General features: G+C 72.2%; 88 protein-coding genes, 1 tRNA gene and 7 pseudogenes. 53 read left to right on the top strand and 43 right to left on the bottom strand.

All coding sequences use genetic code 11. The annotated features are described in order from the left end of the window. Both QMK28_RS07880 and QMK28_RS07875 read left to right on the top strand, forming a co-directional pair. Positions 1-228 (top strand): annotated as a pseudogene (locus QMK28_RS07880) (cobalt ABC transporter ATP-binding protein); the annotation flags it as partial. After that, the gene (locus tag QMK28_RS07875) at positions 225-1,100 is read left to right on the top strand and encodes an ECF transporter S component (RefSeq protein ID WP_326436285.1); all 876 of its coding nucleotides are present in this window, start codon (positions 225-227) and stop codon (positions 1,098-1,100) included. The pseudogene QMK28_RS07880 and the gene QMK28_RS07875, both read left to right, overlap by 4 nt. A gap of 148 nt (positions 1,101-1,248) precedes the next feature. Here the strand turns inward: QMK28_RS07875 and QMK28_RS07870 are convergent, their stop codons facing one another. Next, the gene (locus QMK28_RS07870; protein WP_326436284.1) at positions 1,249-2,418 is read right to left on the bottom strand and encodes a steroid 3-ketoacyl-CoA thiolase; all 1,170 of its coding nucleotides are present in this window, start codon (positions 2,416-2,418) and stop codon (positions 1,249-1,251) included. Between the two features lie 222 nt (positions 2,419-2,640). Here QMK28_RS07870 and QMK28_RS07865 point away from each other — a divergent pair, with 222 nt between their 5' ends. The 3 genes from QMK28_RS07865 (at position 2,641) to QMK28_RS07855 (ending at position 5,032) form a co-directional block, all read left to right on the top strand. After that, positions 2,641-3,885 carry a cytochrome P450 gene (locus tag QMK28_RS07865; protein WP_326436283.1) on the top strand — a complete coding sequence of 415 codons (1,245 nt, stop codon included), beginning with the start codon at positions 2,641-2,643 and terminating at the stop codon, positions 3,883-3,885. A 37-nt stretch (positions 3,886-3,922) separates the two neighbouring features. Continuing rightward, positions 3,923-4,687 (top strand): MerR family transcriptional regulator, encoded by a 765-nt coding sequence (locus QMK28_RS07860; RefSeq protein WP_326436282.1) that lies wholly within the window; start codon positions 3,923-3,925, stop codon positions 4,685-4,687. Between the two features lie 222 nt (positions 4,688-4,909). Next, positions 4,910-5,032: a hypothetical protein gene (locus QMK28_RS07855; RefSeq protein WP_326436281.1), complete on the top strand. Its 123-nt coding sequence runs from the start codon at positions 4,910-4,912 to the stop codon at positions 5,030-5,032. Positions 5,033-5,223: 191 nt separating this feature from the next. On the opposite strand, the gene QMK28_RS07850 is transcribed toward QMK28_RS07855, so the two are convergent. The 4 genes from QMK28_RS07850 to QMK28_RS07835 form a co-directional block, all read right to left on the bottom strand. Next, on the bottom strand, positions 5,224-7,260 hold the full coding sequence (locus QMK28_RS07850; RefSeq protein ID WP_326436298.1) for a bifunctional glycosyltransferase 87/phosphatase PAP2 family protein: 2,037 nt from the start codon (positions 7,258-7,260) through the stop codon (positions 5,224-5,226). Between the two features lie 308 nt (positions 7,261-7,568). Next, positions 7,569-8,306: a hypothetical protein gene (locus QMK28_RS07845; RefSeq protein ID WP_326436280.1), complete on the bottom strand. Its 738-nt coding sequence runs from the start codon at positions 8,304-8,306 to the stop codon at positions 7,569-7,571. Continuing rightward, positions 8,303-8,992, bottom strand: coding sequence for a hypothetical protein (locus QMK28_RS07840; protein ID WP_326436279.1), 690 nt, complete (start codon positions 8,990-8,992; stop codon positions 8,303-8,305). Before QMK28_RS07840 ends, QMK28_RS07845 begins: the two co-directional genes overlap by 4 nt. A 179-nt stretch (positions 8,993-9,171) precedes the next feature. After that, the gene (locus QMK28_RS07835; RefSeq protein ID WP_326436278.1) at positions 9,172-11,682 is read right to left on the bottom strand and encodes an MDR family MFS transporter; all 2,511 of its coding nucleotides are present in this window, start codon (positions 11,680-11,682) and stop codon (positions 9,172-9,174) included. A 185-nt stretch (positions 11,683-11,867) separates the two neighbouring features. On the opposite strand from QMK28_RS07835, the gene QMK28_RS07830 reads away from it, so the two are divergent. After that, a complete protein-coding gene (locus tag QMK28_RS07830; RefSeq protein WP_326436277.1) occupies positions 11,868-12,962 on the top strand; it encodes a peptidoglycan-binding protein in 1,095 nt (364 codons plus the stop codon). 150 nt (positions 12,963-13,112) lie between these two features. After that, positions 13,113-13,808, top strand: a complete 696-nt coding sequence (locus QMK28_RS07825) for an HAD-IA family hydrolase (protein ID WP_326436276.1) — start codon at positions 13,113-13,115, stop codon at positions 13,806-13,808. A gap of 167 nt (positions 13,809-13,975) precedes the next feature. On the opposite strand, the gene QMK28_RS07820 is transcribed toward QMK28_RS07825, so the two are convergent. The 4 genes from QMK28_RS07820 to QMK28_RS07805 all read right to left on the bottom strand — a co-directional run bounded on the left by QMK28_RS07820 (position 13,976) and on the right by QMK28_RS07805 (position 16,166). Beyond that, positions 13,976-14,185, bottom strand: coding sequence for a DUF397 domain-containing protein (locus QMK28_RS07820; protein ID WP_326436275.1), 210 nt, complete (start codon positions 14,183-14,185; stop codon positions 13,976-13,978). Next, on the bottom strand, positions 14,169-14,366 hold the full coding sequence (locus QMK28_RS07815; protein ID WP_443050573.1) for a Scr1 family TA system antitoxin-like transcriptional regulator: 198 nt from the start codon (positions 14,364-14,366) through the stop codon (positions 14,169-14,171). The genes QMK28_RS07820 and QMK28_RS07815 overlap by 17 nt, the downstream gene beginning before the upstream one ends. Before the next feature lie 153 nt (positions 14,367-14,519). Beyond that, entirely contained in the window at positions 14,520-15,101 is a 582-nt protein-coding gene (locus QMK28_RS07810) for a TMEM165/GDT1 family protein (RefSeq protein ID WP_326436274.1), read from the bottom strand. Positions 15,102-15,410: 309 nt separating this feature from the next. Next, positions 15,411-16,166, bottom strand: a complete 756-nt coding sequence (locus QMK28_RS07805) for an ABC transporter permease (protein ID WP_326436297.1) — start codon at positions 16,164-16,166, stop codon at positions 15,411-15,413. Positions 16,167-16,597: 431 nt separating this feature from the next. On the opposite strand from QMK28_RS07805, the gene QMK28_RS07800 reads away from it, so the two are divergent. The 6 genes and pseudogenes from QMK28_RS07800 to QMK28_RS07780 all read left to right on the top strand — a co-directional run bounded on the left by QMK28_RS07800 (position 16,598) and on the right by QMK28_RS07780 (position 21,502). After that, positions 16,598-17,266 (top strand): HNH endonuclease family protein, encoded by a 669-nt coding sequence (locus QMK28_RS07800; RefSeq protein WP_326436273.1) that lies wholly within the window; start codon positions 16,598-16,600, stop codon positions 17,264-17,266. Positions 17,267-17,340: 74 nt separating this feature from the next. Continuing rightward, positions 17,341-19,137 (top strand): DUF7800 domain-containing protein, encoded by a 1,797-nt coding sequence (locus tag QMK28_RS07795; RefSeq protein WP_326436272.1) that lies wholly within the window; start codon positions 17,341-17,343, stop codon positions 19,135-19,137. A 158-nt stretch (positions 19,138-19,295) separates the two neighbouring features. Continuing rightward, positions 19,296-19,340: pseudogene (locus QMK28_RS34220) on the top strand (hypothetical protein); the annotation flags it as partial. A 34-nt stretch (positions 19,341-19,374) separates the two neighbouring features. Next, positions 19,375-20,070, top strand: a pseudogene (locus tag QMK28_RS07790) (hypothetical protein); the annotation flags it as partial. A gap of 59 nt (positions 20,071-20,129) precedes the next feature. Then, positions 20,130-20,627: a DoxX family protein gene (locus QMK28_RS07785; RefSeq protein WP_326436271.1), complete on the top strand. Its 498-nt coding sequence runs from the start codon at positions 20,130-20,132 to the stop codon at positions 20,625-20,627. A 209-nt stretch (positions 20,628-20,836) separates the two neighbouring features. Then, the gene (locus QMK28_RS07780; RefSeq protein ID WP_326436270.1) at positions 20,837-21,502 is read left to right on the top strand and encodes a DedA family protein; all 666 of its coding nucleotides are present in this window, start codon (positions 20,837-20,839) and stop codon (positions 21,500-21,502) included. Positions 21,503-21,633: 131 nt separating this feature from the next. Here the strand turns inward: QMK28_RS07780 and QMK28_RS07775 are convergent, their stop codons facing one another. Beyond that, entirely contained in the window at positions 21,634-22,425 is a 792-nt protein-coding gene (locus QMK28_RS07775) for an alpha/beta hydrolase (protein WP_326436269.1), read from the bottom strand. Between the two features lie 364 nt (positions 22,426-22,789). Between QMK28_RS07775 and QMK28_RS07770 the strand changes: the two genes are divergently transcribed. Next, positions 22,790-24,241, top strand: a complete 1,452-nt coding sequence (locus QMK28_RS07770) for a carotenoid oxygenase family protein (RefSeq protein ID WP_326436268.1) — start codon at positions 22,790-22,792, stop codon at positions 24,239-24,241. Between the two features lie 201 nt (positions 24,242-24,442). Here QMK28_RS07770 and snpA read toward each other — a convergent pair whose 3' ends face one another. Continuing rightward, on the bottom strand, positions 24,443-25,114 hold the full coding sequence (snpA, locus tag QMK28_RS07765) for a snapalysin (RefSeq protein ID WP_326436267.1): 672 nt from the start codon (positions 25,112-25,114) through the stop codon (positions 24,443-24,445). Positions 25,115-25,687: 573 nt separating this feature from the next. Here snpA and QMK28_RS07760 point away from each other — a divergent pair. Next, complete coding sequence (locus QMK28_RS07760) at positions 25,688-26,752, top strand: LysR family transcriptional regulator (protein WP_326436266.1); 1,065 nt, start codon at positions 25,688-25,690, stop codon at positions 26,750-26,752. A 29-nt stretch (positions 26,753-26,781) separates the two neighbouring features. On the opposite strand, the gene QMK28_RS07755 is transcribed toward QMK28_RS07760, so the two are convergent. Genes QMK28_RS07755 through QMK28_RS07740 form a run of 4 tightly spaced genes read right to left on the bottom strand, consistent with a single transcriptional unit; the run spans position 26,782 to position 29,996 of the window. Next, positions 26,782-28,026 carry a serine hydrolase domain-containing protein gene (locus QMK28_RS07755; RefSeq protein ID WP_326436265.1) on the bottom strand — a complete coding sequence of 415 codons (1,245 nt, stop codon included), beginning with the start codon at positions 28,024-28,026 and terminating at the stop codon, positions 26,782-26,784. Positions 28,027-28,039: 13 nt separating this feature from the next. Then, on the bottom strand, positions 28,040-28,993 hold the full coding sequence (locus QMK28_RS07750) for a DUF6895 family protein (protein WP_326436264.1): 954 nt from the start codon (positions 28,991-28,993) through the stop codon (positions 28,040-28,042). Continuing rightward, positions 28,990-29,820 carry a hypothetical protein gene (locus QMK28_RS07745; RefSeq protein WP_326436263.1) on the bottom strand — a complete coding sequence of 277 codons (831 nt, stop codon included), beginning with the start codon at positions 29,818-29,820 and terminating at the stop codon, positions 28,990-28,992. The genes QMK28_RS07750 and QMK28_RS07745 overlap by 4 nt, the downstream gene beginning before the upstream one ends. Further along, complete coding sequence (locus QMK28_RS07740; RefSeq protein ID WP_326436262.1) at positions 29,817-29,996, bottom strand: hypothetical protein; 180 nt, start codon at positions 29,994-29,996, stop codon at positions 29,817-29,819. The genes QMK28_RS07745 and QMK28_RS07740 overlap by 4 nt, the downstream gene beginning before the upstream one ends. A 384-nt stretch (positions 29,997-30,380) precedes the next feature. Here QMK28_RS07740 and QMK28_RS07735 point away from each other — a divergent pair. From QMK28_RS07735 to QMK28_RS07725, 3 genes and pseudogenes are all read left to right on the top strand, one after another. Then, a pseudogene (locus tag QMK28_RS07735) lies at positions 30,381-30,548 on the top strand (phosphoglycolate phosphatase); the annotation flags it as partial. Between the two features lie 191 nt (positions 30,549-30,739). Next, entirely contained in the window at positions 30,740-31,597 is an 858-nt protein-coding gene (locus tag QMK28_RS07730) for a nuclease-related domain-containing protein (protein WP_326436261.1), read from the top strand. A gap of 188 nt (positions 31,598-31,785) precedes the next feature. Further along, entirely contained in the window at positions 31,786-32,586 is an 801-nt protein-coding gene (locus QMK28_RS07725) for a maleylpyruvate isomerase family mycothiol-dependent enzyme (RefSeq protein WP_326436260.1), read from the top strand. Positions 32,587-32,719: 133 nt separating this feature from the next. Here QMK28_RS07725 and QMK28_RS07720 read toward each other — a convergent pair whose 3' ends face one another. After that, the gene (locus QMK28_RS07720) at positions 32,720-33,178 is read right to left on the bottom strand and encodes a hypothetical protein (protein ID WP_326436296.1); all 459 of its coding nucleotides are present in this window, start codon (positions 33,176-33,178) and stop codon (positions 32,720-32,722) included. A gap of 310 nt (positions 33,179-33,488) precedes the next feature. On the opposite strand from QMK28_RS07720, the gene QMK28_RS07715 reads away from it, so the two are divergent. From QMK28_RS07715 to QMK28_RS07705, 3 genes are all read left to right on the top strand, one after another. Then, positions 33,489-34,670, top strand: a complete 1,182-nt coding sequence (locus tag QMK28_RS07715; protein WP_326436259.1) for a helix-turn-helix domain-containing protein — start codon at positions 33,489-33,491, stop codon at positions 34,668-34,670. Positions 34,671-34,782: 112 nt separating this feature from the next. Further along, complete coding sequence (locus QMK28_RS07710; RefSeq protein ID WP_326436258.1) at positions 34,783-35,250, top strand: hypothetical protein; 468 nt, start codon at positions 34,783-34,785, stop codon at positions 35,248-35,250. A gap of 8 nt (positions 35,251-35,258) precedes the next feature. Then, positions 35,259-35,603 (top strand): DUF6415 family natural product biosynthesis protein, encoded by a 345-nt coding sequence (locus QMK28_RS07705; protein ID WP_326436257.1) that lies wholly within the window; start codon positions 35,259-35,261, stop codon positions 35,601-35,603. Positions 35,604-35,691: 88 nt separating this feature from the next. Here QMK28_RS07705 and QMK28_RS07700 read toward each other — a convergent pair. After that, positions 35,692-35,766, bottom strand: a tRNA-Val gene (locus QMK28_RS07700). Positions 35,767-35,927: 161 nt separating this feature from the next. On the opposite strand from QMK28_RS07700, the gene QMK28_RS07695 reads away from it, so the two are divergent. The 3 genes from QMK28_RS07695 to QMK28_RS07685 all read left to right on the top strand — a co-directional run bounded on the left by QMK28_RS07695 (position 35,928) and on the right by QMK28_RS07685 (position 37,958). After that, complete coding sequence (locus tag QMK28_RS07695; protein ID WP_326436256.1) at positions 35,928-36,107, top strand: DUF4097 family beta strand repeat-containing protein; 180 nt, start codon at positions 35,928-35,930, stop codon at positions 36,105-36,107. Positions 36,108-36,182: 75 nt separating this feature from the next. Then, on the top strand, positions 36,183-37,562 hold the full coding sequence (locus tag QMK28_RS07690) for a hypothetical protein (RefSeq protein WP_326436255.1): 1,380 nt from the start codon (positions 36,183-36,185) through the stop codon (positions 37,560-37,562). Between the two features lie 186 nt (positions 37,563-37,748). Then, the gene (locus QMK28_RS07685) at positions 37,749-37,958 is read left to right on the top strand and encodes an FmdB family zinc ribbon protein (RefSeq protein WP_326436254.1); all 210 of its coding nucleotides are present in this window, start codon (positions 37,749-37,751) and stop codon (positions 37,956-37,958) included. Between the two features lie 40 nt (positions 37,959-37,998). On the opposite strand, the gene QMK28_RS07680 is transcribed toward QMK28_RS07685, so the two are convergent. Further along, entirely contained in the window at positions 37,999-38,208 is a 210-nt protein-coding gene (locus QMK28_RS07680; protein WP_326436253.1) for a hypothetical protein, read from the bottom strand. Between the two features lie 377 nt (positions 38,209-38,585). Here QMK28_RS07680 and QMK28_RS07675 point away from each other — a divergent pair, with 377 nt between their 5' ends. Further along, positions 38,586-39,137, top strand: coding sequence for a DUF4383 domain-containing protein (locus QMK28_RS07675; protein ID WP_326436295.1), 552 nt, complete (start codon positions 38,586-38,588; stop codon positions 39,135-39,137). Here the strand turns inward: QMK28_RS07675 and QMK28_RS07670 are convergent. From QMK28_RS07670 to QMK28_RS07655, 4 genes and pseudogenes are all read right to left on the bottom strand, one after another. Next, positions 39,088-39,750 (bottom strand): O-methyltransferase, encoded by a 663-nt coding sequence (locus QMK28_RS07670; protein WP_326436294.1) that lies wholly within the window; start codon positions 39,748-39,750, stop codon positions 39,088-39,090. The two genes, QMK28_RS07675 and QMK28_RS07670, sit on opposite strands and share 50 nt — an antisense overlap. 133 nt (positions 39,751-39,883) lie before the next feature. Next, positions 39,884-40,717: an HAD family hydrolase gene (locus QMK28_RS07665; protein WP_326436252.1), complete on the bottom strand. Its 834-nt coding sequence runs from the start codon at positions 40,715-40,717 to the stop codon at positions 39,884-39,886. Positions 40,718-41,057: 340 nt separating this feature from the next. Beyond that, positions 41,058-43,859 (bottom strand): annotated as a pseudogene (locus QMK28_RS07660) (phosphoribosyltransferase domain-containing protein). Positions 43,860-43,977: 118 nt separating this feature from the next. Beyond that, entirely contained in the window at positions 43,978-45,156 is a 1,179-nt protein-coding gene (locus QMK28_RS07655; RefSeq protein WP_326436251.1) for an HpcH/HpaI aldolase/citrate lyase family protein, read from the bottom strand. A gap of 197 nt (positions 45,157-45,353) precedes the next feature. Here QMK28_RS07655 and QMK28_RS07650 point away from each other — a divergent pair, with 197 nt between their 5' ends. Beyond that, the gene (locus QMK28_RS07650; protein WP_326436250.1) at positions 45,354-46,238 is read left to right on the top strand and encodes a TerD family protein; all 885 of its coding nucleotides are present in this window, start codon (positions 45,354-45,356) and stop codon (positions 46,236-46,238) included. 81 nt (positions 46,239-46,319) lie between these two features. Here QMK28_RS07650 and QMK28_RS07645 read toward each other — a convergent pair whose 3' ends face one another. From QMK28_RS07645 to QMK28_RS07620, 6 genes are all read right to left on the bottom strand, one after another. After that, positions 46,320-47,054 carry a TerD family protein gene (locus QMK28_RS07645; protein WP_326436249.1) on the bottom strand — a complete coding sequence of 245 codons (735 nt, stop codon included), beginning with the start codon at positions 47,052-47,054 and terminating at the stop codon, positions 46,320-46,322. 160 nt (positions 47,055-47,214) lie between these two features. Beyond that, positions 47,215-48,351, bottom strand: a complete 1,137-nt coding sequence (locus tag QMK28_RS07640) for a DUF475 domain-containing protein (RefSeq protein ID WP_326436248.1) — start codon at positions 48,349-48,351, stop codon at positions 47,215-47,217. A gap of 49 nt (positions 48,352-48,400) precedes the next feature. Next, on the bottom strand, positions 48,401-48,976 hold the full coding sequence (locus QMK28_RS07635) for a TerD family protein (protein ID WP_326436247.1): 576 nt from the start codon (positions 48,974-48,976) through the stop codon (positions 48,401-48,403). A 123-nt stretch (positions 48,977-49,099) separates the two neighbouring features. Further along, positions 49,100-49,675 (bottom strand): TerD family protein, encoded by a 576-nt coding sequence (locus tag QMK28_RS07630; protein WP_326436246.1) that lies wholly within the window; start codon positions 49,673-49,675, stop codon positions 49,100-49,102. A 175-nt stretch (positions 49,676-49,850) separates the two neighbouring features. Next, on the bottom strand, positions 49,851-50,309 hold the full coding sequence (locus QMK28_RS07625; protein WP_326436245.1) for a peroxiredoxin: 459 nt from the start codon (positions 50,307-50,309) through the stop codon (positions 49,851-49,853). Positions 50,310-50,497: 188 nt separating this feature from the next. Then, on the bottom strand, positions 50,498-50,959 hold the full coding sequence (locus QMK28_RS07620) for a DUF3052 domain-containing protein (protein WP_326436244.1): 462 nt from the start codon (positions 50,957-50,959) through the stop codon (positions 50,498-50,500). Between the two features lie 417 nt (positions 50,960-51,376). On the opposite strand from QMK28_RS07620, the gene aceE reads away from it, so the two are divergent. Beyond that, a complete protein-coding gene (gene aceE, locus QMK28_RS07615; RefSeq protein ID WP_326436243.1) occupies positions 51,377-54,109 on the top strand; it encodes a pyruvate dehydrogenase (acetyl-transferring), homodimeric type in 2,733 nt (910 codons plus the stop codon). Positions 54,110-54,235: 126 nt separating this feature from the next. Here the strand turns inward: aceE and QMK28_RS07610 are convergent, their stop codons facing one another. Beyond that, the gene (locus QMK28_RS07610; RefSeq protein ID WP_326436242.1) at positions 54,236-54,694 is read right to left on the bottom strand and encodes a peptidase inhibitor family I36 protein; all 459 of its coding nucleotides are present in this window, start codon (positions 54,692-54,694) and stop codon (positions 54,236-54,238) included. Between the two features lie 238 nt (positions 54,695-54,932). After that, positions 54,933-56,537, bottom strand: a complete 1,605-nt coding sequence (locus QMK28_RS07605) for an MFS transporter (protein ID WP_326436241.1) — start codon at positions 56,535-56,537, stop codon at positions 54,933-54,935. A gap of 158 nt (positions 56,538-56,695) precedes the next feature. Between QMK28_RS07605 and QMK28_RS07600 the strand changes: the two genes are divergently transcribed. The 5 genes and pseudogenes from QMK28_RS07600 to QMK28_RS07580 all read left to right on the top strand — a co-directional run. Continuing rightward, positions 56,696-57,352, top strand: coding sequence for a TetR family transcriptional regulator (locus QMK28_RS07600; protein WP_326436240.1), 657 nt, complete (start codon positions 56,696-56,698; stop codon positions 57,350-57,352). 226 nt (positions 57,353-57,578) lie between these two features. Beyond that, on the top strand, positions 57,579-58,787 hold the full coding sequence (locus tag QMK28_RS07595) for an alpha/beta hydrolase (protein WP_326436239.1): 1,209 nt from the start codon (positions 57,579-57,581) through the stop codon (positions 58,785-58,787). 138 nt (positions 58,788-58,925) lie between these two features. After that, positions 58,926-59,801: a DUF4429 domain-containing protein gene (locus tag QMK28_RS07590; protein WP_326436238.1), complete on the top strand. Its 876-nt coding sequence runs from the start codon at positions 58,926-58,928 to the stop codon at positions 59,799-59,801. 394 nt (positions 59,802-60,195) lie between these two features. Next, positions 60,196-61,281 (top strand): annotated as a pseudogene (locus tag QMK28_RS07585) (sensor histidine kinase); the annotation flags it as partial. Between the two features lie 2 nt (positions 61,282-61,283). After that, positions 61,284-61,715, top strand: a pseudogene (locus tag QMK28_RS07580) (acyltransferase family protein); the annotation flags it as partial. 105 nt (positions 61,716-61,820) lie between these two features. Here the strand turns inward: QMK28_RS07580 and QMK28_RS07575 are convergent. Continuing rightward, positions 61,821-62,837 carry an aldo/keto reductase gene (locus QMK28_RS07575; protein ID WP_326436237.1) on the bottom strand — a complete coding sequence of 339 codons (1,017 nt, stop codon included), beginning with the start codon at positions 62,835-62,837 and terminating at the stop codon, positions 61,821-61,823. A 5-nt stretch (positions 62,838-62,842) separates the two neighbouring features. Further along, a complete protein-coding gene (locus QMK28_RS07570) occupies positions 62,843-63,313 on the bottom strand; it encodes a MerR family transcriptional regulator (protein WP_443050571.1) in 471 nt (156 codons plus the stop codon). 162 nt (positions 63,314-63,475) lie between these two features. Here QMK28_RS07570 and QMK28_RS07565 point away from each other — a divergent pair, with 162 nt between their 5' ends. Further along, positions 63,476-64,291: a serine hydrolase domain-containing protein gene (locus tag QMK28_RS07565; RefSeq protein WP_326436292.1), complete on the top strand. Its 816-nt coding sequence runs from the start codon at positions 63,476-63,478 to the stop codon at positions 64,289-64,291. Between the two features lie 183 nt (positions 64,292-64,474). On the opposite strand, the gene QMK28_RS07560 is transcribed toward QMK28_RS07565, so the two are convergent. Further along, positions 64,475-65,149, bottom strand: coding sequence for a pirin family protein (locus tag QMK28_RS07560; RefSeq protein WP_326436291.1), 675 nt, complete (start codon positions 65,147-65,149; stop codon positions 64,475-64,477). A 62-nt stretch (positions 65,150-65,211) separates the two neighbouring features. On the opposite strand from QMK28_RS07560, the gene QMK28_RS07555 reads away from it, so the two are divergent. The 5 genes from QMK28_RS07555 (at position 65,212) to fabF (ending at position 70,155) form a co-directional block, all read left to right on the top strand. Beyond that, positions 65,212-66,396 carry a PucR family transcriptional regulator gene (locus QMK28_RS07555; RefSeq protein ID WP_326436236.1) on the top strand — a complete coding sequence of 395 codons (1,185 nt, stop codon included), beginning with the start codon at positions 65,212-65,214 and terminating at the stop codon, positions 66,394-66,396. Between the two features lie 90 nt (positions 66,397-66,486). Further along, positions 66,487-67,461, top strand: a complete 975-nt coding sequence (locus QMK28_RS07550) for an ACP S-malonyltransferase (RefSeq protein WP_326436235.1) — start codon at positions 66,487-66,489, stop codon at positions 67,459-67,461. Positions 67,462-67,473: 12 nt separating this feature from the next. After that, the gene (locus QMK28_RS07545; RefSeq protein WP_326436234.1) at positions 67,474-68,478 is read left to right on the top strand and encodes a ketoacyl-ACP synthase III; all 1,005 of its coding nucleotides are present in this window, start codon (positions 67,474-67,476) and stop codon (positions 68,476-68,478) included. A gap of 88 nt (positions 68,479-68,566) precedes the next feature. Next, positions 68,567-68,815 carry an acyl carrier protein gene (locus QMK28_RS07540; RefSeq protein WP_326436233.1) on the top strand — a complete coding sequence of 83 codons (249 nt, stop codon included), beginning with the start codon at positions 68,567-68,569 and terminating at the stop codon, positions 68,813-68,815. Positions 68,816-68,892: 77 nt separating this feature from the next. Then, positions 68,893-70,155, top strand: coding sequence for a beta-ketoacyl-ACP synthase II (gene fabF, locus QMK28_RS07535; RefSeq protein WP_326436232.1), 1,263 nt, complete (start codon positions 68,893-68,895; stop codon positions 70,153-70,155). 192 nt (positions 70,156-70,347) lie between these two features. Here fabF and QMK28_RS07530 read toward each other — a convergent pair whose 3' ends face one another. Both QMK28_RS07530 and QMK28_RS07525 read right to left on the bottom strand, forming a co-directional pair. Further along, positions 70,348-71,241, bottom strand: coding sequence for an NAD(P)-dependent oxidoreductase (locus QMK28_RS07530; RefSeq protein WP_326436231.1), 894 nt, complete (start codon positions 71,239-71,241; stop codon positions 70,348-70,350). Positions 71,242-71,308: 67 nt separating this feature from the next. Beyond that, positions 71,309-71,803 (bottom strand): DUF3145 domain-containing protein, encoded by a 495-nt coding sequence (locus QMK28_RS07525; RefSeq protein ID WP_326436230.1) that lies wholly within the window; start codon positions 71,801-71,803, stop codon positions 71,309-71,311. A gap of 460 nt (positions 71,804-72,263) precedes the next feature. Between QMK28_RS07525 and QMK28_RS07520 the strand changes: the two genes are divergently transcribed. Beyond that, positions 72,264-73,106: an SGNH/GDSL hydrolase family protein gene (locus QMK28_RS07520; protein ID WP_326436229.1), complete on the top strand. Its 843-nt coding sequence runs from the start codon at positions 72,264-72,266 to the stop codon at positions 73,104-73,106. Positions 73,107-73,298: 192 nt separating this feature from the next. Here the strand turns inward: QMK28_RS07520 and QMK28_RS07515 are convergent, their stop codons facing one another. Further along, positions 73,299-76,052, bottom strand: a complete 2,754-nt coding sequence (locus QMK28_RS07515; RefSeq protein ID WP_326436290.1) for a beta-glucosidase — start codon at positions 76,050-76,052, stop codon at positions 73,299-73,301. Between the two features lie 302 nt (positions 76,053-76,354). On the opposite strand from QMK28_RS07515, the gene QMK28_RS07510 reads away from it, so the two are divergent. Together QMK28_RS07510 and QMK28_RS07505 are read left to right on the top strand one after the other, a co-directional pair. After that, complete coding sequence (locus tag QMK28_RS07510; protein ID WP_326436228.1) at positions 76,355-76,939, top strand: TetR/AcrR family transcriptional regulator; 585 nt, start codon at positions 76,355-76,357, stop codon at positions 76,937-76,939. Positions 76,940-77,055: 116 nt separating this feature from the next. Then, on the top strand, positions 77,056-78,336 hold the full coding sequence (locus QMK28_RS07505) for a pyroglutamyl peptidase (protein WP_326436289.1): 1,281 nt from the start codon (positions 77,056-77,058) through the stop codon (positions 78,334-78,336). Between the two features lie 122 nt (positions 78,337-78,458). Here QMK28_RS07505 and QMK28_RS07500 read toward each other — a convergent pair whose 3' ends face one another. The 3 genes from QMK28_RS07500 to QMK28_RS07490 form a co-directional block, all read right to left on the bottom strand. After that, positions 78,459-79,259, bottom strand: a complete 801-nt coding sequence (locus QMK28_RS07500) for an EI24 domain-containing protein (protein ID WP_326436227.1) — start codon at positions 79,257-79,259, stop codon at positions 78,459-78,461. A 363-nt stretch (positions 79,260-79,622) separates the two neighbouring features. Then, positions 79,623-80,051, bottom strand: coding sequence for an organic hydroperoxide resistance protein (locus QMK28_RS07495; protein ID WP_326436226.1), 429 nt, complete (start codon positions 80,049-80,051; stop codon positions 79,623-79,625). A gap of 82 nt (positions 80,052-80,133) precedes the next feature. Next, positions 80,134-81,153: an NADP-dependent oxidoreductase gene (locus QMK28_RS07490; protein WP_326436225.1), complete on the bottom strand. Its 1,020-nt coding sequence runs from the start codon at positions 81,151-81,153 to the stop codon at positions 80,134-80,136. Positions 81,154-81,242: 89 nt separating this feature from the next. Here QMK28_RS07490 and QMK28_RS07485 point away from each other — a divergent pair, with 89 nt between their 5' ends. Beyond that, the gene (locus QMK28_RS07485; protein WP_326436224.1) at positions 81,243-81,674 is read left to right on the top strand and encodes a MarR family winged helix-turn-helix transcriptional regulator; all 432 of its coding nucleotides are present in this window, start codon (positions 81,243-81,245) and stop codon (positions 81,672-81,674) included. A gap of 104 nt (positions 81,675-81,778) precedes the next feature. On the opposite strand, the gene QMK28_RS07480 is transcribed toward QMK28_RS07485, so the two are convergent. Together QMK28_RS07480 and QMK28_RS07475 are read right to left on the bottom strand one after the other, a co-directional pair. Beyond that, complete coding sequence (locus tag QMK28_RS07480; RefSeq protein ID WP_326436288.1) at positions 81,779-82,954, bottom strand: helix-turn-helix domain-containing protein; 1,176 nt, start codon at positions 82,952-82,954, stop codon at positions 81,779-81,781. Between the two features lie 86 nt (positions 82,955-83,040). Beyond that, complete coding sequence (locus QMK28_RS07475) at positions 83,041-83,193, bottom strand: hypothetical protein (RefSeq protein WP_326436223.1); 153 nt, start codon at positions 83,191-83,193, stop codon at positions 83,041-83,043. Between the two features lie 151 nt (positions 83,194-83,344). On the opposite strand from QMK28_RS07475, the gene QMK28_RS07470 reads away from it, so the two are divergent. The 11 genes from QMK28_RS07470 (at position 83,345) to QMK28_RS07420 (ending at position 97,622) form a co-directional block, all read left to right on the top strand. Then, positions 83,345-84,292 (top strand): DUF3068 domain-containing protein, encoded by a 948-nt coding sequence (locus tag QMK28_RS07470; protein ID WP_326436222.1) that lies wholly within the window; start codon positions 83,345-83,347, stop codon positions 84,290-84,292. 259 nt (positions 84,293-84,551) lie between these two features. Next, on the top strand, positions 84,552-85,754 hold the full coding sequence (locus tag QMK28_RS07465) for a glycosyltransferase family 4 protein (protein WP_326436221.1): 1,203 nt from the start codon (positions 84,552-84,554) through the stop codon (positions 85,752-85,754). A gap of 6 nt (positions 85,755-85,760) precedes the next feature. Further along, positions 85,761-86,486, top strand: a complete 726-nt coding sequence (locus QMK28_RS07460; protein ID WP_326436220.1) for a class I SAM-dependent methyltransferase — start codon at positions 85,761-85,763, stop codon at positions 86,484-86,486. Continuing rightward, positions 86,483-91,084, top strand: a complete 4,602-nt coding sequence (locus QMK28_RS07455; RefSeq protein ID WP_326436287.1) for an alpha-(1->3)-arabinofuranosyltransferase domain-containing protein — start codon at positions 86,483-86,485, stop codon at positions 91,082-91,084. Before QMK28_RS07460 ends, QMK28_RS07455 begins: the two co-directional genes overlap by 4 nt. Next, on the top strand, positions 91,084-92,490 hold the full coding sequence (locus QMK28_RS07450; protein ID WP_326436219.1) for a condensation protein: 1,407 nt from the start codon (positions 91,084-91,086) through the stop codon (positions 92,488-92,490). Before QMK28_RS07455 ends, QMK28_RS07450 begins: the two co-directional genes overlap by 1 nt. A 302-nt stretch (positions 92,491-92,792) precedes the next feature. After that, positions 92,793-93,566, top strand: coding sequence for a class I SAM-dependent methyltransferase (locus QMK28_RS07445; protein WP_326436286.1), 774 nt, complete (start codon positions 92,793-92,795; stop codon positions 93,564-93,566). Between the two features lie 14 nt (positions 93,567-93,580). Continuing rightward, positions 93,581-94,633: a hypothetical protein gene (locus QMK28_RS07440; protein ID WP_443050575.1), complete on the top strand. Its 1,053-nt coding sequence runs from the start codon at positions 93,581-93,583 to the stop codon at positions 94,631-94,633. Further along, positions 94,630-94,872, top strand: a complete 243-nt coding sequence (locus QMK28_RS07435) for a Trm112 family protein (RefSeq protein ID WP_326436217.1) — start codon at positions 94,630-94,632, stop codon at positions 94,870-94,872. The genes QMK28_RS07440 and QMK28_RS07435 overlap by 4 nt, the downstream gene beginning before the upstream one ends. After that, on the top strand, positions 94,869-95,639 hold the full coding sequence (locus QMK28_RS07430; protein WP_326436216.1) for an FkbM family methyltransferase: 771 nt from the start codon (positions 94,869-94,871) through the stop codon (positions 95,637-95,639). Before QMK28_RS07435 ends, QMK28_RS07430 begins: the two co-directional genes overlap by 4 nt. A 94-nt stretch (positions 95,640-95,733) precedes the next feature. Beyond that, entirely contained in the window at positions 95,734-96,363 is a 630-nt protein-coding gene (locus QMK28_RS07425; protein ID WP_326436215.1) for a hypothetical protein, read from the top strand. Between the two features lie 230 nt (positions 96,364-96,593). Beyond that, positions 96,594-97,622, top strand: a complete 1,029-nt coding sequence (locus QMK28_RS07420) for a rod shape-determining protein (RefSeq protein ID WP_326436214.1) — start codon at positions 96,594-96,596, stop codon at positions 97,620-97,622. Positions 97,623-98,138: 516 nt separating this feature from the next. On the opposite strand, the gene QMK28_RS07415 is transcribed toward QMK28_RS07420, so the two are convergent. Both QMK28_RS07415 and QMK28_RS07410 read right to left on the bottom strand, forming a co-directional pair. After that, complete coding sequence (locus tag QMK28_RS07415) at positions 98,139-98,399, bottom strand: hypothetical protein (RefSeq protein WP_326436213.1); 261 nt, start codon at positions 98,397-98,399, stop codon at positions 98,139-98,141. Continuing rightward, positions 98,396-100,168: acyltransferase domain-containing protein (locus QMK28_RS07410; protein ID WP_326436212.1), on the bottom strand; the 1,773-nt coding region annotated here is incomplete at its 5' end. The genes QMK28_RS07415 and QMK28_RS07410, both read right to left, overlap by 4 nt.

The raw sequence follows: 100,168 nt of genomic DNA, 5'->3' as shown, positions 1-100,168 counted from the left end.
GTGTCCTCCCCCGCGTTCGCTCCCCAGGTCGCCAAGATCCTCGCGCCGCTGCCGTGGCTGACCGTGCCGCAGGTGGCGCGTGCGCTGGGAGTAGCACCGACGTCCGGGCCCGCGTACGCCCCCGGCGAGCCCGCCGGGGGCGTACGCCCGGCCGAGGAGCCGGCCGCAACCACCGAGGGCCCGGACGGAACCACCGGCGCGGCCGGGGACACAGGGGCCCCGGCATGAGGAGCCTGCCCGTCCGGCGGAGCCCGGAGCCGACCGCCCCCCACCCCGCATCCCACCCCGACCGCCAGGTCAAAGCGATCCGCCTCGGCCCGCGTTCCATCGCAGCCCTGGCGCTCATCTCGGCCATCGGCGTCGTCGCCTTCGGCTGGCCGCTGCTCGCCGAGTCCTCGTCCGGGCTCGCGCACTCCAGCGACGCGCCCTGGCTGTTCGCCGTGCTGCTCCCGCTGCTGCTCGCGGTGGTCGTCGCGACCATCGCCGACACCGGCCTGGACGCGAAGGCCATCGCGATGCTGGGCGTCCTGGCGGCGGCGGGCGCGGCGCTGCGTCCGCTCGGGGCGGGCACGGCGGGCATCGAGCCGATGTTCTTCCTGATGGTGCTGTCGGGCCGGGTGCTCGGCCCCGGCTTCGGGTTTGTGCTCGGCTCGGTGTCGATGTTCGCCTCGGCGCTGCTGACCGGCGGGGTCGGCCCGTGGATGCCGTTCCAGATGCTCTCGATGGGCTGGGTCGCGATGGGCGCGGGCCTGCTCCCGGGACCGCACCGGCTGCGCGGCCGACGCGAGTTGCTGCTGCTGGCGGGGTACGGGGCCGTGGCCTCGGTGCTCTACGGCACGATCATGAACCTCCAGGGCTGGCCGTACATCGGCGGCCTGGCCACCGGCGTCTCCTTCGTCCCCGGCGACGCGCTGCCCGAGAACCTCGCCCGGTTCGTCGCCTACTGCCTCGCCACCTCACTCGGCTGGGACCTCCCGCGCGCCGTGGTGACCGTCGTCCTCACGCTCGCCCTCGGCGGCACAGTCCTCAAGGCCCTGCGCCGCGCGACGCGGCGGGCAGCTTTCGAGGCGCCGGTCACCTTCGACGCGTCGAAGCCGTGACGATCGCAGCAGCGGCAGCCAGCCGGGCGGACTCCGCCGCGGCCTTCGAGATCCGGATGGTCAACCGTGTCTTCGCCGTAGCCATGCGCCGACAGTAGCGATCACCAGCGATCCGCCGCCAGCCATGGCCACGGCCCGACGACCACAGTCACAGCCGCTGAATAATCGTCCCCGTAGCCAACGCCCCACCCGCGCACATCGTGATCAGCGCGAACTCCTTGTCCCGCCGCTCCAGCTCATGCAGCGCCGTCGTGATGAGCCGCGCGCCCGTCGCGCCCACCGGGTGGCCGAGGGCTATCGCGCCGCCGTTGACGTTGACCTTCTCCATGTCCTGCTCGAAGACCCGGCCCCAGGAGAGCACGACGGCGGCGAACGCCTCGTTGATCTCCACGAGGTCGATGTCCTTGAGCGACATCCCCGCCTTGCCGAGCACCGCCCGCGTCGCGTCGATCGGCCCGTCCAGGTGGAAGTGCGGGTCGGAGCCGACCAGCGCCTGGGCGACGATCCGGGCCCGGGCTTTGAGTTTCAGGGCGCGGGCCATCCGCTTGGACGCCCAGAGCACCGCGCACGCGCCGTCGGAGATCTGCGAGGAGTTGCCGGCCGTGTGGATGGCGGTGGGCATCACCGGCTTCAGCCCGGCGAGGGCTTCCATGCTGGTGTCGCGCAGCCCCTCGTCGCGGTCGACGAGCCGCCACATGCCCTGCCCGGCGGCCTGTTCCTCCTCGCTCGTGGGGACCTGCACGGCGAACGTCTCGCGTTTGAAGCGCTCCTCCGCCCACGCGCGGCCCGCCCGCTCCTGCGAGAGCAGCCCGAGCCCGTCGACGTCCTCGCGGGTCAGGCCGCGGTGCCGGGCGATCCGTTCGGCCGCCTCGAACTGGTTGGGCAGATCGACGTTCCACTCGTCGGGGAACGGCTTGCCGGGGCCGTGCTTGGAGCCGCTGCCCAGCGGCACCCGCGACATCGCCTCGACCCCGCAGCCGATGCCGACGTCGATCACGCCGCCCGCGATCATGTTGGCCACCATGTGGTTGGCCTGCTGCGAGGACCCGCACTGGCAGTCCACGGTGGTCGCCGCCGTCTCATACGGCAGCCCGCACGCCAGCCAGGCGTTGCGCGCGGGGTTCATGGACTGTTCGCCGGCGTGCGTGACGGTGCCGCCGACGATCTGCTCGACGCAGTCCGGCTGGATGCCGCTGCGCGCCAGGAGTTCGCGGTAGGTCTCGCCCAGCAGATAGGCGGGGTGCAGATTGGCGAGCGCGCCTCCGCGCTTGCCGATCGGGGTGCGTACGGCTTCGACGATGACGGGTTCCGCGGCCATGGCTCGTCCTCTCCTCGCGTCCCCGGGGCGTCCCGGCACCCCTGGACAGAACTAGTACGCGTTCTAGTTCTCTCCGCAGTCTTATGAACCGGACCCCGGGGGCGCAAGGGGCGTGCACGAGTACATGTCCGCAACGGATGCCGCGCGACCCCTTGCCTCTTGTGGAACTCGTCACTACCTTCTGGGCCATTATCTGATGGACCGTCAGACCTGGAGTCGCCGATGTCCTGCCCAGCGCTGCCAGAAGGCTTCGACTTCACCGACCCCGACGTGTACCAGCACCGCGTTCCACTCCCGGAGTTCGCGCTGCTGCGGCAGACCTCGCCGGTGTGGTGGAACGCCCAGCCGCACAACCTCGCCGGCTTCGAAGACGACGGCTACTGGGTCGTCAGCCGCCACGAGGACGTGAAGGAGGTCTCGACCAAACCCGAGATCTACTCCGCCACCCTCAACACCTCGATCATCCGCTTCAACGAGCGGATGACCCGCGACCAGATCGAGGTGCAGCGGCTGATCATGCTGAACATGGACCCGCCCGAACACACCCGGGTCCGCCAGATCGTCCAGCGCGGCTTCACCCCACGCTCCATCCGCGCCCTCGAAGACACCTTGCGCAGCCGCGCGCACGCCATCCTGGAAGCCGCGAAGGCGGGCGCCGGGACCGACGGCAGCGGCGACTTCGTCACCGACATCGCCTGCGAACTCCCGTTGCAGGCCATCGCCGAGCTGATCGGCGTCCCGCAGCAGGACCGCGCCAAGATCTTCGCGTGGTCCAACAAGATGATCGGCTACGACGACCCCGAGCTGGCCATCACCGAGGAGGTCGGCGCCGAGGCATCCATGGAGCTCATCTCGTACGCGATGAACCTCGCGGCGGCCCGCAAGGAGTGCCCCGCGAAGGACATCGTCAGCCGGCTCGTCGCCGCCGAGGACGAAGGCAACCTCGGCTCGGACGAGTTCGGATTCTTCGTGCTGCTGCTGGCCGTCGCCGGGAACGAGACGACGCGCAACGCGATCAGTCACGGCATGCACGCCTTCCTCACCCACCCCGAGCAATGGGAGCTCTACAAGCGCGAGCGCCCCGACACCGCCGCCGAGGAGATCGTCCGCTGGGCCACCCCGGTCGTCTCCTTCCAGCGCACCGCCACCCAGGACACGACGCTCGGCGACGCGCACATCAAGAAGGGCCAGCGCGTCGGCATCTTCTACTCCTCCGCCAACAACGACCCCGAGGTCTTCGAGCGTCCCGAAGCCTTCGACATCACCCGCGACCCCAACCCGCACCTGGGCTTCGGCGGCGGCGGTCCGCACTTCTGCCTCGGCAAGAGCCTCGCCGTGCTGGAGATCAACCTGATCTTCAACGCCATCGCCGACGCCGTCCCGGACATCAAGCTGCTGGACGACCCCCGACGGCTGCGCTCCGCGTGGCTGAACGGCATCAAGGAGCTCCGGGTCCAGTACGGATGACCCCGGCCCGACACGCCCGGACTCTAGAATCCCGGGCGTGAAGCACGCACAGGAGTACCGCATAGAGGAACTGGCCCGCGCGGCCGGCGTCAAGGTGCGCAATCTGCGGTACTACCAGGAGCGCGGCCTGCTCCCCCCACCGCGCAGAGCGGGCCGGATCGCCTGGTACTCCGAGGACCACCTCGCCCGGCTGCGGCTCATCGCGGACCTGCTGCGCCGGGGGTACGCGGTGAGCGGCATAGCGGAGCTGCTCGCGGCCTGGGACCAGGGCAGCGGCGTCGATGAACTGCTGGGCCTGGAACGGGCGATGACACAGCAGTGGTCCCAAGAGGAGCCGGTGGTCATCGATTTCGGCGAACTCGCGGCGCTGTTCGGCCACGGCGCGTCCGAGGCCGACATCGCGCGCGCCGTCGAGCTCGGCTACATCAGCATCGACGGCGACACCGTCACCCATGTCAGCCGCCGCCTGCTCGACAGCACCCTCGCGCTGGTCAACGAAGGGGTGCCGCTGGCGACCGTGCTGGAGGCCGGGCAACTGGTGCAGACGTACGCGACGGCGCTGGCCGACCACTTCGTCGCGATCATCCGCGCCCATGTGCTGGGCGAGCTGGGCCTCAAGCACCTCCCGCCGGCCGAGGTGCAGCGCATCGCGGAGGCGGTGGCGACGCTGCGCCCGGTGGCCGGTGACGTGGTGAGCGCGGAGTTCTCCCGCGCCATGGAGCGCCGGGTGGGGGCGGAGTTCGGCGAGATACTGAGCGGCGCCCAGGAGAGCGGCCGGGCGGACGGAACCGCCGGGCAGTAGGCGACAAGGGGCGACAGCAGGCTGAAAACAGTCCGTCCCAGTACCTTGCCAAGGGTCACTGGCGGCCATAACCTCAACCTCGCCAATGACGGTTGGCATCTTCGACGCGGCCAACTGACGTCACTGCAAACACAGTTGACGTGATGTCACTTCGCACGGCTCGACTCGCACGACTTCATTCCCAACGGCGCGCCGTCCAAGCTCGGCTTCACCAACGCGAGCGTGCCGGTCAAGGTCGTCGGCGGCTTCGGCTGCCCGACGAGCGCCACCACCTCGATCTTCAACGCCACCTACAACGTCACCGACGTGACCGCGCCGGGCACCCAGATCACGGTCTCCAGCTGAACCGGGGCCCTCGCACAGCCGGACCGCCGACCACCCACCGGACGGCCCGGCCGCACCACCGCCTGACCGGCTTTCCTCCCGACCGTCCGGCTGCCTGTCCACCACCAGTGCAGCGGATCATGGTGGCGCCCGCGAAAGATTCCACTGCGGCGCGGGCGTCATCCCCGGGTATCCGCCGGCCGGTCACGGCACTACGTCGCCGCGTCCACGCTCACCGGCCGGTCCCGGTCCGCCACCGGCCCCGCCCCCGGATCGGCATCCGGATCGAGGCGCGAACCCGCCGACTCACCGACCGATTCCTTGCGTCGCGGCCCCGTAAGCACGTACTGGAGCGCGAAGCCCGCGCCGACCACGACCGCTCCGCCGACCGCGTCGAGCACATAGTGGTTGGCCGTGCCGACGATCACCAGGGTGGTCATCAGCGGGTAGAGGAACCCGGCGACCCGCAGCCACATCCACGGCACCAGCAGCGCGAAGACGACCGCGCACCACATCGACCAGCCCACATGCAGCGAGGGCATCGCCGCGTACTGGTTCGACACCTCGGTGAGCGCGCCGAACTCGGGGCTGGCGAGGTCCTGCGTGCCGTGCACCGTGTCGATGAAGCCGAGGCCGGGCATCAGCCGCGGCGGGGCGAGCGGGTAGAACCAGAAGCCGATCAGGGCCAGCAGCGTCGCGAAGCCCAGGGCGGTGCGCGCCCACCGGTACATCGCGGGCCGGCGGATGTACATCCAGGCCAGCAGCGCCAGCGGGAACAGGAAGTGGAAGGTGGAGTAGGCGAAGCCCATGAAGCTCTGCACCGACGGCATCCGCACCACCAGGTGGTTGAACCAGTGCTCCACGTCGATGTGCAGCCAGCGCTCCAGGTGCACGATCTGCCAGCCGTGCTGCTCCGCCGCGTCGCGCGCGCCGCCCGCCGGGAGCCGTACGGCCGAGTAGGCGGAGTAGCCGACCCGTATCAGCAGCAGCTCCAGCAGCAGGTTCGGACGGTTCAGCGTCTGCCGCCAGAAGCGCAGCAGCGGCACCCACGTGAAGCGGCCCTGTACGGGCTTCGCGACCCGCTTGGGCACCGGACGCGCCCACTCCGGTGCCGTACGTGGCACGAACGGCACCAGACAGGCCGCGGCCACCGCCAGCAGCAGCGGGGCGTTGGCGCTGATGTCCCGCAGGAACACGATGTTCGGCATCAGGGCGCCGCTGTTGACGGTCATCACCATGATGACGAGCACCGGCCAGACGAGCCGGTCGGCGCCGCGTCGTCCGACCCTGCCGACCACGGCCAGCAGGACCCAGAGCAGCTGGTGCCGCCAGGCCGTCGGCGAGACGGCCACCGCGACGCAGCCGGTCAGCGTCACGGCGAGCAGCAGCTGACCGTCGCGCGCGTAGGTCACCGCGCGGCGCAGTCCCAGGCCGACGACGGCCACGGCGAGGACGCCGAGCAGGATGAGTTCGAGGGGCCCCTGGAGGCCGATGCGCAGCAGCAGGCCGTGCAGCGACTGGTTGGCCAGGCTGTCCGCGGGCTCGCCCAGGCCGACGCCCGCGACGTGGTGCACCCAGTAGGTCCACGAGTCGTGCGGCAGCGCCGCCCAGGCCAGCGCCGAGAGTCCGGCGAAGGTGCCGCCGGCCGTCAGCGCCGCGCGCTTGCGGCCGGTGAACCACAGCAGCGGCGCGAACAGCAGCACCGCGGGCTGCAACGCGGCGGCCAGTCCGATGAGGACTCCGGCCCGGTGTTCCGAGGACACCCACAGACAGCCGAGCAGCACGAGCAGCACCGGGATGACGCTGGCCTGCCCCAGCGAGAAGGCGTTGCGCACCGGCAACGACAGCACCAGCAGGCTGATGGCCACCGGAACGGCGGTCAGCGACGCCCGCCGTGAGATGGGTCCCGGCAGGGCACGGGCCGCCACCACTCCCAGCACGGCGACGAGCAGCAGCGTGCCGAATGTCCAGACCACGCCGAGGCTCTGCTCCGCCGCCCGGGTCAGCGGCTTCAGCACCAGCCCCGCGAAGGGCGTGCCGGTGAACTGGTCGGTGTCGTACAGCGAGCCCGCGACATGCAGGACGCCGTTCTCACCGGTCCAGGTCTCCAGATCGGTGAGCCGTTCACCCGGCGGCAGCCGCAGCACCGCCGCGGCCTGCCGCGCCGCGAGGAGTCCTGCGAGCAACCACAGACCCGCTTGTACTACGAAGCCCCTTGTTCCGGCCTCCGCCCCTACGGAATTCCCTATTGGGCCGCTCTTCGGATTCGCCACGCCTCGCCGGCCCTCCCGCCGCTCCCACAGTCACACCTGACGTACGGAGGCTCGCACCGCCCTGATGAACAGACGTAGGAAACCACTGCTTCACCTGGCCGCCGCGTCAGTTTAGTCCGAAAGCCCGCGCGCTCGGCCGGTGCCCTCCCGTATCCGGTGTCCGGTTGGCGGCGTTACCTCCCCCGGCGGCGCGGCGGCTGTCGGCCGGGCCGGCCGACAGCGAGGTGGGGCGAGCCGGATCGCCGGATCGCCCCATCACGTTCACGCTCCGTACCCGCGTCCCGTCAGACGTTCAGCAGCCGCTCCACGAGGTCGCGGTAGCGGCGCAGCGCCACCCGCAGTTCTTCGGTCTCGGTGTGGCCGCTCTCGCTCCTGGCGGCGCCCTTGCCATCGCCTCGCCATCCCGTACGGAGGCTGCTGCGGCGCTGCGCGATGACGTCGGCCAGCCGGGCCGCGGTCTCCTCCAGCGCGGCGTCGGCCTCCTCGACCGATCGCCTGGGCTCATCGACGAAGCTGTTGACGGCTTGTTGGAGCCGGAGCGAAAGCTTGTCGCGCTCGCCCTGCGGGAGTACGGGTGCGCCTTCGGCGGAACGGGGGCCTTCGGAGCGGGCGGCGCCTGGTCCGGTGCTACCGCTACCGCTGGGGTCGGATCGCGGGCCGGGGATGCCGCCCTGGCCGTCGGTGGACCGCTCGCCGACTGCCCGCTCGCCGACGCCGCGCTCCCCGAAGCCGCGGTCTCCCGCTGCCCGTGCGGGCATGTCCCGGTCGGAGGCCGCACCGCGCTCGGCGACCTCGCGCTCGGTCGCGTCCCGTTCGCTGAAGCCGGGCGAGCCCGGGGAGTCGAAACCGGGCGAGGCGAAGCCCGGCGAGTCGAAGCCGGGGCCGTCGCCGGATCCGCCTCCGGACGGGGGCCGCTGATCGGGCCGGCCGGGCTGTCCCGCCGCTCCGGTCCGTCCCGCTTCTCCCTGCTGCCCCGCTTCTCCCGGCTGTCCCGGCTGTCGCTGCTCGTCGTACTCGTTCATCGGGCGTCACCCTTCCTGCTGTCCCGGCTGTCCCGGTGGTGCGATCCCCACGGCGCGTGGAGCCGGCCGGCGGACCGGCCGCCCTGCGCACGCGGGGTTTGCGGTTCGGTGCCGGGGCCGGGGCCCTGCCGATGGCGGCCCGAGTCCTCCGGCTTCGCCGTGACCAGCTCCTCGAAGAGCTCGCGGGCGCTCACCACGGCCGCGCGCAGCTCCTCCGTCTCCGCCCGTCCGTCCCGGGCCCGCCCCGCCACGTCGTGCACCTGCCGATAGCCGTGCACATGGTGCGCGTGGTGCACGGACAGCGCGGCGACCTGCTCGCCGTAGGCCTCGGACGGATAGCCGCGGTCGTGGACCAGACGGCTGATCAGCAGATCCGCCTCGGCCACCGCCTTCGCCGGCGAGTCCACGAACTGCTCCTGGACTCCGGCCCATTGGGCCACGTACTGCTCCCGCGCCTCGACCGGCAGGGGCAGCACCCGCAGATCACCGTGACGCCGCACCCGCTCGTTGAGGTCCTGCTCCGCCGCCTTGGTGTCACCGTCGTGCCGGGCGACCGTACGGTCGTACTCCGGCCCGAAGCGCTGCCGCAGGTTCGGTCCGCCGGAAGCCCTCGTCCGTACGAATACGATCACGGCGATGAGCACGACGGCGGCGACTATCAACGTGATGATCACGCCAGTGGACATGACTCGCCTTCCGCAAGTGGCCCCTTGTTCAGGGCTGTTGCTCACCGAGTTGCCGGGTCTCGCCCAGCCAAACGTCCAGTGGCCTTGATCAACGGCGGGAGGCCGTTCCGCTCCCGTGCCCGCCACCTCTCCAGTCCCGTGCCCGCCGCCGCTCCGGCCCAGGGCCCCCACCGCTCCGCTCAGTGCCTGGCCACCCGCGTGGACCGCTTCGCGTCGCCGTTGTACGGCCGCTCGCCGTCCGAGCCGCACATCTCGGCGGTCAACTCGTGTACCAGCTCGACCAGATCCGTGGACCGGCCGGGCTGCCACCAGTCGCCGAGCAGCTCCGCGAGCGACGCCGCGCGCGCCTGGGCGAGCTTGGCGGCGACCTCGCGGCCCCGGTCGGTCAGTACGAGCGGCATCCCGTCGCGCACCGCGAGGCCCCGCTCCTCGACCTGCCGGGCCGCCGCGCCGACGACGCCGAGCGGCACCAAGCTGCGCTCGGCCAGCAGCGCGGGATCCACCGAGCCGAAGCGGTTGATGCGCAGCAGCAGCCAGCTCGCGGAGGGCTTGAGGTCGTACCCGGCCCGTTCGGTGATCTGTTTGTAGAGGTCGGCCCGGCCCTCGCGGCTGCCGAGCGTGGACAGCGCGCGGCACACCTCGTCGTGGGAGGAGCGTTCGACCGGGTTGCTCGCGAGGGTCTCGGTGACGTCGGGGGCGGTGACGCTGCGGCGCAGCGGGTCCTCCTTGAGGAACCAGGACAGCGCGAAGGCGATGAGCACGACGGGCGCGGCGTAGAGGAACACGTCGGTGATCGAGGACGCGTAGGCGTGCAGCACTCCGGGGCGCAGGGCCCCGGGGAGGCCCTGAATCGTGCGCGGGTCGGATTTCAGCGCGTCGACGCTCACGCCGGGCGGCAGCGGCTTCCCGGCGAGCGCGTCGCCGAGCTTGTCGCCGAGCCGGCTGGTGAAGATCGTGCCGAAGACGGCGATGCCGAACGAGGCGCCGATCGAGCGGAAGAAGGTCGCGCCCGAGGTGGCGACGCCCAGGTCCGCGTAACTCACGGCGTTCTGCACGACGAGCACCAGCACCTGCATCACCAGGCCGAGGCCGAGGCCGAAGACGGCGAAGTAGGCGCTCATCTCGCCGGTCGAGCTGTTCTCGTCGAGCTGGTGCAGCAACAGCAGGCCGACGGTGGTGACGGCGGTGCCCAGCACCGGGAAAATCTTCCAGCGGCCGGTACGGCTGACGAGCTGCCCGGAGACCGTGGACGAGACCAGCAGGCCCAGCACCATCGGCAGCATGTGCACGCCCGACATGGTCGGCGAGACGCCCTGCACGACCTGGAGGAACGTCGGCAGATAGGTCATCGCGCCGAACATCGCGAAGCCGATGACGAACCCGATGACCGAGCAGAGCGCGAAGGTCCGGATCCGGAAGAGCTTCAGCGGCAGCACGGGCTCGGCGGCCCGCCGCTCCACGGACACGAACGCGACCAGCAGCACCAGCCCCAGCACCCCGAGCCCGATGATCTGCCAGGAGCTCCAGGGCCAGCTGACGCCGCCGAGCGAGGCCATCAGCACCAGGCAGGTGGCGACGGCGGCGATGAGGAAGGTGCCGAGGTAGTCGATGGTGTGCTTGGTCCTGCGCACCGGGATGTGCAGCACGGCGGCGATGACGAGCAGCGCGATCGCCCCGACGGGCAGGTTGATGTAGAACACCCAGCGCCAGCTGAGGTGGTCCACGAAGAGCCCGCCGAGCAGCGGCCCGAGCACACTGGTCATGCCGAAGACCGCGCCGAACAGCCCCTGGTACTTACCGCGTTCGCGGGGCGGCACGATGTCGCCGACGATCGCCATCGACAGCACCATCAGCCCACCGCCGCCGAGCCCCTGGAGCGCGCGGAAGCCGATCAGCTGCGGCATGTTCTGCGCGAGTCCGCAGAGCGCGGAGCCGACGAGGAAGATGACGATCGCGCCCTGGAAGAGCCTCTTGCGCCCGTACTGGTCGCCGAGCTTGCCCCACAGCGGGGTCGCGGCGGTCGCGGCCAGCATGTAGGCGGTGACGACCCAGGACAGATGCTCCATGCCGCCGAGTTCGCTGACGATCGTCGGCAGCGCGGTGGAGACAATGGTCTGGTCGAGCGCGGCGAGCAGCATGCCGAGCAGCAGCGCGCCGATCGCGATCAGGACGCTGCGCTGGGTGTGCCCTTCGCCGGGGAGCGGGGCGGTGGCGGCCCCGGTGTCCGGGGTGCCGCCGGTGGCTTCGGGGCGGGCCTGGGCTTCGGTGGCGGCTGCCTGGCCGGCCGGGCCCCCGGTCTCGGCTCCGTGGCGGGCCTGGCCTTCGGTCTCGGCTCCGTGGCCGGCCGGGCCCCCGGTACCGGCTTCCGAACGGTCAGGGCTGCCCGTGTCGGCGGGGCTGCCCGTGTCGGCGGGGCTGCCCGTGTCGGCGGGGCCGGATGAATCTCCCGTACCTCCCGTACCTCCCGTACCGCCCGCAGCGCCTGTGCCGACGGGCGCGTCGGCGCTGCCGGGGCCGGCCGGCTCCCCCGTACCGCCGGGGTGCTCGCTGCCGCCCGTACCGCCGGGCTCGTCGGCGTTGCCGGGCTCAGCCGGCTCCCCCGTACCGCCGGGACGCCCAGTCCCGCCCGCCCCGCCCGCCCCGCCGGAGGCACCCGCGCCGCCGTCCGGCCTACTCGCGTCCTGCGCCATGGACGCCTCCTCGGGTCCGACCTGCCGCTGAGCCGCTGAGCCGTGCCGCCCAGCCGACCATACGAAGCCATCCTTCATGCTTTGGGCCGTTACGTCCCGCTGAGCGCGGCCATCGGCGGCAGGCGTGGTGTTCAGGACCGGTCCGCCTCTGCATAATCGCTGGCATTCGAGGGAGGGGTCCCACAGTGACGGCTCAGCGCTGCCCGGAGTGCGGCACACAGCGGGACGCGGACGGCAATGCCGGCTGCGAGTGCCCGATACCGACGACCGCCGCGAGCGGCGCCGGCGGCGCGGCGGAGCGCGCGGAGGCCATCGCCGCCGCCGAGGATTTCGATCCGCTGCGCATCCGCCCGTACGTCACGCTGCCGGAGTACCCGGCCGCTGAGCCGACAGCGGGACCCGAGCCCGGCACGGAGCCGGGGCCAGGGCAGGGACAGCGGCCAGGACCCGGCGCGGAAGCGCCGACCGCCGCGATGCCCGCGTTGCCGGCGACCGGCTTACCGCCGTCGGCCGCCACCCCGCTCGCGGGCACGGCCGACAGCCCCCGCCCCGCCGACATCGGACTGTTCGGCGACGTCCCGCCGCCCCTCGGCGGGACGTACGAGGACTACGGGGACGACGGGGAGGACGGGGAAGCGGAAGGCGACGGCGCGGCCGACGATCCGGCGCTCCGGCGACGCGGGCGGCTCCGACGCAAGAGCGTGATGGCGCTCGCCGTGGCGGCGGTCGTCGCGGCCGTGGTCGGCGCGGGCGTCCTCGTCGTCGAGTTACTGCCCGCTAGCGAGCACGGCCCGCGAGCGCTGCCGGACGAGCGGGCGAGCGTGCCGCGCGCGGCGCCGTCCACCGAGTCCGAAGCCTCCGCGCCGGGTGTGGTCCAGCCGCTCGGCTCCCCCACGGCCGCGCCGTCCGGCCCCGCGAGCCCGAGCGCCGCCGCCACCAGCGCCGAGCCCTCCCCCTCCGCGACCCCGACGCCTTCGGCCAGTCCCAGCGACTCCGCCTCGGGCCGGCCGACCGGGACGGCGTCCGGTGATCCGGACGACGGCGCGGAGTCCGGAGCGGCAACCCTGAGCGAGGGCGCGAACGGCCCGGCCGTCACCGACCTCCAGCGGCGCCTGAACCAGGAACAGCTCTACACGGGCGAGGAGGACGGGGTGTTCGACGCGGAAGTACGGGAGGCGGTGCACCGCTACCAGTTCTCGTTCAACGTGCGGGGCGACCGCACCGGCGACTACGGCCCGAACACCCGCCGCTCGCTGGAATCCCGCACGGACGGCTCCTAGCCCCGGCTGCACCGGTTCCTGACACCCCGGACTCCCGCACTTGGCTTACGCCGCTTTATTTTGTATCGTGAAGGAACAAAGTGGTTCCGCCCATGATCCCTGACCCGTGGGCGGAGCCACTTGTCTTCCCATCGCTCTGGAGTTCGCCCGATGACGGCCACCGCTTCCCTCACCGCCCGTGCCCTGCTCCTCGACATGGACGGCACGCTCGTCAATTCCGACGCGGTGGTGGAACGCTGCTGGCGGCGCTGGGCCGAGGACCAGGGGCTCGACCCGGCCGACGTCCTCAAGGTCGTCCACGGCCGACAGGGCTACGCGACCATGGCCGTGCTGCTCCCCGAGCGTCCGCTTGAGCTCAACTACGCGGACAACCGCGTGATGCTGGCCCAGGAGACCGCCGACACCGACGGCGTCGTAGCGATCCCGGGCGCCCCCGACTTCATGGCCACCCTGCGCGGCCCCGGTTCGCGCGACGCTTTCCCGCACGCGCTCGTCACCTCGGCCGACGCGGGCCTCGCCCGAGCCCGGATGGACGCGGCCGGGCTGCCGATGCCGCGCGTACGGATCACCGCGGAGAGCGTGGGCGCGAGCAAGCCGGACCCCGAGGGCTTCCTCAAGGGCGCCGCCGAACTGGGCTTCGCTCCCGAGGACTGCATCGTCTTCGAGGACTCCGAGGCGGGCATAGCGGCCGGCCGCGCCGCCGGGATGCGAGTGGTCGGCATCGGCCCGCGCGCCGCGGTGCACGCTCCCACGGCGCACGTGGACACCCTGGAGCAGATCCGGATCGAGGCCACGGACGACGGCGGCCTGCGGCTGCACATCAGCGACCTGGGCGAACCGGCCTGACGGCTTGGCTCGGCCGCGTACTGCCGGACCGCCTGCCCCGCGCCGCCGGATGGTCGCCCGACAGGCGGCCTCGCCCTCACGCTCCGCCAGTTCAGCACCCGATGAGCACGGCGCCCCGCTACTGGCTATCTGCCGCTAGCAGGGCGCCTCTCGTCGTCGCGACGAAATCAGACGTCGAACTGTCCGCCCTTGACTGCCGAGACGAACGACGACCATGCCTCTGTGGTGGGCATGAGCGCCGGGCCTTCTGTCGCCTTGCTGTCCCGGACCGGCACCACACCCCGGTAGCCGTTAGCCACCTCGACGCAGGCAGATTGTCCATTGCTGAAGCTCGACTTGGACCACACCGCGCCCGTCAGATCAACGTTGTTGTTCATAACTCCCTGCCACCTCGGAGATAAGGCGTTGTGACGCCTCGACGAGGTGCCCCAACTTCCCTGCCATTACAGCGTTTCCCTCAACAGGGCGTCGCAACACGGCCTCGTTGAGCATCAGACGCAGCGCGGGCGGGTCGGCTGCCCGGGTGAGCAACGCCTGCCTCGCGATGCGCAGCCGCACCCGACGCGCCGGACGACCCCGTGCGGCTCAGTTGGCCCCGGACAGGCTGAGGCGGCATCCGTACGAGCATCCGGCCCGCTCAGCCGCCCGCCCCAGCCGGCCCTACGGGCCGGACCCCCACCCGCGCCCGCCCGGACCCGCATCCGGCCCCGCTCAGCCCGCCACCGCCTCATACAGACTGAACGCCGCCAGCGCGATCATCACGCAAGCCGCGACCTTCGTGATCAGCTTGAGCGGCACGAACTTCATCAGCGTCCGGCCGCCGAGGATTCCGATGCCCGCCACCGCCCACAGCGCGAGCACCGCGCCCAGGCCGACCGAGACCGGGTCGTCGTAGCGGGCCGCGAGGTTCGCGGTCATGATCTGGGTCAGGTCGCCGAACTCCGCGGCCAGGATGAGCATGAAGCCCGCTCCTGAGACCTTCCAGAAGCTCTCGTCGGCGGGCTTCTTGACCTCTTCCTCGCCGTCGTCCTTCTTGAACAGCAGCACCGCCGCGCCCGCGAGGAACAGCACGCCCACGACCGCCTGCACGAGGCGGTGCGGGAGCTGGGCGAGCAGGCTGCCCGCCGCGATGGCGAGCACGACGTGCACGACGAAGGCCGCGGCGACGCCGACGAAGACGTACGAGGCGCGATAGCGGGTGCCGAGCATCAGCCCGGCCAGCGCCGTCTTGTCGGGTAGTTCGGCCAGGAAGACGACGCCGAAGACGAGCGCCGTGATGCTGATGCTGAGCACTGGAGTGGATTCCTCAATCGGTCGGGGACGCCGCACCGAGAGTCGTGAGTCCTTCCGGGGAAGGGGTCGCTTCGGCACGGCAGCGTCTGGACACTGCGGCCGAAGGTCTCGCTGGCCCGCTCCGTACGGAACGTGTTTCCGTATCGAACACGTACGGAAACCGGCCTCCGGGCGCCGGCCCGGTCCCTCACGAGGAGGGATCGAGCAGTATGTCGACGGTCCGGCGAAGAGCTACTCCCCTTCTGCTGCGGACCAGAATACGCGATCGGCGCGGCCGCCGGTCAGGGACGTGAGTCCCACCGGCCGCCGCTATCCCCCCTCGCGGTGCAAGCGCCCGCGCGCCACCAGTTCCAGCACCAGCGCGACCGCCACCGCCTGCACCGCCATCAGCGCGACCAGCACGAACAGCTGCACGGCCCCCGCCAGCAGCGGCGACGCGCCGCCGAGCAGCATGCCCACGAACGCGCCGGGCAGCGTGACCAGGCCCACCGTCCGCGTCTGGTCCAGGCCGGGCAGCAGCGCGTCGGAGGCGGCCGGGCGGGCGATCTCCAGCCGGGCCTCGTGGTCGAGCAGGCCGAGCGCCATGCCCGCCTCGACCTCGCCGGCCCGGGTCGTCAGCTCGTCCAGCGCCCGCCGCCCGGCGAGCACCGTGACGGTGAGCGCGCCGCCGATGAGGATGCCGGTGATCGGGACCAGCGCGATGCCCTTGACCGGGACCAGGCCGGTGAGCAGCAGCGCCGCGACGACCGGCAGCACTCCGGCGCCGATCGGCAGCGCCGCCCACCACCAGGTGCTGTTGCGCGTGACGCGGCGGCCCGCCGTGCGTACGGCGACGGCGAACATCAGCGCGATGAAGGCCAGCAGCAGCGGGACGGAGCGCACCACCCAGCCGATGAGGTAGGAGACGGCGGCGAGCTGGAGCGCGGCGCGCAGCCCGGCGAGGACGATGGGGCGGGCGTAGCCGGCACCGCGGCCGTCGGCCAGCCGCGCGTAGGCGGCGGTGCCCGCGGCGGCCACGAGCAGGGCCGCGAGGACGATGCCGAGGGTGGTGTCGACCGGCAGCAGGGCGTCGGCGGCGAGGGCCGGGTGAGCGGCGGGGGCCGCTGCGGTGACGGGGGTGGCGGACACCGGGCCACCCTACGGTCGGCAGGGCGCGTGCGGCCGGTACGCCAACTCATTCGCCCGCATGGCCTCATGGCGACCCGTCAGCTCCGGCTCGTCAGCTCCGGCCCGGTGGATACCGCCCGGTGGATGCGGCCCGGTGGTTACCGACCATCAGATACGCCCCGGTGGATACGGGCCATCAGATCCGGCCCGGCAGATATCGGACGGCGCGCACCCGAACGGGCGCACCCCCTTGTCTTGGCATGCTCGCGTCGCCACTCTGTTACCTGGCACCCACCCGCCGGTAACCCGGCGCCGACACGATGGCGGCCCACCGGGCCTCGCCCGGCCGCCCGATGACACCTCCACACCCCCACCACGAGGGAGTTCGTATGTCCGGTCTGCGCCTCACCCCCGCTCCGCGCTCGGTCTACGCGCGTCGAATAGCGGTCGGCGGCGGGCTCGCCGCGCTGCTCGGCACCTTGCTGCTGGGCGGCTCGGCGGCGCAGGCGTCACCGCCCGCGCCGCCGAGCGCCGCCACCGCCCGCACCTATCTGGGCCAGCTGACGGTGAAGACCGAGGGCTCGATGGACGGCTACAGCCGGGAGAAGTTCCCGCACTGGAGCACCCAGAGCGGCGCCTGCAACACCCGCGAGGTCGTGCTGAAGCGGGACGGCAGCAACGTCCAGCAGGACAGCGCCTGCGCCGCGACCAGCGGCAGCTGGTACTCGGAGTACGACGGCGCGACCTGGACCGCCGCCTCCGACGTCGACATCGACCACGTCATTCCGCTCGCCCAGGCCTGGCGCTCCGGCGCGAACAGTTGGACCACCGACCGGCGCAAGAGCTTCGCGAACGACCTCACCCATTCCCAGCTGATCGCCGTCACCGACAATGTCAACCAGGCGAAGGGCGACAAGGACCCCGCCCAGTGGATGCCGCCCCGCGCCGCTTACACATGCACGTACGTGCGGATGTGGGTCGGCGTCAAGCACACTTATGGCCTCACGGTCGATTCGGCCGAGAAGAGCAAGCTGCAGAGCCTCCTCAACAGCTGCTGACCGGCTGTCGCTGGAATCCGCCGCGCTCTCCTCCGCCGTTCCGTACCGTTCGGGGCGACGGAGGGAGGGCCGGGGTGGCAAAGCTGCGTCTGGGGCCATTGCTGCGGTACGTCGACTGGGAAACCGGGGACAACGCGACGATCTGGGTCGAGACCGACCGCCCGTGCGAGGTCGAGGTGGCCTGCGCGGACGGCGATGAGGACGACGCCGGCGAGGGCGGCGCCGGACCCGGCGGCGGTGACGCGGATGTCGGCGCGCGCCCCGGCGGGAGGGGCGCGGGCGGCTGCGGCAGGACCTGGCAGGTCGCCGGACACCACTACGCGCTGGTCCCGGTCACCGGGCTGCGCCCCGGCCGCGACGTCCCGTACCGCGTGCTGCTGGACGGCGCGCAGGTGTGGCCGCTCGCCGACTCGCCCTTTCCGCCCAGCACGATCCGCACGCCCGCCGCCAGAGGCGACGACACGGCCGACGGGGCCGGCCCGGAGACGGTGCGCGTCGCGTTCGGCTCCTGCCGCTGGGCCACGCCGCCGGCCGACAGCTCGCACGACCCGGTGGGCCCCGACGCGCTGGACACGCTCGCGAAGCGGCTCGCCCAGGACCCGGGCGCGGACCGGCCCGACGTCCTGGTCCTGCTGGGCGACCAGGTGTACGCGGACGAGACCTCGGCCGCGACGCGCGGCCGGATAGCGGCCCGCCGCGACATCGACGAGCCGCCGTGGGACCAGGTCGCGGACTACGAGGAGTACTCCCACCTGTACTACGAGTCCTGGCTCGACCCGGAGGTCCGCTGGCTGCTGTCCACCGTGCCCAGTTCCATGATCTTCGACGACCACGACATCATCGACGACTGGAACACCAGCGCGGCCTGGCTCAGCGAGATCCGCTCGACCTCGTGGTGGCACGAGCGGGTGCTCAGCGGGCTGATGTCCTACTGGGTCTATCAGCACCTGGGGAACTTCTCACCCGCCGAACTGGCGGCCGACAAGCTGTACGCGCAAGTGCGCGCGGCGGCCGACGGCACCGACCTGGTACGCGAGTTCGCCGCCCTCTCCGACAGCGATCCGGCCTGCGCGCGCTGGAGCTACCGCCGCGACTTCGGCCGGGTCAGGCTGGTCATGGTCGACACCCGGGCGGCCCGGGTGCTCGAAGAAGGCGACCGGTCGATGCTCGACGACGGCGAGATGGAGTGGGTCCGCGACCAGCTGCTGACCGACCACGGCGGCTACGACCACCTGCTGATCGGCACCTCGCTGCCCTGGCTGCTGCCGCCCGCCATCCACGACGCGGAGGTCTGGGACGCCGCGCTGTGCAACGGGGAGCGCGGGGCGCGCTGGGCCCGGATCGGCGAGAAGATGCGGCAAGGGGCCGACCTGGAGCACTGGGCGGCGTTCCCCTGCTCCTTCGCCTGGCTCACCGCGCTCATCGCGCGGGTGGGCAACGGGCCGAACGCGCCGGCGACGATCTGTGTGATGTCCGGCGACGTGCACCACGCCTACATCGCCGAACCGCACTGGCCCGGCGGCGCCGGGGCGCAGCCGCGCAGCAGAGTGCTGCAGCTGACCTGCTCGCCCGTGCACAACAGCATCCCGAGGTCGATACGGCTCGGCTTCCGCTTCGGCTGGAGCCGGGCGGGCCGCTGGCTCGGCCGCGCGCTGGCCCGGCACGGGCGGGTGCCGCGGCCCGTGATCGGCTGGCGCAAGACGGGCGGCCCGTGGTTCGGCAACCAGCTGATGACGCTGACGCTGCGCGGCCGGCATGCCGATCTCCGCCTCGACCAGGCCCGCCGCAAGGGCGAGTCCGACGACCGGCTGGTCGGCGTGCTGAACAGGAGACTCACCCAACAGGGAGATCCATCTCACAACGGAGGTTGACATTCCGGACAGGGACTCTGCTCCTGGGCACCGGCCGGTGATGATGGTGCGCGCCATCGCAGCACCCGCTACGCACCGCGCCTGTCCCGGGAGAGAACACCTTGGCCGGAGAGCACCACGCCATAGCCATCGTCGGCGCGGGCCCGCGCGGAACCAGCGTGCTCGAACGGATCTGCGCCTCGGCGCCGGAGCTGGCCCCCGGCGACCGGCTGACCGTGCATCTGGTCGACCCGTCCCTGGTACACACCGCTGAACGCGTTCCTCTCCATCGGCCCGCCCCGCCGGCGGATCGAGGAGATGGCCGCGCTGATCGAGGCGGGCGTGCTGGAGGTGCTCGGCCCGCGCCTGGAACTGCGGCCCGGCGCGGCGGGTTCGACGGATGCGTCGGATTCGAAGGGCGCGGCGGGCGATACGGGCGCGTCGGATTCGAAGGGCGCGACGGCCTCCGCGAGTCCCGGCCCGGAGATCCCCATGGAAGGCCGCCCGGCCGCCTTCCACGCCCGCTCGCCCGACGTCCCGGGGTCGGACATCGCGGCGACCACCCTGATCGAGGCCCGGCTCCCGGAGCCGGATCTGCGGCGTACGGCGGACGAGTTGCTGGCCCGAATGCTGGATTCCGGGGCGTGCCGAGCGCACCGGGTGACGGGCCCTGAGGGCGATTACGAGACAGGCGGACTGGATGTGACGCCCAGCCCGTACCGGTTGGTCGACCTCGAAGGCCGCCCGCACCCCCGGCGGTTCGCGGTCGGGGTGCCGACCGAGGGCGTGCACTGGGTGACGGCGGCAGGGGCCCGGCCTGGGGTGAACTCCGTGACGCTGGCGGATGCGGACGCCGTGGCGCGTGCGGCGCTGCGCGTGATGGTGCGGACCGCCGCCCCCGCACCCATTGGTATGGACCATTGGCCAGATGTTGAACTTGCAAGTATTGATTAGGTCAACCTAATCTTTGGCTTCATCGGTTCCCTGTCCCCGAAACCGAAGGAGTCACCCGCATGCCTTCCGACACCGCGCTCGTCTCCCCCGCCCGATCCGCCCGGCCCGCCTCCCCCGGCGACCGCGCCACCCCGCACGCGCTGGCCCTGTTCCGCATCGTCATCGGCCTGCTCTTCGCCTGCCACGGAGCCTCCTCGCTCTTCGGCGTCCTCGGCGCCACGTCCCTGCCCGGGGGCGCTTGGCCCGGCTGGTACGCCGCCGTGATCCAGCTCGTCGGCGGCACGCTCGTACTGTTCGGCCTCGGCACCCGCTACGCCGCGCTGGTCTGCTCCGGGTCCATGGCGTACGCGTACTTCAGCGTTCACCAGAGCGAGGCGCTGTGGCCGCTGCAGAACGGAGGCGAGCCCTCCGCGATCTACGCCTGGGCCTTCCTGCTGCTCGCCGTCACCGGCTCGGGCAGTTGGGCGGTCGACCGGCTGATAGCCAACGCCCGCGGCGGCCGGGGCGAGGGCGCCTCCGCTCCGGCCGGAGCCCGGCGCGAGCCCAGCGCCATCTGACCGCACGTCACGACCCGAGTGGGGCCGGAGCAGCACCAGAGCCGCGATCGAGCGAACTTCGAGATGTCTGTGAGATCACAGTGATTCGAGCAACATCAGCTGCCCCCGCCCCTCTCGGGTGAGCGCACAGGCGTACGCTGTACAGCTGTAGAGCCGCCCCTGCCGCTGACCGCGACGTCGCGCGGCGGGGGATCGGATCTGGAGTCGCTGTGCTGGAAAGTCTGGGGTCGTTGACCGACACCCCATGGATCTACATGATCGTCGGGATGTCCGTTCTCCTCGACGTATTCCTACCAGTGCTCCCCAGTGGATTCCTGGTCATCGCCGCAGCCACGGCCGCCGCCGGCACCACCACCGCCGCCGACGCGGTGGGCGTGCCCACCCCGGTCGACCCCAGCGCGCACCTCCCCGAGATGTTCGCGCTGATGGCCTGCGCCGCCACCGCCTCGGTCCTCGGCGACCTCGTCGCGTACCGCCTCGCCTGGCGCGGCGGCGACCGGTTCGACCGCGCCATCGCCCGCTCCCGCCGCCTCACCAAGGCCCAGGACAGCCTCGGCACCGCGCTCACCCGCGGCGGCGTGCTCGTCGTGGTCGCCCGCTTCGCACCCGCCGGACGGTCGCTGGTCAGTCTGAGCGCGGGCGTCGCGCACCGCACGGTGAAGGAATTCCTGCCCTGGTCGGCGCTGGCCGGGCTCGCCTGGGCCGCGTACAGCGTGAGCCTGGGTTACTTCGGCGGCAAGTGGCTGGGCGCCAGCTGGCTCGGCTCGGCGGTCTCGCTGCTCGCGCTCTTCGCGGCGGGCGCGGGCGCGGCGTACGCGATGCGACGCCCCGGCATGCAACAGGCCGCCGCGCCACCCGCACCCGCCCAGGCCTGACGGGCCGGGGATGCCTGACGGGCCGGGGCCAGGAGCCCCGTTGCGGGGCCACGAAAAAGGTAACGGGGCCACGGAGCGGTAAGTCCTGCGAAGGGGGGCGGGCGCTTTTGCGCGCCCGCCCCCCTTCGCTCTCACACCCGGCAGCTCAGCCCGCTTCCCCCGGTCTCCCCCACCGGGCCCGCCAGCGCCCGCACGACGTGCGGCGGCAGTTCGCCGATGCCCAGAAAACCCGCGACCAGCCCCGCCGCGAGGGTGTGCCACACACCCGCCCGGCGCAGCATCGCGTGATCGCTGCCCGGCACCACCAGTCGGCACACCTCGGCCCCGGCCTCCCGGGCCCGTACGGCGAACCGCAGGGAGCCCGCCGGGTTGGTGATCCGGTCCCGGTCCGAGTGCACCAGCACGACGCTCGCGCCGGCCAGGTGCGTCACCGGCTCGTCCTCGGGGCACCAGGGCGCGAGTCCGATGACCGCGCGGACTCCGGGGTGCCCGCCCAGCCGGAGGGCCGCGCGGGCGCCCATCGAGTGCCCGACCAGGATGAGCGGTACGGGGCCGACGGCGGCGGCGAATTCCTCGATCGCGGCGCGGGCGTCCGGCACCGCGTCGGCCCGGGAGCCGTTCCAGCCGCGGTGTCGGTAGCGCACCTCGCCGAGCGCCACCCCGTATCCCGCCGTCCGCCGGCCGATCGCCCGCGCGAAGGGGCGCATGCGCAGCGCGGGCGGATTCAGCGGCATCGGCCGGCCGAGGCCGTCCTCCTGACCGCCGTGCAGGAGCAGCACGGCCGCGCGGGGTTCGCGGGGGCTCGCTCGGATGAGGAGCGGCTGGTGCGGCTGCCGTCCGTCCTGCCGCCACCGGACCTCTTCCCCCGTCCACCCGTCCCGGTGTCCCTGTCGGCCGCTGGCGCGTTCGCCGTCGTCGTCCACGTGTATCGGGCCTTTCCGTCGTCCTGCCGCGGCTGCTGCCGCGGCTGCGGCTGTCGCGGCCTGTCTGTCGTCTCCGTCGCGTCCTTCGGCGTCGCGGCCGTGCCGGTCTTGGCTGTTCCTGGCCTGGTTGTTCCGGTCTTGTGCTGTTCCGATCATGGCTGTCGTCACCCGTACCCAGTATTCGGGGCTGCTCGCCCGGCGGATGGGTCGCCGGGCCAACGAACCTTCCGGCGAAGGAAAACCGCTGGCGCACCGGTGCCAGCACTCGACTGGCAGCCGCTTCCGCTGGAGAGTAGGCCCTGTTCCCTGCCCCGGCGGGGGGCTCGGCTCCTCCCGGGGCGGTACCCGCTGCCAGGAGGTCGGCATGACGGAGCACACGAACCCCTATCTGACCGGGCTGTTCGCGCCGGTCCAGGACGAGGTCACCGCCCACGATCTGCCAGTGACCGGACGGATTCCCGACGGCCTGAACGGCCGGTATCTGCGCAACGGGCCGAACCCGCTGGGCATCGACGACCCTGCCGCGCACCACTGGTTCACCGGCGCCGGCATGGTGCACGGCGTGCGGCTGCGCGAGGGCCGGGCCGAGTGGTACCGCAACCGCTGGGTGCGCAGCGACTCGGTGGCCGAGCGGCTCGGCGAGAAGGCGTCGCACGGACCCCGGCACCAGGACAAGGACTTCGCAGCCAACACGCACATCACCCGCTTCGCCGGGCACTACCTGGCCACGGTCGAGGGCGGCTCGCTCCCGTACGAGCTCGACGCGGAGCTGAACACGATCGGCCCGTTCGACTTCCAGGGCACCCTGCCGGGCGGGTTCGCCGCGCACACCCTCCTCGACCCGGCGAGCGGCGAGTTGCACGCGGTCGCCTACTGCTGGGCGTATCCGTATGTGCAGTACCTCATCGCCGGAACGGACGGGCGGATCCGCCGCCGCGTCGACATCCCGGTCGAGGGCAGCCCGATGATGCACGACTTCTCGCTCACCTCGGGACATGTGCTGCTGTACGACCTGCCGGTCGTCTTCGACCTGGAGCGGGCGGGCGCCGGCCCCGGTCTCCCGTACACCTGGGACGCGGGGCGGCGGGCCCGGCTGGGCGTGCTGCCGCGCGAGGGCCGGGCGCAGGACGTGCGCTGGCTGGACATCGAACCGTGCTTCGTCTTCCACCCGATGAGCGCGTACGAGGAGGACGGCCGCATCACGGTCCATCTCGTGCGCTACGACCGCCTCTTCGACGCGAGCCGCAACGGTCCGGACGAGGCACCGCCCTTCCTGGAACGCTGGACCGTCGACCTGGCCGCCGGGACGGTACGGCAGGAGCGACTGGACGACCGTCCGGTCGAGTTCCCGCGTATCGACCCACGCCGTACGACCGGCCGGCACCGCTATGGCTACGGAGTCCTGGAGCCGAGCGAGGGCTACGGGACGGCGTGGGCGCGCGGCCATCTCGCGGAGGCGGGCGGTTCGGGGGCGGGCGGTTCGGGGGCGGGTGCTTCGACGACTGCGCCGGCGAAGATCGAGCGGGTCGGCATCGGCCTGGTCAAGTACGACTTGGAGCGGGGCAGCAGCGAGGTGCACCGGTTCCACCCGGACGGCGACGTCGGCGAGGCCGTATTCGTACCGGCCGATCCCGGGATGTCGGCTGCGGAGGACGACGGCTGGCTGCTCTCGTACGTCTTCGACCCGGAGCGCGGGGCGACCGACCTCGTCGTGCTGGCAGCCCAGGACGTGACGGCCGGCCCGGTGGCCCGTATCCATCTCCCGGCCCGGGTGCCCATCGGGTTCCATGGCAACTGGCTGCCGGATGGGGGTTGATCCGGCCTGATCTGATCTGATCCGGCCTGACTTGACTGCGGATTCGGCCGCGTGACGATCCGGCACGGGCCAGTCCGATCCGTTCCGGACAAAGCTCGACGGCCCGGCTCCCGCGAGGGGAGCCGGGCCGTCGACGACCGTGACCGGTCGGGCCTGTCGGGCAGGCCAGAGGCAGGAAGGAAGGTCAGGAAGGAAGGAAGGTCAGGAAGCCTTCATGAAGTCGGTCTTGTCGAAGGCGGCCAGGCCGTTGGCCCACAGCTCGTTGACTTTGCCGGACTCGGTCTGGTCCGGGTTGGAGTTGGTGCAGGACGGGCCGGGGCCGCCGCCCGACATCAGCTCGCTGCACGGACCCTCGTAGTGGTCCGGCAGGCCCAGCACATGGCCGGTCTCATGCGCCGTGACGCGGGTCGAGTCGTACTCCTGGTTCTGCGCGTAGTCCAGGAAGATATAGCCGTTGCCGTGGCCGTCCGTGCTCGCGTACGAGCCCTGCGGGTCGTCGCCCTCGCGGTAGCTGAAGTCCGCGTTGCCGCCCGCCTGGAGCTGGACGTTGCTCACGTGGCTGTTCCAGATCTGCGCGCTGCTGGCGATCTGGGCCGCGAAGGTCGGGGCCTGGCTCGCGTCATAGGTGACGGTGACACTCGCGGCGCGGGGCGAAATGGCCTGCTTGGCCTTGACGGACTTCATCACGGCCTTGAAGAAAGCCTTGTTGGCTGCTTGGTCGCCGGGGGTGGGCAGGTAGCCCGAAGTGGCGGGGTGCTCGGAGGTGTCGCCGGTGGGTGCCGGGGGCGCGGACGCAGCCGCGGGCATCGCTGTCATGCCGACTGCCAGGCCGAGACCCAGCGTGGCGGAGAGCAATATCTTGGAGTGCTTCATGGGGGGACTCCACTCTCGCCCGGGGGCACCGATTCGGCCGCGGTGGGGTGGCGGCCGGATGACCCCGGATGGACTTGTGGTCCCGCGGAGTCTCTGTCGAGATCCGGCCGGCGCGGATGATGCCAGCTGGTGATAACTCGATCCAATCCCCTCCCGACGGCACGCACATCACGGCCGGGTCCCCTCCCGGCCCGACGACGGCCCAACGACCGTCCGACGGCGGCACCTTGGCAACACCGCGCCGTCTCCTCGGCAGCGCGCTGCGGCGCGCACCACCGGGCGCAGTCGGGGCGCACTCGGGCCTCGGCCGTCCGTGATCCACCCCCGTATCCGGCCGTACGACCGCTCGCCCCCGAGCCGCTCGCCCCCGCCCGCGCGGCCCGCCCCTCGGCAGGCCGCGCGCCTCACCCAACGGGGTGTCGATCGGGGCCCGATCGCGGCTCCCGACACCCGGCAAAGCGTCTGGACGACCGATTATTGGCATGTCCGCTTCGTTGATTGATGGCATTCACGCGCTGTTCGTGCGCTTTGTGTGTCTGGTGTGATAAGTAGAGGCCCCGTTATGCTCCCGCCGTGGAGCTCGATGTGAGGCACCTCCGTGCGCTGTGCGCGATAGCCGATGCGGGCAGCGTGCGAAAGGCTGCGGTGCAGCTCGGCGTGACCCAGCCGTCCCTCACCACCCAGCTCCGCCGCATCGAGAACGCCATCGGGGGCCTGCTGTTCACCCGCGAGCAGTCGGGCAGCCGCCCGACGCCGCTGGGTCGTTCGGTTCTGTCCAGAGCACGCCCGATAGTGGCCGACATGAGCGCGCTGGTCACAGCGGCGAAGGACGCGGTGGTCGTCAGCGGGGAAGCCCGGCTGCGGATCGGCAGCATCGGCAATCGTGCCGTCGCGGGCTGGCTGCGCAGGCTGCACTCCCGGATTCCCGAGGCGGACACCACGATCCACATCGACGTGTCCGCCAACATGCTGCTCCAGATGGTCGAGACGAACCAGCTGGACATCGCCTTCGTGCACGAGGTCGAAGGCTTTCCGCTGCGCATCCCCTCCGGCCTGGAACGGCGCGTCCTGGTCGCGCGCGAGCCGCAGTTCGTCGCCCTCTCCGCCGCGCACGCGGCGGCCGGCCGGCCCGTACTGCACCTCGCCGACCTGGCCGACGACCGCTGGATGGTCGACCCGACGGTGGACGACGAATGCGCGGCGATGCGGCGTGCCTTCGCGGCGGCGGGCCTCAATCCAAGGGTGGTCCACGTCCGGGACTACACGACGGCCGCCGAGCTGGTCGCCTCGGGCGAGGCGGTGTCCCCGTGCCAGCCCACCTCAGGGCCGCGCCTCGGCGCCGTCATCCGGCCGCTGCACGGAGACCCGTTGACGGTGCGGCTGTTCGTGGTGTGGCGGCCGAGCACCGTCGTGGCGGCGGAGATGGACGCGCACTTCGCCGACCTCAAGGAGTCGTACCTTGAGCTGGCCTGGGCGAACACCGCCTACCGCGAGTGGCTGCTGCGCCACGACAGCCCGTTGCTGCGCGCCGAGGACGGCCGCATCCGCGATCCGTTGCTGACCCGAAGACCGGTACGGGCTCCGGGCATCGGCCGGGGGCTCACCGCGCCGCCGCCGCAGCCTGTCGTCGGCCCGTAGCTCCGGCTCGGCCCGTGGCTCCGGCTGCCTCAGGCTTTCAGCGCCAGGGTGCGCAGCGCGCTATAGGACTGCTGAATGAACGTGCTGTTCAAGGCCGGGGCCGTGTTGGTCAGCGCGACGAGCGCCACGCCCGTCTGCGGGCTGAAGCCGGCGAACGAGGAGAAGCCCCGGGTGCCCCCCGAGTGGTAGTAGAGGTCGTGTCCGGGACGGGGCTGGATGTACCAGATCAGCCCGAGACGCTTGGTGCCGCGCGGCACGACGAGCCGGGGGCGGATGACGTCGGCGAGCCCGGCGCGCAGCGGAGTGCGGACCGTGCCGACCGCGGAGTCGGGGTCGATCAGCGCGTCCAGCAACGAGAGCAGGTCCCGGGCGCTGGAGCGGGCCGCCCCCGCCGCCGGCAGGCCCGGAATCCGCCAGGCGGGGCGCGCGCGACCGTGCCAGTAGCCGGTGGCCTGCGGGAGACCGGCGGCGCAGCTCGTGTGGGCCAGCCCGAGGGGGCGCAACACCCGCCTGGCGAGCAGATGTTCATAGCCGCCGCAGTCACCGTCGGAGCCGCGCGGCTCGGCCGCCCGCGCGAGAAGATCCCCCAGCAGACCGACCGCGAAGTTGGAATAGCGCACCCGACTGCCGGGCGCGAAGCGCGGGCGCGCACGCCCCACGGCGCGCAGCAGATCCGCGCCGGTGAACGAGCCGTACGGGTTGCTGCACCACTGCGCCGAACCCGAGGTCAACAGGCCGGGCGGCAGCCGCGGCAGCCCCGAGGTGTGGGTGGCCAGATGCAGCAGGGTCATCGGGGCGCCGCGAGTGCGCAGGATGGTTCCGGGCGGCAGGAAACGGGCGACCGGGTCGTCGTAGGCGACTTCGCCGCGTGCGGCCTGCTCCGCGAGCAGCAGGGCCGTCAACACCTTGGTGAGCGAGCCGAGTTCGAACCGGGTGTCGGGGTCCACCGGAGTTCCGCCGACAGCCGCCGTACTCCCGCTCGCGACGAAGACCCGCTCGTCGCCGAGCCGCAGGGCGACGACGGTGCCGCTCGCGCCGACGGCGGCGTCGAGCAGCGGGCCGGCGGCGTCGGAGGCCCAGGTCGGCGTCGATACCGCGGCCCGCACCGGCGACCGCGCCGGCGACGACTCCAGCGCGCCGGGGTGGCCGCCCGCTGCGTACGGATCGGGCCGGCCTTGCGTACGAACGTACGCCGCCCGGCCCCGAGCGGGCTGCTCGCCGGACTCTCCGGGCTCCCCGGACTCCCCGGGCGGCGACGGCTGCCGGTGCGTCATGTCCGGCCCGCCGTCATGCCTGACCCGCCATGTCGCCGAGGGCCGCCGTGCCGCCGAGGGCCCGGGAGACCGCGAGGGTTCCCGCGATCGTGGCCACGACGGCCGTGTGCTGCTGGTTGGCGAACCGGTCGTCGATGTCGTCGGAGACGGCGGAACCGTCGCGCGGCACCAGCCCGTCCTCGTGCTGGATACGGGCCAGCAGATCCCATGTCCCCGGGTCGCAGTACGGTTCCCTCAGGCAGCTGCCGACGATCATCAGCTCGCCCATCAGGTCCCACTCCTCGACCTCGGCCCAGATGTCGATCCAGGCGGGGAGCCACGCGGTGAGGTAGGCGTCGATCTCGGCCGGGAGATCCTCGGTCCTACGGCCCCAGTCGGTCACATGGAAGACCGTGTGCGTCATGCTGTAGCCGGTCATCCAGTCGATGAGCCAGGGCTCCGGAGCGTTCCCGAGCCAGGTCGCGCGGATCAGTTCTGCCCAGTCCGGCGCGCGGTCGCCGCGATCGAGGCCGACGACGCGGGCCGCGTTGGCGACGGCGAGCTTGCGGTTGGGCAGGTGCTCCACACCGCGTACCGACCGCAGCCCGGTGACGTGCTCAAACAGCTGTTCCATGGCCTCGTGACGGTAGCCGCCGCGCGCGAGGTGCGCGTAGCTCTCCAGCGAGTCCGTCATCAGCGGGTACCGGAGCAGGCGCTCGTAGAGCATGTTCCCCTCGTCGAACTGCCGCCAGACGTGGTCCAGCACCTCGCCGGCGAGCCGCAGTTCGGTGGCTCCCGACACGGACTCACGCAGCACCAGGGAGGCGACGAGCGACATCTCGCCGAGATCCTTGTACGCGCCGTTGGGATCGGCGACGTCGGCACTGTTGGTGCCGGTCTGCAGCACACCGCGCCGGTGGTGCGTGTGCAGCCAGCCCAGCGCCTTCACGCTCACCTGGTGGGCGGTCGCTGTCACCGACGCGGTCATACGGGCTCCAGTCCGAGTAGTGTCCCGGAGATCGCCGTGTCGAGGGCGATCCGGGGGCCGCAGCCGAGCACCCGCAGATGCACGACCAGCGGGACGGGGTCGAGCGGCAGCGACACGCCTTCGTGCTGGAGCAATGCCAGCCAGCGGGCGATCCGTGCGGCCGTGGGGTAGTCCCGGCGCAGCAGCGACCGGGTCGCGCCCCGCGCCAGGGCGAGCGGCGCCCGTCGGGCCGCCGCGTGCACCGGCCCGTCCAGCCCGGGGAGCGCCAGCGAGGACAGCTGCCCCATCCGTACGGACCACTCCGCCCACCCCAGGCCGGGGGCGGTGGCGGAACTGCTCCCCGCCGCCGCCGGCTCCTCCGCCACGGCGGGCCGCGCGGTCCCGGGGCCCACCCCGAGACCGGCGTGCTCCGCGAGCAGCGGCGCGCCCGGGGGCTGCGGGGCGTGCAGCGGATCCACCTCGCCCACAGCGGTGAAGCGGGCCAGCATCGAGGCGGTGGCCCAGTCGCGCCAGGCCATCACCCAGGGCTCGGCGAGCCCGGTGGGAGGCGGCTGCGGGGGGCCTTCCGGCGGTGGGAAGACGGTGAAGGACTTCGCCACGGCCGCCGCGTCCCGGGGATGCAGGGCGGCGCCGACGAAAAGGTGAGGAGCAAAGGTGTCCGCGCCGACGACACGAACAGCGGCGAGCGCCGCCGCGCCGTCATCGGCACCCTCGACATGTGCGGCGACCATGGCCACGCCCCCGACGCCCCGAAGGGCGTCGAGGGCACTGCGGGCCAGATCAGCCGCCGATTCGGCGTAGGCCGTCCGCGACCGATCAAAACTCACTTGTCCTTCGGCTCCTTCGGCGAGAGCAGCAGGCCCAGCAGGAGAAAGCCGACGCCCCACGCCTGGGGGGAGTTGACCGGGGCGTCACTCAGAGAGGTCTCCGGCTCCACCATCGCGGCGCCGAGCGCCGCCCGGTCCGGGGCGATCACGGGCGATTGGAAGGACTGAGCAAGCATTGGTGCCTCCTCATGTAGGTGTCATCGCTGCTTCCAGCGATGCTCAACGTCCTTACCGTATGCAGGTTATGGATGATTCGCATCATTTGTCCTGATGTGGGCTTTCTGGGCCCCGCGGGTGACGCGGGTGTCATCCATACGGACCAAATCGGCGTCTCACGACTTGCGCGGAGAGGAGATGAGTGGCAGGGGCACATCGCGTCGGACTACGGAGCAGGTTGCTCCGAGGGCGTCCGGCCGAGGAGCCAGCGGCAGTCGCGGGCCGGCTGATGGACCTGGAGCTGCACAGAGAGGCCGTCGGCGCGTACACCGAGCAGTGCCCCGCGACCTGGCCGCCTTCGCTCTGCGACGGACTGGCCAACAGCGCGAACACATCCCCTCGTTGGCGATACGCCGGCAGACGCGCGCGCCGGACTGAAAGCAGGCGTAGGGGTGGTGGCGGTGGCCACGGGCAGCAGCTACGAGGATCTCCGGGCGGCGGGCGCGCAGGACGTTCTCGCTGATCCGGTGGATACGGAGCATGTCGTGCGGCTGCTCGCCGACTGTCCCTGACCTTGCGGCAGCGAAGGCGCGCCGGGCTCGGCCGTACGGAGCGGGGCGCTCCGCACAGTCCCCCCAACCCGCTGCCCCGCCCGAGGCATCGGAGATGTGGGCAACACCCCACCGCATATGCCGTCTTGTGGCAGCGCCCCCCGACTGTTGCCATGTCTGTGGGGACGACACACCGACACCCGGGGGCCGGCATGAGCGACCTGCAGATCACGGCGTGGAAGCGGAACGGACATGACCGGCTGTATGTGAACCTGCCGAACGGCGAAGCCGTGGCGTGGCTGAACCGGAAGACCGGCCAGGTCACCGTCCTGCGCGAGGAGTACCGCGCGGCGGCGATGGAGGCGTTGACCGGGTACCTCCCGCCGACCGCCGCGGCGGATCCGGCCGCCCCGTCAGCCTCGTACGCCACGCCACCGCCGCTGCCCCCGCTCACAGTTGAGGAAGACCTCGCCTCGAATCGTCCCGGCGCCGCCCTCCGCGCCAAGCTCGCCGCCGAGGGACCCGGGCCGGTGAAACGCGCCTCCGACTGGCTGCTGCAGCGCAACAGCGAGTGGGACTCCTGGCGCAAGGGGCTGGCCGGCGAGCGGCGGGTGGGAGCGGAGTTGCAACGACTCGCGGGCCAGGGGTGGCACGTGCTGCACTCGGTGCCGCTGCCGCGTGACGTGGACGTCGACCATCTGCTCATCGGGCCCGGTGGCGTGTTCAGCGTCAACACCAAGCACCATCACGGCAAAACGGTGTGGGTCGGTGACGACTCCGTCAAGGTCGACAACGGCAGGCCGCAGCCCTACGCCCGCAAGAGCCGCGCCGAAGCCAAGCGGGTGCGGCGGGTGCTGGAGCGGCACTGCGGCTTCGAGGTCCCCGTGGAGCCCGTCATCGTGTTCGTCGGCGTCAGCGATCTGGAGAAGGTCGTCACGCTCCTCGACGTACGGGTCTACCGGGAACGGGAAGTCGCGGCCCTCGGTCCGACGACGGGTGTGCTGAGCCTGCGGCAGGTCGAGCAGGTCTATGAGATCGCTCGGCATCGCCAGATATGGGCGAACGCCTGACGTACGCCTGACGTACCTCTGACGCGGGCCTGACGCGGGCCTGACGTGCCACGCTCGGCGCCTGTCCCGAGCGCCCGCGCTCCGGCCCACGAGGCCGCGACGCTGTGACGCCGCGACGCTGTGACAGGCTGCGCGGAGATGCCCGGCCGGTCAGGCCATCGGGCCGGAAACCAGGAAAGCGCAGCGAAATGGACATGCCGAATGACTCGGGCCGGGCGTCTTCCCCCGCCGCCCACCGCGACGCCATCGCGGCGGAGACCGCCAGGTTCGTGGAGCTGATCAAGGGCGCCGACCTGGCGACCCCGGTGCCCAGTTGTCCGGGCTGGACACTCGTCGACCTGGTCAGGCACACCGGGAGCGTGCAGCGCTGGTTCTCTGTTCTGCTGCGTCAGCTCGTCCAGGAACCGCCGCGAAGCCGCGATGTGGAGCTCCGGCTGCCGATGAAGGAGGACGGCTACGCCGACTGGCTGGCGACGAGCGCGGCTGAGGCCGCGAGCGCGTTCGCGGTCACCGACCCGGATGCCCCGATGTGGGCGTGGGGCGCCGATCAGCACGCCCGGTTCTGGATGCGGCGGATGCTGTTCGAGACTCTGGTGCACCGCGCCGACGCGGAACTCGCCCTCGGGCTGCGGCCCGTGATCGACCGCGACCTCGCGGCCGACGGCGTGGACGAGTTCCTGGTCAATCTGCCCTTCGCCGCGTCCTTCGCCCCCAAGGTGGCCGACCTGCGCGGCAACGGCGAATCCATTCGCTTCCGCTGCACCGACACAGACGGCGACTGGCTGGTCCGGCTACGGCCCGACGGCTTCGGAATCGACCGGAACCCCACGAACGCGGGCCCGTCCGCCCCCGCCGACGCGGCCGTCCACGGAGCCGCCGCGGATCTGCTGCTGCTCATGTACGGCCGCCTCGACCACGGCTCGGCCGCCTTCGAGGTTGTTGGGAGCGAGGATCTGCTGACGCGCTGGTCCGCCGACTCCGAATTCTGAGGCACGCTGCCACGTTCCCGAATTCCAGCTCACGAGCCGGGGGATTCCGCCCGCTCCCGGCGCAGCTTCCGGCCCCGCCGGGCGGGCTGGGCGTATTCATGCGTCCAGCCCCCCTCGGCGGGGCACTCCGCTGTCAGCCTCGCCGGGCCGCACCCTCTGGCCACACCACATCGACGGCGAGCCCCGCACCGCGCGCTTCGAGCACGGTGTCGGCGGTGCCACCGCCCTTGCCCGACGGCGGGGTACCGTCCCACACCGCGACGAGCCGGTCGGCGCGCTTCAGAAGAAGAGAGTTCGCCGCCTCGTACGCCTGACGGTTCGCAGTGTCGTACGGCAGCACGACGACCTCCACGGCAGCCTCGATCAGGTGGTCGAAAACTGGCGCATGCTCGGGACGGACCTTCTTCTGCCGGTAGTCCTGGGACGGGATCACGGCGATCAGCCGCCCGCCGATCTCACTCACCACCTCAGCGAAAATGGCGTCCGCCCCGGCCGCGATGCACGACAGCCCGACCAGCTCGGCTGCGAACGGCCGCAGCGCTTCGCGCAGTGCGTCGCGCACGAGCGGGACGCTCTCGTCCGTGAGATCCATATGCCCGGTGACTGCGACGGTCGTCGTCACGATGCTTCCCCGATCAGCTCGACACTCGACAACAGATCGCGGATAGCATCTCGCGCCTCACGCATCGGACGCGAGGCGCTGCGCCCCACTGTGTACGGGTACAAGCTGCCGAGCTGTGTCCGTACCCGACTGGACCGGGTAAGGGCGGCAGCCTCACGCACGACGCCCCCTGCCCAACCTCACGGCTCGAGTTCTAACGGTCGGGCAGGGGGGCGCTTCGCTGTTCCCCTGACCGGCTCCGGGGGTACCGTCCTGATGTCGAGTCAGAACGGAGCCGATTATGCCCACTCCGCCCGAGGACCACACCGGCGCGCGCATCCGACGCCTCCGAGTCCTACGCCACCTGACGCAAATGGGGCTCGCTGAACGCGCCCATGTGTCGTACTCCCTCGTGGCCAAGGTCGAGCAGGGCGCGACACCAGCCACGCCGGCGTTCATTGGTGCGGTCGCCCGAGCCCTCTCCGTCAGCACGGCCGACATCACCGGCCAGCCGTACGTAGACGAGCTGCGAACCGACCAACTCGATGGGCTCATCAACCCCGTCCGCGAGGCCCTCGATGTCTACGACCTCGGAGCCGACCCGGACATTCAGCCGCGCTCCCTCGCCGACCTCGACACGGCCGCCGAGCAGTTGTGCTCCACGATCCGCGAGACGAACATCAAAAAGGCGGCCACCGAGCTGCCGAGCCTGATCTACGAGGTGACCACTGCGGCGTACCTCACCCCGTCCGATGACATGTGGCGCGTGCTCGCCAGCACCTACCGGAGCGCGTACGACATCGCGACGAAGCTGGGCTACGCGGACCTCGCGACGACCGCCCTGGACCGGCTGGAGTGGGCCGCCGTGCGGGCATCCGACGCGGTGCTGAGCAGCCTGCGCCAGTACCTTCGGGGCCTGGCCTATCTCCGGGCCGCGCAGTACCGGACGGGCAAGCGCCTCATCGGTGTGGGCCTCGCGTCGATCGGGCAGGCAGACGCGTCCCTGCCTCGGGATGTCGTCACGGGGCAGCTGCACCTGGGCGCCGCGATCCTCGCCGCGCGGGACCAGCGGGAGGACGACGCGACCGGGCACTTGTCCGAGGCCGAGCGGATCGCCGAACGGACGGGCCCTGCGGAGCGGGTGTTGTGGGTCAGCTTCGGCCCCACCAACGTGAGAATCCACAGGGTGTCGGCGCTCACGGAGCTGAACCAGTACGGCGAGGCGTGCACGGCCGCCCAGAGCATCCAGCTCGGTGCGCTGCCGCCTTCCCGGATCGGCCACCACCATGCGGACGTGGCCCGCGCTCAGCTGTGGGCGGGGAAGCCCGACGCGGCGTACGCGAGCCTGCGCCGGGCGCGAGCCGCCGCTCCGCAGCAGACGCGGTACCACCCGATGGTGCGGCAGACGATGGAGGGGCTGGCCAGCCACTACCGGAACGTGCCCGACAATTTCTCCAACTACGCCGCCTGGCTCGGCATGTAACGATGCGTCACTCAATGGCCCCGGCCGTCAAGAAGGCTTGATAGTCGGGGTCTTGTGGCGCGGGCACCCTGGACGTGCGTGACGCAGACCACGTCCAACAGGGAGCCGATCCATGATCCTCGCCACCACAGACCACGAAGCCGCACGCAGGCTCGCGGCCGTCGACAGACACCCGGAACTCGCCTTCGCCGACTGGGCCCGCGGCAGCATGGCGATGCTCCCCGCCGGCCGCGGCTGGGATGTCGTCCGGCTGGACGGAGACGTTCTCCACACGGCTACTCGCAGCCGGACGCCCGAGGTGATGCGCAGCGTCCTCCCCGAGCTCGGGATCACTGGGCCCGTGATTCACGACCCCCGCATGGACGTGCACTACGCCCTCGTGCCGGCGGGCACCGCCGAGGACTGGGACGACCTGCCGCACGCCCGGTGCCTCAGCGACGGCCATTACATCGGCGTCCCGGCCGTCGAGCGGATCTGCGCGCCCGGGGCCTACTGGCTCACCCGCCCGACCGAGCCCCTGTGTGATGTCGCGGCACTGCGCGCCCTGGTGGCTGCGGTGTCGACGGCCCCTGAAGAGTGACGCCGTTCATGGCGACCACCATCGACCGGGACACCATGCAGAAGACGATCAGCCACGGCCTGACCGAACGCAGCACCCCACTCCGCTTCGAGGAACTCACTGAGCTGGAACAGCTGCTGCGCGGCCACATCCACCTGCTGCTCCCCGGAGTCGAGGCGAAGGTCGACCGGCTGTGGCACGGCGGCAGGGAGTGGTACCGGCACCGCGCCCACCTCGACGGCATCCGGTACCAGGCAGACCAGGGCCTCGGCGCCGGACTGCTCTCCGCACAACTACAGGTCCGTCAGCTCGCCCGCGACTGCCGTTGGCTCCTCGAACAGCACCCCGATGTGCGACGAGTCGGGTGCCGGTGACCGGGTCGTGCGGACTCGGTGTGGACTCTGATCATGAAAGCGGCCCACCCGTTCGAGAACAGGCGGGCTGCTGACTACGACTTTTCACTGGTGGGCACAGCTGGGTTCGAACCAGCGACATCTGCTTTGTAAGAGCAGCGCTCTACCACTGAGCTATGCGCCCCGACCGAATCGACAGCCTACATTGCCGTACGCCCGCCCCCGCAAACCCACAAACCTGCGCCGCCGGGAGCAGCAGCTCAGCGCGCGGCGGCGCGGCGCGCAGCGGTGCCGGCGGCCTCCGACCGGCGCGAGCCGGGGGCGCGAGCCGGCCGCCTGAACCGGGTGGAGACGAGCAGCGACAACGGCGCGGTCAAGATCGAACTGCCCCGCGCCACGTACCGGGTGGACGCTTCGGCGGACAACGGCGACGTCCACGTGAAGGTGCCGACCGACGATTCCGGCAAGCACGTCGTCAAGGCCCGCAGCAGCAACGGCGAAGTCACGCTGCGAACCGCGAACTAACCGGCCCGTGTGTTCGTCCCTACCAGGTGGGAGAATGACACTGGTACATGGATGAACACAGCACGGGAGAGGGATGTGACGGCGACACACGCGCAGCCGTACACGCAGCGAGCACGCCGTCGCTCCATCGGGGGCCCCGCCCGTGACGTCCTCACGCTCCTTCTGTTGCCGATCCCCCTGCTGATCGCCGTCGTCCCCGCCTCCTTCGCCGGAGGCGGCACCCGTCGCTGGTTCGGCGGGCGCGGTGACCAGCTCAGGGCCGACGCCCAGGCCGCCAAGGACGCCGCCGCGGCGGCGTTCTACGAGCTCGACACCGCCCAGCGCGATCTGCGGATCTCGCTGGAGACGATCACCGCGGTGGACAGCTCCCCCGCCGCCCGCAAGACCGCAGAGGACTTCACCGCGCTCGGCCGCCGCATCGACGAGGTCAGCGGCGTCTACATCACCGCCGTCGACGCGCACGACCTGGACCGCGACGAGCTGGAGGCGTCCGCCGCCGCCAGCGCCCGTACGGAACTCACCAAGGCCAAGGACGAGCTGCTGGCCGTCAAGGCCGACCTCGACCGCTTCGGGCAGAGCCTCGGACCGCTGCTCCAGAAGGCCGAGACGCAGCTCGCCCGGCTCGCGCCCGCCGTCGAACGGGCCCGGCAGGGGCTGCTCGCCGCGAGCAACGCCCTCGACGCGGTACGGGCCGTCGGTCTCAAGGCCGACGATCTGGCCGCCCGGCTCGCCGCGCTCTCCCCCGAGCTGACCAAGCTCAACCAGGGGGCCGGCCAGCACGGCGTTCAGGACACCATCCGGCGCGCCGACGACGTGCTGCGCAAGGCCGAGGGCGTACGGGGCGAGGCGGAGCACCTCCCGCAGAAGGCCGCCGAGATCGACCGCCGGCTCGTCTCGCTGCGTACCCGCGCCCAGGCGATCACCACCCGCGCGGGCGGCGTCGAGCCGATCCTCAGCGAGCTGCGCCGCCGCTTCACCGCCGCCTGCTGGCAGGACCTGCAGTCCGTACCGGACCAGGCGACGCGGACCGTGGCGCAGGCCGAGGCGAAGCTGAAGGAGGCCGTCACCGCGCGCGACGAGCAGCGCTGGCCGGACGCCACCTCGCGGCTGAGCACGGTCAGAGCGCTGCTGGACACCACGGACGAAGCGGTGTCGGCGGCCGGTGAGCGGCTGCGGCAGCTCAACGAGGTCTCGCACGACCCGCAGAAGGAGATCGAGCGGACCCGGTTCGCGATCCGGGACGCGCAGCGCCTCGCGATGGCCGGGCGCAGCACCCCGGACCCCCGGCACGCCCGCCCGCTGGACGACGCCGTCGCGCGGCTCGACCGCGCGGCCGACGGCCTCGAAGGCCGGCACCCCGACTACTGGCATTTCCTGACCGAGACCGACGCGGTACGGCAGACGGCGGCCCGGGTGGTCCAAGAGATCCGCGAGGAGCTCGGCGGGGGGCACTGAGGCGGGCAGCGAGGTGGGCACGCCTGGCTTGGCGGCACGCCGGCGCTTGGCGGCACGCCGGCCTTGGTGCCGCGCCAGGCTCACGACCCCGCCCGCCTCGCGCCCCCGGGCAGCTCCGCCCCGGATCGGCGCGCTCCCCGCGCAGCCGCCGTGCTGACCTGCGCTTCTGCTGGCTATCCTGCGGCCATGCCTCGATACGAGTTCCGCTGCCGCCCCTGCGACACCACCTTTGAGCTGGACCGGCCGATGGCCGACTCCAGCGCGCCCGCAACCTGCCCGGACGGGCATGACGACACCGTGAAGCTGCTCTCCGCCGTCGCCGTGGGCGGCGCCGCTCCGGCCCCGGCGGGCGGCGGGGGCGGCGGCGGGTGCTGCGGAGGCGGCTGCTGCGGCTGAGCGTTCATCCACCGGACACGCGTGCGTCAACTTCTCGGCCCTAAAGGACCGAGAACGGCTGCGCGGCATTCGGACGGAACCTCAGGGGCTTGGACTCCGCCCTCGCCTTCCGCCTGCCCCTCAGGTTCCCCGCCCGCACGTTCGCCCGCAGGGTCGTGTAGGCGTCCACGACCTTCTCGACCGTACGGACCGCCGCCTGCGCACCGAGCCCGAACTCGGCCTTCAACTCGCTGTACACGAGCTTCTGCAAGTCATCGCGGGACCTGACGCCCCGGGCCCCGTAGCTGTCTGCGAGCCCCGCCGCCGGGCCGAAGCCGGCGTGGCTGTTTCGCCACCGCCACCGCCACCGCCACCGCCACGGCCGCGTACGCCAAGCCCGCCGCGCCGCGCCCGCTCGCCGACCCGTGAGCCTAGTCCGAGCCCCGCGCGGCCCCGCCCCGCCCGCCCCCTCCCGAGTTGTTGGGGCCGCCCGGCGGGCGGATGCTGGATTACGTACGGACTCGGCACTACCTCCGCGACAGCAAAGGAGGCCGGTCCATGGCTACGAGTGACGCCCCGCGCACGCCCGACGAGCCCGGCGGGCCCCGGCACGCCAAGGCACGCCGGCCCATCAGGCTGGACGAGCACATGCCCGTGGACCACCGGCTGAGCCGCGTCTACCGGGTCGGCGCCGGGCTGATGGGTCTCGTCCTGCTGGCCTTCGGCGTCCTCGGCCTGATCGGCCACGTGGGCTTCTTCGACACCGGCGGCGACACGGTGACCGGGCTGAACACCAACGGCGCGCTGAGCGTGCTGTCCATCGTCGTGGGGCTGCTGCTGTTCGGCGGCATGGTGGTCGGCGGCAACTTCGCCTCGACGCTCAACATCGTGCTCGGCCTGGCGTTCATCCTGAGCGGGTTCGTCAATCTCGCGCTGCTGGAGACCAGCTACAACTTCCTGGCGTTCGAGATCCAGAACGTGCTGTTCAGCTTTGTGGTCGGCGTCATGCTGATGTTCTTCGGGATGTACGGGCGGGTGAGTGCCACGCTGCCGCACGACAACCCGTACTGGCGCGCCCGGCACCCCGAGCGCGCCGACGCGGAGCAGCGCGCGCTCGGCCGGGTCGGCCGCGTCAGCCGGACCCGTCTGGTCAGTCCACCCGACGGGCGATCGTCAGGCCGTCCGCGACCGTCAGCATGACCGCTTCGGTCCTGGCGTCGGCGGCGACATGGTCGTTGAACGCCCGGATCGCGGCGGCCGAGCCGGTCGCTGCCGGGTCCACGACCTCGCCGTGGAAGAGGACGTTGTCGGCGACGATCACTCCGCCGGGGCTCATCCGGGGCACCAACTCCTCCCAGTACGCGATGTAGTTGCCCTTGTCCGCGTCGAGGTAGGCGAAGTCGATGTGCGGTGCGGCGGGCATCGCGCGCAGCGTGTCCAGCGCGGGCGCGATGCGCAGTTCGATCCGGTCCGCGACGCCGGCCTCGGCCCAGGCCTCGCGTGCGTACGCCGTCCACTCCTCGGAGATGTCGCAGGCGATCAGCTTGCCGCCGGCGGGCAGCGCCTGCGCCATGGAGAGCGCCGAGAAGCCGGTGAAGGTGCCGACCTCCACGAGGTGCCGGGCGCCGGTGAGCCGTACGAGGAAGGCGAGCAGCGGCCCCTGCTCCTCGGCGGACTGCATGACCGCGTGCTCGGGGAGCGCGGTGCGGGTCGTCTCGATGAGGGCGCGCTGTACCGGGTCGAGCGCCGGATTGTGCGCCAGGACGTAGTCGTAGAGGGCGGGCGTGACCGGCGTGCTCTTGCTGCTGTGCACGCCCCCGCCACCACCCTGCGCGCTGCTTCGCGCCCCGGCCTGCGCGCTGCTTCGCGCGCCGCGCCGCGCCCCATCCTGTGCCCCGCCCTGTGCCCCGCCCTGTGCTTGAGTCATGGCCGCATCCTCGCTCAGCTCACCCCTCGACCGCGCGCAGCAACGCCCGCAGGATCTCCTCGCCCGCCGCGACCCCGCACTCGGCGAGCGCCGTGACCTGGGGCGCGGTCCAGCCCGAGTCCGCCAGTTCGCCGTGCCCCGGCTGCCAGCCGGCGTCCGCCGCCAGCAGCATGTCGGCGTCGAGTACCGAGTCGCCGGCCGCCAGCACCCGCGCGGCGCCGGTGCGGCGCGCCACCTCGGCGACGGCCGCGCTCTTGGTGAGCGGCTTGGGAACGGCGTAGATCTTCCGGCCCTGGATCGAGACCGACCAGCCCTGGCCGTCGGCCCAGTCCGCGAGCTCCTTGACCCAGGTCTCGGGCAGCAGCGCGCGCTCGACGACGAGGTAGGCGAAGAGGTCCTCTGCGACCCGCTCCTTGAGCAGCCAGCCGGCGTCGGCGGACCGTACGAGATGTTCGCGCACCTCGGCGAGCGGCGCGCAGCCCGCGTCCAGCGTGCGCCGCACCTGGTCCTGCCAGTCCGGGTCGGACACGCCGTCGACCAGCAGATGGCCGCCGTTCGCGCAGATCGCGAACTCCGGCGCGGGGCCGGGCAGCCGGATGCGCCCGTACTGCTCGCGGGTGCGGGTGGTGGTCGGTACGAAGACGGCGCTGCGGGCCAGTTCGGCCAGCAGCCCCGCCGCCGTCTCCGTCATGAAGGAGAGCGGCTTGTGCTCGTACACCTCGACGCACAGCAGCCGGGGCGCCCGCGCGTCCGGCATGTCGAGCGCGAGGGCGGCCGGGGAGTAGATCAGCGTGCGGTCGAGGTCGCTGGCGACGAGGGTCGCGGGGCGGGCGGCCACGACGGGGGACGTCACAGCGCGACCCGGGGCGCCGGGACAGCCGTCGACAGGGAGGTCGCAGGCGGGGAGGTCGCAGGCGGGGAGGTCAGCGACCCGGGAGCCGCCGGAGTCGTCGGGCTCGCCGGGGACACCTGCGGCGAGGGGGGAGCAGGCGTCGTCGGAGCCGCCGGGGACACCCGGGGCGAGGGGGCGGTCGGTGTCGTCGGACCCGCAGGCGTCACCCGGCGGACCGGGTTCGTCGGGCTGCTCGGGCTGGTCGGGCCGGCCGTGGTGCTCATCTTGTTCCTCGGGCTCATGGGGGGTGTGGGGAACGTGAGGGTAGCGGGAGCCGCGCCGGACGCGCGGTCCGAGGCGGTCACGGCGAGGCCACCGCCTTGCCGTCCGCGCCCGTCGCGCCCTTCGTGAAGCGCGGATGGATCAGCCCCACACAGCTGTACGGCAATCCGTCCACCTCTTCCACCGGCACGCCCCGCTGCCCGGCGAGCAGCCGCACATGGTCCAGGTCCGCGCCCGCGCCGCGCTGCGCGAGGATCTTCCACGGGACGCGCCGCAGCAGCACCCGCGTCGTCTCGCCGACGCCCGGCTTGACCAGGTTCACGTCGTGGATGCCGTACTCCTCGCTGATCCGCTCGACGGCGGCCCAGCCCTCCCAGGTCGGCGCGCGGTCCGCCGCCAGCAGCTCCTTGGCGTCCTCGGCGACCCCCTCGGCGACCTCGTCGAAGCGGGCGCTGACGGTGTCCAGGAACAGCCCGGAGACATCGTCGCCGGCCAGCTCGCGGTAGAACTTGCCGCCGTGGAAGTCGTCCGGGCCGACCAGGTCGGCCCGCAGCACGGTGCGCGAAATCAGCCCGGATACGGTCGAGTTGAGGCACGCGGACGGGATGAGGAAGTCGTCGCGGGTGCCGTAGGTCCGTACGCAGCCGCCCGGATCGGCGAGCACCGCGATCTGCGGGTCGAAGCCCTCGAACGGCTCGACGGCCTGGGCCAGCTCGCGGGTGATCGCGCCCTTGCCCGTCCAGCCGTCCACGAAGACGACGTCCGCCGGGTCGTGGTGGGCGGCGAGCCAGCGCAGCGCGGTGGTGTCGATGCCCCGGCCGCGCACGATGGAGACGGCGTAGTGCGGCAGGTCGAGGCCGTGCGCGTGCTGCGCCCAGCGGCGCATCAGGACGCCTACGGGCGTGCCGGCGCGGGCCAGCGAGACGAGGACGGGACGCGGCGAGCGCTCGGCCAGCAGGGTCTCGGTGACAGCGCCGAGCGCGCGGGCGATCCGGCTCGCGGAGGTGTCCAGCGCGGACCGGAAGAGCGCCTGGTACTCGGGGCTGGGCTGGTACTCGACCGGCAGCGACTCGGCGTAGTGCGCGCCGCCGCTCTGCACCGCTTCCTCGCGCTCCTCGGTGGGCGCTTCGAGCGCCACCTCGGACAGGTCCTGGAGCAGCCAGCCGACCTCGTCGGGCGCGTACGACGAGAACGCCGGGCCGCGCAGCGGGGAGGGCAGGGGGCGGGCAGGGGCGTGAACCATGAATCAGACCTGTCGCTGAGGGGCGTAGGACGGGACGACGGCGAGCAGGAGCCGGTCCGTATGGGCGGCGAGGCGGGCGAGCAGCCCGTCGGGGGCGTGCAGCTGAGGCGTGTCGGCGGTCGAGTCGACGACGGCGACGACCGCGTCGAAGCGGCGGGCCGGGTCGGCGCCGGGCGCGATGTTGTAGGCGTAGCGGTCGCCGGGCCCGTCGGAGGGGGCGTCGTGCGCCGGGAAGACGAGGCGCGTACGGATCGCGTAGCCCGGATCGTCCACGGCGAGCACGGGTGAGCGCGTGGTCGTGGAGAACCGCACCTCCGCGCCCGGACTGGCCTCCTGAAGCGCACCGGCGAGGCGCACCGGCGCGTACATCAGCTCCTCGCAGCCGAGCACGAGGACGCGCTGCGGGCGGCGGGGGGCGGCCTCTGCGGGCCGCGCGCGGCCCGGAGCACCCGGGGAGCCCTGCGCGGCGGGCGGGCCGCTGTGGGGCGGCTCAGGGACTTCCTCCGGGCCGGCCGTGTCGGGGCCCGTGCTGACAGCACTCGCGCTGCCGGCTTCGGTGGCTCCGGCGCGCGTGACTCCGGCAGGTGTCGCTCCGGCCTGCGTGCCGCCGGAGTCCGTCCCATCGGCGGGGCCGGCCGCGCCGAGACCCGCGCCGAGCGCCTCGGCGATGCGCGCGGCCATGGCCGGGAGCGCCGCCTCCAGCCGTGCCCGGTGGTCCGGTGTGAAGCCGTGCCGCCCGCCGTCCGGCAGACCTTCGGGCCAGCCGAGGTCCACCCGTACCGCAGGCTCGCCGGCGCCGCCGCTGGCGCTCTCGGCCGCCACGGGCTCCGCGACACTCGCGGCACCGCTCACTACCGCCCCCGCGGCTACGGCTGCTTCGGCCTCCGCCACGAGCCGCTGCCCGCGCTCCAGCACCCCGTCGGGCAGCCGTACCGTCCCGGCCGCGAAGGCGATCAGGTCCACCCGCGCGCCGAGCTGAGCCGCGAACTTCTCCAGCCGTGCCCGGTCCGGCGCGGAGCGCATGTCCACCAGCGCCACCACGACGTACCGCTCCCGGGGGAAGCGCGCGTGCAGGGCCTCGATGGTGTTCAGCACGGTCCGGCCGGTCGAGAACTCGTCGTCGACCAGGACCAGCGGGCCGTCCCCGCTGAGCAGCTCCGGGTCCTCGGGGAGCAGCAGGTGGGAGGTCGCGTGGCTGTGCTCCTCCTCGAAGCCGCCGACGGAGACGGTGCCGGGCACCGGCCGCCGCGTCGAGTGCAGGTAGGGCGCGAGGGCCAGGCCGTCCGCGACGCTGTGGCCGAGGCCGGTCGCGGTCTCGGCGTAGCCCAGCACCACCGCCCGCGCGGCCGACTCGTCGCCGAGCAGCTCCCGCACCCGCCGCCCCAGGCTGTGGCCCGCGCCGTGCGCGGCCGCCGGGCTCGTCGGGACGTGCTTGCCCAGGACGTTCGAGACGAGCAGGTGCGCCCGCTTGGGGTTGCGCCGCAGCGCGAGCCCGAGCAGTTCCCGCAGCCGGCGCGCGCCGAGCGCGGAGTCGGCCGCCGACGCGCCCTCGACGCCGCTGAAGCCGACGCCGAGCCGCTCCGCGACCCACTCCCCCGACCACACAGCGCCGCCGTCCACGCCGTCCACACCGTTCATGCCCGCCACCTGTTCAGCCACCCGCTCCGGCTTCATCCCGCTCGGATCACTCGTACCGGCCTCATCACTCGTACCGGCGCTTTCACTCGTACCGGCGCTTTCACTCGTACTAGCCATATCAGGCCGTGTCCCCGGTGCTCAGGCCCGCGGCCAGCAGTTCCACGAAGCCCACGCCCTCGCGCGCCACCCCGAAGACCTCGGCCCGCAGCATGGTCCGCTCGGCCCAGGCCCGGTGCGGCTTCACTTCGTTCATCTTGTTCGTATACGCCGAGCGCAGCACACCGCCGCCGCCCCGCTCCGGGCTGAGGATGTCCACCGCGTCGGTGTACTCCTCGTGGCTGACCACCGAGAGCGCGTGCACGGGGGCGACGTGTGAGGGGTGGATGCAGGTCTTGCCCTGGAGCCCATTGGCCCGGTCGAGGCCGATCTCGCGCAGCAGGCCGTCCATGTCGTGCTCGATCAGGGCGGTGCGCAGTTCCTCGGCCCGGCCGGTGAAGGGGCTGCGGCGCAGCTGGGGCTTGAACATCCGCTCCTGGAGCCGGAAGTACTCCCAGACCGGTCCGGTCACGGTGAATCCGGTGCCGTCGGCCCGTCCCAGCACGTTGACCACGTCGGCGATGACCGAGGCGACGAGCTGGACGTCGTAGGCGGTCATGTCGGGGGCCCGCCGCAGGCCGTAGGCGGAGCAGAAGTCGGTGACGCCGAGCCGCAGCGCGAGCACCCGGTCGCGGTACTTGTCGACGGTCCTGGCGATGCCGCGCAGGGTTTCGGTGCGGCTTTCCAGATGCATCAGCTCGGGCGATTCGAGCACCGGCATCGCGAACAGCCGCCGCCCGCAGGCGCTCTCGGCGGAGGCCAGCGCCTCCATGAACGGAACGCCGCGCTCCTCGGTGAACTTGGGGAGTACGAATCCGGACAGCAGCCGGGAGGGTGTTCCGATCCGCCGCACCAGGTCGGGAATCTGTTCCGGTTTGCGGACTCGGATGAACAACAACGGCAGATCGACCTCGGTCGCGCACTCGGCCAATCGTGCGAATTGCCGTACGAGATTCTCCTCGGCGTCGGCCACTTCGCCGTCGTCGATCGAGTCCTCCAGGCACAGCACCATGGACACCACACCGCGCCCGGCCTGCTTGATCACGTCGTCGGCCAGCCGCAGCCGGGTGGCGGGGCTGTAGAGCGTGGCGCCGAGAGCGATGGCAAGCAGGCGGGACGGGGAGTCGGCGGTGAATTCGGCGGGCTCCTTATGGAAGAGATCCTTCCGAACATCCGGCGCAAGGTGTCCGAAATGACGCATATAACTCCCCGTGTAGATGATGGCCCGGTGGCTGGATCCAGCCGATAAGCGTACGTGCGACTATCGACTGAAAGTTCCCGACGGCGTGACAATCACGTAACCCCCACGCATCGGCGGCATGTCCAATCGGGTGTCCGGCGCATCCTCCGCCGCCCCCGCGTTGTCGGGCAGCCCCCCGGGAAGGCAGGATTGCCGCTATGACGCACGCGATGCTGAAGGGGTCGAACATCCCGCTGGAGACCACGGCGGTACGGGCGGTGCTGCGCTGGACGCCCGGACCCGACGTCCCTGACGTGGATGCTTCCGCCCTGTTGCTGGGGACGGAGGGCCGCGTGCGCTCGGACGAGGACTTCATCTTCTACAACCAGCCCCGGCATCCGTCCGGGCTGGTACGCCATCTGCCCAAGAAACGGCTGATCGAAGGGCTCACGGACACCGTCGAGGCGGATCTGTCCGCGCTCGACGCGACGGTGGACCGGATCGTGCTGGCCGCCTCGTCGGACGGCGGCACCTTCGGCGGTGTGCCGGACCTGTGCGTGCTGCTGTACGACGCGGCGACGGGCGGCGACGACGGCGAGCCGCTGGTGCGCTTCGAGGTGCAGCCGGAGACGGGCAAGGAGACGGCGCTCATCTGTGGCGAGCTGTACCGACGCGGCGACGCCTGGAAATTCCGGGCGCTGGGACAGGGCTACGAGACCGGCCTGATCGGCCTGGCCACGGATTTCGGCATCTCGGTGGACGAGACCTCCCCCGAGTCCGAGCGCGCGCCGCAGCAGTTGTCCGATCCGCAGGCCGTCACGCAGCAGCACGTCATGGACCCCGCCCGGATGCCGGAGCCGCGGGCACAGCCGCAGCCCGCGCCGGTGCCCGCGCAGGTCCCCTTCCCCGCGCCGCAGCCTTCGGCGGCCGGTTACGGCTACCCGCAGGCCCCGCCGCCGCCGGCCGCCCCGCCGCAGCCCGCGTACGGCTATCCGCAGCAGGGCGCGTACGGCTACCCGCAACAGCCGCCGCAGGCCGGCCCGCCGGTGCCGGACCCGAACTTCACGCTGCCGCCGCAGGGGCCGCAGTTCCAGAAGAGGTAGCGGACACCGGGCGCGGCGGCCTCTCAGCCCGGCCGCGCCCTGGCCTGCCGCGCCCCCGGCCGGCTCTCCGGGAGGGCCCGCTCAGACCTTCGTCTTGTAGCCGCGCCCCCACTGCAGACCCCAGCCGTACAGCCGGTCCAGCTCGGCCTGGAAGCCGTAGACGTACTTCACCTCGCGGCGGACGGTCAGCTCGCCCTTGACGTTCTCGATCATCACCACGGCGCACGAGCGGGCCTGCGAGGTCCGCTCGTCTAGCGAGATCTCGATCCGCGGGCCGTTGCTCGGGAAGAGCGTCACGATCGCGTGCGTGCGGTCGAAGGCCGGGGTGCCGTCGTAGATGTAGACGAAGACGAGCAGCCTGCGGATCTCCTCGCGGTGATCCAGATTGACGTAGATGGTCTCGCCCGACGGCGCGCCGAACCGGTCGTCGCCGCTGAGCTTGACGTACGGCGGCGTGTTGGTGCTGCCGAAGAAGCTGCCGAGCGGCTGCACCACGCCCTTGCTGCCGTCCGTCATCTCGTACATGCACGCGAGGTCGAGGTCCACGTTGACCACCGCGGGCCCCTGCGCCTGCACCACTTCCGGCTTGAACATCCGCAGCGGGTTGCGCAGTTTCCCGCCGCCACCGCCAGTCCGCCCGTCGAAGTCGGACGTGCGCATCCGCCAGGAGAGGTTGACCCGGAGGTTGCCGGTGGCCGCCCCCTGCTTGGTCAGCGAGACCACCGGATGCCGCTTGGTCAGCTCGATCGCGCCCGACGCGCCCCCGCTGTCGAACGCTGTGTCGTCGGCTCGTCGCCAGTTGTTCCAGAAGGACACGCTGCCCACCCCCACGCCGTCATACGGGCCGACCGGCCCGACCTACCGCGGGGGGGGGGGGCCGGGGGGGGGCCCCGGGCCCCGCCCCGCAAGAGAGCGTTCCTCAAACTGACGCCGGTCACACACCGCTGCGCCGCGCGGCGCGGCGAAGGCGTCCGGATCAGACCTCGGACATCTCCGTCGGTTTCTCCTCGGAGTCGTTCTCCTGGGCCGCCAGCGCGCGGTTGCGCCGGACCGAGGACCAGAACGAGGCGGCGATCAGCACCACGCCGACGAGGCCGGTGATGACCTCGTTGATCTGCCACTTGATGGTGACCAGCAGGATGACGGCGAGCGCGCCGATCGCGTAGTGCGCGCCGTGCTCCAGGTAGACGTAGTCGTCCAGGGTGCCCTGGCGGACCAGGTAGACGGTGAGCGACCGGACGTACATCGCGCCGATGCCCAGGCCGAGCGCCATGATGACGATGTCGTTGGTGATGGCGAAAGCGCCGATGACCCCGTCGAAGGAGAACGAGGCGTCCAGCACTTCGAGGTAGAGGAACATGAAGAAGGCGGCCTTGCCGGCCAGCCCGACCATCGTCGGCTGCTTGCCCTGCTTCTTGGCCGCTTCCTCCTCCTCGTGTTCGTGCTCCTCCTGCTCCTCCAAGCGGTTCTCGAAGAAACTCGACAGACCGCCCACCACGAGATAGGTGACCAGGCCGGCGATGCCGGAGAGGAAGACCGTGCTGCTCTTGTCCTCGTGCCCCGCGGTGACGTGCGCGGCGGTGGCGATGGTGGTGCCGACGACGAGCAGCGCGACCAGCGCGATGCAGACCGACAGCATGTCAACCTTGCCGAGCTTGGCCAGCGGGCGCTCCAGCCAGCCGAGCCACTTGATGTCACGGTCGGTGAAGATGAAGTCGAGGAAGATCATCAACAGGAACATGCCACCGAACGAAGCGATCGACGCATGGGCGTCGGTCACCAGGTGCTCGTAGCGCGTGGGTTCGTTGAACGCCAGGTCAACGGCTTCGATCGGGCCGAGCTTGGCGGAGATGGCGACGATCACGACCGGGAAGATCAGCCGCATGCCGAAGACGGCGATCAGCACGCCGACGGTGAGGAAGATCTTCTGCCAGAAAGCGTTCATCTTCTTCAGCACGCCGGCGTTGACGACCGCGTTGTCGAAGGACAACGAGATCTCGAGGATGGAGAGGATGCCCACAAGGGCCAGTGCCTTCCACCCCCCGTAGAACACGGCAGCGACAAGTCCCAAGGCGGTGACGCCAAAGGACCAGCCGAAGGTTTTCAGGAGCACTGGCTACCCAATCGTGTGTGTACGAGTTTCCCCCGCACAGTGCGCGGCTTTACGAAACGTTGACCCCGAAGTCTAGAGCGATGCCTCGTAGTCCGGACGCGTACCCCTGCCCCACGGCGCGGAACTTCCACTCCCCGTTGTAGCGGTACAGCTCCCCAAAGATCATCGCCGTCTCGCTCGACGCGTCCTCGGAAAGGTCGTACCGCGCCAACTCCGCCTGGTCCGCCTGGTTCACCACCCGGATAAAGGCATTGGTGACCTGGCCGAACGTCTGGCCGCGGGCGTCGGCGTCGTGAATCGACACCGGCACGACGATCTTGTCGACACTGTCCGGCACCAGACTCAGGTCCACCAGGATCGACTCGTCGTCGCCCTCGCCCTCGCCCGTCAGGTTGTCGCCCGTGTGCTCCACCGAGCCCTCAGGGCTCTTGAGGTTGTTGTAGAAAATGAAGTACTCGTCACCGAGCACCCGCCCCGATCCGCACAGCAGCGCACTGGCGTCGAGGTCGAACGGCGCGCCGGTGCTGGAGCGTGCGTCCCAGCCCAGGCCGATCAATACCTGCGTGAGGTTGGGTGCGGCCTTGGAAAGGGAGACATTTCCCCCCTTGGCGAGCGTTACGCCCATGTTCTTGGTTCCTCCCCGGTAACAGTGCTGCTGAAAAAGTGCTGCCGATCCGCGTCCGGCGCCGCACTCCCCGTCGGCAGGGGCGTGTGCGGCGCCGGACGTTGTCACGGTGGGACGGACGGCTCAGACGTTGACGCCGAAGTCCTGCGCGATGCCGCGCAGGCCCGAGGCGTACCCCTGGCCGATGGCCCTGAACTTCCACTCCGCGCCATTGCGGTACAGCTCGCCGAAGACCATCGCGGTCTCCGTCGAGGCGTCCTCGCTGAGGTCGTAGCGCGCGAGTTCGGTGTTGTCGGCCTGGTTGACCACCCGGATGTACGCGTTGCGCACCTGGCCGAAGCTCTGCTGGCGGCCCTCGGCCTCGTAGATCGAGACCGGGAAGACGATCTTCGCGACGTCGGCCGGCACGCCGGCGAGGTTGACCTTGACGACCTCGTCGTCCCCCTCGCCCTCGCCGGTGAGGTTGTCACCGGTGTGCTCGACCGAGCCGTCCGGGCTCTTCAGGTTGTTGAAGAAGACGAAGTTGCCGTCGTTGCTGACTTTGCCCTCGGTGTTCGTCAGCAGTGCGCTGGCGTCGAGGTCGAAGTCACCGCCGGTGGTGGTCCGGGCGTCCCAGCCGAGACCGACGATGACCGCCGTCAGGTTGGGCGCGGCCTTCGACAGCGAGACGTTTCCGCCCTTGCTGAGGCTGACTCCCACGAGTCCTCCCATAGGTTCGAGGGGTACGTAGAGAACTGCGCCCCCGCCATACATTGCCTTGGAATCAACGTGTTGATCCTAGTGACCGGTTCCCCGGGACCACAGGCCCTTGTGCCAAGTATCGCCAGGCGGGCCCGACGGAGGCCGGCCGGGTCGGCGCGGGCCGGTGGCGGCGTCAGAGCGCCGCGAGCGCCTTCGCGTACTCGCTCAGGTCGCGCGCGTCCGGCATGCCGTTGACGACGGTCCAGCGCACCACACCGTCCTTGTCGATGACGAACGTGCCGCGCATCGCGCAGCCCTTGTCCTCGTCGAAGACGCCATAGGCGCGCGAGGCCGTCCCGTGCGGCCAGAAGTCCGACAGCAGCGGGAAGCCCAGCCGCTCCTGCTCGGCGAAGACCCGCAGGGTGAACAGCGAGTCGTTGGAGACCGCGAGCAACTGCGTCTCCTCGTTGAGAAACGTCGGCAGCTCGTCGCGCAGCGCGGCCAGTTCGCCGGTGCAGACGCCGGTGAAGGCGAAGGGGTAGAAGACCAGGACGACGTTCTTCTCGCCCCGGAAGCCGGAGAGCCGGATGAGCTCGCCGTGCTGGTTGCGCAGCTCGAAGTCCGGAGCCTCCGTGCCCACCTCGACCGCCATGGGTACACGTCCTTTCGCAGAGCTGGACAAGTCGCGTCCACCCTACGCGCAGAGCCCCTGCCGACCCAGGTCGGAGGGGCTCTGCGGTTCCTGCCTTGCTGTGGGGGCGGACCGGCCGATGGCCGGTGCCTGCCAGTGCCGCGACCGGCAGTGTCCGCCCGACGGGGCAGAGCTTGCCGGCAGGGGCGCTAGCGCTGCTTGCCGGAGCGTGCTGACTTCGGAGTGACCAGGCGGCTGCCGGTCCAATCCTTGCCCGCGTTGACACTGCTGGTCTGGGCGAGGCCGGCGGTGGTCGCGGCCTCACCGATGTCGCTCGGCTCGACGTATCCGTCGCGCCCCGTCTTGGGAGTCATCAGCCAGATCGGGGCACCGTCGTCGACCATGGTGGTCGCATCCACCAGCGCGTCCGTCAGGTCGCCGTCGTCCTCGCGGAACCACAGCACCACGGCGTCGGCAACGTCGTCGTATTCCTCGTCGACGAGTTCCTGGCCTGTGATGGCCTCGATTCCCTCACGGAGTTCCTGCTCGGCACGGAGTTCCTGCTCGGCGTCGTCGTCGAAGCCGAGCTCCTGGACCACCTGTCCGGGCTGGAAACCGAGCCTGGCGGCAGGGTTGGTCCGCTCCTCCGCGTGGTCCGCGGTCGCGCTCACGGATTGCCTCCTGTCATGTTCGAGAAAATGCTTTTGGACGCCCCGCGCACGCGAGGCGATGGCCGTAGTCCACACGGGCCGGGCGGTTCGCGCAAGTACCCGGCCGCCGATCTCGCCCAAACGTTGACGTCTCGCCGCAAGATGCACAGCTCTGAGTGATGCACACCACAGCAATCTGTCGGGTTTGTGCGGAACGGGCCGGGCAGGTCACACCCCGGGGTCCGAACGGCCGTACGCAAGGTGGTCCCATGGTGGGCGTAAGGTTGCGATTTGGTCGGTGCCCAGGCTACCGGCCCAGAGCGACCGTCTCACAGAGTGGTGGTTACCGCCCAGTAGAGATGACGTTTCCGCCCCCGCGGTCCACGATGGGAGGCGGCGCGACACATGCAGAGCTAGACCGAACAGCGAAGGAACAGCGTGGCTTCCGGATCCGATCGCAACCCGATCATCATTGGCGGCCTTCCCAGCCAGGTCCCGGACTTCGATCCCGAAGAGACCCAGGAATGGCTCGACTCGCTCGACGCAGCCGTCGATGAGCGAGGCAGGGAACGAGCTCGCTACCTGATGCTCCGCCTGATCGAGCGCGCGCGCGAGAAGCGTGTTGCCGTGCCCGAGATGCGCAGCACGGATTACGTCAACACCATCGCGACCAAGGACGAACCGTTCTTCCCCGGCAACGAGGAAATCGAGCGCAAGGTCCTGAACGCGACCCGCTGGAACGCGGCCGTGATGGTTTCCCGCGCGCAGCGCCCGGGGATCGGGGTGGGCGGTCACATCGCCACCTTCGCCTCCTCGGCGTCGCTCTACGACGTGGGCTTCAACCACTTCTTCCGCGGCAAGGACGAAGGTGACGGCGGCGACCAGATCTTCTTCCAGGGCCACGCGTCGCCGGGCATCTACGCCCGCGCGTTTCTGCTGGACCGGCTGAGCGAGCAGCAGCTCGACGGCTTCCGGCAGGAGAAGTCCAAAGCTCCCTACGGGCTGTCCAGCTATCCGCACCCTCGGCTGATGCCGGACTTCTGGGAATTCCCGACCGTCTCCATGGGCCTCGGCCCGCTGGGTGCGATCTACCAGGCCCGGATGAACCGCTACATGGAGGCGCGCGGCATCGCCGACACCTCCAAGTCGCATGTCTGGGCCTACCTCGGCGACGGCGAGATGGACGAGCCCGAGTCGCTCGGCCAGCTCTCAATCGCCGCCCGTGAGGGTCTCGACAACCTCACCTTCGTCGTCAACTGCAACCTCCAGCGGCTCGACGGCCCGGTGCGCGGCAACGGCAAGGTCATCCAGGAGCTGGAGTCGCAGTTCCGCGGCGCCGGCTGGAACGTCATCAAGCTGGTGTGGGACCGCAGCTGGGACCCGCTGCTCGCGCAGGACCGCGACGGGGTGCTGGTCAACAAGCTCAACACCACGCCGGACGGGCAGTTCCAGACGTACGCGACCGAGACCGGCGAGTACATCCGCAACCACTTCTTCGGCGACGACCACCGGCTGCGCAACATGGTCGAGGGCATGACCGACGACCAGATCCTGCACCTGGGCCGCGGCGGACACGACCACAAGAAGGTCTACGCGGCGTACGCGGCGGCGAAGGCGCACAAGGGCCAGCCGACCGTCATCCTGGCGCAGACGGTGAAGGGCTGGACCCTGGGTCCGAACTTCGAGGGCCGCAACGCGACCCACCAGATGAAGAAGCTGACGGCCGACGACCTCAAGCGCTTCCGCGACCGGCTGCACATCCCGATCGCGGACAAGGAGCTGGAGTCCGGCGCGCCGCCGTACTACCACCCCGGCCGGGACTCGGAAGAGATCCAGTACATGCACGACCGCCGCGACTCGCTGGGCGGCTATGTGCCGACCCGCGTCGTGCGGGCGAAGCCGCTGGTCCTCCCCGAGGAGAAGACCTACGCGGCGGCCAAGAAGGGCTCGGGGCAGCAGTCGATCGCCACCACCATGGCGTTCGTCCGCATCCTCAAGGACCTCATGCGGGACAAGGAGATCGGCAGGCGTTTCGTGCTGATCGCCCCCGACGAGTACCGCACCTTCGGCATGGACGCGTTCTTCCCGACCGCGAAGATCTACAACCCGCTGGGCCAGCAGTACGAGTCCGTGGACCGCGATCTGCTGCTCGCGTACAAGGAGTCGCCGACCGGCCAGATGCTGCACGACGGCATCTCCGAGGCGGGCTGTACGGCCTCGCTGATCGCGGCGGGCTCCGCCTACGCGACGCACGGCGAGCCGATGATCCCGGTCTACGTCTTCTACTCGATGTTCGGGTTCCAGCGGACGGGTGACCAGTTCTGGCAGATGGCCGACCAGTTGGCCCGGGGCTTCGTCCTGGGCGCCACCGCCGGTCGCACCACGCTGACCGGCGAGGGCCTTCAGCACGCCGACGGTCACTCGCAGCTGCTCGCCTCGACCAACCCGGCGGTCGTCAGCTACGACCCCGCGTTCGGCTTCGAGATGGCGCACATCATGAAGGACGGTCTGCGCCGGATGTACGGCCCGGACGCCGAGGACATCTTCTACTACCTCACCGTCTACAACGAGCCGATCCAGCACCCGGCGGAGCCGGCCGACGTGGACGCCGAGGGCATCCTCAAGGGCCTGTACCGCTACAAGGCCGCCGAGAAGGGTCAGCACGCCGCGCGGATCCTGGCGTCCGGCGTCGCGGTGCCGTGGGCCGTCGAGGCGCAGCGCATCCTCGCGGACGACTGGGACGTCAAGGCCGACGTCTGGTCGGCGACCTCCTGGAACGAGCTGCGCCGTGAGGCGGTGCAGGTCGAGCAGCACAACCTGCTGCACCCGGAGGAGGAGCAGCGCGTCCCGTATGTGACGACGAAGCTCCAGGGCTCCGAGGGTCCGGTGGTCGCGGTCTCCGACTGGATGCGTTCGGTCCCGGACCAGATCGCGCGCTGGGTCCCGGCGCCGTACCAGTCGCTGGGCGCGGACGGCTTCGGCTTCGCTGACACCCGTGGCGCGGCGCGTCGTTTCTTCCACATCGACGCTCAGTCGATCGTGCTCGGCGTGCTCACCGAGCTCGCCAAGGAGGGCAGGATCGACCGCTCGCTGCTGAAGCAGGCGATCGACCGGTACCAGCTGCTCGACGTGACGGCGGCCTCCCCCGGCGCGGCCGGCGGCGACGCCTGACCCGTACGCGTGTGGCACCGCCGCTGCCCCGACCGGATTTCTTCCGGTCGGGGCAGCGGCGTGTCGCCGTCCGGGTGCCGCTCGCGGCGTCCGGGGCCGCCCCGGGTGCCGCTCGCGCCGTCCCGCTCAGTTCTCCCAGACCTTGAACGCCCGTACCTGGTAAGCGGATTCGGGCACCCAACTGCCGGACGGGTAGGTCGCGAACTCGCCTTCGGTGGCGCACTCGGCGCTCTGGTACGTGGTGACTGGGCGACCGGTGCGGTTGGCGAGGGACGCGGCGGTGGCGCCGGCCGGCAGCGGCACGCAGCTCTCGATCTCGGTGTCCGCGAGCTCGTGGACCCGGCGCTTTCCGCCGAAGTCGCGGTGCTTCCAGAGGCAGAGCTGGCCGGTGGCGCAGTCTCCCGAGGCGGGGCCGGCGCGGCGGATGGTGGCCGCCGCCGGCTCGGCGTTCCTCGGGTTGCCGGCCGTCGGCGTGGTGGCCGTCGCGGCGGCCGGTGCGAGTGCGACGGCGGCGGCTGCTGCGGTGACGGTCGCGGTGACGGTCGCGGTCAGGGCTGTCGCGGCGATGCGCTTGAGCTTGATCATGTGGAACTCCCCCATGTCGTGTGGACCCCTCGTACGGGTCGGGCGGACCCCTCGTAGGGCCCTGGAAGGCAGCCTGACGGCCGCGCGGCACGCCCGCCAAGGGCGGGAGGCCCGGTCCGCCCGGATAGGGGACAGCCCCGCCGGAGTGCTCCCGGCGGGGCTGTTGACCTGCGATGTTGACGCGGTCCGATGTTGACGCGCTGCGGTGTTGACGCGCTACCGCGCTGCGGCGGCCGGGTCAGACGTGGACGCCGCCTCCCGCCGCGTCGGCGTTGTCGCCGCGCTTGGTGAACAGCGCGACGACCGCCGCGAGCACCGCGACGCAGCCTGCGACGGTGAAGGCCAGGCCCATGCCCGACACGAAGGTGTCATGCGCGACGCTGGTGATCTTCGCGGCGATCTCCGGAGGGGTGCCCTTGGCGATCGGGGCCGCGCCGACCGTGACCGCGTCGGAGACCTTGTCCAGCTGATCCGGGGTCACCGGGGGCAGCTTGGCGCCGGTCCAGTTGCCGGCCAGCGTGTTGTCCACCCTGGCGGCCATGACCGCGCCGAGCACGGCGGTGCCGAGGCTGCCGCCGACCTGCATCGCGGCCTGCTGGAGGCCGCCCGCGACGCCGGCGTGCTCCAGCGGGGCGTTGCCGACGATGACCTCGGTGGCGCCGACCATCACCGGGGCGAGGCCGAGGCCGAGCAGGGCGAACCAGAGCGACATCAGGCCGGTGCCGGTGCCGACTTCCAGCGAGGCCATGCCGAACAGCGCGATAGCGGTGATGACCATCGCGGCGACCAGCGGGATGCGCGGTCCGACCTTGGTGATCACCGCGCCCGCGACAGGCGAGGCGATGATCATCATGGCGGTGAGCGGCAGCAGGTGCAGACCGCTGTCGACCGGGCTCATTCCGTGCACGTTCTGGAGGTAGAAGGTGACGAAGAAGAGGCCGCCCATGAAGCCGAAGGCCATCAGCACCATCAGGACGGTGCCGGCCGAGAGCGGGACGGACTTGAACATGCCGAGCGGGAGCAGCGGCTCGCGCGCCTTGGTCTCCCAGAAGATGAAGAGCGCGAAGCCGACCACCGCGAGGCCCAGGAAGAGCAGCGTCTTCGCGGCGCCCCAGCCGCCCCACTCGATGGCGTTGATGAGCGCCCAGATGAGGCAGAACATCGATCCCGAGAGCAGCAGGATGCCGGGGACGTCGAAGGACTTGACCGCGTTGAGGGGCCGGTGGTCCTTGAGGATCAGCGCGCCGAGGACCAGCGCGACGATGCCGACCGGCACATTGATGAAGAAGACCGACTCCCAGCTGACGTGCTCGACGAGCAGACCGCCGATGATGGGTCCCGCGGCGGTGGACGCGCCGATGACCGCGCCCCAGATGCCGATCGCCATGTTGAGCTTCTCGGCGGGGAAGGTCGCGCGCAGCAGGCCGAGCGCGGCCGGCATCAGCAGCGCGCCGAACAGGCCCTGGAGCACCCGGAAGACGACGACCAGCGTCACGCTCCCGGACAGGCCGATGGCGCCGGAGGCGGCGGCGAAGCCCGCGATGCCGATGAGGAAGGTCTGGCGGTGGCCGAAGCGGTCACCGAGCTTGCCGGCTGTGATGAGCGAGACGGCGAGGGCGAGCAGATAGCCGTTGGTTATCCACTGGACTTCGGGGAGTGTCGCTCCGAGGTCCTTCTGGATGGCTGGGTTGGCGATGGCGACGATCGTGCCGTCGAGCGCGACCATCATCACGCCGATCGCGACGGAGAAGAGGGTCAGCCAGGGGTGGCCGCGCAGCCCCTTCCGGAGCTCCGGTACGGGCGGATTCGGCACCTGATCGGCGACGGTGGTCTGAGACGTCATGGTTGCGAGATTATGGCTGTCGCTGACAATTGACAAACCGATTCACAAGCCGGTAACTGTCATATAGCTCACAGCTATTCTGATCAGCGCAAACACCGAGAACGCACAGAGAACGCACTGAGCACACGCAGGGAAGACGCAGAAGAGAGGCACCGACTGTGACCACGGAGCGGACAATCGCCACAGGCGGGCTGCGCGAACGCAAGAAGCAGCGCACCCGCGACGCGCTGGTGCGCTCGGCCCTCGAACTCTTCGCCGAGAAGGGGTACGACCGGACCACGGTCGACGAGATCGCGGACACGGTGGACGTCTCCCAGCGCACCTTCTTCCGCTACTTCGCCAACAAGGAAGAGGTCGCCTTCGCCGTCCAGGAGGAGGCGGAGTCGCACTTCCTCGCGGCCGTGCTCGCCCGGCCCGCCACCGAGGCCCCGCTCGAAGCGCTGCGCCGGGCCGTGCTGGAGTCCTGGGACAACATCGGCGAGGCGATCCAGGAGATCATCCCGCTCGAACTGCACATGCGGACCTACCGGATGATCGAGTGCACTCCGGCGCTGCTCGCCGTCCACCTGCGGCGCTCCACCGAGCTGGAGGAGCGGATCGCCCGGGAGATCGCCCGCCGCGAGGGCCTGGACGTGGACACCGACCCCCGGCCGCGCGTCGTGGTCGCCGCGTTCTCCGGCGTGATGCGGATGGCGGGCCAGCTCTGGGGAGCGGGCCAGGACTGCAGCGTGGACTCGATCCGCGACATCACCGCCGCGCACCTCGACCAGCTGGGCCCCGCGCTGGCCGCGAACTGGCGGCCGGACGGCCGCTGAGCCGTACGGGCGGGCGGGCCTGGTCCGTACGCGAGGTCGCGGCGGGGCGCCGCGTTTCCGTACGCGAGGTCGCGGCGGGGCGCCGCGTTGACGCGTCAGGACGGGGCGGGCGCGGCGCGTCCACGCGCGAGCACCCTCTCCGCGTGTGCATAATCACCCTCCTTGAAACGTGAGATGGATCACGCGATGCGTGACTACCGGCTGGTTTCTCCTAGGGTGTCTCGCGGTGACTTCTTTCCCTGAGCTCGGCTCCCCTTCCCCTGAATCCACCCTCCTGCGAGCGGCCCTCGCACTGGCGGTGGTGTTCGTCATGCTCGCGACCACGGGTTGGACGGCCGTCCGGAACCACAGACCGGACTCGGGCCCGATGGCAAGCACGGTCAGCTCCTGGCAGCACGCGACCTTCCGAGGCCACGAGCTGCCCGACCCGAAGGCCGCGCCCGCCTCACTGGAGCGCTTCTTCGACTCGCTGACCGCCGCCCAGCGGCTCCGGCTCGCGGACAAGTACCCGCTGGTCGTCGGCAACCTCAACGGCGCGCCGCTGAAACTGCGCTACCGCGCCAACCACACCGCCCTGGCGCAGGCCCGAGCCGTCGAGCGCGAACGCGTGCACGACACCGGTCTGACGCCGATCGGCCGCCAGACCGCCGACAACCTGGTGCACCGCTTCACCTCGCTGATGCGCGACGGCCGGCAGATCCTCGCCTTCGACCCCACCGGCTCCGGCCGGGCCGCCGAGGTCTTCGGCGACCTCGACACGGCGGAGCGGGTGTCGGTCGTGGTGCCCGGCGTGGACACCAACGTCTCCAACTTCGAGCGGACCGAACGCGCGCGGATCGCCCCGGTCGGCATGGCCGGCGCGCTGTACGGCGCCGAGCGGCGCACCCGGCCGGGAACCGGCACCGCCGTCATCGCCTGGGCCGACTACACCACGCCCGTCGGCGTCGGCATGGGCGCGGCCACCGGCCAGCTCGCCGAGGCGGGCTCCGGACGGCTGCGGTCGCTGATCGAGGCGCTCCCCCAGCAGTCGCGGGTGGCGCTGTTCTGTCACAGCTACGGCTCCGTGGTCTGCGGCGTCGCGGCCCGCGACCTGCCCGACCGGGTCACCGACATCGCCGTGGCCGGCAGCCCCGGCATGCGCGCCGAGACCGCCGCCGGGCTGCACACCAGCGCCCGCATCTGGGCGACCCGGGACTCCGACGACTGGATCCGGGACATCCCCCACCTGGAGCTGGGCGGCCTCGGGCACGGCGCCGACCCCGTCTCCGCCGAGTTCGGCGCCCGGGTGGTCTCGGCCGCCGGCGCCGTCGGTCACCCCGGATACTTCGTGCCGGGCACCGAGAGCCTGAACAACTTCGCGCGGATCGGGGTGGGCGCCATCGATTCGGTCAGCTGCTCCGACCGGGACCGCGACTGCGCCGCCGACGTCGCCTGACCCGGCCTGACCCGCCCGAAGCCGGGTAGGCGAGGGCCGAGCCATGACAACGGCCGTAGAAAAAGCCGTAGTCGCCGATTGACGCGCGTAGCGCTCCAAGGGGGGACGGGCGGGCAGCCGCCACATACGATGAGCCACATGGGTGATGTGCTGGCCGGTTTTCACACGGTCTGGGAGTTCGACACCGACTCCGTGCTCATCCGCTTCGAACGGGGGATTCGCACGCCGAAGCTGCTCCAAGTGCTCGGCGAGCGACGCATCCCCTACGAAGCGCTGGCAGCCGTGGAACTGGCGCCGGGCAAGCGCGGGACGGTGGCGCTGCGCGCCGTGCCCCGGCGCGGCGCGGATCCGCTGATGGACGCGGCCGACGGACAGCTCAAGGACGGCTGCGACCCGTACCGCCTGGTGCTGCCCGCCGAGCGCGAGGTGCTCGCCGAGTACTACGCCGACGAGCTGCGCTCGGTGCTCGGCCCGGCCGCGGGCGAGCCCGCCGACCGCTATCTGGTCAGCGCGCCCGAGTCGCCGCGCTCCTTCAAGGCGTACGACGGCAAGGCGTCCTTCGACGGCAGCAGGGTGACCTTCCGCTGGTTCTGGACCGGCGCGTCCTCCGCGAAGTGGAAAGCCGGCGACCAGAGCTTCCCGGTGACCGAGCTGACGGACGTCGAGTGGCGCTCCCCCGACGTCTTCGACGGCCATCTGCGCCTGGTGGACCGCCGGGGCTGCGCGCCGCGGCCCGGCGAGGCGGACCAGGACCCCGCCGCCGTCGTCTTCGGGCTCGGCTACGGCCTCGTCCACGAGTCGCTGCCCTTCGCGGCGGCCGTACTGGAGGCCGTACGCTCCGCCGCCCCCGCGCTCCCGGCCGACGGCGTCCGCCCGGCCCACTCCGAGCCCGCCCGCTCCGACCCGGCCGACATCGCCGACCGCATCCGGCACCTCGGCTCGCTGCACGAGGCGGGGCTGCTGACCGATGAGGAATTCAGCGCGAAGAAGGCGGAGCTGCTCGCGGAGCTGTAGCTCGGGGCTGGGCTGTAGCCCGGGGCTGGACTGTAGCCCGGGGCTGGACTGCAGCCCGGGGCTGGACTGCAGCCCGGGGCTGGACTGCAGCCCGGGGCTGGACTGCAGCCCGGGGCTGGACTGCAGCCCGGGACAGGGTTGCAGCCCGGGACAGGGTTGCAGCCCGGGACAGGGTTGCAGCCCGGGACAGGGTTGCAGCCCGGCGGGTCGTCCGCTCCTCGGCCGCTGCCGCTGGTCGCGTCACGGACGCGGGCCGCCGGTCCGGGCCGGACCGAGTCGGGCCGGTCCGCCGCGTCCCGGCTCGCGCGGCGGGCGCCCCCTACCCGGGTATCACCTCCCGGCAGGTCCCCGGTATGACGCCCCGGCCCACCCCGCCGCATACGCTGAGCGGGCCATGAGCAACCCAGCCGCACCACCCGGACCCCCCTCTGCGCCCCGGCCCTCCGCACCACCGGCGGCGCAGGACGGCCTGCTGCGGGCCGCACGGCGCAATCTGAGGGCGCTCGCGCACGCCCTCGGAACCCCCTCGCACCCGCCGACGCCGCTGCTCGGCAAAGCGAGGCGGCGTTGGCAGCGGTACGTCCCGTACGGGATCGCGCTCGGCCTCGTCGCCACGCTCATCCCCACCTCCATCAATGTGACGGTCAACGACATGGGCCTGAGCGGCGGCCTCGCCGGGGCGCTCGCCACCGCGCAGGGCCTGCCGCTGCTGCTCGCCGTCACGCGCCCGCTGCAAGCCTGGTGGATCGTCTTCGCCGCCGATCTCGCCGGGGCGCTGGCGCTGCTCGGCGTGCCGGCCGGCGACGGCGGCGGGTGGCCCTGGCCGCCCCCCATGCTGATCGGTTACCTGGCGCTGATGTTCGTGCTCGGGCTGCGCGAGACGCGCCGCACCCTGTTCGCGGTGTGGCTGGCCACCGGCGCCGCCGGACTCGTCCTGGGCCTCACCGTGCAGGACCGCAGCGACGGGTCGAACGTGCTGCTGTTCGTGCTCAGCGCGATCCCGCTGATCATCGGCGGCGCGCTGCGCGAACGCGGCGACGCGCAGCGGCGGCTGGCCGAGCAGGAGGACATCAGCGAGGCCGAGCGTTCGCGGCGCACGCTGCTGGAAGAGCGCGCCCGGATCGCCCGTGAGCTGCACGACGTCGTCGCGCACCATATGTCGGTGATCACCGTGCAGGCCGACAGCGCGCCGTACCGGATCGCCGGTCTGCCGCCCGCCGCGCAGGAGGAGTTCAACGTGATCGCCGCCGCTGCCCGCGAGTCCCTGGCCGAGATGCGGCTGCTGCTGGGCGTGCTGCGCAGCGACGAGCGGTCGGGCGGCGGGGCGGACCGCGGGCCCGAGCGTGCGCCGCAGCCGGGTCTGGACCGGGTGCCGCAGCTCGTGGAAGCGACCGTACGGGCCGGCTTCCCGGTGGAGTTGACGATCGCGGAGCCGGTCGCCGGGCTCGGCCCGCTGCCGTCGGCCGTGGATCTCTCGGCGTAGGCGAGACCCGTACCAACTCGCACCCGCCGTCGCTGCTGGTCGTGGCGCTGGCCGCGACCCAGTGCGGCGCCGCGATCCTGCTGCGCGAGCGCCTCGCGAAGCTGCTGCGCCGGCCCGCGCTCTGGGCGCCGGTCGTCGTCATCAACCTCTCCGCGATGACGATCTTCTGCTGGCACCAGACCGCCATGCTCGCCACCGCGATCCCCAGCTCCTTCCTGGGCGCGCTCCCCGGCCTGACGACCGCGCCGGACTCGCTCGGCTGGCTGCTCGCCCGGCTCTGCTGGCTGCCGGTCTTCGCCGCCGCGCTGATCGGCATCGGCCGCTTCACCCGCCGTTTCGAAGCGCCCTGGACGGGGGTGACGCGCGCCCGGCGCGCCGCGGCGACGGCGCTGGCCGCGATCTTCGCCGTCTACGCCTTCGGAATGGTGTGAACCACGGCAACGGGCAGGGGCACAGGCACAACGACTACAGGCTCCGGTTCCGGCTTCGAAGCCGGAACCGGAGCCTGTAGCAGGGTTGTTCGTCCGGTCTGCCGGCTACTCGCGCGCCGCCGACGTCGAGCTCATGTCCGGGTAGCGGTCGCCGGCGACCTGGCCCGCGATGGGCTCCAGCAGCGCGAGCTCGTCCTGGTCGAGCGTCAGCCGGGTGGCGCCGACGTTCTCCAGCAGCCGGCTGCTCTTACGGGTGCCGGGGATCGGCACCACGGCGAGGCCGTGCACCTCGGCGCGCTGCTGCACCCAGGCGAGCGCGACCTGCGCGGCCGTCGCCCCGCGCACGGCGGCGATCTTGTGCACCGGCTCCAGCAGCGCCGCGTTCGCCTTGGCGTTGTCGCCGGTGAAGCGCGGCTGGAACTTGCGGAAGTCGCTGTCCGAGAGCTCCTTCGCGGCGTCGGCGAAAGCGCCGGTCAGAAAGCCGCGGCCGAGCGGGGAGTACGGGACCAGGCCGACGCCCAGTTCCTTGGCGGCGGGGATCGCCGACAGCTCCACGTCCCGGCTGAACAGGGACCACTCCGACTGGAGCGCGGCGATCGGGTGCACCGCGTGCGCGGCGCGCAGCTCACCGCCGGTGACCTCGGACAGGCCCAGGTGCTTGACCTTGCCCTCCTCGATCAGCTCGGCCATCGCGCCGACCGCTTCCTCGATCGGCACCGAGGGGTCACGGCGGTGCATGTAGTAGAGGTCGATGAAGTCCACGCCGAGCCGGCGCAGGCTGGCCTCGACAGCCTCGCGGATGTACGCGCGGTCGTTGCGGATGCCGCGGAAGTGCGCGTCGTCGGACTTGCGGACGATCGCGTACTTGGTGGCCAGCGTGATCCGGTCGCGGTTGGCCCGCACGAAGGGGCCGATGAACGTCTCGTTGGCGCCCTCGCCGTAGACGTCGGCGGTGTCGAACAGGGTGACGCCGGCCTCCAGCGCCGTCTCCAGCGTGGCCAGCGCGGCGGCCTCGTCCGTCTCGCCGTAGAACTCGCTCATGCCCATGCAGCCGAGTCCCTGGACGCCGACCAGGGGGCCGTCGGCGCCGAACTGGACGGTGGCGATCTTCTTGTTGCTCATCAGGGTCAGGCCCTCTCCGACGCCCGTCGGGCGTCAGCATAGAAATCGATCTTGTAGTCGAGAACGGCCAGGGTGCTCTGGAGGTCCGATATCCGCTGCCGGACGTCCTCCCGGTGCGCGTACAGCAGGTCCTGCCGCTCGCCGAAGGTGTGCTCGCCCTCCCGCACCAGCTCGGCGTAGCGGACCATGTCCGCCACCGGCATCGCGGTGAGCCGCAGCTTGCCGACGAAGTCCAGCCAGTCCAGATCGCGGTTGGAGAAGAGGCGCTGTCCGGTGTGCGAGCGGTCGATGTGCGGCATCAGGCCGATCCGCTCGTACCAGCGCAGGGTGTGCGCGCTCAGGCCGGTGTAGCCGACGACCTCGCTGATCGTGTAGCGGTCCTGGCCGGCCGGGCGGCGGCTGGGGTTCGGCTCGGCGAACGTGCGCACCTGCGCCGGCCTGCTCCGCTTCACCGGCATGCTCCGCACTACGGACATCTGTACGCCTCCCTCGCGATGAACCCAACGCTAGATAGTTCGAGTGCACTCTAAGCAAGCGCGACCCGAGCCCCTTCCCGGATTTCCGGGCGGGCTACGCTCCGAACCATGGAGAGCACGGACAGCACCCACAGCACCCACAGCACGGAGAGCCTGGAGCGCATGGAGAGTCTGCGGAAGATCGGGAGCTGGCCGGTCGACACGGCCGCCGCCGCCGTCGTACGGGCGGACGGCAGTACGGCCGGCTCGTACGGCCCCGTCGACCACCGGTTCCCGCTCGCCTCCGTCACCAAGCCGCTGACCGCCTACGCCGTCCTGGTGGCGTACGAGGAGGGGGCCGTGGAGCTGGACGAGCCGGCGGGGCCCGAGGGCTCGACCATCCGCCATCTGCTCGCGCACGCCTCCGGTCTCGCCTTCGACGAGCACCGCACGATGGCGCCGCCCGGCGAGCGCCGCCTCTACTCGAACGCGGGCTTCGAGGTGCTCGGCGACCACATCGCCAAGGCCACCGGCATCCCGTTCGCCGAGTATCTGCGCCAGGCGGTGCTGGAGCCGCTCGGCATGACGTCGACCGAGCTGGCCGGCTCGCCCGCCAAGGACGGCGTCTCGACCGTCGCCGACCTGGCCCGCTTCGCCGCCGAACTCCAGGCCCCCCGGCTGCTCGCGCCCGCGACCGTCGCCGAGGCGACCTCGGTGGTCTTCCCCGGCCTGTCCGGCGTGCTCCCCGGCTACGGCCACCGCAAGCCCAACGACTGGGGCCTGGGCTTCGAGATCCGCGGCGAGAAGTCCCCGCACTGGACCGGTGTCCACTCCTCGCCCCGCACCTTCGGGCACTTCGGGCAGGCCGGCACCTTCCTGTGGGTGGACCCGGACGCGGGGGCCGCCTGCGTCGCGCTCGCGGACCGCGCGTTCGGCGGCTGGGCCTCGGAGGCATGGCCGGTGCTGACGGACGCGGTGCTGGCCGAGCTGGTGCCGTGACCGGCACTGTGCTGTCCTCAAGCGCCGGACGGGCTGAATTCAGCCCGTTGGGGGCACCTCCCGGCCGAAGGCCGGGGGAGGTTGAGGACAAGCCGGTTGCGGGCACCGCACAAGCCAGTCGGCCCTGCGTGAGCCGTCCCGGCCGCGCGGCCTGTGCGGGCAGGCACCACTCATACGCAGGCGCTACCCCCCGTACGACGGTTCGGAGTGCATCTCCCAGACCAGGAGTTCGGCCGGTCCCCCGGCCGCTGACGCCTCCAGGTCGACGCAGTCGGTGACGCGCGCGGCGTCCCCCGCCGTCAGCCGTTCCCCGGCGAGCGTCACCGCTCCGCGCACCACGTGGGCGTACGCCCAGGGCGCGTCCGGCAGCGCGGTGCGCTCGCTGTCCCGCAGCCGCCTTACGTGCAGCAGCGCGTCGGCCCGCGCCGGGGCGTACGGGGTGCCGTCGGCGATGCCGCGCACCACCTCGTACGCCGGCTCGCCGCCGAACCCGCTCGGGTGCAGCCACATCTGGACGAAGGTCAGCGGCGTCGCGCCGTCGTTGCGCTCGACGTGCCGCACCCCGCCGCCCGCGCTGAGCCGCTGCACGTCTCCCGGCCGTACCACCGACTCGTGACCGGCCGAGTCCCGGTGCGTCAACTCGCCCTCGACCACCCAGGTGACGATCTCGACGTCGCGGTGGGCGTGCTCCTCGAACCCGGCGCCGGGCGCCAGCCGCTCCTCGTTGCAGGCCGTCAGCAGCCCGAAACGGACGTTCTGCGGCGCGTAGAACCCGGCGAAGGAGAAGGCGTGCCGGGACTCGATCCCCTGGGCGGCGTCGCCGCCCAGGTAGCGCGCGCCCGCCCGTCGCAGCTCCATCATCGGCACAGCGTCGCACACCCCCGCTCCACACACCCGACCCGATAAGGCAGGCTTGTCCTGTGCCCGAACCCTCCGCGAACGCCCCGCATCCGCACATCGCAACCCTGCGTCGCCTGGAGAAGTCATCAGGCAAGCTGGCTGCCAACGCCATCGCCCGCATGGACGAGCAGCTTCCGTGGTACCGGGCCATGCCCCCGGAGAACCGGTCCTGGATCGGGCTCGTCGCCCAGGCCGGCATCGCGGCCTTCACCGAGTGGTTCCGGCACCCGGAGGCCCCTCAGGCCATCAGCACCGATGTGTTCGGCACCGCGCCCCGCGAGCTGACCCGCGCGATCACCCTGCGGCAGACCGTCGAAATGGTCCGCACCACCATCGAGGTGATGGAGACGGCGATCGAGGAGGTCGCCGCCCCCGGCGACGAGTCGATCCTGCGCGAGGCGCTGCTCGTCTACGCCCGGGAGATCGCCTTCGCGACCGCACAGGTCTACGCGCAGGCCGCCGAGGCACGCGGCGCCTGGGACGCCCGGCTGGAGTCGCTCGTGGTGAACGCGGTGCTCTCCGGCGAGGCCGACGAGGGCGCGCTCTCCCGGGCCGCCGCGCTCGGCTGGAACTCCCCCGAACATGTCGCCGTCGTGCTCGGCATCGCGCCCGACGGCGACAGCGAGCTGACCGTGGAGGCCATCAGGCGGGCCTCCCGGCACGCCAAGCTCCAGGTGCTGACCGGAGTGCTCGGCAACCGCCTGGTCGTCATCGCGGGCGGCTCGGACAATCCGTTGCAGACCGCGAAAGCCCTGATCGGACCGTTCGCGGCGGGCCCCGTCGTAGCCGGTCCCGTCGTCCCCGACCTAGTCGCGGCCACCCGCTCCGCGCAGGCCGCCGCCGCCGGGCTCAAGGCCAGCATCGCCTGGCCGGACGCCCCCCGTCCGGTGCTCGCCGACGACCTGCTCCCGGAGCGCGCGATGGCCGGCGACCCGGCCGCGCGGGATCAGCTGGTGGAGGAGATCTACAGACCGCTGCAAGAGGCGGGGTCGGCTCTGCTGGAGACTCTGAGCGTCTATCTGGAGCAGGCCAGCTCGCTCGAAGGCGCGGCCCGGATGCTCTTCGTACACCCCAACACCGTGCGCTACCGGCTGCGACGTGTGACAGACGTCACGGGCTGGTCCCCCTCCGATGTACGGTCCGCGTTCACCCTGCGTATCGCGCTGATCCTTGGGCGGCTGTCCGGCAGAGGGTCCTCGGCGTAGGCTTTTTGTTGAACACCAACAATTACCCCGTCGGTTCTTCGTCCCTGTCCCCACGGGCGGGCGGGACCATTCACAAGAGAGAGTGTGAGGGTGCTCGTACTCGTCGCTCCCGGCCAGGGTGCTCAGACGCCTGGCTTCCTGACCCCTTGGCTCGACCTCCCCGGCGTCGCCGAACGCCTCGACGGGTGGTCGGCCGATTCCGGGCTGGACCTGGTCCACTACGGCACGAAAGCCGAAGCGGACGAAATCCGCGACACCGCCGTGGCCCAGCCACTGCTGGTGGCCGCCGGCCTCGTCTCCGCGCAGGCGCTCTTCGACGACCCCGCCGCGGACTTCCCGCGGCTGGTCGGCGCGGCAGCGGGCCACTCCGTCGGTGAGATCACCGCCGCGGCGGCCACCGGCGTGCTCACCCCCGAAGCCGCGATGCAGCTGGTCAGCGTGCGCGGCCGGGCGATGGCCGAGGCCGCCGCCGTCACCGAGACGGGCATGTCCGCGGTCCTCGGCGGCGACCCGGAAGAGGTGCTCGCGCACCTCGCGAAGCTGGGGCTCACCCCGGCGAACGTGAACGGCGCGGGCCAGATCGTCGCCGCGGGCACCGCCGAGCAGCTGGCGGCGCTGAGCGCCGACAAGCCGGAGAAGGCGCGCGTCATCCCGCTGAAGGTGGCCGGCGCGTTCCACACCGCGCACATGGAGCCCGCGGTGGCGAAGCTGCGGGCGCTGGTCCCCGACCTCACGGTCCAGGACCCGCACACCCGCTACATCTCCAACCGGGACGGCCAGGCGGTCGCCTCCGGCCAGGAGATCGTGCGCCGCCTCGTCGCCCAGGTGTCCAACCCGGTCCGCTGGGACCTGTGCATGGAGACCTTCAAGGCGCTGGGCGTCACCGCGATCATCGAGGTGTCCCCGGCGGGCACCCTGGTCGGCCTCGCCAAGCGCGCCCTGCCGGGTGTGCGGACGCTCGCACTCAAGACCCCTGACAACCTCGACGCGGCGCGTGCGCTGATCGCCGAGCACGCCGAGCCCGCGGGTGGCAACGCCCCCGCCGCCGACGCGCAGGCCGAATAGGAGCCCCGGAGCATGACCGCGAAGATCAAGCCAAGCAAGGGCGCCCCGTACGCACGCCTGCTCGGGGTCGGTGGCTACCGCCCGACCCGAGTGGTGCCGAACGAGGAGATCCTCAAGCACATCGACTCGTCCGACGAGTGGATCCGCTCCCGCTCCGGTATCGCGACCCGGCACTGGGCGAGCCCGGAGGAAACGGTCGCCCAGATGTCCGTCGAGGCGTCCGGCAAGGCCCTCGCCAACGCCGGGATCAGCGCTGAGCAGATCGGCGCGGTGATCGTCTCGACCGTCTCGCACTTCAAGCAGACCCCGGCCATCGCGACCGAGATCGCCTTCCGGATCGGCGCGGGCGACCCCGCCGCGTTCGACATCTCGGCCGGCTGCGCCGGGTTCGGCTACGGCCTGACCCTCGCCAAGGGGCTGATCCTCGACGGCAGCGCCGAGTACGTCCTGGTCATCGGCGTGGAGCGGCTGTCCGACCTCACCGACCTGGAGGACCGCTCGACGGCCTTCCTGTTCGGCGACGGCGCGGGCGCCGTGGTCGTCGGCCCGGCGACGGAGCCCGGCATCGGCCCCACCGTCTGGGGCTCGGACGGCGAGAAGTCCGAGGCGATCACCCAGACCGTGTCCTGGGAGGAGTACCGCGAGCGGACCGACGTCAAGTTCCCGGCGCTGCGCCAGGAGGGCCAGACGGTCTTCCGCTGGGCCGTGTTCGAGATGGCGAAGGTCGCCCAGCAGGCCCTGGAGGCCGCGGGCGTCAGCGCGGAAGACCTGGACGTCTTCATTCCGCACCAGGCCAATATGCGGATCATCGATTCGATGGTGAAGACCCTCAAACTGCCGGAGCACGTCACGGTCGCCCGCGACGTGGAGACCACCGGCAACACCTCCGCGGCCTCCATTCCGCTCGCCATGGAGCGGCTGTTGGCCACCGGAAAGGCGAAGAGCGGCGACACCGCGCTCGTCATCGGCTTCGGGGCGGGTCTCGTCTACGCCGCGACGGTAGTTACCCTCCCTTAGTCAAGATCTACGCAACCCCGGGCCATCCGGGGCAGCGCGCACGCCACGATCCAACCCCGGATCACCCCAACATCGAAGGAGCGCCGCAATGGCCGCCACCCAGGAAGAGATCGTCGCCGGTCTCGCAGAAATCGTGAACGAGATCGCCGGCATCCCGGTCGAGGACGTCAAGTCGGAGAAGTCCTTCACCGATGACCTGGACGTCGACTCGCTGTCCATGGTCGAGGTAGTCGTCGCCGCTGAAGAGCGCTTCGACGTCAAGATCCCGGACGACGACGTGAAGAACCTCAAGACCGTCGGCGACGCCGTCAAGTACATCGACGCTCACCAGGCCTGATCGTCCCGAGCGTTTGTCGCCACCTTGGCGGTGGCGCCGTTGATTCAGAACCCTCTACACGTGGAGAAAGAATTCCTGTGAACGCGACCAATCGCACCGTGGTCGTCACCGGTATCGGCGCAACCACACCGCTGGGTGGCGACACCGTATCGACCTGGGACGGCATGCTCGCCGGACGTTCCGGCGTGGGCCCGCTCAAGGAAGAGCGCTACGCCGAACTGCCGGTTCGGATCGCCGGTCAGATCGCCGTCGAGCCCGGTGAGATCCTGCCCCGTCCGCTGGCCCGCAAGCTGGACCGCTCCGCGCAGTTCGCGCTGATCGCGGCCCGCCAGGCGTGGGCCGACGCCGGCTTCACGGCCAAGGCAGGCGAAGACCCGGCTGCCGACCCGGACCGTCTCGGTGCGGTGATCGCCTCCGGCATCGGCGGCGTGACCACCCTCCTCGACCAGTACGACGTGCTCAAGGAGAAGGGCGTACGCCGCGTCTCCCCGCACACCGTGCCGATGCTGATGCCGAACGGCCCGGCCGCCAACGTCGGTATCGACGTGGGCGCCAGGGCGGGCGTGCACACGCCGGTCAGCGCCTGCGCGTCGGGCGCCGAGGCCATCGGCTACGCCATCGAGATGATCCGTACGGGCCGCGCCGACATCGTCGTCGCCGGCGGCACCGAAGCGGCCATCCACCCGCTGCCCATCGCCGCCTTCGGCAACATGATGGCGATGTCCAAGAACAACGACGACCCCGAGGGCGCCTCGCGCCCCTACGACGTCGACCGCAACGGCTTCGTGATGGGCGAGGGCGCGGGCGTCGTCGTCCTGGAGTCGGCGGAGCATGCCGCGCAGCGCGGCGCGCGGGTCTACTGCGAGGCGCTCGGCCAGGGCATCTCGGCCGACGCCCACCACATCACGCAGCCCGAGCCGTCCGGCAACGGCATCGCGCAGGCGCTGCGGAACCTGGTGGACTCGACGGACTTCAAGCCCGCCGAGGTCGTACACGTCAACGCGCACGCCACCTCCACGCCGCAGGGCGACGTGGCCGAGATCAAGGCGCTGCGCAAGGTGTTCGGCTCCGACGTCGACCACATGGCCATCTCCGCCACCAAGTCCATGACCGGTCACCTGCTCGGCGGCGCCGGCGGCATCGAGACGGTGGCGAGCGTCCTGGCGCTGTACCACCGGATCGCCCCGCCGACGATCAACATCGAGAACCTCGACCCCGAGGCCGACGCGGACATCGTGCGCGGCAAGCCCCGGGTGCTGCCCGAGGGTTCGATCGTCGCGCTCAACAACTCGTTCGGCTTCGGCGGCCACAACGTGGTGCTCGCCTTCCGCTCGATCTGATCCATCGCGCCGAGCGCACGGTCTGACCGTACGGTCGGTCCGCGCGACGCGTCGCTCTGCCAAGGCCCGCCCGGTCCAGGATTCCTGCTGGACCGGGCGGGCCTTCGCGTTCGCTGTCGCACAGGGGCGGCCCGGTCGCCGTCCTGCCCGGTGCCCGGTGGGTGCTCGTGGGGCTACGGCCGTACGCGTGGCTCAGCCGCCCGTACCCGCCTCGCCGTCGAAGCTCGCGAAGTACGAAGCCGCCATGTCCTTCTCGCCGTGGCCCTGTTCGGTAGCGCGGCGGAAGCGCTCGGCGCCCGCGGCGGCGACGTCCAGCTTGACGCCCGCGGCCTCCCCCGCCGCGACGATCAGGCCGAGGTCCTTCGCGGCGTTGGCCGCGGTGAAGCTCGGGGTGAAGTCGCCGCCCATGATCACCGCCGCCTTCGCCCGCAGATAGCCCATGTCCAACGGCCCGCCCGCGATGGCGTCGAGGAAGCTCCGCGGGTCGACGCCCAGCCCCTCGGCGAGCGCGAGCGCCTCGGCCGCTCCGCTGGTGACGGCGAGCGTCCAGCTGTTGCAGACGAGCTTGAGACGACTGGCGACGCCGCTCGCGCCGTCCTCGCCGACCCAGGTCGTCCGGCTGCCGATCGCGTCGAAGACCGGCGCGAGGGCGGGACGCGCCTCGGTGGGACCGGCCGCGAGCACCGTCAGCTGCCCGTTCTCGGCAGGCTGCCTGGTGCCCAGGACCGGGGCGTCGACGAACAGCAGGCCGTGTTCACGGGCGAAGGCGGCGAGGTCGTCGAGCGCCGCCAGCCCTGCCGTCGTCGACTGCGACCAGACCGCGCCGGGGCGCAGCGCGGGTGCGGCCCGCCGCATCGCGTCGAGCGCCGCCGGGCCGTCGTACAGCATGGTGAGGACGACGTCGGCGCCGTCCACCGCGTCGGCCGGGGTGTCCGCGACGCGCGCGCCGTCGGCGGCCAGCGGTTCGGCCTTGGCGCGGGTGCGGTTCCACACCCGGACGTCGAGGCCCGCTCTGCTCAGGTTGCGGGCCATCGCCGAACCCATGATTCCGGTACCGAGAACTGCTACTGAGGTGTTGTCAGCCATGACGGCACGCTAGAGCTTCCGGGTGTGCCGGGGCCAACGGCGCGGCTCAGACGATCTGGTGCGGCCGTCAGACGACCTGGTGCAGCCAGCGGACGGGCGCGCCCTCGCCCGCGTAGCGGAACGGTTCGAGCTCGTCGTCCCAGGGTTTGCCGAGCAGTTTGGCGACCTCGGCCTCCAGCACGGTCTCGCCGCGCGAAGCCCTGGCGAGCGCGGCGCGCAGCCGGTCCTCGGGGATGAGGATGTCACCGTGGATGCCGGTGACGGCGTGGAAGATGCCCAGTCCCGGGGTCGCGCTGTACCGCTCGCCCTCGGCGGTGGCGCACGGCTCGGCGGTCACTTCGAAGCGCAGCAGCTGCCAGCCGCGCAGCGCGGAGGCGAGCTTGGAGGCGGTACCGGGTTCGCCCTGCCAGGAGAATTCGGCTCGCCAGGTGCCGGGCGAGGCGGGCTGTCTGATCCAGTCGAGGTTGACGCGGACGCCGAGGACGCCTGCGATGGCCCATTCCACGTGCGGGCACAGCGCGCGGGGTGCGGCGTGCACGTACAGAACTCCGCGTGTCGTCACCGGGACCTCCAGTGTGGGACGAGGGGCGCCTTCCCCGGCGGCCTCATGCCCGTCCGGCGGTGAGCCGGATCAGCTTGGTGACATTCTGCCCCAATAGTCACTTCGGCACCAGCCTGTGAGATTACCTACAGTAAACACCATGCGGGACAACTCGCCGCAAAGGGGGCAGAATGTGACGTGATGTAATTTACCGCTGCCGGTGTTCGCGCTCCTCCGGGCCGCCGACCCAACCATTACGGGAAAAGCTATCGTGCGGCGGCAGTCGCGGCGTGACGTACCGTCGGTCCTGGATGGATATCACTCAAACGTCGGAGGGGGAAGGCGAATGCGGAGCGGCGATCGAGTCGGGCTCTCTCGCGGCCGGGTCCGGAGCCGTCTCCCGGACCGGACCCGCGGCCCCCGTCCGGGGCGCGCCCCACGTTTCGCCGCGGCGACCGCAACCGCCGTACTGAGCACCGCGATGCTGCTGGCCGGCTGTGGCGGCGGCGGCTCGACCGACGGCTCCCCCGGGTCCGGCAAGAGCTCGGCCGCCCGCCCCTCCCCCAAGCCGGCGCCGGTGTGGAACCGGCAGCCCGACTCCATCGCGGCCCTCGGCGACTCCATCACCGTCGGCTTCGACGCCTGCTCGGTGCTCGCCGACTGCCCCGAGGTGTCCTGGTCGACCGGCACCGACGCGAAGGTGGACAGCCTCGCCAGCCGGCTGCTCAAGAAGCCCGCCGGGCACAGCTGGAACCACGCCGTCGCGGGCGCCCGGATGGCCGACCTGCCGCAACAGGTCACGGCCGCGATCGCGGACCGGCCCGAGTTGGTGACCGTCATGCTGGGCGCCAACGACGCGTGCACCAGCGACCCCGCCGGCATGACCTCCGTCGCCGACTTCCGCGCCGACTTCACCGCCTCGCTGCGCGCGCTGCGCGCGGAACTCCCCAAGACCCAGGTCTATGTGGCGAGCGTGCCGGACCTGATGCGACTGTGGTCCGAGGGGCGCGAGAACGCCCTGGGCAAGCAGGTCTGGAAGCTCGGGATCTGCCAGTCGATCCTGCGCGACCCGGACGCGACGGACCAGGCGGCGGTCCAGCGGCGGCAGTCGGTGCAGGACCGGGTGGTCGCGTACAACAGCGCGCTCAAGGAGATCTGCGGCGCGGACAAGCTGTGCCGGTACGACGGCGGCGCGGTCTTCGGCTTCCGGTTCACCGGCGGCCAACTCAGCAAGTGGGACTGGTTCCACCCCAGCAAGGAGGGCCAGGGACGGCTCGCGGAGCTGGCCTACCGGCAGATCACCCGGCCCGGAACCCCCGCGTAGGCCCTGTCCGGGCGATCTTCGCGGATCAACTCGCAGGGGGCGTCTCCCAGCGGTAGCTGGGGGGCATCGCAAGGCGGAGGGTCGCCCTCGTACTGGACGTATTCGGGCGAGCCCGACAACGCGGTGCGGTGCGGTGCGGTGCGGTGCGGTGCCAGGCTCCCCCAGTTATCGCTGCCCGGACAGGGCCTGGGCTCAGCCCTCGGCGGCCAGTTCGGCCGTCAGCCGTCGGTCGGCGACCGAGCGGCCCGCCTCGACGGTGTACGTGCCAGGGATGAACTGCCAGCCGTTCGCCGCCTCGTCCCAGATCTCGAACGCCCGGCGCGGCAGCGCGATCTCGGCCTCGACGCGCTCGCCCGGCGCGGCGCGTACGGAGGCGAAGCCCGCGAGACGGCGAGCGGGACGCTCCACGGTGTCGTCGGGCGGGGCGGCGAGGTAGATCTGCACGATCTCGCGGCCGGGGCGCGGACCGGCGTTCCGGAGGCGGATCTTTACGGTGGCCTCAGTGGCCCTGGCTGGCTCGGTGGTCCGGACCGGCTCGGTGGTCCGGACCGGCTCGGTGGTCCGGACCGGCTCGGTGGTCCGGACCGGCTCGGTGGTTCCGGTGGTCCCAACCGGCGCGGTGGTTCCGGTGGTCCCGGTGGTCCCGACCGGCCCGGTGATTCCGATAGCCCCGGTGATTCCGATAGCCCCGGCAGCCCCAGCAGCCCCGGCGGTTTCGCTGGTCACAGCGTCCGCGCCTGATGCGATGCTCTTGCCGACCCCCGCAGCCTCACCCCGTCCGCCGAGTTCGATGGTCTCGTACTCCCAGTCCGTGTAGCCCAGCCCATGCCCGAACCAGTACGCGGGAGCGGCCGAGTGCCGCTCCCAGGCCCGGTAGCCGATGAAGACGCCCTCCTCGTAGGCCAGTTCGCCGTCGGTCGGCACGACCCGGCTGACCGGGGCGTCGGCGAGGGTGACCGGCCAGGTGGTGGGCAGCCGGCCGCCCGGCTCCTCGACGCCGAGCAGGACGTCCGAGAGCGCGGCGCCCGCCTCCTGGCCGGGGAACCAGCTGAGCAGCACCGCCGCGACGTCCTCGCGCCATGGCAGCTCCACCGGGGAGCCGGAGTTGACGACCACGACGGTGCGCGGGTTCACCGCGGCGACCCGGCGGACGAGTTCGTCCTGCCGGCCGGGCAGCGCGAGGCTCGTCCGGTCGAAGCCCTCGCTCTCCACCTCTTCGGTGGTCGCGACGACGACCACCGCGACATCGGCGCCGGTCGCGGCCCGTACCGCCGCGTCCAGTTCGGCGTCGGCGTCGCGCTGCGGGTCGGTGTGGCCGAGCGAGAAGCGCAGCGCGTCCATGCCCTCGCCGAGGCCGAGGCTGAGCGGGGTGTAGCCGACCCGGACCTCGACCGGCTCGCCGGCGGTCAGGCGGGCCCCGGCCCGCTCCTCACGCGGGTTCATGAACGCCTCGAACGGGTCGTCGTTGTCGGGCGTCACGCGCTGCTCGAAGAGCACCTCGCCGCCGACGGTCAGCCGCAGGTCGCCGGTGCCGCTGATGGCGAAGACGTGCTCACCGGTGACGGCCGGGGTGAGGGTGCCGACCAGCTCGACCGAGACCAGCCGGGTCCGGTCCACGCCCTCGGGGAACTCGCCCATGCACTGCACCAGGCCGCCGTGCTGCGGGAGTTCGAGGAGCAGGCCGCCGTCCGCGTCCAGGAAGCGCGAGCGCAGTTCAAAGCCCTCGCGGGCGTGCGGGATCTTGGCTCGCGGGTCGGCGCCGACCGCGTACGTCAGCTCGACGCCGGGCGGCAGCGCGGCGCGCAGCCCCTCCAGCGGGGAGACGATGTGGTCGGGGAAGACGGTGGCGCTGCCGCCGCCGAGCACCCGGGCGTCCTTGGCCGTCGCGCCGAGCAGGGCGATGCGGCGGATCTTCGTGGCGTCGATCGGCAGCGCGGCCAGGGCCGCTCCCGCACCCGATCCGGCGCCCTCGGGGGCCGCCTCGCGCAGCAGCTCGTTGCGCACCAGGACGAAGGCGCGGCGGGCGACCTCGCGGGCCAGCGCCTCGCCGTCGATCGCGGCCGGAAACCGGTCGGGGGCGACGGCGGCCGGCGCGCCGTCGAGGACTCCGGCGCGGGCGGCGAGCAGCAGCACCCGGCGCACCGCGTCGTCGACCTCGGCCGCCGGGACCCGGCCGTCCCGTACGGCGGTGGCGAGGGCCTCGCCGTAGACGGTGACCGGGCCGGGCATCGCGATGTCGAGGCCGCCGAGCAGCGCGCCGGCGGTGTCGCGGGCGGCGGTCCAGTCGGAGACGATGAAACCGTCGAAGCCCCATTCGCCGCGCAGCACCTCGTTCTGGAGGTAGCGGTGCTCGGACATGGTGGGGCCGTTGACGGAGTTGTACGCGGCCATGACGCCCCAGGGGCGGGCGTTGGCGACGATGGCCTCGAAGGGCGCGAGGTAGAGCTCGCGCAGCGCCCTCGGGGCGATCGTGTTGTTCACGGTGAAGCGGTCGGTCTCCGCGTCGTTGCCCACGAAGTGCTTGACCGTGGTGCCCACGCCGCCGTCCTGCACGCCGCGGACGTAACCGGAGCCGATCTCGCCGGTGAGGTACGGGTCCTCGGAGTAGCACTCGAAGTGCCGGCCGCCGAGCGGTGAGCGGTGCAGGTTGACGGTCGGGGCGAGCAGGACGTGCACGCCCTTGCGGCGGGCCTCCTGCGCGAGGAGGCGGCCCGCGCGGCGGGCCAGCTCCGGATCCCAGGTGGCGGCGAGGGCGGTGGGGCTGGGCAGCGCTATGGACGGGTCCTCGGCCGTCCACTTCACCCCGCGGACGCCGATCGGCCCGTCGGACATCACCAGCGAGCGGAGGCCGACGGCGGGGATCGCGGGCAGCGACCACATGTCCTGGCCGGCGAGCAGCCGGGTCCTGGTGTCGAGGTCGAGCTTGCCGAGCGCGGCCTCGACCACGTCGGCCCGCGCCCGGTCGGCCGCTGCGTCTCGCGTCCGGTCCGCCGCTGCGGCGACCCGGCCCGCGTCTGCGATCCCGCCCCCGCTCGTCTCTGTGCTTGTGCCTGTGTCCGCGCCTGTGTCCGCGCCCGTGTCCGCGCCGGCGTCCGTGTCCGCCACGACCGCACCTCCTCGTCGACGTCCAAATGCTGCCGCCATAGTGCCCCGCCCCACCTGTAGAACGGTAGGCTTCGTTGCCAATGCGTTATCAACGAATATCGTACGGTCTCCGGACAGGAAACCGGGGAAGTGAGGGGTCCGGGATGGCCAAGCCCGCGGTCAGCAGGCGCGGCGAGGAGCGGCGGGCGGAGATTCTCCGCGCGGCGCTCGAAGTGATCGCCGAGCGCGGCTATCGCGGTGCCACGCTCGGCGCGGTGGCCGAACGCGTCGGCCTCACCCAGCAGGGGCTGCTGCACTACTTCCGTACCAAGGAGGACCTGCTCGTCGCCGTGCTCGAAGCGCGCGACCAGTGGGACACCGGCTCGGCCGCCCGGCACGGCGAGGGCCGCTGGCCGCTGGATTTGGTGGGCTCGCTCGTCGACTACAACGCGATGCGGCCCGGCATCGTCCAGACCTTCTCCGCGCTGCTCGGCGAGAGCGTCACCGACGGCCATCCGGCCCGCGAGTTCTTCACCCACCGCTACAGCCTGGTCCGCGACGACATGGCCGCCACCCTGCGCGGCGAGTTCGGCGAACGGCTGCCCGGCGGCCTCACCCCGGAACAGGCCGCGCCGCTGCTGGTCGCCGTCATGGACGGACTCCAGTTCCAGTGGCTGCTGGACCCGGAGGCCGTCGACATGTCCGCCGCGTTCCGGTCCTTCGTCTCGCTGCTCCAGCAACGGGGTTGACGGGAGGGCGCCGCCCGCTGCCCAGGGGCCTCTGGCTCAACTCCGGTTCGGCCGGGATACTGCGTCCTTGATCGGCTGCTGTGATCACCATCCGAACGGAAGGTCCCCGCATGAGCATGAGACGGATACCCGCCCGGCTGAGCGTGCTCGGCGCCGCGCTGCTCGTCTGCGCGCCACTGCCCCTCGCGGCCCCGGCGGCGAACGCCGCCGCTCCGTCCGCCCAGGCCCCGCTCACCGTCGAGGAGCAACGGCTGGCACGGCAAGCCCCGCAGGAGATCCTGCGCCTCAGCGGCTTCGACTCGGCGGCCCCCGACTTCGCGCGGGCGCTGCGCGCGGCCCGGTCGTACGGGGAGGCGGAGCGGCTGACCGCGCGGCACGGGCAGCGGCTGTGGCAGCGGGCCGTGGACCGGGTGCAGGGCCGGGGCCCGGCGGGCGGTGAGCTGAGCCGCGACGACGACCGGCCGCTGTACTGGGCCCGGCTCGGCATGAGCGCGGAGCTGCGGCAGTGGCAGCCGGGCTTCCCGGTGGACGAGGCGCGGCGCGGCGCGCTGCTGAACCGGCTGGAGCGCGGTTCGCGCGGCCAGGACTCGGTCGATCTCCCGGCGGGCCGGCACCTCAAGCGGATCGTCGTCACCGGCTTCGACCCGTTCCAGCTGGACGCGGACGCCCGGCGCAGCAACCCGTCGGGCGCGGCGGCGCTCGCCCTGGACGGCGTCACGATCCGTACGGCCGACGGCCCGGCCCGCGTCGAGACCGCGCTCTTCCCGGTCCGCTGGACGGACTTCGCCGAGGGCACGGTCGAGCGGACGCTGCTCCCGCACTTCCGGCCCGGCCCGCGCCGGGTCGATCTGTTCACCACCATCAGCCAGGGCCGGGTCGGCCGCTTCGACGTGGAGCGCACCAACGGCGCGTGGCGCGGCGGCTATCCGGACAACGCGAATGTCTCGCGCACCGGGACCGTGCCCGTGCCGCCCGGCATTCCGACCGTCGATCCGCAGCCGCAGTGGACGACGACGACCCTCCCGTACAAGAAGATCGTCGAGGCCGGGACCGGGGACTTCCCGGTGTACGACAACACGGCGGTCACCGAGATCCCGGCGGGCGCGACCGGTCCGGTCAACCGCCCGGACGGACCGACGCCGGGCTCCACGGCCCGCGCGGGCGGCGGCGGCGACTACCTCTCCAACGAGATCGCCTACCGGGCGACGCTGCTGCGCGACGCGGTGCGGCTCGATGTGCCGGGCGGCCATCTGCACACGCCGGTACTGCAGTTCGGCGCGGGCAACACCGACCCGGCGACCGGCAAGGTCACCGATCCGGACTTCGTCCGCAACCGGCTCGCCATCACCGCCCAGGTCAGGGCTGTCATCACGACCGCCGCGGGCGTCAAGGGCTGAGGGCTCCTCCACACCGTCCGGTCCTCGATCGGGTGATGGTCGGGCCGGCCGCCGCGTCGAGCTGACCCCGCACGCCGAGACCGCCTGACTCGGCGACGGCGGCACCTCGGGCTCCGGACCTGTCAGCCGGTCGCGAGCGAATCGCCGGCCGGCTCCGAGTCCGGCCCCGGGTCCGCCGGGTCATCCGGCTCCCCCACCAGATCGCGCGCCAGCAGCGTCGCGCCCGCGACCGCGCCGGGCATCAGGAACACGGCCACCAGCGGGATCAGGAAGAGCAGTACGAGCGGGACGCCGAAGCCCAGGGTGAGCATCCGCCTGCCGCGCAACAGCACCAGCCGCTCGCGCAGTTCGATGCCGCGGCGCTGCAACGCGACGGCGGTCAGCTCCTCGGCGAGGAAGTACCCGGAGACGCCGAAGCCGATCGCCGGGATCACGGTCTGGCCGATGACCGGGATGAAGCCGAGCGCGAAGAGCAGCACGCCGTAGAGCGCGACCCGCAGCAGAATCCGCAGGCTGTCCCGCGCGGAGATCAACAGGTCCCGCCAGAGCGGCAGTCCGGACTCCGGGGCGTGGCCGCTCACCGATATGTCGACCTGCTCGGACAGCGACTCGTAGAAGGGCTGCCCGACCAGCAGGGTCACGGCGGTGAACGACACGACGGCGAACAGCAGCCCGCCGGCGTAGAGCAGCGCGGTCAGGAAGCCGCGGAACAGCGCCTGCCAGGGCGAGTCCCAGTCGTCGGCGAACGGGGTGGCCCAGGCCGTCAGGTCGTCGGCCCACATGATGAGCGCGACCAGCGCCGCGGCGTACAGCACCAGGGTGATGAGCGCGGGGATCAGCCCGAACCCCCACCAGCGGCCGTGGCGCGCCACCCAGCGCTGCCCCTTCATCAAATAGCCGAAGCCCACCCCGAGATCACGCATGTCAGAAGCTTATCGGGCCCCGCTGACAACCCCGACAGCCCGGCCGTCACCGCAGGCGAACGCTGCGGACGCGACAGACGCCGTGGGCCAGGCGGAGGCGGCGGGCACATCGGGCCGGCAACCAGCAGCGGATCCCAGGCCGGAGCCGGAGCCAGGGCCGGAACCCGGAACCGGCACCGGGGCAGAGCCGGTGCCCGAGGGCCGGGCCGGTGCCCGAGGGCCGCCGCTCCCCCACGCCGCCCCGCCCGGCAGGGCCCCCGCACGCCCGAGGGCCGCACCCCGGTTTCCGGGTGCGGCCCTCGGTTCGTGCGAGGCGGACGGCTCCATCGCTCCTGTAGCCGTCCAGCCCTTAGCGGATCAGGATCAGGCGACGGTGAGGTCGACCTTGATGTTGCCGCGCGTGGCGTTGGAGTACGGGCACACCAGGTGCGCGGCCTCGACCAGCTGCTGCGCGGTGGCCGCGTCGACGTTCGGGATCGAGACGACGAGCTCGACCTCGAGGCCGAAGCCGCCGCCCGCGGACTTGCCCATGCTGACCTTGGCGGTCACGCGCGAGCCGGAGATGTCAGCCTTCTCCTTGCGGGCGACGACGCCGAGCGCACCCTGGAAGCAGGCGCTGTAGCCGGCCGCGAAGAGCTGCTCGGGGTTGGTGCCCGCGCCGCTGCCGCCCAGTTCCTTCGGCGGGTTGACGACGACATCGAGCTTGCCGTCATCGCTGGCGACCCGGCCGTCACGGCCGTTCTCGGCGGTCGCGACAGCGGTGTAGGCAATGTCTATGTCCTGGATGGTCATGAAAGATCCTCCTGTGATTCGTCGCGACTCGCGCCCACGACCGCGACGGCTGGTGTCGAGCCTATCGGTGGTGCGGCGAACATCAGTTCGCGAAGCTCACGATCATCTTGCCGGTGTTCTCGCCGCGCAGCAGGCCGACGAAGGCGTCATAGGCGTTCTCTATGCCCTCGACGACGGTCTCGCGGTACTGCAGCTTGCCCTCGCGGAGCCACTCGCCGACCTCGGCCACGAACTGCGGCTGGAGAGCCGCGTGGTCCCCGACCAGAATGCCCTGCAGGCGCAGGCGCTTGCCGATGACGTGGGCGAGGTTGCGCGGGGCGGGGGTCGGCTCGGTCGCGTTGTACTGGGCGATCATGCCGCAGATGGTGGCACGGCCGTGCACGTTGAAGGAGCTGAGCGCCGCTTCCAGGTGCTCGCCGCCGACGTTGTCGAAGTAGACGTCGATGCCGTCCGGGGCCGCTTCCTTGAGCTGCGCGGCGACCGGGCCGTTCTTGTAGTTGAAGGCCGCGTCGAAGCCGTACTCCTCGACGAGGAGCTTGACCTTCTCGTCGGATCCCGCACTGCCGATGACCCGCGCGGCACCCTTGATCTTGGCCATCTGGCCGACCTGGCTGCCGACGGCGCCCGCTGCTCCGGAGACGAAGACCGTGTCGCCCTCCTTGAAGGCGGCGACCTCGAAGAGGCCCGCATAAGCGGTCAGGCCGGGCATGCCCAGCACGCCGAGGTAGGCGGAGAGCGGCGCGATCTCGGGGTCGACCTTCGCTGTGCGCTTGGCGTCGACCACGGCGTACTCGCGCCAGCCGAGGCCGTGCAGGACGTGGTCGCCGACCGCGACGGTGTCGGCGTTGGAGGCGATGACCTCGCCGACCGCTCCGCCTTCCATCGGCTGGTCGAGCTGGAACGGCGGGGTGTAGGACTTCACGTCGTTCATCCGGCCGCGCATGTAGGGGTCGACCGACAGGTGGATGTTACGGACCAGGATCTGGCCGGGGCCGGGCTCCGGGACGGCGGTCTCGCGCAGGGCGAAGTCCTCCGGCTTCGGCCACCCGTGAGGACGGGCGACGAGGTGCCATTCGCGACCGGTCTTGGGCTGTACTGACATGTGGCGGAGCCTCCTAAATGCTTCACTTGGTGAAACAACCATGCTCCTGAATGTTTCATGTTGTCAAGTAAGGCGGTAGGCTGGCTCTCATGGCCTCTCGCACTGACCCCCTGACCCAAGAGGTCGTCGAGCTCATCGGCGCCGTCGTGGCCCGCTACTACGAGGAGTACGAGCAGGCGGCGGCCAAGCATTCGCTGACCGGCGCCCAGGCCCGCGTACTGGGGCTGCTGTCCCATGAGCCGATGCCTATGCGCCGGATCGCGAAGAAGCTCAAGTGCGAGCCGTCGAACGTCACCGGCATAGTCGACCGGCTGGAGGTGCGCGGCCTCGCCGAGCGCCGCCCCGACCCGGTCGACCGCCGGGTCAAGCTGGCCGCTGCGACAGAAAAGGGCCAGGAGACCGCCGCCCGGCTGCGCGGCTCACTCGACTTCGCGCGCGAGCCGCTGGCGGGCCTCACCGAGCTGGAGCGCGCCGTGCTGCGCGACCTGCTCAAGCGGATGCTGGGCATAGAGCCGGGCTGAGCCGCGCAGGGCAGGGCCGAGCCGGCCGCATCGAGCCCGGCCGAACCGCGTGCGCCCCTGCCCGACAGCCCGTCGCCCCCACGCCCCTCCCCCACGCCCCGCCCTCACGGCAGCCGCGCGGCCAGCTCGCCGCGCAGCCGTCGCGCCCTGAGCACCAGCTCCAGCTCGAAGCGTCGGTCCGGGTCGTCCACCTCGTCGCCCCACAGCTCGCGGATCTGCCGCAGCCGGTAGCGCACGGTCTGCGGGTGCACGCCGAGTCTGGCCGCCACCTCCGGCGCGCCGCCCCGGCTCTCCAGCCAGGCGAGCAGGGTCTCCGCGAGCCGGCGGCCATGGGTGGGGCCGCAGTAGGCCAGCGGGGCCAGCAGCCGCCGGTCCAGGTCCTCGATCAGCTCCTCCGGCGGCAGCAGCACGAGCGCCTCGGTGTGCTCGGTGCACTGGAGCAGCTGGCCGGCCGGCAGCAGCCGCCGCTCCATCAGGGCGACCGCGGCGGCGGCCCAGCGCAGCGACTTGACGGCCCGGTGCAGCGGCACCGGCGGGCCGATCGCGCCGGACCAGCCCGCCATGCTGCGGCGCAGCAGCTCCGCGCGCCCGGCGGCGGTCGGCTCGGGCACCACCATGCGCGGCTGCTCGGGCTCCATGTCCAGCAGGACGCCCTGGCCCACGGCCGGGGCCATCGCTTCCCGGGCGGGCCGCAGCAGCACGGCGACCGCGACCTGCTCGGGCAGCGGCCAGCCGATCCGGGCGGCGCGTTCGGCGAGGGCCTCGGCGGGGTCGGAGCGGTGCTCGGCGAAGAGCAGGTCGAGCAGCCGTCGTTGCAGCCGGAGCCGTTCGCCGGCCTGCCGGGCGGCGGCCTCGGCGTAGCCGCGCACGGTCTCGTCGACGAGACCGTCGAGGTACTGGAAGCCGGACTCGGCGAGCTCGTACATGGCCGGCGGCGGGATCTCGACCCGCTGGCCGATCTCGGCGAGCCGCCGCCAGGCGAGCCGGACGCCGAGCCGGTACATGGCTTGCAGCGAGTCGAGGGTGCGGCCCTGCAGCCCTTCGCCGCGGCCGAACTCCTGGAACACCCGGTGGTGCACCTGCGGCCGGTCGGGCCCCGAGGTCAGGTGGTCCAGGAAGTGTTCGAGAGCGCGCCGGATACCGACCAGCGCCCGCGGCTCGCCGGATTCGTCGAGTACGAGCGGCAGGTGCGGATGTTCGCGGCGGATCTCCCGCAGGATCTCCTGGGCCAGGTCCGGCACCTCGTCGCGGGCCAGCGCGACGAACCTCCGCACCCGCATGGGGGAGACGTCGTGCCAGGCCGATCGGGGTGCGGGCGGGGGCGCGGTCACGGCCGGTCCTGCCACGGCTTCCTCCCTGGGGGCGGTCAGCGCTGGGGCGTGCTCGATTCGAAGGTGACGAGGGGCACATTCGGCTGATCCGGGGTCGCGTTGAGCGCGGCGACGATTCCGAAGGCGGCGCCGACCGCGAGCGCGGCGGCGGCCAAGCAGGTCAGAACGGCGGGTAGGACTCTGGGCATGGCGCGGCGAACCTCTCTGTGGCTGCGCACCGGCCCGGCCCGGTCTGAATTGCCGAGTGTGGAGACAGGATTGACGACCTGTCAAGTATGGGCTTACGGTTCCCGGCCCATACGCACGTGCACTACTCCCTTCGCCCTTCGGAGTACCCGTATGCGCCGTACCGCCTCACCCCTGTCGCTGATTCTGCTGGGAACCGGTGTCTTCCTGCTGGTCCTGGCACCCTTGCTGGCCTGGTACGTCGAGCCACGGGCCAAGCGCACGCCGATCGATGTGAACGTCACCACGGTCTTCACCGGCACCGGCAGTTACTTCGACGCCGACGCGGTCGAGACGAAGAAGGACCAGAAACTGACCATCACCCGCCGGGTGCTGGGCGATGTGGCCGACAGCGAGCGCAGCGGGCGGGCGGTCTGGGACGTGTCGACCGCGATCGACACGCCGCGCACGCTGCCGCTCAAGGACCCGCGCAGGTCGTTGCAGTGGACCACCGAGCGGTGGGTCACCGACCGGCGCACCAACGCGCCGGTGCACTGCTGCGACGAGTCGCCGACGCCGTTCGCCGGCGACGCGTACCTGAAGTTCCCCTTCGACGTGCGCAAGCGGACCTACCGCTGGTGGGACAACACGCTGGGCGCGACCGTCCCGCTCCGCTTCGACGGTTCCGCCAGGGTCCAGGGGTACGGCGGCTACCGGTTCACCGGGCAGGTGCCGGCCACCAAGACGGGTACCCGGCAGGTGCCCGGGGTGCTGGTGGACCGGCCGAAGCAGGGCCAGGTGCTCGCCGAGGAGTGGTACGCGAACCCCGAGATCGAGCTGGTGGTGGACCGGCGCACCGGGCGCATCGTCAACGCGAAGATCTCGCCGAAGAAGACCTTGCGGGCTCCCGGAGGCAAGCGCGACAAGGTCATCCTGTTGCAGGGCGACGGGCTGGAGTTCACCGACAAGACCCAGCGCCAGCAGGTGGACCTGGCCTCGTCCGACAGCGACCGGCTGCGGTTGGTGGGCGAGACCGCGCCGACGGCCGGGACGCTGGCCGGCGCGCTGCTGGCCGGGGCCGGTGTGGTGCTGCTGGTGCGAGGGAGGCGTCGTAGCAGTTGAAATCTGCGGCGGGCGCATGAAGTGACGAAGTGTCAGCTGAAATACGGTCCGAAGTTGTCATCCCGGTGAGTAGCCGGGGCGTACCGGGCGGCGAAAACTACCAACCCCATACACAACCGGTCGCACGCTCAACCAGCCGCACCGCCCGGTCGGCACCCGCACCGCACCTCGGCACACTCCGGAAACGGACCTCAGCACAGTCCAGGAACACGGAGTCCACCCCCACTCGTACCGCACCCTCACACGAGTTGGAGCGCGCATGCCCCAGCACGTACCCCTGTCCGCTCAACCATCCGTTCAGCTGTCCGCTCAGCTGTCCCCGCACCCCCTCGTACGACCCGTCCCGCCGCCCGGCCCCCCGGCGCTGCCCCGCCGGATCGTCTTCCTCGCCCGCCGCGACCTCGGCAACCCCGCCGCCGGCGGCTCCGAACTGCTCGTGGACCGGATCGCCGACGGGCTCACGGCCCAGGGCCACCAGGTGACCCTGCTGTGCGGCGGACCCGCCGCGTTCCGCGACTACCGGGTCGTCTCCGCGGGCGGCGACGCGGGCCACTTCCTGCGCGCCCGGCGCGAGTTCGCCCGCCAGGTGGGCGACTGCGATCTGCTGGTCGAGGTCTGCAACGGGATGCCCTATCTGGCTCCGCTGTGGCATCGCGGGCCGACGCTCTGCCTGGTCAACCATGTGCACACCGACCTGTGGCGGATGCGCTTCCCCGCGCCGGCCGCCCGGCTCGGCCGCCGGCTGGAGCACTGGGCGCTCGCCGACACCCACCGCGGCAATCTGATGGTCGCCGTCTCCGGTTCCACCGCCACCGCGCTGCGCGACCTCGGCGTGCCCAGGAGCCGGATCAGACTCGTGCACAACGGAGTGGAGGAGCCCGGTCCGCTGCTGCCCAGAGCCCCCGAGCCGCTGTTCCTGGCGATGGGCCGGCTCGTCGAGTACAAGCGGATCGATCTGCTGCTGCGGCTGTGGGAGCGGGTCCGCCCGGTCACCGGCGGGCGGCTCGTCATCGTCGGCGACGGTCCCGAGCGCGGGCGGCTCGAAGCCATGGCGGGCCCAGGGGTCGTCTTCGCGGGCCGGGTCTCCGAAGCCGAGAAGCACCGACTGCTCTGTCAGTCCTGGCTGTTGCTCCACCCGTCGCTGGTCGAGGGGTGGGGTCTGGTGGTCATGGAGGCCGCCGCCCGCCGCACCCCGGCCGTCGGCTTCGACATCCCGGGCCTGCGCGACTCGGTGGACGACGGCGTGACCGGCGTCCTCGCGCGCGGCGAGAGCTCCTTCGCCGCCGCCTGGTGCGCGCTCACGCTCAGCCCCGCGCGGCGCGAGGCGATGGGCGCCGCCGCCGGGCTGCGCGCCGCCCGTTTCCGCTGGTCGGGCACGGTCCGCAGCTTCCGGGCGGTGGCCGCCGAGGCGTATCTGAACCACCGAGCGGCCGTTTCCGCGCCGGCTTTGCCGGGTCGGTGACGCGCGGTGCGCGACCCTTCGCTGCGACGGTCCGCGAGCCTGCTGCGCGCCTTCACCCGTGAACAGAGCGACCCCGACCACTGCTACGGCCTGCTCGCCCGCGACGCCGTCGCCCAGGTCGCGCGCTATGTCCCGCTGGCCGGCCGGGTGGTGATCGACGTCGGCGGCGGCAGCGGACACGTCACCGACGAGTTCCGCCGCCGGGGCGCGTACGGCTACCTCTTCGAGCCGGACCTCGGCGAGCTGAGCGCCCGCGGCAGGGCGCCGGCCGGCGCGGTCGTCGCCGACGGCTATCTGCTGCCGCTCGCGGACGGCGTCGCCGACGTGTGCTTCTCCTCCAACGTCCTGGAGCACGTCCAGGACCCGCAGACCTTCCTGAGCGAGCTGGTACGGGTCACCCGGCCCGGCGGGCTGATCTACGTCTCGTTCACCAACTGGCTCTCCCCGTGGGGCGGTCACGAGATGTCGCCCTGGCACTACCTCGGCGCGCGGCGGGCCAGGGAGCGCTACCGGCGGCGGACCGGCCGCGACGCGAAGCACACCCTCGACGAGAACCTCTTCAAGATCCATGTGGGCGCGACGCTGCGGCAGGTGCGCGCCCGGGACGACGTGGCCGTGGTCTGCGCGCGCTCCCGCTACTGGCCGTTCCTCGCGGAGGCCGTCACCCGGGTGCCCGGCGTCCGCGAAGTCATCACCTGGAACCTCCTCCTCATACTCCGGCGGTGTCCATGAGTACCCAGACGCTGAACACGTCCAGCTCGCCGGGCAGCCCGGACCCGGGCGGGGCGCCGGCCGCGGCGCCCGCGCCCGACCGGCCGCGCGGCCGGCGCTGGCTGCTCGGCTTCTGGGCCGCCGTGTTCGTCGCCTTCCTGGCCCACTCGCCGGGCAAAATGACCTTCGACACCAAACTCGGCGTCGCAGGAGACCCGTTCGGGTTCCTCTCGGACCTCGGCGGGCTGTGGCACGACCGGGCGGGCTTCGGCGGCATCTCGGACCAGTACATCGGCTACAGCTTCCCGATGCTGCCCTTCTACGCGCTGGCCGACCTCGTCCGGCTCCCGGTATGGCTGGCCGAGCGGCTGTGGCTGTCGATCATCGTCAGCGTCGCGTTCTGGGGCGCGCTGCGGCTCGCCGAGCGGCTGCGCGTCGGCTCGCCCGCGACCCGGCTGCTCGCCGCCGTCTGCTACGCGCTGTGGCCGGTGTTCAGCATCGTCGTCGGCTCCACCTCCGCCGCCGCGCTGCCCGGCGCGTTCCTGCCCTGGGTGCTGCTCCCGCTGACCTCGGCCACGCTGTCCGCGCGCGTCGCCGCCGCCCGCTCCGCCCTGCTGATCCCGTTCATGAGCGGCGTCAACGCCGCCTCCACACTCGCCTCGCTGCTGCCCGTGGGCCTGTACCTGCTGAGCCGGCCGCGCGGTCCCCGGCAGCGCGCGCTGATCGCCTGGTGGATACCGGGCGTGCTGCTCGCCACCGCCTGGTGGGTGGTGCCGCTGCTGCTGCTCGGCATCCACGGCGAGAACTTCATGCCGTACATCGAGCAGGCCCAGAACACCACCGGCACCATGTCCGGCACCGAACTGCTGCGCGGCGCGGGCAACTGGGTCGCCTACCTCAACGTCGGCGAGCCCTGGCTGCCCGCCGGATGGACCGTCGCGACCTCCGCGCTCGCCGTCCTCGGCTCGGCGCTCGCCGCCGCGCTGGGCCTGGCCGGGCTCGCCCGCCGCGACCTGCCCGAGCGGCGCTGGCTGGTGCTCACCGTGCTCACTATCGCGCTGATCACCCTGGCCGGGTACGGCGGCGCGCTCGGCGCCCCCTTCCACGGCGCGGTCCAGGGCTGGTTCGACAGCTGGGCGAGCCCCTTCCGCAACATCTACAAGTTCCAGCCCGGCCTGGCGCTGGCCCTCGCGCTCGGCCTCGCACACCTCACCGCCGTACTGGCCATGCGGCGCGGCACCCGCCCACTGCCCGGCCGCCGGCTGGTCCCCGCCCTCGCGGCGCTGCTGGTGCTGCCGGGGCTGGCGCTGCCCTACGTCAACGGCGACATCCTGCAACCGGGCCCGTTCAAGAAGCTGCCGGGCCACTGGTCGCACGCCGCCGACTGGCTGGAGAAGAACTCCCCGGACAGCCGGGCGCTGGTCGTGCCCGCCACCGCCCACGGCATCTACACCTGGGGCTCGCCCATCGACCAGCCCCTCGACGTCCTCGCCGAGTCCCGCTGGGCGCAGCGCGACTACGTCCCGTTCGGCACCGCGGGCTCGCGGCGCGCGATGGACGCCGTCGAGGCGGCCCTCACCTCGGGCACCGACGTGCCGGGCCTGTCCGCCTTCCTGGCCCGCGCCGGGCTGTATGACGTCGTCGTACGCAACGACCTCGACCCCGACCAGATCGGCTATGTGCCGCCGCAGACCGTCAAGCGCACCCTGGAGGCGTCCGGCTACCGCAAGGTCAAGGGCTTCGGCCCGCTGCTCACCGGCGGTCGCATCCCGGCCGGTACCCCGCTCCAGGTGCAGGGCATCTTCCCGCGCCAGCAGGCCGTCGAGATCTACGAGCCGAGCGGTGCGGACGCCGCGTCCCGGCCGGGCCCCGTCGCGCTGCGCAATGTCGCCGACACCGCCCAGGTCAGCGGCGGCCCCGAGGCGCTGCTGCAACTCTCGTCCGACCCGGAGCTGTTGAAGCGCCCCGCCGTGCTCACCGGCGACAACCACCCGGGGATCGGCACCCCGCCGCTGCGGATCGGCGCGGACGGCCTGCGGCGCGCCGACACCCGCTTCGGGCTGGTCAACTCCAGCACCTCGTACACCTACACCGCCGAGGAGAAGAACCACTCCGGCAGTCTCCAGAACCCCGGCGAGAAGCCCAAGCAGCTGCTGCCCACCAAGGGCATCCGGCACCAGAGCACCGCCGTCTTCCGGGGCGCCGAGTCGGTGACGGCCTCCTCCAGCGGCAACTGGCTGTTCCAACTGCCGCAGTACGACCCGGCGAACGCCTTCGACGGCAACCCGGACACCGCGTGGGCGGAAGGCAGCGCGGGCAGCCCGGTCGGCCAGTGGCTGCGCGTCGACTTCACCCAGGACACCTCCGTACCGCAGTCGATCGAACTGACCCCGCTGCCCGGCGACGGGATGCGGGCCGCGCCCACCATGGTCCGGGTGCAGACCGACCAGGGGTCCGCGGACAGCCCGTTGCAGCCGAACGGCACCCGGCAGTCCGTCAAGTCGCCGGAGGGACCGGCGAAGTGGCTGAAGATCACCGTGCTCGCCTCCCAGGAGCCGCGCCCCGGCCTGTCCGGAGCGGGCTTCTCCGAGGTGAGCGTCCCCGGTGTGCAGGTCACCCGGCTGCTCGCGCTGCCCGCCGACAGCGAGGAGTCCGATGTGATCTCGCTGCACCGGGGCAGCGACCCCGGCGGGCTGTCCCCGGCCTCCGCGGAGGCCGGGCTGCACCGGCAGTTCCGTACGTCCGCCGAGGACGACTACAAGGTCAGCGGCCAGGCCCTGGCCGTCCCCGGAGCGGAGCTGGACCAGCTCATCGACCGGGTCGCGCCCGAGCAGCGCAGGCGGATCACCGCCACCGCCGACTCGACCAGCCGCTCCGGCTACGCGCTCAGCCCGCGCAACCTCGTCGACGGCGACCTGACCACCGCCTGGATCGCCGGCGACCGGCCGGTGATCCATCTGAGCTGGCCGGGCAAGCGGGAGATCGACGAGATCGTGCTCGCCGCGGCCGGCGGCGTCTCGACCCGCCCCGAGGAGGTCCAGATCAGCTCCCCGGACGGCGCGGTGACCGCCGGGGTGGACGAGAACGGCCAGGCCCGCTTCGACCCGATCACCACCGACCGGCTCGACATCACCATCAGCAAGGTCAAGCCGCTCACCGTGCACAACCCGATCGCCGACCAGGACCTGCAACTGCCGGTCGGACTCAGCGAGGTGTACGTCCCCGCGCTCGACAACCTGCGCGCCAAGCCCCCTTCCCCGACCGCCCGCTTCTCGCTCCCGTGCGGCCAGGGCCCGATGCTCGCGGTCGACGGCACGCTGCACGCGACGAAGGCCGCCGGCCGGGTCCGTGACCTGACCGGGCGCACCCCGGTCCGTGTCGAACTCTGCGGCGACGACGAACTCCCCCTCGCCGCCGGCCGCCACCGGGTCGAGGCGGGCGACGCCGGGCCGCTGGCCCTCACCGACGTCACCCTCAGCCGCGGCGAGGCCGCCGAACCCGGCGCGACCCAGCGGGCGGTCACCGCGCGCGACTGGGCCGGCGACCGCCGCAGCGTCAGCGTCGCCCCCGGTTCGGCCGCGTACCTCCAGACGTACGAGAACGCCAACGACGGCTGGAAGGCGACCCTCGACGGCAAGGAGCTGACGCCGCTGCGGCTCGACGGCTGGCAGCAGGCCTGGCTGGTGCCGGCCGGAGCGGGCGGCACCGTCAAGCTCGAATACGGCCCGGCCCGCACGTACGAGGCCGCGCTGATCGGCGGCGCGGCCGGGATCGTGATCCTGCTGGCGCTGGCCCTCGTCCGCCGCCGCCGCGGCGAACAGAGCACCCCGCCGCCGGAGCCGCCCGCGCCGTCCTGGCTGCTGGGCACGGTCGCGCTCACCGCGGTGCTGATCCCGATCGCCGGCCTGCTGGCCCTGCTGGCGCCCGCGCTGGCGCTGCTCGCCCGCTTCCGGCATGGACTTCTGGTCCCGATCGCGCTAATTGCCATGACAGGGGCCGGCATCGCGGCGGCCTTCGGCGCGGGCGACCCGATCGCCTCGGACCGGGGCGCGTTCAGCACGACGGCCCAGGTGTTCGCGCTGCTGGCGCTGGTGGCGGCACTGGTGACGGCGCCGCCGGGGGGCGGACGGGCACGGGTGGGTGCGGAGGGTGCCGGAGGCACCGCAGGAACGGGAGCTACGGGAGGTACGGGAGGTACGGGAGGTACAGCCGGGAGGGCTGGGATGACCGGGACGACCGGCTTCGGCGCGGCCGGAGCGCGGGAGGAGTCGGAGCGGGAAGGGCCGCCCGAGTCCCAACGAGCCGAGGAGGCGCCGACGGAAACGTCGGGAGCCGCCGGGGTCGAAGGGGACGGGAGCCGGACTCCGCACGCCGGGGCACCGGGCGGGAAGCCCGGCGGGACATCCGGCGGGACATCCGGCGGGACATCCGGCGGGACATCCGGCGGGACATCCGGCGGGACATCCGGCGGGACATCCGGCGGGAAGCCCGGCGGAGCACCCGGCGGGACACCCGGCACCGAGCCGCCGCCGACCGCACCACCCCTCGCACCACCCCACGCCCCGCCGCCCCGGCCCGACACCCCGCCGATCGCCGACAGGAAGGAACCCGACAGCTGATGACCGCACTTCACAACCGGCCCGGGACCCCCCGCGTCCACCGCATTCCGTTCCCGACGGTGGACGAGGTCACCCGCCACTGCGCGCAGGAGGAGGAGCCGGAGACCGTCCACATCGAGGTGCACCTCCCCGGCCGGCTCGAACCCGACCGGCTGCGTGCCGCGTTCGGCGAAGCGCTGCGCCGGCACCCGCGCGTGCTGATGCGCGAGGTCCCGGGGTCCTGGTGGCGTCGGCGTTACGAGTGGCAGCTCACCGGCGCGCCGGACACCGACCCGGTGAGCTTCCCGAAGCCCGGCCCCGACGCGCTCGCCACGGCCAGGGAGCGGGCGCTCGCCATCTGCCCGCCGCTGGACTCCGCCCCGCCGATACGGCTCGAAGCCATCGTGGGCGGGGCCACGGGCGAGGGCGAGGGCACGGTTCTCGTCATCACCATCAACCACACGGCTCTCGACGGCCCCGCGTGCCTGCGCATCCTCGCCACGGCGGCGGAGCTGTACGCGCGCGGCGGCCCCAACGGCGGTACGGGGCATGCTGCTTCCCCGCCCCCAGAAGCCCCCGCGGACACACCGGCCGTCGCGCCGTACCCCGGCCCCACGGCCGTCCCCGCGCCCTCCTCCACCCCCGGCCTCGGGCTGACCCGCCCCGCCCGTATCGCCCCGGACACCCACCGCGCCCGCGTCGGCAACGCCATGCGGCTGCTCGAACTCCCCGTACCGGCCCGGCCGCCCCGCACCACGGTCACCCCCGTGCCGTACACCGTGAACGATCAACTCCTGGTCGCTGCCTGCCTGATGTCCGCGCGCTGGAACCGGCTGCACGACCGGCCCAGCAGCCCGGTGCGGATCACCATGCCCGTGGACGACCGCCCGCGCGGCACCACCGAGATGCCGATCGGGAACGGCACCCGGCTGGTCGAGGTCGGCTTCGGGCCGGAGGAACGGGCGGACGCGACCCTGCTGACCGCCGACACACCGCACCCGGCGGCTGTCTCCCGGCTGCTGCACCGCACCGCCGAACGCACCCGCGCGCTCAAGGCCGCGCCCCGCGCCCAACTCGGCCCGGCGGGCGCGCTGCTCACCGCGCCCGTACTGCCCGTCGGCCTGCGCGGCACACTGACCCGCGGCGTGCGCCGGGTCGCCGCGCCCTGGGCGTCGACCACCCTGGTCAGCAACATCGGCCGGATCGCCTACCCGCTCGACTTCGGCGACGCGGGGCTGCCCACGGCGGTCTGGTTCTCCGCCCCCGCCCGGATGCCGCGCGGGCTGACGGTCACCACGGTCTCCGTGGACGGACGGCTGCACGTCGCCCTGCGCTGGTCGCGGGCGCTGCTGGACGACGAGGCGGGGGCGACGCTGGGCGCGATCTTCAGCCGGTCGCTGGCCGCGACTTCATGGAGTCCGTCATGATCCGTGGCTCCGGCGGTGCGCATGGTGCCAGAGGCACCAGTTATGCCCAGGGCACGCATGGCGTCCGCGCTCCCGCCGACGGGCTGGGCGGCCCCGGCAGCCACGACGGGCCGGACGGGCTGAACGAGCTGAACGAATCCAACGGGCCGGGCGCAGCCGGTGGAACAGACGAAACCGGCAGGACCGGCGGACCCAGCAGGACCAGCAGGACCGCAGGAACCAGCGCGTCCGACGCGACCCGCGCGACCGGCTCCCCCGACGAGCCAACCCGCCCCTGCCAACCCGTCACCCCCCACCGCCCCTTGAACGACTTCTACGAGAATCCGGCCGTCCCGGTCGCCTCCGGCGTCGCCCGCAGCAGCCGTCAGGCCCGCATCCTCGCCGAAGCCCTCGCGGCCTCCGCCGCGAACGCCGCACCGGGCGCCCCCGCGACCATCCTCGACATCGGCTGCGGCGACGGCTCCGCCGCGGCCGTCGCGGCGCGGTTCCTGGCCGGCCACCGCCTCGTCGGCGTCGACTGGTCGCAGGACGCGCTGCGCCGCGCGACGACCCGCGTCCCGTACGTGGTGCGCGGCGAACTCAGCGGCGGCGGGCTCCCGTTCGCCGACGCGTCCGCCGACGCCGTCCTGTTCAGCGAAGTCATCGAGCATCTGGTCGACCCGGACTCGGCGCTGGACGAGCTGCGCCGTGTGCTGCGCCCCGGCGGCCATCTGATGCTCTCCACCCCGAACTTGGCCGCCTGGTACAACCGCGGCCTGCTCCTCGCCGGAATCCAGCCCGTCTTCTCGGAGGTCAGCATGCGTCGCATCCACGGCCGGCCCGGCAGCCAGGTGGTCGGCCACCTGCGGCTGAGCACCGCCCGCGCGCTGCGCGGCCTCGTCGGCGCGTCCGGCTTCGAGGTGGTGAGCCTGGCCGGAGCGCCGTTCCACGGGGTGCCGCGGGCGCTGCGCCCGCTGGACCGCGCCGCGTGCCGGATACCGTCGCTCGCCTCGATCCTGCTCCTGCACGCCCGGCGCCCCCTGGCGGACGCCCCGCGCCCGCACGGCCCCGGCCACGACCGGCGTTCGAAGGTATAGCCGTGCTCTGGGGTGTGGCGGCGGCGCTGCTCGCCAACGTCCTCTACAGCACCGGTTTCATCCTGGAGAAGCGCGCCCTCTCCGCGCTGCCGCCGCTCAGCACCGGCCACCCGGCCCGGGTGGTCCGGCTGCTGGTGGGCAGCCCGCTGTGGATCGGCGGCTCGGTCGCGCTGGCCCTCGGCTTCGCCGCTCAGCTCGCCGTCTACCGCACGCTGCCGATCGCCGCCGCCCAGGGCATCTTCGTCTCCGGCCTCGTCCTTCTGCTGCTGCTCTCCTCGCTCGTCCTGGGCGAGCGGCCCACGCTGCGGGAGCGCGGCGGGGTGGCGGCCATCCTGGTCGCGCTGCTGATGGTCGTCGCGTCGTTGCGGGGCGGCTCGGAGTCGATCAGCCGCTCGGCGCCGACCGCCGTGCTGCTCGCCGTCTGCCTGCCCTCCCTCGCGCTGGGGCTGTGGCTGTACCGCGCGGCGGAACGGCGGTCCCGGCACCGGCACCGGCTGCCGTCGAACGGGGTGCCGTACGGGGTCGCGGTGGGGCTGTTGTACGGGGTGAGTTCGCTGGCCGTCAAGGGCGTCTCCGGGCTGCTCCCGCACGGCCTGTCGGGGCCGGACGGCGTCGGGAGCGCGGCCCTCGACCTGCTCGCCTCGCCGTACCCGTATCTGCTGCTGTTCACCGGGGCCACCGGCCTGGTGCTCTCGCAGACCGCGCTGCAACGCTGCAGGGCCTCGCTGATCGTCCCGGTGTGCACGACGGTGACCTGCGTGTTCACCGTCGCGTCCGGCACCTTCACGTTCGACGAACCGCTGCCCGACGACCCGGTACGGCTCGCGCTGCGGCTGGGCGGCACGGTGCTGGCCGTGTCCGTACTGCTCGCGCTGCCCCGGCACGACGAACCGGTCCCGGCGGCGGTGCACACGGCGCCCGGGCCCCTCCCGCTGGAAGCGGCCCCCGGACCGCCGCCCGCCCCCTTCGTCCCGCAGGCCATCACCCCACCGGCCACCATCCCGCAGGCCGCCATCCCGCGGGCCGCCATCCCGCAGGCCGCCCCTCAGGAGAGAGCCGAGTCATGACCCCCGACGACCCGCTGTTGCAGATCCTCGCCTGCCCCCTCGACAAGGGCCCGCTCACCCTGCTCATGCCGGACAACATGCTGTACAACCCACGCCTGCACCGCCGCTATCCGATCCTCGACGGCATCCCGCAACTGCTGCCCTCCTCCGGCGAGCAGGTCCCCGACGCCGAGCACGAGCGGCTGCTCGCCCGGATCGACAGGATCGAACAGCGCCCGGACCGCCAGGGCCGGCTGTGACCCTCGCCGCCAGGCTCGGCCCGCACCTGCCGCCCCGGCTGGTCACCGGCGCCGCCGCACGGCTGTACCCGCGCTTCGAGCCGGAGCTGCGCCGACTGGCCGACTTCTGCCCGCACGGCGGGACGGCGCTGGACGTCGGCGGCTGGTACGGGCCGTGGTCCCGGCGGCTGGCCCGGCGCGCGGACCGGGTGATCGCGGTCGAGCCCGTACCGCACCTGGCCCGGCTGCTGACCGCCACCGCTCCCGCCAACGTGGAGATCCTGCAAGCCGCGGCCACCGACCACTCCGGCAACGCGACGCTGTGGCTGCCGCCGGGCGGCCGGGGCGACCGGGGCGTCTCCTCGCTCGTCCGCCGCGAGCTGCACGACACGACGCTCAGCGTGCCGTGCCTGGCGCTGGACGAACTCGCGTTGGCCGCCGTGACGCTCATCAAGATCGACGTGGACGGCAGCGAACTCGCGGTGCTGCGCGGCGCCGAGCAGACCATCCTGCGCGAACGACCGTCCCTGTTCGTGGAGTTGGAGGTACGCATCCAGCCGCTGGCACCCGTCCTGGAGCTGATCGAGTCCTGCGGCTACCGGGGCTGGGTGCTGCCGGGCCGCGACTGGCTGCCGCTGGGCGACTTCGACCTGGCCGCCCATCAGTCCCGTACCGCCCATGTCGCCGAGCACGGCCTGCTGCGCCGCACGCTCGCACCGCGCCGCCGCCGCTACGTCAACTCGGTGCTCTTCCTCCCGGACGCCCGCCGCCCCGGCAGCGGCGGCTGACCGGCCGGAAGCGCGCCACTCTCCGCGCCCTTCTCCGCGCCACTCTCCGCATCATCGTCCGCACGGCCGCGCCCCGCTGCGCGACCATGGCGGGATGAGCCCCGCTCCCGTCCCCCCGTCGTCCCGCTCGTCCGCGTCGCCGCCGCCCGCGCCCTTCGGCCCGGCGCAGTTCCAGCTCGTGCTGCTGCGGCGGATGGCGGACCACCATCCCGGCCTCGTCGAGGACGCGCTCCGCGAGCTGGGCGCCGACCGGCCCGCGATGCGGGAGGCCAACCGGCGCTGGCAGGCGATGGTCCGCTCGCCCCGGCAGCGCGCCGCCGTGACCCGCTACCGGTCGGTGCTGGGCCCGCCCGGGGCCACCGCCACGCGCGAGATCGGCGACCTGAGCTGCGAGGCGCTGAGCTGGCCGCTGCCGCTCTGGCCGGAGCTGCGGTTCGAGGTCCTCGCCGCTCCGAACGGCGCGGTCTGGAACGAATGGCTGATCCGCGCCCCGCAGGCCGCCGCTCCCCCGCTGCGCACCGTCGAGGACCTGCGGCCCTGGTCGGCGACGGTGGACGAGGTCGCCCGCGCCTTCGCGCCGGCCCGGCCGATGGAGGGCAGCGCGCCGACCCGCTGGCGGCTCGCGTTCCGCGCGCCGGACGCCGACGGTCTCGTGCGCCACTGCGTCGCCGAATTCACCTGGGGGCTCCTCCAGGACCTGCGGTTCGTGGACGACGAGGGGTGACGGCGGGGGACGACGGGGACAGCGGGGGGCGGCCGGCGGGCTGGAGACGCGGGCCGCCGCGGCGCTCCGTAACGGGGTTTGGTCCGCGGCCCGCCTGATGAGGCGTCCGCTGCCGCACTCCCCCGACCGGCGCATCCCAGCAGGCGGCCGGGGCCCCGCCGGAACAGGATGACGTCATGAGCGACCGCAGCGGCCGCTCGGCCGCGCCAACCCACAGGGGAGGACCCGCTGTGACGCTCAGCCTTCAACAGTTGCTTCGTTGCTCCGTCGCCGTCGATCTCGGTTCGGCCAGGACCAGGGTGTACATCAAGGGGAGAGGACTGGTCGTCGACGAACCCAGTGTGGCCGCCGTCAACGTGCGCACCGGAGCGCTGATCGCCGTCGGCGCGGCCGCCTCCCAGATGGACGGCCGCACGCCCGGCTACATCCGCGTCGTCCGCCCGATCTCGGGCGGCACGGTGGTGGACATCGACATGGCCCAGCGGATGCTGCGCGCGCTCCTCGGCGAAAAGCTGCGCAGGGCCTGGCGGCGCAGGCCGACGCTGCGGGCCGCCGTCTGCACCCCGTACGGCAGCGAGCCGCTCGCCCAGCGGGCCGCCGTCGAGACGCTCATGGGTCTCGGCGCGCGGCGGGTCGAGCTGGTGGACACGACGATCGCGGCGGGGGTGGGCTGCGGACTGCCGGTCGAGCAGCCCGAGGCGACGATGATCGTGGTGTGCGGCGCGGGAACCACCCAGGTCGGGGTCCTCTCGCTCGGCTCGATCGTGGCCGCCGAGACGATCGGGGTGGGCGGCAACGCGATCGACCACGCCGTGCTCCAGCACCTGCGGCTCCAGCACGAGCTGATGCTGCCGAGCCAGGGCGTACGGCCGCTGCACCTCGTGCTGAGCAACACCGACCCGGAGGCCGGCATCTCGGAGGTGCACGGCCGGGACGTGGTCAGCGGGCTGCCGCGGATGGTGCACGTCGACCCGGAACGGGTACGGCAGGCGATCGGCACCCCGCTCACCGCGATCCTGGACGGGATCGGCGTGGTGCTGCGGCGCAGCTCGCCGGATCTGGTGGCGGACCTGGTCGAGCGCGGCATCATGCTGGCCGGCGGCAGCGCGATGATGCCCGGTCTGGAGGCGATGATCCGACAGGCGACCGGGATGCCGGTGCACACCGCGGACCGCCCCGATCTGTGCGCGGTGCGCGGGCTCGGCGCGATGCTCGAAGGCAAGGTCGCGCCGCTGCGCCTGGACCCGCTCTTCACCTGAGGGCTGTCGGGTCTCTGCACTGAGGGGCTGTCCGGCTCTTCACCTGAGTTCACGTAACGGGCTGTCCGGCGCGCACTCGTCGGCCGGTTCAGCCGCCTCGCACACCGTCCCACCCGGGGCGGGCCCATGAGTGGACCGGATCTGCCTGGGCACGCGTCAGACAAGCCGATGCGCCGGAAACCCACCTGACCGGCTGGAGGTTCTTGATGTCCCAACCGACTCCCGACCCCGTACCGCCCAATCCGACCCCGCCGCCGGACCCGACGGGTCCGCAGCCCGGTCCCGCGCCGGGACCGGTGCCGGGGCCGACGCCGATGCCGCCGCCGGGGCCGTCACCGGACCCGGTGCCGCAGCCGCCAGGGCCGGGGCCGGAACCGGCGCCGCGCCCCGTGCCGGGACCGCCCCCGACGCCGGGGCCCGGTCCGATCACCATCCGCGGCTGAATCCGTTCCCGCCGGGTCGCCGAGGTCGCGGGTCTCCGTGTCCGCGGGGGTGAGAGTCACCGCGGCCACGGGATCACCGCGACAGCAGCGAGCCGGCGGGAACCGCTCCGGGCGGACCGGCGGGTTCCCGGACCGCGGGTTCCAGGACGGCCGGCGACGTGCGCGGGCCGTTCGGAGCGTCCCAGAAGTCCCGGTAATCCCAGTCGCCCCAGGTGTCCGGGTCATCAGGGTCGTACAACTCGTCCGGGCCGTCCAGCGGCGGCACATAGACCCAGATGCTGCCGGCCGCGATCACCGAGCGGCACACCGAACGCCATACCCCGGCGGCCGTCATGCGCGCAGGGCCGGGCGGCGGAGCGCGGCGCGCTCGTCCTGCCGGGCCGGGTCGGGGGTGCCGTCGGCGCTCCAGGTCCAGAGCCGGGACACCGCGTCCAGGTCGAGATCGTGCCCCTCGTTCCAGAGCCGGGCCGCGGCCGTGAGCACCGACTTGCGGTCCGCCTCCGGCGCGCCGGGACGGGCCGGGAGCAGCGGCACCGCCGCGCTCGCGCGCAGCCGCACCGCCCGGTGCCGCAGCGCGAAGGAGGTGAGGGTCTGCCGGGGGCCCGCCTCGATCAGCAGCATGTCGTCGACCGCGAGCAGCTGCTCCAGGGCCTGCTTGAAGTACACCGTGTCGGTGAGCTGGCGGGCCCAGAAGCGCGGGTCGCGCGCCTCGTCCGGGCGCAGCAGTTCCCCGGTGTAGCCGGAGTAGAACGGCAGCGTCGGCGGCCGCAGCCGGATACCGCGGTACGCCTGGTGCACGGCGTCGGCGGCCGGAGCCATCGCCTCGCAGTGGAACGGGCTGGTCGCGGGCACCACGACGACGGTGTGGCCGTCGGCGAGCAGCCGCGCCTCGACTTCGGCGAGCGGCTCGGTCGAACCGGCGAGCATGGTCTGCTGGTTGGCGTTGACCGCCGCGATGGCCACGTCCCCGCGCAGGTACGGGCGCAGCCGCTCCTCGGAGGCGGCGACGGCGAGCATGCCGCCCGGCGGGATGAGGACCGCGTGCCGCACCCGCTCGCGCATCATGGCGACGGCGTCGGGCATCGAGACCACCCCGGCGAGCGTCGCGGCGACGAGTTCGCCCGCGCTGTGCCCGAGGAACGCAACCGGGCGCACGCCCCAGCCGATGACCAGGCAGCCGAGCGCGTAGTCCACGGCGTACAGCAGCGGCTGGGCGCGCCGTACGTCGTCGATGCCGATCCGCGCGCCGGGCGAGGTCGCGGAGCCGAGCCAGTCGGCGCGGATCGCCGGTCCCTCCTCGCCCATCAGGTCGAGGACCGCGTCGACGGCGGCGGTGAAGACCGGCTCGCGCCGGTAGAGCCCGGCGGCCATCGCGAGGTGCTGCGAGCCCTGGCCGGGGAAGAGCAGCGCGACCGGCCGCGGGCCGCGCGTCCTGACGGCCTTGGCCCGGTCGACGGCGAGGGCCGCGTCGGCGGCGGTGGTGACGGCCGCGGCGCGTACCGCTCCGGGGGCCTGGCCGCAGGGTACGGCGGTGGGCAGGCCGGGGAATGCCTCGGCGGGCAGACCGGCGAGCAGCGGCCGCAGTTCGCCGCGGACCCGCTGCTCCTCGCTCTCGTCACGGCCCGACCAGAGCAGCAGCCGTACCACTGGGGCGTCCTGGGGGGCGCTCGCGCGTCCGCCGTGCCGCAGCGGCCGGACGACCGGGGCGTCATCGGGGTCGGCCGCGGGACCGGTGAGGTCCAGCAGGTCGAGCACGCCGAGGATGCTGTCGCTGTCCGCGACGGCCTCGGCGGCGCGCCGCAGCGCGTGCACGGTGATCGCGCCGGGCGTCGGCTCGCCGAACCCGGCGACCAGGGCGAAGTCGGTGGTCCCTGCCTGGAGTTCGCGGTGCGCGAGCCGCAGCGCCCGGCCGGGCGAGGAGGCCGTGCGGACCGGGAAGCCCTCGTGCTCGGCGGCCAGATCGGCCGCGGGCCGGTCGGCGCCGACGTAGACGACGGTACGGGCCGGCAGCTCGTCCGGCGCGCGGCCGAAGGCGCGCAGCACCGCGGAGACGGCGGCGGCCGAGGCCGGCAGCGGGGCTCCGGGCGCCCGCGTCCCGGCCGG

This window comes from Streptomyces sp. H27-D2, assembly GCF_035828615.1.
Taxonomy (GTDB): domain Bacteria; phylum Actinomycetota; class Actinomycetes; order Streptomycetales; family Streptomycetaceae; genus Streptomyces.
The sequence above is the reverse complement of the archived record's forward strand: the minus strand, read 5'-3'. Positions and strand labels throughout refer to the sequence as shown.

Coding starts and splice junctions, on each gene's coding strand:
- QMK28_RS07875 (WP_326436285.1), top strand. CDS start 225: ATGAGGAGCCTGCCCGTCCGGCGGAGCCCGGAGCCGACCGCCCCCCAC.
- QMK28_RS07870 (WP_326436284.1), bottom strand. CDS start 2,418: ATGGCCGCGGAACCCGTCATCGTCGAAGCCGTACGCACCCCGATCGGC.
- QMK28_RS07865 (WP_326436283.1), top strand. CDS start 2,641: ATGTCCTGCCCAGCGCTGCCAGAAGGCTTCGACTTCACCGACCCCGAC.
- QMK28_RS07845 (WP_326436280.1), bottom strand. CDS start 8,306: ATGAACGAGTACGACGAGCAGCGACAGCCGGGACAGCCGGGAGAAGCG.
- QMK28_RS07840 (WP_326436279.1), bottom strand. CDS start 8,992: ATGTCCACTGGCGTGATCATCACGTTGATAGTCGCCGCCGTCGTGCTC.
- QMK28_RS07835 (WP_326436278.1), bottom strand. CDS start 11,682: ATGGCGCAGGACGCGAGTAGGCCGGACGGCGGCGCGGGTGCCTCCGGC.
- QMK28_RS07825 (WP_326436276.1), top strand. CDS start 13,113: ATGACGGCCACCGCTTCCCTCACCGCCCGTGCCCTGCTCCTCGACATG.
- QMK28_RS07820 (WP_326436275.1), bottom strand. CDS start 14,185: ATGAACAACAACGTTGATCTGACGGGCGCGGTGTGGTCCAAGTCGAGC.
- QMK28_RS07800 (WP_326436273.1), top strand. CDS start 16,598: ATGTCCGGTCTGCGCCTCACCCCCGCTCCGCGCTCGGTCTACGCGCGT.
- QMK28_RS07785 (WP_326436271.1), top strand. CDS start 20,130: ATGCCTTCCGACACCGCGCTCGTCTCCCCCGCCCGATCCGCCCGGCCC.
- QMK28_RS07770 (WP_326436268.1), top strand. CDS start 22,790: ATGACGGAGCACACGAACCCCTATCTGACCGGGCTGTTCGCGCCGGTC.
- snpA (WP_326436267.1), bottom strand. CDS start 25,114: ATGAAGCACTCCAAGATATTGCTCTCCGCCACGCTGGGTCTCGGCCTG.
- QMK28_RS07755 (WP_326436265.1), bottom strand. CDS start 28,026: ATGACGCACCGGCAGCCGTCGCCGCCCGGGGAGTCCGGGGAGCCCGGA.
- QMK28_RS07750 (WP_326436264.1), bottom strand. CDS start 28,993: ATGACCGCGTCGGTGACAGCGACCGCCCACCAGGTGAGCGTGAAGGCG.
- QMK28_RS07740 (WP_326436262.1), bottom strand. CDS start 29,996: ATGCTTGCTCAGTCCTTCCAATCGCCCGTGATCGCCCCGGACCGGGCG.
- QMK28_RS07730 (WP_326436261.1), top strand. CDS start 30,740: ATGAGCGACCTGCAGATCACGGCGTGGAAGCGGAACGGACATGACCGG.
- QMK28_RS07725 (WP_326436260.1), top strand. CDS start 31,786: ATGGACATGCCGAATGACTCGGGCCGGGCGTCTTCCCCCGCCGCCCAC.
- QMK28_RS07720 (WP_326436296.1), bottom strand. CDS start 33,178: ATGGATCTCACGGACGAGAGCGTCCCGCTCGTGCGCGACGCACTGCGC.
- QMK28_RS07715 (WP_326436259.1), top strand. CDS start 33,489: ATGCCCACTCCGCCCGAGGACCACACCGGCGCGCGCATCCGACGCCTC.
- QMK28_RS07710 (WP_326436258.1), top strand. CDS start 34,783: ATGATCCTCGCCACCACAGACCACGAAGCCGCACGCAGGCTCGCGGCC.
- QMK28_RS07705 (WP_326436257.1), top strand. CDS start 35,259: ATGGCGACCACCATCGACCGGGACACCATGCAGAAGACGATCAGCCAC.
- QMK28_RS07685 (WP_326436254.1), top strand. CDS start 37,749: ATGCCTCGATACGAGTTCCGCTGCCGCCCCTGCGACACCACCTTTGAG.
- QMK28_RS07675 (WP_326436295.1), top strand. CDS start 38,586: ATGCCCGTGGACCACCGGCTGAGCCGCGTCTACCGGGTCGGCGCCGGG.
- QMK28_RS07655 (WP_326436251.1), bottom strand. CDS start 45,156: ATGCGTCATTTCGGACACCTTGCGCCGGATGTTCGGAAGGATCTCTTC.
- QMK28_RS07650 (WP_326436250.1), top strand. CDS start 45,354: ATGACGCACGCGATGCTGAAGGGGTCGAACATCCCGCTGGAGACCACG.
- QMK28_RS07635 (WP_326436247.1), bottom strand. CDS start 48,976: ATGGGCGTAACGCTCGCCAAGGGGGGAAATGTCTCCCTTTCCAAGGCC.
- QMK28_RS07625 (WP_326436245.1), bottom strand. CDS start 50,309: ATGGCGGTCGAGGTGGGCACGGAGGCTCCGGACTTCGAGCTGCGCAAC.
- QMK28_RS07610 (WP_326436242.1), bottom strand. CDS start 54,694: ATGATCAAGCTCAAGCGCATCGCCGCGACAGCCCTGACCGCGACCGTC.
- QMK28_RS07605 (WP_326436241.1), bottom strand. CDS start 56,537: ATGACGTCTCAGACCACCGTCGCCGATCAGGTGCCGAATCCGCCCGTA.
- QMK28_RS07590 (WP_326436238.1), top strand. CDS start 58,926: ATGGGTGATGTGCTGGCCGGTTTTCACACGGTCTGGGAGTTCGACACC.
- QMK28_RS07575 (WP_326436237.1), bottom strand. CDS start 62,837: ATGAGCAACAAGAAGATCGCCACCGTCCAGTTCGGCGCCGACGGCCCC.
- QMK28_RS07570 (WP_443050571.1), bottom strand. CDS start 63,313: ATGTCCGTAGTGCGGAGCATGCCGGTGAAGCGGAGCAGGCCGGCGCAG.
- QMK28_RS07565 (WP_326436292.1), top strand. CDS start 63,476: ATGGAGAGTCTGCGGAAGATCGGGAGCTGGCCGGTCGACACGGCCGCC.
- QMK28_RS07560 (WP_326436291.1), bottom strand. CDS start 65,149: ATGGAGCTGCGACGGGCGGGCGCGCGCTACCTGGGCGGCGACGCCGCC.
- QMK28_RS07545 (WP_326436234.1), top strand. CDS start 67,474: ATGACCGCGAAGATCAAGCCAAGCAAGGGCGCCCCGTACGCACGCCTG.
- QMK28_RS07540 (WP_326436233.1), top strand. CDS start 68,567: ATGGCCGCCACCCAGGAAGAGATCGTCGCCGGTCTCGCAGAAATCGTG.
- QMK28_RS07530 (WP_326436231.1), bottom strand. CDS start 71,241: ATGGCTGACAACACCTCAGTAGCAGTTCTCGGTACCGGAATCATGGGT.
- QMK28_RS07520 (WP_326436229.1), top strand. CDS start 72,264: ATGCTGCTGGCCGGCTGTGGCGGCGGCGGCTCGACCGACGGCTCCCCC.
- QMK28_RS07510 (WP_326436228.1), top strand. CDS start 76,355: ATGGCCAAGCCCGCGGTCAGCAGGCGCGGCGAGGAGCGGCGGGCGGAG.
- QMK28_RS07505 (WP_326436289.1), top strand. CDS start 77,056: ATGAGACGGATACCCGCCCGGCTGAGCGTGCTCGGCGCCGCGCTGCTC.
- QMK28_RS07500 (WP_326436227.1), bottom strand. CDS start 79,259: ATGCGTGATCTCGGGGTGGGCTTCGGCTATTTGATGAAGGGGCAGCGC.
- QMK28_RS07495 (WP_326436226.1), bottom strand. CDS start 80,051: ATGACCATCCAGGACATAGACATTGCCTACACCGCTGTCGCGACCGCC.
- QMK28_RS07490 (WP_326436225.1), bottom strand. CDS start 81,153: ATGTCAGTACAGCCCAAGACCGGTCGCGAATGGCACCTCGTCGCCCGT.
- QMK28_RS07485 (WP_326436224.1), top strand. CDS start 81,243: ATGGCCTCTCGCACTGACCCCCTGACCCAAGAGGTCGTCGAGCTCATC.
- QMK28_RS07480 (WP_326436288.1), bottom strand. CDS start 82,954: ATGCGGGTGCGGAGGTTCGTCGCGCTGGCCCGCGACGAGGTGCCGGAC.
- QMK28_RS07475 (WP_326436223.1), bottom strand. CDS start 83,193: ATGCCCAGAGTCCTACCCGCCGTTCTGACCTGCTTGGCCGCCGCCGCG.
- QMK28_RS07470 (WP_326436222.1), top strand. CDS start 83,345: ATGCGCCGTACCGCCTCACCCCTGTCGCTGATTCTGCTGGGAACCGGT.
- QMK28_RS07465 (WP_326436221.1), top strand. CDS start 84,552: ATGCCCCAGCACGTACCCCTGTCCGCTCAACCATCCGTTCAGCTGTCC.
- QMK28_RS07455 (WP_326436287.1), top strand. CDS start 86,483: ATGAGTACCCAGACGCTGAACACGTCCAGCTCGCCGGGCAGCCCGGAC.
- QMK28_RS07450 (WP_326436219.1), top strand. CDS start 91,084: ATGACCGCACTTCACAACCGGCCCGGGACCCCCCGCGTCCACCGCATT.
- QMK28_RS07435 (WP_326436217.1), top strand. CDS start 94,630: ATGACCCCCGACGACCCGCTGTTGCAGATCCTCGCCTGCCCCCTCGAC.
- QMK28_RS07425 (WP_326436215.1), top strand. CDS start 95,734: ATGAGCCCCGCTCCCGTCCCCCCGTCGTCCCGCTCGTCCGCGTCGCCG.
- QMK28_RS07415 (WP_326436213.1), bottom strand. CDS start 98,399: ATGACGGCCGCCGGGGTATGGCGTTCGGTGTGCCGCTCGGTGATCGCG.